Raw genomic sequence first — 115,343 nt, forward strand, 5'->3', positions numbered from 1 at the left:
TCATGCGCTCATTGAAGCGAGGCCGGGGCCGTACCCGCAGTGGCGCTCACCGTGAAATTGCCGCAAGTCCGGTGGCGGAGGACGTTACGCACCGCCGGAATGACGGATCACGGCAACGTACGGCCGAAAATTCACGGCGCTGACCAGGGCGCACGGTCGGCCGGCGCGGTTGACTGCGCACGTGATTAGGGCAGCGGTGGTCGGCCTCGGCTGGTGGGGCCAGAAGATCGTACGGGACCTGACGGGCAGTCAGTACCTCCAGGTCGTCTTGGGCGTGGACCCTGACAAGGCGAGCCGGGAACGGGTCGAAGGGCTGCGCACCGCCCCCGCGTACGAGGACGCGCTGGCGGACCCGGCCGTGGACGCGGTGATCCTCTGCACCCCGCACAAGTTCCACGCCGAGCAGATCGTCGCCGCGGCCCTGGCCGGCAAGCACGTGTTCTGCGAGAAGCCGCTCACCACCTCGGGGGACGAGGCCAGGACCGCCCTGGCGGCGGTGGCCGCGGCCGGGGTGCAGCTCGGCATCGGCCACGAGCGCCGGTTCGAACCGGCCGTGATGCGCCTGCGCGATCAGTGCCGGGCAGGGGAGCTGGGCACGCCGCTGGTGTTCGAGGGCAACTTCAGCCAGGACAAGTTCCTGGCCCTGCCGCCGGACAACTGGCGGCTCTCCGACCGCGACGCGCCGGTGGGGCCGCTCTCGGCCACCGGCATCCACCTGGTGGACCTGGCCATCGCGCTGTTCGGCCCCCCGGTCGAGGTCTGGGCCCGGCTGTCCACGCTGGCCACCTCGTTCGCCAACGGCGACACGCTCACCGTCACCATGGGCTTCGAGGGCGGCCAGACGGCGCTGATCACCGCCATCCTGACCACACCGTTCGCCGGGAGGGTGGCCGTGCTGGGTTCGCGGGGCTGGGTGGAGATCCGGGACCGCAACCACCCGGAACTGCCGCGCGGCTGGGACGTGACCACCGTGCACCGGGGAGCTGAGCCGGTCTCCACCTTCTACCCGCCGCACCCGTCGGTCCGGGAGAACATCGAGCGGTTCGCCCGGGCCGCGGCGGGCGAGGTGAGCTACCCCGTCACCCACGAGGAGATGCTGGCCAACGTGCGGACCTTCGAGGCCATCACCGCCTCGGCCCGGTCGGGCCGGGTCGAGCCGGTGCGCTGACGGTACCCCGGCGATGCGGCACCGACCGCCGCCGCCCTAGAGTGCCCCGATGGGAGACGACATGCTGGTGAACCACCCCCTCACCGAGCCGCGTGCCGACTTCTTCGACAGCCGGCCGCTGCCGCCGACGGTGCGCGACTGCGCCCTCGACTTCGACGTGCCGACCATGGTGGACGTGGTGGTCGAGCGGTGCAGCACGGCCGTGTTCACCAGCCACCGCAGCGACGAGGCGTTCCTGGAACGGCTGCGGGCAAGCGTCACCCAGAACGCGTACGCGCTGCGCGACGTGCTGGCCGGGCGGGTCGAGCTGGAGGACGTGCGGCTGGACCAGGTGCTCTCCTTCGCCACCGTGCAGGTGCACCTGCGCATTCCGCAGAAGTCCATGCAGCGGTCGTACCGGGTGAGCTTCCTCACCCAGTGGGAGCTGTGGACGGCGCACCTGCGGCGGCACATCGAGCGGGCGGACCTCGGCCGGGACGAGGCCGCCGACGCGCTGGGCCACCTGACCCGGGTCATCCTGACCTACCAGGACCATGTCGCCTCCCGGGTGGCCGAGACCTACACCCGGGACTACGAGGCGCTCAGCCGGTCCCGGGCGCACGTGCGGCAGAACCTGGTGCGGGACATCCTGCGCGGCGAGGAGGCCCGGCTGACCACCTCTGACCTGGCCATCCTGGCCTACCAGACCGACGCCCACCATGTGGCGGTGCTGCTGCCGGCCATGACCGAGGGGGCGGCCACCCAGCTCGCCGACGGGTTGCGGGTGGCGGCCAAGGCGTACCAGACCCTCTCCTATCCGCTGGCGTTGACCAGCAACGTGGTCTGGCTCTGCCGGCTGGAGCCGTGGCACGCCGCCGGGCTCGCGGCGCTCTGCCGGGTGCTGACGGAGATCGGGGTGACCGCGTCGGTCAGCGACCCGCAGACCGGGATGGACGGGTTCCGGGCAGCGCTCCGGCAGGCCCAGGAGGTGGAGCGGGTGCGCGCGGCCTGGGGCCTGCCGCACGCGCCGCCGGTGATCAGGTACGCCGACGCGGGCCTTGAGGTGCTGCTGCTCCAGAACGAGGCGCTGGCCAGGAACTTCGTGGCCGCCGAACTGGGCGCGCTGGCCGGGAACACCACCGAGGCGGTCCGGCTGCGGGAGACGCTGGACGCCTCGTTCCGGTTCGGCAGCCACGTGGCGGCGGCCGAGTACCTCCAGCTGCACGAGCACACCGTGCGCAACCGCCTGCAGAAGGCCGAGCAACTGCTCGGGCACTCGCTCCAGGAGCGGCGCACCGAACTACAGGTGGCGATCCGGCTGGTACGGCTCCTGAGCGAGGATTCATAGGAACCGGCGGACGGCCTCGGCGAACTCGCGCGGGCGTTCCAGGACGGCGGCGTGCTTGCCGTCCAGCCAGGTCAGCTCGGAGTCCGCGATGTGCTCGTGCAGCCAGCGGGCGGCCTCGGTGAACGGCGACAGGTCGTCCACGCCGCAGACGACCAGCGTGGGGGCCTGGATGGTGAGCGCGGTGGTGTCGGCGGTCTCCAGGGCCTCGCAGGCGCGGGCGTACCCTTCGGGGTCCATGGCCAGGAAACGTTCCCTGACGCGCAGGGCGGCCGGGCTCGTACGTTCGGTGAACCACATGGCGGCCATCGGATCGGCCAGTTCCGCCAAGCCGCGTTCGCGCGCGATGATCGCGCGTTCCCGCCACATCTCCCGCATGAACGACGGGTAGACGGCGACCGTGCTCACCAGCACGAGCCGATCCACCAGATCGGGCCGCCTGGCCGCGATCTCCTGCGCGACCAGGCCCCCGAGGGACAACCCCGCCAGGTGCACCCGCTCCCCGGCCAGTACGTCGATCACGGCATCGGCGAATCCGCTGATCCCCCCGGACTCCAGGCAGGGAGCCGAACCGTGGCCCGGCAGGTCGAGCGCCAACGCGTCCGCGAACATGCCGTCCCAGAAGCCCCCGTCCACCCCAAGCGGATGGAGGAGGACGAGCCGCGTCATCGGTCCGGCAGCCGCGCCCCGCCCGGCGGAGGCGGGGTGCGCGCGACGTTCATGACCATGGCCAGCGTGGTGTAGTACCCGGCGGTGGCCACCGCCGCGACCACCTGCTCCTCCCCCAGGGCTGCCAGCGCGGCGCCGTACGCCTGGTCACCGACGCCTCCGGTGCGCTGCAACTCGTCGATCAGATCCCAGACCAGGCGAAGCTCCGGCCGTCCCGCCGCCGGGGGCAGCCCTTGGCCGACGCTCTCGACGGCCTCGGCCGGAACCCCGGTGGCCAGGGCGATCGGATGGTGGAAGGCCCACTCGAACTCCTGGTCCCAGCGCCGGGCCACGGTCAGGATGACCAGCTCGCGCAGGTCGTCGTCGAGCGCGCCGCCGAACCGGAGGTGCTCGCCGACCAGTTGCAGCCGGGTCATCAGCTCCGGGCTGCGCAGCAGCGGCACGAACGGGCCGGAGATCTCGCCGCGCGGCCCGGCCGTGATGCACTTGACGGCCTCCCGCTGCGCCTCGGTCAGTTCCGGCGGGAACGGCAGGCGGTCGCTCATCGGGCCCCGATCCCGGCGTTGACCGCCGGCATGACCTTCTGCGCCATCAACTCCATGGAGCGCCGGGCCAGCTGCGGGTCCACCCAGTCGAGCCCCGCGTAGACCAGTTCGCCGAAGTCCCCGGTCTGCTCGCGGAAGGCGAGGATCTGCTCGGCCACCGACTCCGGCGTGCCGGTGATGACCAGGCGGTCCAGCACGTAGTCGAGGGTGATCTCCTCGTCCGGCTGGTCGCGGTGGGTCTTGAACAGGCCCAACCGGCCGATCTTCCGCATCTTCGTGAGCATCTGCGCGTAGTAGAAGCGGTAGGGGCTGGTGGCGTCCGCCCGGCCGTACCGTTCGGCCACCCGGGCGTCGTCAGCCACGAAGACGGTCCTGGCGATGCGCCAGTCGGCCGGGTCCGCCACGGCCCCGACGGCCTGCTTGCCCTCCACGTAGTTGGGCCAGTGCGTGGCCACCCACTGCGGCAGCAGGAAGTTGGCCGAGAGCGGGTGGAAGTCCCGCCGTCCCATCGCCACCACGCCCTTGGAGTACGGCGCGACCACCGTGCCCACGATTTCGGGGCGCGGCTCCTGGAACGGCTTGGGCAGCACCCCCACGCCCAGGTCCAGGTCGATGGTGGACTCCGTGGTCACCTTGAACCGGTTGCCGGGCAGCTCGATCCGGTACGGCGGCTCACCCTCCCAGATCGCGGTGATCACGTCGATCGCCTCGGCGAAGAGCTGGTTGCGGTCCTCGTCCAGGATGCCCAGCACCTCCGCGTCCGACGGCAGCGCGCCGGGGCTCACCCCGAGGATGAACCGCCCGCCCGACAGATGGTCGAACATCGCCGAGTTCGCGGCCACCAGCACCGGATGCTGCTGGGACAGGTTGGTGGTGCCGGTGGCCAGGCGGATCCGCTCGGTGTCGGAGATCAGCGTGGCCAGGAAGAGCAGGCTGTTGGTGATGTTCTCGTGCTTGTCGGTGAGGTGTTCCCCGATGAAGGCGTCGTGGAAGCCCAGGCGGTCGGCGAGGATCACCGCGTCCCGGTCCTCGGTCAGCGTCTCGCGCCAGGACCGGCCGAGCGGGTGGAGCGGCATCGAGAAGTAGCCGAGTCTCATCGCGTCGTCTCCCTTGTCGGATGTACGCGAAGAGTCAACGCCGCAGGCCGTACGGGCACAGTGGCGCGCCCTGTGAAATCCGGCTCCGACCGCTGACGCGAAGTGTCATAGGCCCCAAGCAGCAACAATTTAACAACATCGGACGATCGGCACAGAGCGCCAATTAACACCCGCGTTACAGTCTGCGGCACCGTCCCCGGCCAAAAATCACGCGAACTGACAGTGCGTCCTGAAGGGCGCGTCAGTCTAATCGGTGACACGCGTCACAGGTCCAGCGGCCCCGTGCTCCCCCGGTGACGCCGAGGCCACAGCGGCTCGCGAGAAGGGCAGACGCCGGTGAGAACCAAATTCAAGATCATATTAGCGGCCTCGACGGTGGCGGCGTTCACGGCCGCGTGCGGCGGCGGTGGGACCGGCGCTTCCGGAGGCGGTGCCGACCCCAAGGTCATCCGCTTCGCGTTCGCCCCCGACCCCGTCTGGGACCTGATGAAACAGGCCGGGACCATCCAGAAGTGGGAGCAGGAGAACAACGCCCGCATCGAGACCAGTACGACTTGGGACGAGTTCACCTACTTCGCCGGCGGCCACGGCGACATCGTCTCCATGGCCACCCAGGAGACCCCGGTCCTGGAGGCCGAAACCAAGATCAAGACGGTCACCTTCGGCAAGTACAACTACCAGCGGGTCCCGCTCTTCCGCCGAGCCGGGGACCCGTACAGGACACTGGCCGACATCCCCAAGGGCTCCAAGATCTGCGTGTCAGGACCCACGTCCAACACCGGATTCTGGACCCTCGCCGCCAACCGCATGCACAACCTGGACTATCGGGTCGGCGGTGGCGACTTCAACCTCCTCGTCAACGACCACTTCGTCAACCCCACCAACCTGCTCCGCGGCGACTGCGAGGCCGCGGCGATCATCCCCGAGGCCGCGGTGCCCCAGATGCGCCGGGGCGAGCTGGAGATCATGTACGACGGCAAGCTGCCCTTCCAGCTCTACCAGGAGTTCGCCCCCAGCAACGACGGCAAGCTGCACGTCTCCGGCAACAACTTCGTGGCCACCGAGAAGTGGTTCGACGCCAACCGGGACCTGGCGGTGAAGTTCCTGGAGCTCTGGCAGACCGGCATCGACATGTGGAAGCAGCAGAAGGCCGAGACCGTCAAGAAGTTCCCGCAGCACTTCTCGGTGGAGTCCGCCGAGGACATCGCGTACATCACCGAGTTCGTCAGCGGGGACAAGGACTGGTTCGTGGACAGCGTCTTCCTCACCGAGGACTGGATCAAGGTCGAGACCGAGATCTGGGACCTGATGAAGGCCCTGCACCCCGACAACCACAACTACCTGGCGGCCGACGCGCCGAAGCCCCGGTTCGTCGCCCTCACCCCCAGCAACTAGAGGAGAGCCCGTGTCGACCGCCGTCGCCCCCACCACGAGCCCGCCACGCCGGGCCAGCCAGGCGGAACTGGCCAGGAAAGCCCAGCGCAGGGACCGGATCAAGGCGTGGGGCTGGCGGCTGGCCGGCTACCTGTTCTTCCTCAGCCTGTGGGAGTTCTCCTCCGGGCGGCTGATGGACGAGACCCTGCTGCCCGGGCCGACCGCGGTGTTCGCCACCTTCGGCGAGCTCTGGCAGAGCGGCAAGGTGCCCGGCGCGTTCGCCACCACGCTGACCCGCATCGGCATCGGCTTCCTGCTGGCCTTCGTGGTCGGCGTACTGGTCGGCATGCTCATGCAGAACCGGTGGTTGAGCGGCTTCTTCAAGGACGCGGTCACCATCGGGGTGACCACCCCCGGCCTGATCTGGGCCCTGATCACCGCGATCATCTTCGGCAACCGGGAGGCCGGCCCGCTGCTGGCCATCGTGCTGACCACGTTCGCGGTGATCACCGTCAACGTGTCGGAGGGCATCAAGTCGCTGCCCAAGGACCTGATCGACATGGCCAAGTCGTTCGGCGTCGGCGTGCTCAAACGCAATCGCCACATCGTCATCCCGCACCTGGCGCCGTTCATCTTCACCGGCGTCCGCTTCGGGTTCTCCATCGCCTGGAAGGTGACCGTGCTCACGGAGGTGTTCTCCTCCTCCAGCGGGATCGGCTTCGAGATGCGGACGGCCACCCAGCTGTTCCGGCTGCCCGAGTTCCTGACCTGGATCCTGGCCTTCTACATCCTGGCCCTCTTCCTGGAGAAGGTCGTGCTGGAAGCCATCGAACGCCGGTTCTTCGGCTGGCGCACGACCCTCAAGGCCTGAAGGAGCCTGCCCCGATGACATCGACCTCGCCGATTTCGCCGACCAGAGCGCCTTCGCTGACCAGGGCGCTGAAGAGCCCGCTCTCCGGCCGCCTCACCTTCCCGCTGGTCTGCCTGGGCGTCTGGCTGCTCACCATCCAGGCGGTCACCACGATCTGGCCGTTCGCGGTGGACGTGCTGCCCACCCCGTGGCAGGTGGCCGGCTTCATGTGGGACGAGATCACCGGCAACACCCTCGCCCCCCAGAACATGTACGAGACCTTCTGGATCTCCCTCCAGCGCCTGGGCGCCGGCATGGCCATCGCCATGGTCGTCGGCGGCGTGATCGGCCTGGCCATGGGTCTGTCCAAGTCCGTCAACGCCTTCTTCAACGACTGGATCGTGGCCATCCTGGCCATGCCCAACCTGGCCTGGGCGCTCTTCTGCAGCCTGGCCTTCGGCTTCGGCGACACCGGCCCGATCGTGGCGGTGGTGCTGACCGGCGTGCCGTTCGTGGTGATCAACGTACGCGAGGGCGTCCGCAACGCCCCCACCGACCTGTACGACATGGCCCGCGCCTTCGGCGTCCCCCGCGAACGGGCCATCCGCCACGTGCTCATCCCCTCCCTGATGCCCTTCCTTTTCGCGGCAGGCCGGTACGCCTTCGCGCTCGGCTGGAAGGGCCTGGTGGTCGCCGAGGTCTTCGGCGGTCAGGACGGCGCCGGCTGGACCATCAAGTTCTGGTACGACGCGCACCGCGCCTACGGCGTGATCGGCTACGCCCTGCTCTTCGTGATCTTCGCCCTGTTCTTCGAGAAGTTCCTCTTCGACCGGCTCTCCCGCCGCTTCTTCCGCTGGCGCCCTTCGGCGAACGCGACCGCGGAAGACCCCGCCCCCACCGACCAGCAGAGGACCCCCCAACATGGCTGACATCAAGGTCGAGAACCTGCACAAGGAGTTCGGCGCCGGCGCCGACCGGGTGGTCGCCCTGAACGACGTCAACCTGGAGATCGGCGGCCACGTCTTCGTCTCCGTGGTCGGCGCCTCCGGCTGCGGCAAGTCCACCCTGCTCAACATCCTGAGCGGCATCGAAACCCCCACCAACGGCAGCGTCACCATCACCCAGGCCGGCCACCCCGCCCGCGCCGGCTACGTCTTCCAGGCCGCCCGCCTGCTCCCCTGGCGCACCGTGATGGACAACCTCCTCTTCGTCCAGACCGACAGATCCGAGGAAACCCGCCGCCGCTGCCAGCACTACCTCGACATGGTCCAACTAGGCGACAAAGCCAAGAAATACCCCGGCGAACTCTCCGGCGGCATGCAACAACGCGTCGGCATCGCCCGAGCCTTCTCCACCGAACCCGACGTCCTCTTCATGGACGAACCCTTCAGCCACCTCGACGCCATCACCGCCCGCTCCCTCCGCACCGAACTCCACCAAATGTGGCAGGAAACCGGCAAAACCGTCGTCTTCGTAACCCACGACGTCAGCGAGGCCGTCGAACTCTCCAACCGCATCCTCGTCTTCGCCAAGGGCGGCCACCTCACCGAAGACATCCCAATGAACCTCCCCTTCCCCCGAGACTCCTCCGACCCAGACGTGGCCCTGGCCAAGGCCGAGGTCTTCCGCATCTTCGAGAAAATCGGCGCCCTGGCCGTCCGCTGACCAGCCCGGCATGAGGTCTACTTGACGGAACGAGCTCAGCGGGAGGGTGACAGATGAGCGGACATGTGCGCTGGAGGGACATCCGAGCCGAGCACGTCGAGCGGGCTGGCGGAGAAGAAGCAGTCGAGGCAGGTAAGCGGGAGCTTCTGTCCCAGGTTCATGGACACGGCTTGCTGAGATCCGCCGCGATCGCCTGACGACTCAGCCTGCACAGGCACAGTGGCTCCAGCCTTGAATAACCAGTACCCATCACCTCGCAGGGAAGCGCTGTCCATCGGCCGCGACACTCGTGTCCGCCGATTCAGACTTCCACGTGATCGCTCTCAGACCATCCCGGCGTGCGCGCGCAGCACCCACCGTCCGGCTGGGCCGGAAACCGCCAGCCGGGGCCATCCCCGCGTGCGCGGGGAGCACCTCACCCTGTCCGACACCCTGGTGTTGTTCCTGGGACCATCCCCGCGTGCGCGGGGAGCACAGCTTGTCCAGCAGGTCTCTTACCTCTCCCATGGGACCATCCCCGCGTGCGCGGGGGAGCACACCTCGTCGGAGATCTCGATCTCGTCATCGTTGGGACCATCCCCGCGTGCGCGGGGAGCACGGCTTCCGGTCCGGCGTCTATATCGAGGCCACCGGGACCATCCCCGCGTGCGCGGGGAGCACCAGGAATATCTACGTCGGATGTCTTGGGGAGAGGGACCATCCCCGCGTGCGCGGGGAGCACCCTTTCTGACCTGCATTGTTCTCGGGTGAAGGCGGCGATTTCGAGTACTTTTGAAGGATCGGACATTTCGGACGGCCTCTTGCTGGTTCATGCGGAACCTTCATCGCGTGAACGGTATCTGCATCAAACCCTTGCCGCATCCGTAGGCGATCAGCAAAGCCGGTCCTTGGACTCAAAGCATCCGCGAGCCAACACAGCAGCGAACTCGCATGCGGGGCCGCCAGCTTTGAACCAACAAAAGTAGGACTACACCAGTGCCGACCGGGATGCGATACGATCACTTTGCCTTTACCGAGGCACGGGCCCGACTCTCCGTCCAGCAGCAATCCGGAGATGTCCCCTCGCAGGCGGGCTCGCCAGCGCGAAGTCCCCGGCGCCTCACCGGCAAGTCGGGGATGACTACCGACTCGATACACCAACGCGTCGGTTACTTACGGCATGCGCCGGAAAGTGAGTGGCCCCTGCGGGAACAGGGGCCACTCTCTGCTCCCACCCGTTCCAGCCACGCGATTTGACGTACCCAGATGGAGAAGAGCTATGAGCTATTCTGGCACCTCAGCCAGCCCGAACGACCAACTGCACGCACGTACGGCATTGATCTTGGCCTCTGCGGCCGTCATTGCCTTCTGCGCCGCCGTACCCACCTGGTTCTTGTTCGACGGCCTTCTGAACGATAAGGGCGGCCCCGTCGTCCCGTCCCTCGCCGCATTCGCGGCAGCCGCGACACAGTTCACCAAGTTCGTCGACCTGCTCCGCCGTACCGCTCGGTGAGCATGACCGCACCCTCCTTGGCCGCCTGGGCAAAGGCGGCCAAGGAGGACCACCATCCCCTCATTTGCCATGTTCTTGACACCGCCGCAGTCGCCGAGAGGTTGATCGAGAAACTGGTCGGGCCTCGGTGCCGGAGCGAACTGCGGGCGGCGTTCGAGCCACTGGGAGATCCCGACCCGTGGATCGCCACTTTGTGCGGCCTTCACGATCTTGGAAAGTTCAGCCCAACCTTTCAAGGACTCCAGATCGAACTTGCGGTCGAGCAGTTCAGTGAATCCGCTGCAGCGGACATACGGGCGGTACGGAAGCGGGCCAGCCTGGGCAGGCGAGTCGACACGCCGCATGGTCTCGTGACGGCCATGCACATGAAGGATCTGCTGCTCCACTGGGACGCCCCTGACGACACGGCTGAAGCCATCGCCATCGCTCTTGGGGGGCATCACGGCCACTTCCCCGATGGCTCTGCCCTGCGGCAGACGCGACGGGAGGTGAACAACCATGGCGGCCAGACCTGGAAGGGATGGCGCGACGCCTTCGTCCGACAGGTTGTCGCGCTACGTGGCCTGCCAGACCCAGAAGAAGCGCCGTGGGAGGAAGTGCATGTGAGTTCCGCTGCCGCAGTCGGGCTTGCCGCCTTGACCAGCGTCAGCGACTGGATCGCGTCAGACGAGAAGAACTTCCCCTACGCCCCCACTTCAGATCCGGTGACATACGCCGAAGAGGCGGACAGACTCGCAGCCAAAGCCGTGGACGCATTCGCCCTGCGGCCTTGGTCCCCCCCGACATCGTTCACCGAGTTGTTTCCGAAGGATCAACCGCGATCGGTACAGACCCTTGTCGAACGACTCTCCGCGGACTGTAACGAGCCCACCCTGATTGTCATAGAGGCGCCAACGGGCGAAGGGAAGTCAAAGGCGGCCTTACAGGCCGCAGCGGCTCTGATCCACAACTTGGATCTGATGGGGGCTTACGTCGCCATGCCGACTCAGGCGACGAGCAACCAGATGTTGGGCGAGGTGGAGGAGCTCCTCGCAAACCTCGACGACCGGACAACCGCGCACCTGATCCACTCCGGCGCGTCGGATTATCTGAGCAGTCGAAGCGTCACGCCTTCCGACGTCGGCCGAGACGACCCGGAAGATTCCGATGTCCAGGCCCAGGAATGGTTCACCCGGAAGAAAAGCCTGCTCACCCCATTGGGAATCGGAACGATTGACCAAGCATTGAAGGCAGCCATCCGGTCAGGCCACTTCTTCGTGCGGATGACCGCGTTGACGGGGAAGGTCGTCGTGATAGATGAGGTGCACGCCTACGACACCTACATGTCGACTCTCCTGGACCGGCTGCTCGCCTGGCTCGGACGGCTGGGGACGTCGGTAGTGATGTTGTCCGCCACCCTGCCCGCCGGTCGCAGAGAGGAATTGGTCGCGGCCTGGCAATCGGGCCTGCTCCGCTGTCTGCCCCGCGAGGCTCCGAAAATGGAACCGTTCAACGGATATCCCCGAGTGACGGTGGCAGGGACCGGGAAACCGGTGGCCGAAACGGCGGGACTGTCCGAACTGAACGCCGACCGCAGTATTCGACTGACACCTGTCCCTGACGAGAAAATAGTCGATTGGGCGCTCGCCCAGGTCGCGGACGGCGGGTGCGTCGCCGTCATCCACAACCTTGTCCGCAGGGCCGCCGCTACCCATGCAGCCCTCGAAGAGCGGATCGCCGACCTGCCACCGGAATCACGGCCCCGGCTGATAGCGATCAATGGCCAGTTGCCAGCAGGCGTACGCAGGACGGTGGAAGCCGAGCTCAAGGCCGCCTTCGGAATGAACGGAGAACGGCCGAAGGCGATCGTGGTGAGCACCCAGGTGCTTGAACATGGTCTGGATCTCGACTTCGATGCCATGCTGACCGACTTGGCGCCGGTCGACAGTCTTATCCAGCGGGCGGGCCGGCTTCATCGCCACAGCCGGGCGGTTTCGCGTGGTGAGCCCGTGCTGGCGATCGCCGGTGTGGAAGACACGGAGGACGGGCCCCGGTTCCCGGCCTACCTTGAAAACGTCTACGCGCCGATGACGCTGATGCGTACCTGGGCGCTGCTTCGAGGGCGGACGATTCTGAACCTCTCCGCCAACGTGCCCACGTTGGTCGACGCTGTCTACAGCGGCCCCGAAATGATCGATTGCCCCGTCGGCTGGGAGAACTCCTGGCAGGCCGCGCAGGAGAAACTGACGAATCAGCGGAAGAAGAAGGAACGCAATGCTCGGCTGATGTATCTGCCGCATCCCACCACGGTCGTCCACCTGGGTGAGCTGACGCAGCACAGCAAGGACGCCCGCCGGACCAGGGAGAGGTGAGACGCGGTGGACGACGTCACTTCTCTCCATGTCATCCTGTTCAGAACCGACCTTGATGGTCGGACCGTCCCGGTCGGCGGGAACCGTTCCGTCGACCTGACCGACCCCACCCCTCCTGATCAGGACCGCCTGACCGCTCTGCTTGACGCGTCGGTCCGGCTCACCGCCTCGGGCGACATATCCTCCGAGGTCGTGGAAGCCATCGGCGCGACACCGGTGCCGCGCCACTTCCGAGGCTCTCCCTGGCTCCGCCGGCACCGATGTCTCGTGTTCGCGGAAGGTCGCTGCAACATCGGCAGGTACGTGCTCAGCTATGACGAGCGCCTTGGCCTGCAAGTCGAGGAAAGGCAGGGGGAAGCACCTGGCCTCCGGTCGGCAGAACCCGGGGAAGCGGTCGCGGAGGAGCGTTCTCCTGCCAAGGTGGCATCCTTCGACCTGTTCACCCGACCGTGGATTCCGATCGTCGACAACCAGGGCCGCCTCCAACTCCAAGGGCTCGTGGACGTCTTCGGAAAGGCGCACATGATTCGGCGGGTCGCGGCTGAGACGCCGAGCATGACCGCGGCATTGCACCGGCTCCTCCTGGCGATCTTTCACCGTGTGTACGGCCCGGCCAGCGAGGCTGCGTGGGGGACGCTCTGGCAGGCCGAACAACTACCCACCCGGGAGTTGACCGCCTACGTGGAGCGCCACCGGCACCGGTTCAATCTGTTTCACCCGAAGCTGCCGTTCATGCAGTGCGCGGAATTGTCGTCCGTCCCGCCCTCCACCGCGGCCAAACTCGTGCCCTACCGCTCGGTCGGAAACAATGTGACGCTCTTCGACCACACCACGGCCACTGATCGGGTGGCGCTCTCTCCGGCGGAGGCGGCCCGCTGGCTCGTCACGCTGCAGAGCTTCGACCCGGGAGGCATGAAGACCCCGTACGAGAAGGACAAGTCCTCGGAGCGAGCACCCTGTAATTTGTTCGGCGTCGTGTTGGTGGAGGGCGGCAACCTCAAGGAGACCCTCCTTCTGAACGCTCTCGTCTACCAGCCGGACCACGAGAAGCCGGCCATGACCACTCCTGAAGATCGACCAGCGTGGGAGGAGGACACCGGTCCGTCGCCGAGGCCGGGCAAGCGTCCGGCACGAGGGTGGACCGATCTCCTCACCTGGCCGTCGAGACGGGTCCTGCTGTCCACGACAGGGACAGGCGAGAACACCATGGTGAGCGGCGTGGCCATCACTCCCGGCACGCGACTCGACGTGAGCCTGCCCGATGAGGAGAAGATGGCGGCCTTCCGGCGGCCCCGGGATACCAAGGGTCGCTACAAGCGGGATGTGGCACTGCTCCCCGTCAGACTGCATCATCTGCGCGGTATCTGGCGCCACAGCGTGGAACTCCTGCTCACCGACCTCTGGCAAGAGGGCAGGAACCGGCAGCGCCCCGCCGCTCTGGACCACATAGCCGAGCTAGCCGAACGCGAACTCATCCCGCTCGACGTCGTCTACACATTGCGCGTCTTCGGGCAGCGTCTCGATTCCAAGGCCTCGGTTGTCGAAGCATGGCTGGAGGAGGAGGTTCCCGCGCCGGTCCCGCTGCTCCGGGCACAGGACGAACGGATAGGCGCGCTCGTCGGTTGCGCGATCACTCTCGCCGACGAGGCGGGCTCCGCGCTGCGGGCATTGCAGGCCGACTATCGCCGGGAGTTCCGAGACGGGACGACGCCGGACATTGACCACTACTACTGGCCGCACCTTTCCCGCCCCTTCGGAATCTTTCTACGGAGTCTCGGCCGTGCCCGCGGCGAGGACCACTCCGAGGCGCCCGCCACGCAGAACTGGGGACGGCAGGTGACACGACTCGCCCTCTCGGCCGCGGACCGCTGGGTCGCCGGTTCTCCCGCAGAGGGACGTGTCATGGCCGCCCTCGGAAAGCACTACGGCGCATTCCGCGACCGGCTCCAAATGATGGAACGCCGATTCCACGCCCAGACGCCCGCCTACGTCACGGAACGGAGGGACATGAATGTCTGACCCGCTTGGGCGTGTCAAGTACATCAACTACCTGCATGGTTTGCAGCGTGCCTTGCAATCGGACAAGCCCCACCAGGTCGCCGATGCGCGCCGGACTCTCGCCCAGTTACGGCACAGTTTCGTCGAAGGTAGGCAGTACCAGGCATACGAGATCGTCTTCCAGCACGCCCCGCCACTCCGGCAAAACGAGGCAGAGGTATGGCTACTGGTGGGCGGCCTGTTCGCGTTGCATCCGCTGATCTGGAAGGACAGCGGGGGCGCCCACTCGTTCGGCGCGTCGTTGGGCAAACTGCGGAAGAAGCTGGACAGCCCCGCGGTCGACCGCCGACTCACCGTCCTTCTCGCCAAGGACGGGCACTCCCTTCCCCACCATGTGCGTCAAGCGGTCCGCTTACTCTCCGCTCACGACGTTCCCGTGCACTACCGGCAACTCCTCGACGATCTCGTCGTACTGCTCGGCGAGGACCATCGCGGTGATGTGGCGAGCAGAGTCCGTCTCAGATGGGCCCAGGAGTACTACCTGCCGACCACGGCCGCGTCCTCTGATGACGCGGATGCCACCGACCTTTCGGAGACCGAATGATTATCGAACTACACCTTCTCCAGTCCTTTCCCGTCAGCAACCTCAACCGCGACGATGTCGGCCAGCCCAAGACGGCCACGTTCGGCGGCTACATGCGCGGGCGCATCTCCAGCCAGAGTCTCAAGCGGGCAGCCAGATTGCTGTTTGAGGAGTACGGACTGGACAGCTCCGAGGTGGGGATACGCACCAAGCGGCTACTCGACAACGTGGTAGAAGGCCTGCAGAGCAAAAGTGATGACCCGGAGTGGGCACGGGCGGTCGCCATGGCGGCCCTACAGCAACTCGGCTTCGGTCTCGACGCCAGCAAAGGGCTCACTGAGTACTTGTTGTTCGTTGGCCGCGAGTCGATAGATCGCCTGACGGACTACTGTCTCAATGAGTGGGACGCCCTCAAGAAGCTCGCCTCGGCCAAGACGGCCGGACAGCAGGCGAAGATCAAGCCGGACAGGGCGGCCCTGGTCGAGGTGCGTCAGATCCTCGATGCCAGCAGAGCAGCCGATATCGCGCTGTTCGGACGAATGATCGCCGACAACAAGGACCTCAACGTCAACGCGGCCTCCCAGGTCGCTCACGCGATCTCCACGCACGTGGTCACCACGGAGTTCGACTTCTACACCGCGGTCGACGACCTGAAACCCGAGGACGAATCCGGGGCCGACATGCTCGGCACCATCGACTACAACGCCGCCTGCTACTACCGCTACGCGAACGTCGACCTAACGCAACTGGCGAAGAACCTCCAGGGCGACGTCGATCTGGTCGAACGCACGGCGCGCGCCTGGCTGCTCGCGTTCATCAACGCCGTCCCCGGCGGCAAGCAGAACTCGACGGCGGCTCGGACCATGCCCGACACCCTGCTCGGTGTGGTGCGAGAGCGGGGGGCGTGGAACCTCGCCAACGCCTTCCTGAAGCCGGTTACCCACACCGACATCATGGAAGGCTCGACCAAGCGACTCGTCGAGCACTTCGGCAAGCTTCGCGGCTTCTACGGCGCAGACCAGATTCGCATCGCGGTCGCCGCCTCAGTATCCGGAGAGATCCCCTCCGCCGAAGGTGTGCGGACCGCAACCAGCCTCGGCGAGTTCACAAGCGCCGTCCTCGACGCTGGAGAGTACAACTGGTGACCTCCGACACCGTGATGTCCCTCGCGCTGTGCTTCGACGCACCGATGCAGTCATGGGGGATCAGGTCGCGCGGGATCATTCGCGACACAATGACGGAGCCCACGAAATCAGGGGTCGTGGGTCTGCTCGCTGCCGCGATGGGCATCGACCGGAACGACGACGCGGCCCTCGCCGAGATCGCGCGCCTCCGCCTGGCCGTACGAGTGGACCGCGAAGGCGTCATGGAACGCGACTACCACATCACCCAGAACGTGCCCACCACACAGGGCACCGGGCACCGCACCGTCGTGAGCGAGCGTTACTACCTGGCCGATGCTCTCTTCCTCGTGGTGCTGGAAGGCGACGGAAACCTGCTCGCCAGAGTGTCCACAGCCATACAACGCCCCCACTGGCGTCTGTCCTTCGGCCGCAAGGCGTACGTCCCCGCCCGCCCGCTTCTCCCTCCCGGGGAGAGCCCTGCCAACCGGAGCGCGGAGAAGGTGCTAGCCGAGCACGGCTGGTTGGAGGCCTCTCCGCGAACACGCGCCCGTATGAAGCGCCAAGCGGAGCGCCCTCGTCTCCGCACCGTCGTGGAGTGCCTGCCTCACCTGGTTGACGCGCAGGTCCGTCACGATCAGCCACTCAGCTTCGCCGACGGCAACCGGCGCTTCGCATCCCGCACCGTCCGAACGGACGACGTCCCGCTGACCGACGACATGATCCTCGCGGGAGAAAGACTATGTTTCTGACCAAGCTCACGGTCAATCACCGATCTGCGGCCTTCCTGCGTGACGTCGCCGATGTCCACGACATGCACAGAACGGTGATGTCCGCCTACCCCGAACTGCCGCCCACCACAACATATCGCCGCACGCATGGCGTCCTTTGGCGCATCGACGCCCCTCCTGGAGGACAGGTCGTTCAGTACATCCAAAGCCACACCGCCCCCGATTGGAGCCGGCTCCCCGACGACCTGCTCCTGAAGCCGCCAGAGGTCCGTTCCCTTCAGCCCGTGCTGGACGCGATCCAGCCAGGCAGGAGATTCGCGTTCCGGCTCACAGCCAATCCAACCCGCTGCATTCGGGCCGACGACGACAGCGCCCGACGCAAGCGTGTCCCCCTCCGCCGTCCCGCCGAGCAGATCGAATGGCTCATCGGCAAGGGCGAACAACACGGCTTCGTCATCCCGGCCAGCCGACAGGGCACGCCCGACGTGGCCACAAGCCCGAGCCCTAAACTGGTCGGAAAGAGACGAGAGCCACGTCATATCACCATCGACCCCGTCCGCTACGACGGCCACCTGGTGATCACTGACCCTGCCGCCTTCACATCATCACTGATCAACGGAATCGGACGCGCCAAATCCTACGGCTGCGGTCTATTCAGCCTCGCACCCCCGCGCGGCACCCCTTCCCTCTGATTGGAGGGGACACGCGATCAGGCTGAACAATAGCTTCAATCGATCCTGAATCTCATTTGGGTCATCCATGCATGAGGAGTCCTGCCGAAGGTACCGTTCACACGACGCGGGGTTCGGAACGAACCAGCCAGAGGCCGCCCGAAATGTCCAACTCTTCAAAGCTACTCAAAATCGCCACCTTCACCCGAGAACAATGCAGGTCAGGCAGTGTGCTCCCCGCGCACGCGGGGATGGTCCCGGCGGTCTGTGATGATCCCAATTCGCGGGGGTGTGCTCCCCGCGCACGCGGGGATGGTCCCTGGCGTGTCTGGCAGAGTGATGGCGGCAGGGTGTGCTCCCCGCGCACGCGGGGATGGTCCCGCGGCGTCCCAGTCTTTCTGCTTGATGATCTGGTGCTCCCCGCGCACGCGGGGATGGTCCCCTCTCGCCGAGCTCCGCGCCCGCTGGGCATCCGTGCTCCCCGTGCACGCGGGGATGGTCCCGCCGACGGCACCACCACCTGGAACATGGGGCGGTGCTCCCCGCGCACGCGGGGATGGTCCGTCCTCATCACGGCCGCCCAGCAGGGCCATCCGGTGCTCCCCGCGGACGCAGGGATGGTCCCGTTGGCGCTGACTCTGCCTCGCTCAGTCTGCGCCGACGCCAGCTTCTAAACCCCGATCCCGACCATCGGAAAGGGACTCATCCCACAGCTCCGGCGACGGCCATTCATCGGCGGGCAGGACGCCGATCCCTCTGTTCCCGTACGACCTCGCCCAGCCCGCCTCCACGAGCAGCCGCGCCGCCGCCCGCACCGTAAGCCCTGACACCCCGTACCGGCGGCCGAGCGCATGCGGACTGGGAATCACCCGACCCGGCGCGATCCACCCCTGACCGATCTCCCACGCCAGATCGCAGGCGATCACCCGATACACCGGCATCGCCTCCCGCGTGGCCGGGCTTCCCCACCCGGCGAAGTTCCGCCGCCCCGCCACCCGCACCGCCAGCCCGCGCTCCCGCAGCTCCCGATGAACCCTGCGCGCCAGGTTCGGCGAGATCCCGTACTCCCGTGACAAGACGACCTCACCCGGGACCGGATCCCCCGCGCGTAGTTCCCGCCGCCTCATCCGGTCCGCCACCCGATCGGCCACCTGCACGTACAAGGGAATCGGGCTGTGCCGGTCCACCGCGCCGGCCCCACCGGCTGCCACGTGCGGCAGCAGGCCGTCACCCCCGGCGGGCCACTCCCGCGGCGGCGCGGCGAACGTCCTCCCGCCGGGAACGCTGTAGGCCCAGCCGTGATACTCCACCCGATCCAGCACGAAACCGGCCATCTCGGCGGAGATGCTGTAGCGGGTCCGCAGCTCCCGCACAGTTCCCACCGGCTCGTGAGGGGCGATCCTCCCCACCCGGATGCACTCGGCCAGATCCGACGCGACCCGGGCCACCATGCCCTCCTTACGCGCCGACAACCCCGACAACGGCCCATCACCGGGCGGCCCCACCACCAGACCGTGTCTCGGATGAAGGCGGAGCAACCGGCGCTTGCGCAGCTGACGCCACACCCAATACCCCTGCTCCAGCGTCAGACCGAACTCCTCCGTGAACTCCGCCACATCGGGCGGTGGCGCACCCTCCGCCGGCTCACCGCCGAGGATGCGCGCGGCCAGCACGTCAACGGCCCGGTCCCACGGCTGCCCGCCCCGCGCCCGCGCCGTCACAACGCCACCTCACACCACACCATCCGCTCGGGCGCCTTGTCCTGCCAGCCCCAGCCACGAGCGATCCGCTCCACCAAGAGCAGCCCCAGCCCACCGGCCGCAGGCACCCCATCCCCATCCCCGGGTACCTGATCCCCACCGGGGACCTCCCGGACCCGGGGGATGCTCGCCTCCGACCCCTCGTCGGTCACCTCCACCCGCACCACCCGGCCCCCGCAGTCGGCCACCGCCAGGCTCACCCTGCCCCCCGGCAACCCCGACCGGGAATGCCCCAGCGCGTTGGTCAGCAGCTCCGTGACCACCAGCAGCACATCCGGCGACTCGCCGAAGCCCTCCCGTTCCAGCAGCACCGCCACCAGGGCCCGCCCGAACGGGACCGAGAGCGCCTCACCCGGCAGCACGAACGACCCCATCACCCGCATGACCCTCACTGCGCCACCGCCCGCAGAATCCGGCCCACTGGGTCGGGAACCTGAACCGCCACGCTCCCGGACTTCACAGCCCGCAACCCCGGCGCGTGGACGCCCACGGTGTACCGCCAGCCCCCGCTGTCCTTACACGCCCCGACCAGCACCACCCTGCGGTAACCTCCAGGCAGCTCCAGAACCGGGTACTCCCCGCGCCGGCCCGGCACCCGCGGCGTGCACGCCACCCCGCCCCCCTGGAGCGCGAACGCCAGCCGCGCCAGGAGATCGAACCGCTCCCGCCGCAACTCCTCCCGGAGCGACACCACCTTTTCCGGCCGCCCTTCTCGACGGGCGTCCCGCCCGCGACAACCCCGCCGCCGCCTCAACTCCAACACGGCTCCGCACCTCCACCAGCGTTCGAGGGGTCACCTGGGCGTCACGGCACCAGCGGGACCCGCACCACTTCCGGGCATCAGCCCTCTGTCGTGGTGCAATAGTTGAAGTCACCCAAAATGCCTGACAAGTCACTTAATGTGGCCATCGCGGCAACGGCATGACCACGGACACCAGTCAGACAACGACCACAACAACGGCCCGACCGCTAATGAACTGCGCGGTCCCTCTCCCCGCCCAGCCCCCACAGCCCGGCCCGGTATCCACACCCTGGCGTGGGCAAAGTGACCACACATTGACCACGATCACCCGGTGGCCGGACAGCCTTCCTGTGATGCAATGGCGGAAACCGCCCAGGTATCTGGTAAGTCACCAGGCGGGGTCACGAGCACCACGACCGCACCGCGACCGCTCGACAGCCCCACGAGGAACAGATGACCACCGGAACGCCGCCCCACCGGAACGCCTTCCCCGCTCACCTGATCGCCTACGCCCTGCGCTGGTGGCGCGAGAACCGCCAGATGTCACTCCGGCAGGTGGCCCCCGACGTCCCGATCGACCACTCCCACCTCGCCAAGATGGAACGCGGGCAACGACCAGCACCACGCCACGTCATCGACCAACTCGACCGCATCTACACCGCCAACGGTCAGCTGACGGCTCTCCACACCGCCATCACCCGACTCGACCACGAGAGCATGCCCGACCTGGCATTCCACGCTCAAGGCAAGGACGAGGACATGGAACGCCGCGCCCTACTCCAGCTTTTCGCCGCCCTGTCCACCGGGGCCGTCGTCCCGGCAGGCACCGTGGAAACCATCCTCTCCCGGGCGGAAAGCGCCCTTGGCCAGCACGAGAACACCGAGCTGGCGCACTGGGAGGAACTGGTCTTCGAGTACGGGTGCCAATACGTCACCCGCCCACCCGGCAGTCTCATCAGCGCCGCCGCCAACGACCTGGTAGAGGTCTCCCGGCTGCTCGGCACAAGCCAGACTTCCTTCACGCGCGCCGGGCTGTTGCGAATCAGCTCACAGCTCTCGGCGATACTGGCGATGGAGTTCAGCGACATAGGCGAGAGAAACGCCGCACTGAGGTCCTGGCGGCTCGCCCGCCGTACCGCCGACGAGACGAACGACCGCGACCTGCGTGTCTGGGTACGCGCTCGCGAATCGACCTATGCATTCTGGGCCGGACGTCCCGCCCCGACCGTCAGCCGGCTGGCAGATGAAGCCATTGAGATCTCCGGCGGCGCGCCGAGTACCAGTCTTGCCCGCGCCTACAGCGCCAAGGCCATCGCGGCAGCCTCCGAAGGCGACGCCGCCCAAGCCCGCTCCGCACAGCACGACCTTGACCGGACATACGAAGCACTACCCGACCCCGACAGGGGATCACCGCTGTGGAGCTTCTCAGAGCGACGCATGCATTGGAGCCAGGCGTACCCGTCAGCCCTCATGGGGGACACGGCCGAGGCATCACAGGCCCTTGAGCGCGCCCTGGCCCTCTGCCCTGTCACCCTCCGCGCAGATGTAACCGAACTCAAGCTGATGCAGGCGCTCGCCCTCGTACATGACCGGGACATCACCACAAGCCTCGACATCGCCTCCACCGCCGCCGAGGAACAACCACTGGGAGCCTCACGCCGCCGGATCATGGGCCAGATCATCCAAGCCCTACCTGAAAGCGCTCGTACGGTGCCCGCCACCCGGGAATTACGCGCCCTCACCGTCTGAACGAGGAGGAGCCCCCGTCAGGAAGGGCAAGCAGGGGGAGTGAAAGCGGAAGCCCCCGCCGGACCGTGACAGGACCGGCGGGGGTTCCCGCATAGAGCGGGGGACCATCCCCGCGTGCGCGGGGAGCACGGCCCGAACCTCACCCAGATCACGGCCTGGCTGGGACCATCCCCGCGTGCGCGGGGAGCACCTGCCTGGTGATCTCCCTGTGCTGGAGAAGGCCGGACCATCCCCGCGTGCGCGGGGAGCACTTCACCAGCGCCGAGATCGCGTCCACGGCCGCGGGACCATCCCCGCGTGCGCGGGGAGCACACTCGCTGACGTGGGAAGCTAGGCATCGAGGAAGCGGAAATCTATTAACTGAGAAGTGGACATTTCGGACGCGGGCGCGGCTTGAGTATCTGGTTGATCACAGGTGACGGCGGCCAGGTACGACTCCACCGACGGCCAGCAGGTTCCCCGCAGACGGCCAGATATCCCCATTTGATCGCGATCAATCCCGGTCGGCAAGAGCCGAGGGGGTGAAGAACTGCGGGGAGATCAAGGAATACTTGAGATACACGACCTCACAGGGCGTCATCGTGCTGCGGTCGTGCTGGCCCGGGTGCGGACACCACACGGCGGCACATTATGTGAAACGCACGCGGCGGGCAGGTGCCGAAGGACGGCGGCACCGGGGCGCGGGCGATCGACGGATGACTGGGTGGCTGCTGGCGGGGCGATTCAAGGCAGCCTCCAAGAAGAAGCCACGTGTCCGCCGACAGTCAAACCTCGTCGAATCCCCACGAAAAAGATCCACTTCCCAGCGCGGCCGCATGCCCTGCCCTACCATCAACATGCCCACGCCACCTCCCCAAGGTCCGAAATGCCCAACTCTTCAAAGTTAATAAATTTCCACCACCTCGCCAACTAACTCCCCAGGTCAGCAAGTGCGCTCCCCGCGCACGCGGGGATGGTCCCCGAGAGTCTTGCACCCGGCATTACGGACCCCAGCGCTCCCCGCGCACGCGGGGATGGTCCTGATCGCCGCCGACCCAGAGACATTCTTGGCACGCGCTCCCCGCGCACGCGGGGATGGTCCCTCGTCCAGCCGGTGGGCGGTGACCGCCGCCGCGCGCTCCCCGCGCACGCGGGGATGGTCCCTGAAACGGGCTGCGGATATTCGGGGCGAAGGGGTGCTCCCCGCGCACGCGGGGATGGTCCCCGGCAGGACTTCACCCAACGGGCAAGGAAGGTGTGCTCCCCGCGCACGCGGGGATGGTCCCGGGGACGGGATCCGTGAAGGCCTGACCCCGCTGTACTCCCCGCGCACGCGGGGATGTTCCCCGGGCCAGCGTCCCGGCGGCCGAGTGGATCTTGTGCTCCCCGCGCACGCGGGGATGGTCCGGTGGTGGCGACGAGATCCGGCGCCCGCTCGTCGTGCTCCCCGCGCACGCGGAGATGATTCCTATGCCGTGGCCTATAGTTTGGCGTTGGGAGATTACCCCGCGCACGCGGGGAGAGTTTCCATCTTGCGTCTCCCCGCGCACGCGGGGATGGGGGGTGATCCAACGCATGAGCGCTCAGGCTGGCCATGAGGAGGCCTACAAGCAGCCCCAGGTGCCGCGGACTGCCGACGGCATCGCCGCTGCGCTTTCTGGTAGTCGGCGTATGGAGTTCTATCGTGAGCTCGGTACAGCTCCACTTGAGCAGGTAGAGTCCCTCCTGCGCCGTTGGTGGGGGGAAGCGATGCTTGACACCGACCCGGCGGTGAAGGACGTGGAGCGGCAGATACGGGAGGGCCGGATGCCTACGGGCACGCCCGCTGAGAACGTTTTCCCCGACTGGGCGGAGCAGGTGGCCCAGGCGCGGGCTCGCCGGAGATAAGCTACCGCGCCGAGTTGCATCCGTTCGCGCTGGCCCAGATGAAGGGGCTGCCGTTCGAGGCCATCCTGGCATTGGCGGCCAGAACTGCCGAACTGATTGACGAGCCGTGGGATGCCACCGCCGTTTACCCCGATGATCCGTCGTTTCGGAGAACGGTCTTCGGCGACTTCGGGGTCAGGGCATTCCATGTGGATGAGAAGGCCGAGCTGATCATGATCTACAGCGTTGTCTGGGCGGGATGATCACACTCTGACGCTTCAGCTCAGGTCAGTCATCTCACCACTCTGCTGGGATGTCGGTGTCCCTCTGGATGAACTCAAGACGGTTGCCGACGTTGTCGTAGGTGTAGAAGCGCCGGTGGCCGGGGAAGTTGTCGTCCCAATTGGTTGGTACGCCGTTGGCGTTCAGGTGTTTGGCGAGTTGGTCCAGGGCGGTGACCCGGATGCCGGGGTGGGCCTTCTTGGCTGGGTGGAAGTTCTCCTCTACGCCCAGGTGGATCTCGATTGCGTCCGCGCGGACCCATAGACCGCCCTTGGCCGCCAGGGATGGTGGCTTGGTGATCTCGGTTAGGCCGAGGATGCCGATGTAGAACGCGCGGCATTCGTCTTCGGCGCCGGGTGGAATCGCCAGTTGGACGTGGTGCAGGCTGTAGCCGTAGGGGGAGTTGTGATCAGGGCCGTAGCCCTGGGGGGATGTCATTGGTCGGCCTCCCTCGTCGTCACACGGTGCGGTTGGTGAGCGTACCGATTCCGTCGATGGATACCTCGATGATGTCGCCGGGGGCGAGGAAGCGGGGTGGGGTGAAGCCGATGCCGACGCCGGAGGGGGTGCCGGTGGCGATCACGTCGCCTGGTTCGAGGGTTACCGCTGTGGAGATGGCCTCGATCAGGGTGGGGATGGGGAAGATGAGGTCGGCGAGGGGGGCCGCCTGGCGGAGTTCGCCGTTTACTCGGGTGCGGAGCCAGAGGGTGGTGGGGTCGGGGATCTCGTCGTGGGTGACCAGGTAGGGGCCCATCGGGCAGTAGGTGGCGGCGCTCTTGCCGAGGAAGAACTGTATGTGGCGTTTCTGTAGGGCGCGGATGGTCAGGTCGTTGATGATCGTGTAGCCGTACACGTGGCGCCAGGCGTCGGCCGCGGGGATGCTCGTTCCGCCCTCGCCGATGACGATGGCGAGTTCGCCCTCGTAGTCGGTGGTGCCGGTGGTGTCGGCGGAGACCGTGACGGCGTCGTTCGGGCCGGTGATCGAGGAGAGTGCCTTGGTAAATACGACCGGGTGGTCTGGCACGGTCTGTCGTTGTGAGGCGTCGAAGCCGCTGCCCGCGAACTCCTTGGCGTGGTCGAGGTAGTTCTTGCCGACGCACATCACGTTGTTGCGGGGGCGGATCGGAGCGCGCAGCCTGACCCGGTCCGCCGGGATCGCCTCCGCCGATGTGAGGAGCCGGGCGGCTCGGTCCAGCGCTTCCCCGCCCCGCGCGACGAAATCCTCCATCGTGGTTGGCAATTCCGGATCCTGCGCGAAATCAACGACGTCCCCGCTTCCGCGCAACGCACCGATACGCGTTCCCGAGTCGGTGTCGAAGGTGACCAGCCGCATTTCTTGCCTTTCTGATAGAAGAGATCCGTCAAAGGTGTCCCGGAAACGCCACCTCCGGGAGCCGTTCACAAGTCAGAGAAGGGAGCCCTTCATAGGGCGACGCGGTTTCGTGGCCTCGGTTGGCGAAGGAGAACCCCGGCGTGGGGATATCGCCGCGTGCACGGTGAACTATTTCAGAGGCGGCGGGGAATGTTCGCGCGAGCCGCTTCCGTGTTGAGTGCGTCCCGTACGGCGGGGGCGATCGGCAGGCTGTCTCGGAGATATTCCTCTTCGAGGTGTGCGGCCTGGTCGCCCGGGAGGCGGAGGGGGTCGCCTGACTGGCTGCCCGACTCTCGCAGTGCCCGCAGGTGCTCGGCCACGTCGGCGAGGACGGTCTCCAGGGGCCGGAACGCGTCCGCGCGGAGGGCGATGAAGAGCTGTCCGGTATTGGTGGGCGTGGATGGGTTCGTCCGGTGGTCCACCACGTCATGGCCGAAGGCCGCGCCGTTGAGTACCCCGGCCAGCAGGCCGACGGCGATGGTCAGGCCCGAGCCCTTGTAGCCGCCGATGGGCAGAAGGAAGCCTTCGTCCGCGCGGTCGGGATCGGTGATCGGCCCGCCCTCCCGGTCGGCTACCCAACCGACCGGCAATGGTCGGCCTGCCTGACGAGCCACTTTGATCGCGCCGTGGGAGGCGGCTGTGGTGGCGATGTCCAGCAGGAATGGTGGTCCGTCGGCGGAGGGGACCGCGATGGAGATGGGGTTGGGGCCCAGCACCGGGTCGGTGCCGCCCCATGGCGGCATGCCGTTGGCGTTGGCGACCGCCAGATAGATCCCGGCCATGCCGTGCCGGGCGGCCATCGCCGGATAGAGCCCGGCGGCCCCAGCGTGGTTGGAGTTGACGGTTCCCACGACCGCGATCCCGGCCTCGGCGGCCTTGGCGACGGCCAGTTCCACGGCCATCGTCATGACCACCTGGCCGAGCCCGTTGCCGCCGTCGATGTGCGCACTGGCCGCAGTCTCCCGGATGACCCTCGGCTGGGCGTACCGGTCGATCCCGCCGGCTCGGATCCGCTCCAGGTACGGCGCGACCCTGATCAGCCCATGCCCGGAACGCCCCCGAAGGTCGGCCTCGACCAGTCGTTGGGCTGCAATTAAAGCATGCTCGTCCCGAATTCCGGCAGCACAAAACAATTCCGTACAGAACGAAATTAATTCATCAAAAGAATAACGCATATGGCGACTCCCGGCCGGAGTGAGGAGAATAGGTGACATGACTGAGGAATGGTGGCCGGAACTGGCGCCCGTAATTGAACCGACCGTCGCCGAGAAACCGCCGTACCGGGTGGTGGACGTGCACACGCACCTGTCCGTCCCGGCGGCGGAGGAAATAGCCCGGCCTTTTTACCGGCCGGAGTACGAGCCGCGTGTCCGGTACTCCTCGGCGCAGACCCTGCGCTACAACCGGGAGTACCGCGCGAGCGAGCGGCAGACCCGGCAGTTCGAGGACGCCGAGGCGCGGCTGGCCGACATGGACAAGCAGGGTGTCGACCTGCAGGTGCTCGCGGTGCCGCCGTCCGAGTACTTCTACTGGCTGGACAAAGAGCAGGCGCTGAAGGCCAGCCGTACCCAGCATGAGCGGTTCGCCGAGGTGGTAGCCCGGTATCCGGACCGGTTCGCGGCGGTCGCCAACCCGCCGATGAACCATCCCGAACTGGCCGTCGAGGTGCTCCGGGAGGCCCGGGACCTGGGGTTCAACGGGTTCGAGATGAGCGCCGACGTGGTGGGGGCGGACCTCGACCACCCCAGGTTCGACGTGGTGTGGGAGGCGGCGGCCGAATTGGAGATGACGGCCATCATGCACCCGCAGGGGTTCACGCACGGCGAGCGGATGACCGACTACTACCTGGTCAACGTCATGTGCATGCCGCTGGCCTCGGCGCTGGCCACGACCAGGATGATCCTGGGCGGGGTGTGGCGGCGGCACCCCGGCTTCCGGATGGTCGTCGTGCACGGCGGAGGCTACCTCCCGTTCTACTTCGCCCGCACCGACCACGCCTACGCCGTACGGCCCGAGCTGCGCGGCCAGATCGACCGGCCCCCCAGCGACTACCTGCGCGAGCTGTACTTCGACACGAACGTGTTCGATCCGGGCATGGTGCGGCATCTGGTGGCCGAGTTCGGCGCCGAGCACGTGCTGCTCGGCACCGACTACCCGTTCGACATGGGCACCGTGGACCCGCTCGCCTTCATCGAGCGAGTCGGGCTCGACGAACAGGCGCGGCGGCTGGTGCTCGGCGGCAACGCCGCGCGGCTGCTCAGGCTCGGCTGATCTTCAACGCGGCCTCGGCCTGCTCCGCGGTGAGGGGCAGGCCGATCGCCTCGTTCCGCTCGGCGGACAGGTCGGCGGCCAGGTAGACCTCCATCGTCACCCGAGCCAGCCGCGGGTCCACCATGACCGGACGGTCGTAGGCGACAGCCTCCAGGAAGTGGGTGGTCTCCCGCTCCATCGGGCCCGCGTACACCTCGCCGACGTACTCGCCGGGCATGGTGGAGAGCGGGAACTCCACGCCGCGCGCCACGGTGTTCAGCACGATGTCGCGGTGGCTGGCGTCGGCCAGTACGGCGCCCTCGGTGCCCAGCACCTCCAGCCAGGTGGTCGACTGGTTCGGGTAGCCGGGCGGCAGCGACATACCGGCGCCGACGGTGACCACCGTGCCGTCGTCCATGGTGACGATCAGGTACTGGGTGTCCGGCGCCCCGTGAGTGGCGGCCCGTACGCCCCAGGCGTTCTGCGAGTACACCCGGACCGGGCGACGTGGCAGCAGGCACCAGAACGCGAAGTCCAGGTCGTGGGTGGCCTCCATGGCGGCGGGCGAGAGCTTGGTTCTGGAGCTGATCTTCGCGCCCAGCGAGCGGGTGATGTGGCGGCTGATCAGCACGCTGGTGACCGTGCCGAGGGTGCCGTCGTCGATGGCCCGCTTGATCATCGCCTGTTTGGCGTTGAAGCGCTGGGAGTAGCCGATGGTGAACTTCAGGCCGCCGTCTTCGGCCAGGTTAACCAGTTCGTCGGCCTCGTCCAGGGTGAGTGCCATCGGCTTTTCGAGCAGGACGTGCTTGCCCGCTTCGAGCGCGGCCTTGGCCATCGGGTGGTGCAGGGTCTCGGGGGTGGAGGAGATCATGACCGCGCTCACGCGGTCGTTCGCCACGATCTCCGTCCAGTCGGTGGTGATACTGGTCGGGTCGGTGAGCTCGGCCACCTCGCGGAGGCGGTCCTGGTCGATGTCGCACAGGTGCAGCTCGGACACCAGCGCGCTACGGGCGGCGCCCACCGCGCGGATGCCGCCGCACCAGCCGGTGCCGATGATTCCGACGTTCATCGGGTCTCCTCCCGCAGGCCGGCGCGGAGTTCCTCGGGGGTGATCGGCAGGCGTACGGGGGCGCCCCGCCGGGCCGACAGGTCCATCGCCATCGTGTGCATCAGGTTCGCGTGGCCTTCGCGGGCGGTGGCGTGCGGCGTACGGGTGCCGAGGCTGATCCGGCTGAACCAGGACATGGTCTCCTCGCGCATCGGGCCCCAGAGCAGGCCGTCCGACAGGTCGCCCGGGGGGTAGCTGCCGACGAAGTCGACGTGCCGTGGGGCGGGGGCCTCGAAGCCGCGGCTGCGGTAACCGGCGGGCTGGGGGTGTTCGGAGGCGACGATGACGTCGCGGTGGGTGTCCTCGATGTCGATCACCCCGGTGGTGCCGACGATGCCGATCTCCAGGCCGTACACCGAGCCTGGCCAGATGGCGGGGAGGGCCCAGTTGATGTTCATGCTGAACAGGGTTCCGTCGTCCATCGTGAAGATGCCGAAGGTGCCGTCCTTGGTGCCGGACGGCCCGAGCACCACGTCGACGGAGCGGGCGTACACCTCGACCGGGGTGCGGCCTTCCAGCAGCCACATGCTCATGTCCAGGCTGTGGGTGCCGGAGACCACCATCGGGGTGAGGCCGGTGGTGTCGTCGGTCTTGCCCAGGGTGGCGTCGGGGACCATGCGGTTCATGAAGGCGCGGGTGACCACCGAGGTGACCTGGCCGATCTGGCCGTCCCGCAGGCGTTGTTTGACGGCGAGGAAGCGGCGGCGGAAGCGCTGGGTGTAGCCGACCACGGCGTCCACACCGCTCTCCTCGATGGCGGCGAGCACCCTGGCCGACTCCACCGGGTCGGTGGCGAGGGGTTTCTCGATGAACAGGGGGAAACCGCGGGCCACTGACATCAGGATCGGGTCGACGTGGCGGCTCTCGTCGGTGGCCACGATCACCGCGGTGACCTCGGGGCGGGCGAGCAGTTGGGCCGCGTCGGTGGTCGCGTAGTCGGCGCGGGTGTCGGTGGCCAGCTTCTTCAGGGTGTCGGGGTCGATGTCGCACAGCCCGAGCCAGGTCACCCCTGGGTACTCCCGGGCCAGCACCGCCCGGATCCGGCCGACCGTGCCACATCCGATGACGGCCAGCCCTATGCCTTTGTCCGGCATCAGCTCACTCATTTCCTGATATTTCGGTGGTTGGGGTGGCTCAGGTGAGGCTGAGCAGGCGGGCCGCGTTGCCGCCGCTGATCAGGTCGATCTGCCACTGTTCCAGGCCGGGGGTGGCTCCGATGAGGGCCAGTGGGTCGTCGTCGCCCATGTCGTACGGATAGTCGGTGCCGAGGAGCACATGATCGGCGCCGTAGCGGTCGACGAGGAACTTCAGCTGGGCGGGATCGAACACCATCGTGTCGAAGTAGAACTTCCGCAGGTACTCCCCCGGCGGGCGGGGGACGTTCTCACTCACATCGGCGCGAGCACGCCAACCGTGGTCGATACGGCCCGGGTAGGCGGGCAGGTAGCCGCCGCCGTGCACCACCACGATCTTCAAGTCGGGATGGCGTTCGAGAACCCCGTCGAAAATCAGATGAGCCGTGGCCAGCGTGGCCTCGAAAGCATGCCCGATGATGTTGACGAAGTTGTGCCCCTGCATGCGCTGCGGATGTGTGTGCCCCTGGGTGTGGATCACGACCACGGTGCCCAGCCGCTCCACCTCGGCCCAGAACGGCTCCAGGCGCTCCGCCGAAATCTCCTCGCCCTCCACGTGGGTGCCGATCTCGATACCGCGCATGCCCAGCTCAGTCGCCAGATACCGCAGTTCCCCGACAGCGGCATCGGTGTCCTGAAGTGGAACCGTGCCCAACGGCAGGAACCGCCCGGGGTACTTCGCCGTCGCCTCGACAACCTCCTCGTTCACGACCCGCGACACCTTGGCGCCAAGCTCCGGATCCGCCCAGTAGTAGTACTGATAGACGGCGACGGCCACCGCCTGGACGTCCACCCCCATCCGGTCCATGTCCGCGATCCGCACATCCAGCAGATCCATCTTCGGCCGGATCTCCGCCAACTGCCGCCGGTTCACCGCCTGCGTGGTCGCGTTCCCATGCCCCAACGCCACCTTGCCCGCCGCCCGCTCGGCCTCCTTCATCAACGCCGCGGCCGGCCCGCACTCCCGATGACAGTGAACATCAATAACCGGCCCATCCCGCCGCCCCGCCCGCAACCCCACAGCCGCCCCTTCCGTCGCTCCTCGCAGCCGACGTTAGGGAGGACGCCCAGGTCACGACAATGTGGGTTTCCGGCAATCTGCCCCCCACAAGATGCCAGACTCTCCGATACCCACCACAATCCAAGACGTGGACCCCATCATCCGCCCCTTCACCCCCGCCGACATTGAATGGGCCGCCGCCCTGCTGACCGCCGATTTCGGCGCCCTCGAGATCGTCTCTCGCGGCGTCCTCCACGACCCCACCACCCTCCCCGGATTCGTGGCCGAACTCGACGGAACCCCCAAGGGCCTGCTCATCTACCACCCAACAGGCTCCAACTGGGAAGTCATCGTCCTCAATGCCCCCGGCCTCGGCGCCCCTCTCCTGACCGCCCTAACCACCCACGCCACCACCTCCGGCTGCCACCGCCTCTGGCTCACCACCACCAACGACAACACCCGCGCCCTCCGCTTCTACCAACGCCGGGGCTGGAACCTCATCGCCCTCCACCTCGACGCGGTCACCACCGCCCGACACCTCAAACCAGCCATCCCGGAACTGGGCAACGACAACATCCCAATCAGACACGAACTGGAACTCGAACTCCTACTTCCGTGACTGACGCCTGCACCTATGTGGTGACGGCGGCCATCAACACAGGCTGGTACGCACACCTCACACCCCTGAATCGCCAGAGGCGTTCCGTATTCCGGAAGTCTCAGAACTCGAGGAGCGCAGCCGGGTCGAACGTAACCGTGAAGGGCTTGTCAGCGTCGATTTCGGCTGTGAGCGTTGTTCCGGCGAGGACGGGCGGGGTTGCGCTGTACCCGTGTTCGCCCAGGGTCAGCATGTGGACTCGGGGTTCGGGCTGGTGGTCCACGATCCAGTACTGGGAGATGCCGACTGATGCGTACTCTCCGACTTTCCGCACCCGGTCGTTCCGTTCGCTACTGCTTCCCGGGGAGACGACCTCGGCGGCCATGAGGACCTCTCGACCAGGAATGACCTTTGGTGATTCATCGAGGATGGCTGCGCGGGCGACCTCCCGAGGGATGACGAAGACGTCTGGTTTGCGGATGCCGGCGGGGGTGCTGATCTCCCAACCACCACCCGCACAAACGATCACGGAAGCTCCAGACACGGCCTCGATGGTTCGACAGAGGTTTCTGGTCACCCAATGATGGCGGGGGTCGGTGGCCACTTCGACAAGCCAGCCGTCCTCAAGTTCGAACCCCTTGCCGTCCTCGGGAAGCTCGTGGAGGTCCTGGACGGTGTACGGGCCGAACTCCACTACGCGGATCAAGCCAACCCCTCTCATAGAGTCCCGGTCGTTCGACCTGTCAGGCGGGGGATTTGAGGCCGGTGGCGGTGATGGGGATCAGGACCGTGCCGGTGAGGTTGAGGTGGGGTAGGGCGGCGGGGGCGATGGCGGAGGTGGGTTCGGGGTAGATGCCGGATTTGGTGAGGGTGGTGTGGGAGTGCCAGAGGGCGTCGTCGGGGAGGGCGATGATGCGGCCGCCGGTGGCTTGGACTGCGGAGATGATGGCTCGGGCCCGGGGTGGGGTGGCGATTTTGATGCCCTCGGCGGCGGTTTGGCCTGGGGTGACGGGGAGGGGGTCGGGGCCCGGGGTGACGAGGGGGGCGCAGGCGGTGGACTGGATGCCGTAGATGCGGGGGATGTGGGGGATCAGGCCGACGGTGTGGAGGGCGGTGTAGCCGTGGATGATGCCGAGGAGGAGGGTGCCGGCGCCTACGGGGAGGACTACGGCGTCGGGGGCCGTGTGGCCGAGTTGTTCCCAGGCTTCGAAGGCGAAGGTTTGGGTGCCGGCGAGGAAGAGTGGGCTCCAGGCGTGGGAGGCGTAGATGTCGCCCGTGGTCTCAGCGTGGGTCATGGCCGCGTCGGTGACGTCCTGGCGGGTGCCGGGGATGGAGTGTAGCTCCGCGCCGTACGCGGTGATCTGGCGGAGTTTGCCGGGTGAGGCCGTGGCGGGGGCGAAGACGTGGCAGGTCAGGCCGGCGCGGGCGGAGTAGGCGGCGAGGGCGGCGCCCGCGTTGCCCGAGGAGTCGATGGTCACGGCTTTCGCGCCGTGTTGTGCCAGCCAGCTGACCAGGACGGTGACGCCCCTGTCCTTGAAGGAGCCGGTGGGCAGCGCGCCCTCCAGTTTGAAGACGACGTCAAGGCCGTGCCAGTCCTGGCGGAGCAGGGGTGTGGTCGGCTCGCCGAGCGTGATGGGCTCGACATCCGGTAGCCATGAGCGATATTTCCACACTCCGTCGCGCCCGGAAGCGGCAAGGGGCTCGGCCGTGACGGTGGGGCCGGTCACCTCAAGCGTGCCGCCGCAACGTTCACAACACCAGGCGAGAGGGTCCTGCGTCAGGGCGCAGGTGGGGCACCAGATGCTCATCATCGTGTTCCTCCGTTCGGGCCGGGTGGGCTACCTCCGCACCGCCCATCGCAACCGTCCCTTCCGTCCGGGTCGGGGAGGAGGGGCGGTCTCTCCGCGCACGATAGCGGCGGTCGACCGCCGCAAAGGCCGTGAAACGCGCGTCCGGTCAGCCAGCCTCGCCTGCGCATCCGGCCAGCCGACCTCGCCTGCACGGTCAGTCGGCCTCGCCGACACGTTCGATCAGCCGGCCTCGCCGACACGTTCGATCAGCCGGCTTCGCCGACGCGTTCGGCGACGTCGGCTTCGAATTCCTCCAGGAGGCGTTCGCATTCGGCGACACGTTCGCGGGCGTGGTCCCGCCCGGGGGCGCCGATCCAGTCGCGGGCCTCCACCTTGCGCAGCCAGCGGCGGAGTTTCTCCAGGTCCTGCCGGATCTCCTCGGCCTCTTCGAAGGTGTAGTTCTCCCGGTAACGCTCGAACTCGATCTCCTTGAAGAACTTCGTCTCGCACTCTTCGACGATCTCGTCGTACTCCTTGGCGGAGTTGGCGCGGAAGCCGTCCAGCATCTGCCGCTGTTCCCGGTCGTCGACGTCGTCGAGGACGAAGAAGTGGCTGGAGCCGTCGAGTTCGTCGATGCGTTCACGCACCCGCTCCAGCGCGGCCCGCAGGTCCTCCCGGTCGGGAAGCACGCAGACGGCCTGCTGGAGGTAGAGCGCGCCGAGGCGTTTGAGATCGCGCCAGACCGCGACCCGGGCCTTCGACGACTGGGAGGGCACGCGGTAGATGAGCAGCAGCCACCGCCGCCCCACCTCGGGTTCGTTAGCCACGTCAGGCACACTACCAGCCGTTGACACGCCTATCACAGTGTAACTATCGTCTCTATGAAACAAGTGCTACATGAGGAGATCCGATGGAAGGAACGACCCTGGGTCTGGTCGGCTCCACCTTCGTCGCCTCGTTCGTCGAGTTCGTTGAAGCACTGACCATCGTGCTGGCCATGGGCTTCACCCGGAACTGGCGGTCGGCGCTGGCCGGCGCCGCGGCCGCGCTGGTGGCGCTGACCGGTTTCACCTTCGCGGCCGGTTACGCGCTGAGCACCTGGCTCCCCCAGGCCGCGCTCCAGCTCACCGTGGGCACGCTCCTGTTGATCTTCGGCCTGCAGTGGCTCCGCAAGGCCACCCTGCGCGCCGCCGGCCTCAAGGCCAGGCACGACGAGACCGAGGAGTTCGCCGTCCAGACCGCCGCCGCCCAGGCCGCCGCCACCAACCGGCGCTTCGGGCTCGACACCTTCGGCTTCGTGGTGGCGTTCAAGGGCGTCTTCCTGGAAGGGGTCGAGGTGGTGTTCATCGTCATCACCTTCGGCCTCAGCGCGGACAACGTCCCGGGCGCGGTCTGGGGCGCGGTCGCCGCCGGGGCGATCGTGCTGACGCTCGGCGCGGTGCTGCACCGCCCCCTGTCCATGATCCCGGAGAACGCCCTCAAGTACGGCGTGGGCCTGCTGCTGGCGGCCTTCGGCACGTACTGGGCGGTGGAGGGGCTGGGCGTGCTCACCAGCGAGCACCACAGCCTGGAGTGGCCGGGAGGGGACCTGGCGATCCTCGCGCTGCTGGCGCTCTGGCTGCTGCTCTCCCGGATCCTCGTGGTGGCGTTGCCTCGGATACGGCGGAAGGAGATGGCCTGATGAGGTTCCTCAAGGGCTTCGCCCGGTTCTGGTACGACTTCATCATCGGCGACGACTGGAAGATCGCCTTCGCGGTGCTGGCGGCGCTGGGCCTGACCGGGCTCGCCCTGATGACCGACCTGCTCTCCGGCACCGTCCTCGTCGTCGTGGGCGCTCTCCTGCTGCCGGCGTTCTTCACCGTAAGCATGGTGCTGGACGTCTGGAGGACGCACAGCAGATAACAAAAGGACCGGCCATGGGGGCGAGTCCCATGGCCGGTCCGATTAACCCGCGTTAGCCGCCGTTGATCACGAACTGCGTGCCGCTCTCCCGGACGATGTTCCCGGTCGCCGAGTTGGTGATCGTCACGTTGGTCAGCGTCGCGCTGCCCCGGGCGCCGCCCATCGCCAGGATGCCGGCGCCGTTGTTGGACTTGTCGATGCGGACGTTGGTGATCGCGACGTTCGGCGTGCTGCCGCCGCCCGACTTGAACTGGATGCCGTCGTAGGTGGAGTCGTAGATATCGGTGTCCCGGATGGTGACGCCGGTGATGTCCTGACCCTGCGCGAACAGCGTGATGGCGCCGAACTTCTGCGCCTCGCCCCAGAACACCCCGCCGGTCCGGTGGAGCGCGTTGTTGGCGATCAGCGTCGTGCCCGAGAACGGCAGCGGGTCGTGGTCGGTCGCCAGCATGATGCCGGGGTAGTTCATGGTGTCGTAGATGAGGTTGTTCTCGATCTTGTTGCCGTACCCGCCGTACACGGCGACGCCGTTGGCCCGCCACGGCAGCTGGATGGTGTTGTTGACGAACTGGTTGTCGTGGGCGATGTCCACGGCCGGGTTCTTCACGTACTTGTTGGCCCAGACCGCCAGCGCGTCATCCCCGGTGGTACGGAACGAGGAGTTGAACACCTTCGAGTTGCGCGTGCCGTTGGTGAAGTTGATGCCGTCGGCGTAGGTGTTCCTGATCCGCATCCCGGAGAACTCCAGCCCGTCGGCCGGGCCCCACAGGTCGGGGATGTTGTCGTAGTCCCGGCCCACCCAGACGCCCACGTTGGCGTGCTCGATCCAGACATTGACGATCTTGGTGTTCACGCCGAACCGCCCGTTCAGGCCGACGCCGCCCTCGGCGCCGCCGGGTCCGCCGCGGATGGTGCCGGAACCGAAGATGGCGATGTCCGAGATCTGGGTGTTGCTGTCGATGTCGAAGCCGAAGTTGCCCTCGTGCGGGTGGTTGATGCTGCCCTGGGCCAGGTGCGGTTCGGTGAGCGTGTAGAGCTGGGAGTGCCACATGCCCGCGCCGCGGATGGTGACGTCCTTGATGCCCACCTGGTTGTACTGGCCCCGGTTGAGCGGGTCGTCGGTGAGGATCTTCTTCTCCTGGCGCCACTGGCCCGGCGGGATCCAGACGCAGCTGATCACGCCGTTCTGGTCGTCGGTGACCGCCTGCTGGATGGCGGCGGTGTCGTCCAGGCCGTCGTTCGGGATGGCGCCGTACTGGGTGATCGAGACGCAGCCGGGCGGCTGGCTGAGCGCCGGCGCGACCTGCTCCAGGTCGATCAGGTCGATGATGTAGAAGGAGGCGGTGTCGGTGGCGTCCCGCTGAAGCCGGAACTTGGTCCCCGGCGGGTAGCTCTGCGTGAGCAGGGCGTGGGACTCGTCGAACAGCCGGCGGGCGTCGGCCTGGGGGGTGTTGGTGAGGGCCTCGGGGCCGTCGGTGTTGCCGTACAGCCAGCTGTGCCTGGAGGAGAGCGTCAGCTTCCGGTTGAACGTGCCGTTGATGTAGAGGCTGATGGTGGCCTCCATGCCGCCGCCGCCCGGGGCGTCGGGGATGGAGTTGCGGACCACAATGGAGTTGGCCTGGGCGGTCGAGGTGAACTCGACGTACTGGCCGGTGTTGTTCAGCCGGACCGACTGGCGGCCGGAGGACTCGGTGGCGAAGTTGGTGTGGCCGAAGGTGCGCAGCGGGTCCGCGGTGAGCAGGGTGCCCTGGTAGCCGGCGTTCTCCGCCTCCAGTTCCTCCCACGGTACGGCCGCGCCGCGCCCGACCACGATCGACCGGGTCAGCGTGTTGTTGGTCTCGTTGGTCTCCTGGACGGTGTTGGTCGCGTCCGCGGTGGCGGTGATGGTGGCGCCGCCGGCGGTGGCCGTCCAGCTGCCGGTGATGGCCACCTGGAGGGTCGCCCCCGCCGCGATCGACGGGGTGGTGGTGTTCAGCGTGGTGCCGCCCACCACGACCCGGGTGACCGTGGTCGCGCCGGAGGCCGTGGTGCCCCGGTTGTTCACCGCGACGGTGAAGGTGACCGGCGCGCCGACCGCCGGGTTGGCCGGGTTGTAGGTGATCTCGGTGACCTGGAGGTCGGGGCCGGGGGCCTGGGCGACCACCAGCGGGGTGGCGGCGGTCAGCGTGTTGTTGTTCTCGTTCATCTCGAAGACCGTGTTGTCGGCGTCTACCCGGGCGCTGACCTGGTAGCTGCCCATGGCGCGGGTGCCGACGTCGCTCGTCACGGTGGCGGTGCCGCCCACCGGCAGGGCGGGGATGTCGGCGGTGCCGACCAGCGCGCCGCCGAGGTAGAAGGTGACGCTGTCGGCGGGCGCCGCGGCGGAGCCGGAGTTGCGCACGGTGGCCGACAGGGTGATGGCGTTGGTCTCGTTCGGCGAGGTCGGGGTCCAGCTGAGGTTGGTGACGGTGAGGTCCGGGTTGGGAGCCGGGACGCCGAACACCTGGAACTCGGCGACCTGTCCGCCCGGGGCGCCGGTGTTGCTGTTGAACTTCAGCTGTACGTCGGCGACGGTCGCGTTGAAGGTGACGGTGACCGAGTTTCCGGTGGCCGGGTTGAAGGTGTAGTTGGCGGCCGAGACCAGGTTGGTGTAACCGGTGGCGCTCTGCTCGCGGCCCAGGATCTGGATGTTCTGGGTACGGGTGCCCCATTCGGTGCCCGGGTTGAGCTTGAGCACCACGGAGCTGACCACGGCGTTGGCGCCGAGCTTGACGGTCAGCGTGTTGGGGAAGGCGCCGGAGTTGCCCTCCCAGTAGGTGCTCAGGTTGTTGTCGTTGGCGTTGGCCGCGACGAACGTGTGCACGTGCCCGGATTCCACCATCTCCTTGCCGATGGCCAGGTTGGTCTCCGGATCGCCGGTCCCGGTGCGGGTCACACTGTTGCTGTTGGCGGACTCGTTGCCCGCCGCGTCCTTCGCCCGGACAAAATAGGTGACCGTCAGGTTCCCCGGCTGCGTATCCGTATACGTCAGGATATTTCCAGCCACGCTCGCCCTTAGGGCATTATTTGCGTAAATATCGTAACCAGTTACGCCGATGTTGTCGGTGGATGCCGTCCAGGTGAGCCGGATCTGGCCGCCGCCCGGCTGGGTGAAGGCCAGGTTGCCCGGCGCGGTCGGGGGCTGGTTGTCGCCGCCCTGGCCCTGCCGGGTGACACTGTTGCTGTTCGCCGAGGCGTTCCCCGCCGCGTCCTTGGCCCGGACGAAGTAGGTCACGGTCGCGCTCACCGGCTGGGTGTCGGTGTACGTGGTGAGGTTGCCCACGCTCGCCCTGAGCTGGTTGTCGGCGTAGATGTCGTAGCCGACCACGCCCACGTTGTCGGTGGATGCCGTCCAGGTCAGCCGTACCTGGCCGGGGGTCTGCTCGGTGAAGGCCAGGTTGCCCGGCGCAGTGGGGGGCTGGTTGTCGCCGCCCTGCGGGGCGTACACCTCGAACTCCGAGATCTGCCCGGCCGCCCAGCCGGTGTTGGCGGTGATGTTCAGCCGCACGTACCGGGTGCTGACGGCGGCGAAGTTGATGGTCACCGTGTTGCCGTTGGCCGGGTTGAACACGTATCCGGCCGAGCCCACGAGGTCGGTGAAGGTGCTGCCGTTGGCGCTGCCCTGGACGGCGAGGGTCTGGGTACGGGTGGCCCAGCCGCTCGCGGGCAGCTTCAGCACGACGCGGCCGATCTGGGTGGCCGCCCCGAGGTCCACCTGGAGCCACTGGGGGAAGACGTTGTTGACGCTCTCCCAGTACGTCCCCTGGTTGCCGTCGTTGGCGTTGCCCGCCACGTAGCTCTGCGCCACGCTGCTGGAGCTCATCGCCTTGCCGGCGGCCAGGTTGGCGCCGTTCGGGCTCCCGTCGGCGCCGTAGATCTCGAATTCGGCCAGCTGCGCGGCGGGCCAGCCGGTGTTGGCGGTGACGTTGACCCGCCAGTAGCGGTGGCCGGCGGCGGCGAAGTTGATGGTCACCGTGTTGCCGGTGGCCGGGTCGAAGGTGTAGTTGGCCGAGGGCACCACGGTGGCGAAGTTGGTGCCGTCGGCGCTGCCCTGGACCGAGAGGGTCTGGGTCCTGGTCTGCCAGGTGGTGGGCGGGGGCACCTTCAGCACGATCTGGTCCACGCTGGTGGCGGCGCCGAGGTCGATCCTGGCCCACTGCGGGAAGCTGTTGTTGGTGCTCTCCCAGTAGGAGTTCTGGTCACCGTCGTTGATCGCGGAGACCGCGTGCCCGGCCACCGAACTGCTGGCCAGGGTCGCTTTTCCGGAAGACAGGTTGGGCCCGCCCGCGGCGGAGGCCGGCACCACCGGCCCCACGGCGAGCAGGCCGGCGGCGACCAGGGTCGCCACCAGCCGTAATGGTCCGTGCGGCATTCTCATTCGTGTTCTTCTCTCGTCAGGCACGACAGGGTCGGGGCTTGATCGCACACGATGGGCAGGAGCACGGACGCAGTGCATCCCTGAAGTTGCGAGGAACAGCGAGAAATTGAACGTCGGATTGCAAGATTCTTGCGTAGCGTTGGCCAAAGGTTACATATGCGCTACGGTCTCGTCAACGGGCAGAAAAGCCCACAGTGTCGACATTCCAAGACCACACGACAGATGCCCACAACGACGCCAGAACTCGGGGCGCACGCCGGAGACCGAAGGCGACAGCGACGGAGCTGTCAAGTGCCGACCCACCGCAGCCACCGGACCCGCGCCCACTTCGAGCGAAGCCCGCGCCTGCCCGGTGCGTGCGCCCCTAACGCACTGTGGAGGCCGCGATCTGCGGCTTTCCCGCCCCTAGGAAGAAGATGCCCGGATACCCCGCGGTCTCGAAGCCCGCGCTCGGGTTGTTCCGCAGCCGGGACTTCTCGATGCGCAGCGTCCCGGTCCGGTTGTTGCTGACGAAGAAGATCGCCCCGCCACCCTCACGTGCGGTGTTGTTCTGGATGACCGACCCAGCGATCTTGATGTGGAAAAGGTTCCCGTCCGCGTAGATCGCGCCCCCGCTACCGCCCCCGGGCGTCCCGCCCTTGGCCGGATTGGCACCCCGCCCGATCGCCTTGTTGTACGAGAACACGCTGTTCAGAATCGTCCACGACACCCCGATACCGCTCAGCGCACCCCCATTGGAGCAGACCCCGCCCTGCCCCGCGGCCCCACCGAACGTGCTCCCCACCACATACACCGGCAGGTTCCGGTACTGGTTCAACACCCGGATGGCCGCCCCACCCAGATCGGGCCCCGTCGAGTCACACCGATTCCGGATAAATCGCGAATTGACCACCTTGACCCGCCCACCACGGACGAACACCGCACCCCCACCCCCGCCCTCGGCACGCTCTCCCGTGGAGTTGCCATCGGCGAAGGTCAGGTTCTGCAACACCAACTGCGGCTGAGCCTGGTTGTCGCAGTGCGAGGTGGTCCACATCAGGGACTTGTCACAGGTGTTCATGTAGAGGATCCGGCGCTTGCCCATCCCACTGAGCGTCACCTTGCCGCCGCCGTCCAGCACCACACGGGCACTGGTATTCCGCACCTTGGCCGTCGCGGTCATCCGGATGACCACCGGCCGCGGCCCGCAGTTGAAAGTGATCACCCCACCCTTGGCCACCGCCGCCACCACGGCCTTGGACGTGCAGCTTGCAGGCGTGCCGTTCCCCACCACCCTGTCCGGCCGCGAGGTGTTCACCGCCCGCCCCTCCGGCGGCACGTACGCCCCGCCGCTCGGGTTCCCCGGGCCGGCGTACGCCGCGACCGGGACGAACAGCGGAACGAGCAGGACGGCACCGGCAGCAATCCACTTCGCGCGCACGGCGGGATGCTATCGCGGGTGGAATGTCGGGATTAGCGGTTTCATCTGATCAGCTTGCGCCCGGAAAGCATTCGCTTGCGATCCTCACACCGCCCCACGGGCAGGAGAGTGGTCAAGCGGAGGGATGCATGCGGAGCCAGGCTGCCGCTCTGCGCGCTGACGCACGGGACAGCCACGCGTCCTGGACCAGCTCGGTCAGCTCGTTCCGGGTGAGCTCACCGATCCGGCCGGCCCGTAGCAGGACCGACAGGTGACCGTTGAAGTGCGCGGTGGTGAAAAACGGCGACGCCTCGTCCTGAACCATCGCCTGCTTGTCCGCCTCGGACTCAACCCAGAAGACGATCACATCCGCATAGCGCTCCCCGGTCTCAGGGTCGACCGCGTCCGGCCGCGGATTACGAAAGAAGATGAACGACTTCCCGCCCACTTGATAGACCGGATTGCCACCGCTCCCATGCTCAACGGTGACGTGCGGCATGGCCAGAGCCAACTCGTGCACGTCCTCAACCCGCGCGGACCGGCTTCCGTTGTCGTCGGACACAGCCCCAGCGTAGGCGGCACCCGCCACGAAGCATTACCTGCCGGTCCGAAGAACCAGGCTCGACACTCGCAGCTCAGTCGTCGAACTCGAACCCATCCGCCTCGGCGTCCGCAACAAGCCGCCGCATCCGGTCGGCGTCTGCCGCAACGGCCGCCATCCGGGTGGCCAGCTCCTCCAACGCGCTCCGGTCCTTTCCATACGCGCAGAACATGCCACCTTCGGGATCGTACGAGAACCGCCCTTCCAGGCCAGGGGCCTCGGTACTGACGAGCACTTGAGCCACGCCTTCCCAGAAATACCCGTTCGGCTCGTGCCCGAGCTCCTCGACCACGTCGTCCACCTGCGTGGTTCCCGCGTCCAGCAACAGCGAGTACTTCCCCGGGGTCGACTCGATCAGCCTCAATGGATGCATCGGCGCATGCTGCCACTTCCGATCCCGCCCTGCAAGGCACGCTCGTCGGCCACGCACACGACGACGCGCTGAACACGGTGATCACCCTGATCGGCTCGTCTGACGAACGGACAATCATCGCCACCGCGCCCTAACCGCGCAGTACGCCCCGCGCACCGGGCACAGTTCGTATTCAGTCGATACGAGATCGTGACGGGCATACGATGAGTCCAGCGAGGAGGGAGGCGAAATGCCCGCGGTCGGCCGACAAAACAAAGTCGAGCAGACGAGGCCTCGGCAACTCGTCGAGTGGGTCCTGAGCGGCCGGATTCGCATTCCCGCCTTCCAGCGTTCCTATCGCTGGGAACGTGAGGATGTCGTCAAGCTGTTCGACAGCATCCTGCGTGGCTACCCGATCGGGAACCTGCTCATGTGGCACCGCCCCGCGGCGCAGACGACCCTGCAGGTCGGTCCACTCCTCATCAACGCGCCGCAGACCCCCGACGCACTCTGGGCGGTGGACGGGCAGCAGCGGATCACCAGCCTGGTCGGCGCGCTCGCAGCCCCTCCAGGCACCGTCGATCCGCGCTTCCGGATCTTCTACAACCTCAAGTCCGACCGGTTCGTGTCAGCGGGCAGACGCGACCAGATACCCGACCACTGGCTGCCCGTCCCCGTAGCCCTGAGCAACATGCGCATGCTCGCCTGGCAACGAGAGCGGCCGTGGCTGAGCGACGACGACCTTGTTCGTTGCGACTCGGTGGTCACAGCCATCCAGGACTACGCGATACCGATGTATGTGGTCGAGGGGACGGACGAGACGGCCCTTCGAGTGATCTTCGACCGGCTCAACAACTTCGGGAAACGCCTGACGCAGCCCGAGATCTTCAACGCCCTGCATACCGTCTCCGGCCAGATGGAACCTGCTGGCCTCGACGCATTGGCCGCATCGGTCCGAGGCTTCGGCTTCGGCGAGATCCCCGAACGGGTGCTCATGCAATCGGTCCTGGCAGTGCGCGGCGGCCGAATCGACCGCGACTTCCGCGACGAATTTATCGACGACGACGACCGGCACGCGGCGTTCAAGAAAACCGAGCAATCGCTAGGGATCGCGGTGGACTTTCTCCGCGACGAGGCAAAGATTCCCCATGTGCGCCTGCTGCCGTACATGCTCTTCCTGACGATTCTCACTCGCTTCGCGGCCGTGTTCGGCGCACCGGAAGGAAGAGCCGCCGAGTTGCTCCGCCGGTGGGTCTGGCGTGGCTCCGTGATAGGCGTGGCACCACAAGGCAACACCGTGGCCCTGCGGCAGAGCGGGCTGGCGATTACCGGTGATCCTGTCGCCAGCGTTAACCGCCTTCTCAGCCTCGTTCCGGAGAAACACTGGGAAGCGGACCTGAGTGCAGTACGGCCCAACATGGCGCAAGCCAAGGTGAACATTCTTGGCCTCCTCAGTCTCCACCCCCGCAATATTTCCGGCAGCACCGCCGAGTTCGGCCCCGTCGACGCCCAGACCCTGATGGAACTCGGGAGCAATCCGCTGAACCACATCACTGGCCGCGGCGGGCCACTGACCGACACCCTGGCCAATAGGTTCGTCCAGTCACCCGGCTATCCACCGGATTCGCTTCAAGGGTTGCTGGATCATGGTGAGTTCGACATCTGGGAGAACACTTTCCGTAGCCATGCCATCGACAGCGAAGGCGTCCTCATGTGGCGCGCGGGGAACCGACAAGGCTTCTTGCACCGACGAGCCCGAACAGTTCGCCGCATAATCGAAGACCACGTCCAGGAGAACGCTTTGTTCGGCTTTCCCGACGGCCCGGGACTTCCCCGGTTGGGCGACGGCGAATGACCAAGCGCGCCACCGCCCAAGTCCTGTTGGGCGACCGTGAGGTCGGCCTGCTCACCAACCAGTCAGGCCGCGTCTCCTTCGCCTACACCGACCGCTCGTCCGACCGCCCCGTGCTCGGCCTGCGTTTCGAATACGAGCCGCTGGCCAGACGAAAAGGCTTGGGCGGCGGCGTACCCACGTGGTTCTCCAACCTCCTGCCAGAAAAGGAGTCCGGCCTCCGGCGAATGATCATGGCCGAGCTCGGCGTGAAACGGATCAGTGATTTCACCCTGCTGTGCCACCTCGGCGAGGATCTTCCCGGTGCCGTAAGGGTGCGCTCGGATGGCGCTCGGCTTGACGAGACCACGATGGACGAGACCATGGTGCTCCCGGTGCCGGGGAAGCTGAGCTTCTCCCTGTCCGGCATGCAGGTCAAACTGTCCATGGCCAGGAACGGCGAGGACTTCGTCTACCAGGGTGTGGGCGGCGACTGGATCGTGAAGTTCCCCAGCAGCGGGCTCGCTTCCCTTCCCGAGAACGAGAACGCGATCATGACCTGGCTGAGCCTGGCGGGTATCGACGTCCCCGAACATCGCCTGGTGACACCCGCCGATCTAAAGAATCTCCCAGGTGCTCTCATCGCTCCCGGGGAACACGCATTCGCCATCAAACGCTTCGATCGGGAGGCAGGCGCCCGCATCCACCAGGAGGATTTCGCCCAGATCTTCGACCTGCTCCCCCACGAGAAGGAGCGGGGAAAGGCAGAGGACATCGCCCTCCTGATTCAGCGGGAGTGCCCGCAGGACCTCACCGAGTACGTCCGGCGGGTGGCCGCGTGCGTCGTTGTGGGCAACACCGACGAGCACATGAAGAACTGGTCGCTCCGCTACCCCGACGGGCGCACCCGCCGTCTGTCTCCCGCGTACGACATCGTCTGCGTCACCGCGTACGAACGCTTCAGGTCCGACACCCTGACCCTGCCGCTGAACGGTCAGACGGACACCCGACACGTGACGCTGGACCACTTCCGCGGATTCGCGGATGCTGCGGGCGCCAACCCCGAGGCGGTGGCGGACGCCGCCCGTGCGTCCGTGGCGGCGCTGGCCGAAACCTGGCCGGAGGTCCTCGCGAACTGCCCGGTTCCGGACTTCGTCGCGTCCCACATCAAGAGTCGCCTGCGGACTCTGCCGCTCCTCAGGCAGGCTTGATCCCTCGCCGATCTGGATCGGCGCAAAGAGCGTTGACTTCTTCGCCTGTCCTCGCTGGGGGTTGGTGATCAGAGCCGTTCCAGGACCTCGGTCAGCGTGGTGCGGCTGTTCGGGAGTTCCTCGCCGGTCCAGCGTTCGCGGATGTCCAGGAGCTGGCCGTCGGCCAGGGTGAGGCGGAAGCGTAGGGGGACGCGGCGGACGATTTCCGCCTTGTCCACTGTTTCGAAGGCGAGGTAGCGGTTGTTGGCGGCCAGTTTGTCGGCGGGGGTGTCCTCCACCAGGTCCATCAGGCGGAGGCGGCCCTTGTTCACGCGGCCCGGGTTCGGGATCAGGACGAAACCGCCGGTGAGCAGGAGCAGGTCGTGCGGGGTTCCGTTGACTCGGGTGTTCGCCATGCCGCCGATCACCTCGGTGCCGGACGCCTGGGGATGCAACCGCTCCTGGGTGGCGGCCCCGACGTCGATCCCGAGGTCGGCGAGTCGGTCGCGGGTCTCGGGGAGGCCGCCGGGGTGTAGGGCCAGCTCGGCGATCTGGCTCAGCGGGGGTTCGGTGCCGTCCGGGGTGAGGAAGTCGGGGGGTGAGGACCAGGAGTGGCGCCAGTTGGCCGTGCCGGAGCGGGCGGCGGCCAGGGTCAGCATGGTCTCCAGAGGATCGGCGAACAGGCCGGGTAGCTCGCGCCGGGTGGCGGTGGGGAAGAGGGGTTGGGCGATTTCCAGTAGGCGGCCCGCGGCGATCAGTTCAAGGACGGTGGTGAGGTCGGCGGTCTCCCGCTGGGCCGTTCTGGCGATCGAGCGGAAGTAGCGGTCGGCCTCCTCCTGGAGTCCGGCGATCCGGGTCGCCGTGGTCAGTTCGGGCCAGGGCAGGAAGGTGTGGTCGTCCTCGTCCGCGATGAGCAGGGTGAGCTCCCGGGCCAGCCCGTCGAAGTCGGTGAACAGCTCGCGCGCCGGCCGGTCGTCGGCGGCCACCGGCACGCCGGGCGCGGCCTCGATGGCGGCCAGCCGGACGTCCAGCGGCGGATGGGTGTCCCAGCGCGACCGCTCGGTCTCCGGATCGGGTTCCCTCTCCATCGTCACTCCGGCGTCCGTCATCGCGGCGAAGCCGCCGTACAGGTCGTCGGGGTAGTAACCATGGAGCCGGCCCGGAGCGACGTGCAGGGCCAGGAACCAGATCCAGGTGCCGTCGAGCTCGGGCGTGCGACGGAGCGCGGCGGCGGTGGCCTCCTTCCCCGCCACCCGTACGGCGGACTGGTCGGCCTCCAGTTCCTGCCGCCGCCGGACGGCGTTGTCGACCAGCAGGTACAGCCCCGCGTACGCCTTCAGGCCCCAGCTGAGCGGGTTGGCCGGGGACAACCGGCGGATGGTGCCGGAGATGGTCAGCCGCGCCCGGTAGGACACCTCGCCGAGCCGGGTGTGCCGCCGTGAGTAGTGGCCGAGCTCGTGCGCGATGACCGCGGTCAGCTCGGCCACCGTGAACGTGTACAGCAGGGGCATGCCGAGGACCAGCCGCCGGGTGCCGCCGCGCAGACCCAGCAGCCGGGTGTGCTCCGCCACCGCGGCGTTGGCCTCGTTGACCAGGACGATCTCGTCCGGCGGCCGGGTCCCGGCCTGGCGGGCCAGGTCGCGTACCGCCGCCCAGAAGCGGGGCTCCCGCTCTGCCTGGACGACCAGCCCGAGTGGGGGCTCCGGCTGCGGGGCCCGCAGCGCCCGCCAGAAGGATCGCAGGATGGCGCCGACGCCCACCACGACCACCGGGATCAGCAGGCGGATCGCCAGCAACGGGATGATCTGCGTGCTCAGCCAGACGGTCAGCGCGATCAGGCCGACCAGTTCGGCCAGGGCGACCGCGAAGAAGCCGGCGAACAAACCTAGCGACAGTGCCGCCCGGGCGAATCCGACCATCGGTATCCTCAGCAAAAATCATGAAAATTTGCACCTTGTGTACCACTGGTGAGGGTTGTTGATCGATGGGTTTCCTCTTCGGCCGACGCGGGGGCCGGGCGATCGACCCGTGCATGGGCGACCCCGACGCCCGCGTGCTCTGGAACGCCCTGGCCGCCCGGGACTGGCGGACCGCCCGCGACCGGCTGACCGCGCACCCCGACCCGGACGTGCGGACGTTCTACTTCGCCGTGGCCGCCGAGGCCGACGGCGTGCAGGACTGGATCGACGACTGGATCGCGGCCGAGCCGGACTCCACGCTCCCGCTGCTCGTCAAGGGCGTGCACGGGGTGCACTGGGCCTGGGAGGCGCGGGGCACGGCGTCCGCCGAGGACACCACGCCCGCCCAGTTCCGCGCCTTCTTCGCACGGCTCAAGATCGCTGAGGACTGCCTGGACGAGGTGGTCGAGCGGGACCCCGACGAGCTGATCGCCTGGTCCTGGCTGGTTCGCTCGGCCCGCGGCCGGGAGGTCGGATACGACGAGATCTGGCGGCGCTTCGACGAGGTGCTCCGGCTCCACCCCTACCACGAGCTCTCCTACGTACAGATGTTGCAGAACCTCTGCGCCAAGTGGACCGGCAGCGACGAGGAGATGTTCACCTTCGCCCGCGAGGCGGTAGCCCAGGCTCCGGAGGGCAGCCCGATCGGGCGGGTGATCGCCGATGCCCACCTGGAGTACGCCTGGGGACACCAGAACCTCGGCCACCTGGCCCAGCCGCACGTGGTGGCCGAGATACACGCCGCCGCCGACCGCTCGATCCGGCACCGGGACTTCCGGCGGCGGCAGGGCTGGCAGGTGCCGGTCAACGTGTTCGCGCTGGTCTTCACCCTGGCCAACGAGTACGTGGCGGCGGCCGACCAGTTCCAGCGGCTCGACGGCATGGTCACCGCCAAACCGTGGGAGTCGTTCGACGAGCCGGTGAAGATGTTCCGCAGCTTCCAGGCCACCGTGCTCCGCTACGCGGGGCGGTGAAAACTTCAGCCGGCGGCCGTCGTGAGCTGCGGGTTCGCGGTGGCTGCCGGGGGTCGCGTTGACGGCGGAAAAGGCCGAACGGACGATCGGCTCCCCGACGGAAAGGTGAGCCGATGTCCAAGCTCTCCCGTGTTGCCGCCGCCCTCCTCTTCCTCCCGCTGTTCGCCCTGGCCGGCCCTCCCCAGGCCAACGCCGCCACGATGGCGTACGGCTGCCATGTCAACTACGACGTGACCGACTGGGGCACCGGGTTCGTGGTCAACGTCACCATCCAGAACACCGGAACCCTGACCTTCAGCCCGTGGATCCTCCAGTTCGTCTTCCCCGGCAACGAGACCCTGGTCAACTCCTGGAGCGCCGTCTGGTCGCAGACACCGCCCAGCGTGCAGGCGATGAACCCCACCTGGTACCCGAGCATCGCGCCCGGCACCACCTCCGTCGGCATCGGCTTCACCGCGACCTACTCCGGCCCCTACACCAACCCGGGCAGCTTCACCGTCAACGGCGTGCCCTGCACGGTGACCTTCCTCTGAGCGGCTGAGCGCGGGCGGCGGGAGGGCCCGCCGCCCGTCCACTTGTCAAGAATCTTCCGAATGGTCGTGCCGGAGCCCGGTCACGGGGAAGCTCACCGGAGATGAGCCGAGTCGATCCTGACCGGTGCGAGCCGGGGCGTAGCTCGCATCGCTGGCAGGCCCTGGCGGTGTGCCTGGTGGCGTCCTTCATGACGCTGCTCGACATCAGCATCGTCAACGTGGCGCTGCCGTCCATCCAGGCGGGGCTGCGCGCCTCGGACAGCGCGCTCCAGTGGGTGCTGTCCGGATACGCGCTGACCTTCGGGTTGATGCTGGTCCCGGCCGGCCGGCTGGGGGACGCGCGGAGCCGCCGCGCAGTCTTCATGACGGGGGTGACGCTGTTCACCCTGACCAGCGCGGCCTGCGGGGCCGCTCAGCACGAGTGGTGGCTGGTGGTGGCGCGGCTGCTGCAGGGCCTGGCGGGCGGGCTGATGACTCCGCAGGTTTCCGGCTTCATCCAGGAGTTGTTCAGAGGAGCCGAGCGGGGGCGGGCGTTCGGCATGCTCGGGGCGGTGGTCGGGCTCTCCACGGCGGTCGGGCCGCTGCTCGGCGGGGTGCTGATCCAGCTGTTCGGGGCGGCCGAGGGCTGGCGCTGGGTGTTCTACGTGAACCTGCCCATCGGCCTGGCCGCGCTGCCGGTGGCGCGCCGCCTGCTGCCGTCCCGCTGCGTCAAGCCGGGCGTGGCGGCGCGGCCGGGAGGGCGGGGCTTCGACCCGCTGGGGCTGTTCCTGCTGGGCCTGGCGGTGCTGCTCATCCTGACCCCGTTCCTCCAGGAGCGGCTCTGGCCAGGCTGGCAGAAGTGGCTGCTGGGGCCCCTGGGTCTGGTGGTGCTGCTGGTCTTCTTCGCCTGGGAGCGGCACGCCGCGGGGCGCATCGAGCCGCTGGTGCACATGGACCTGTTCCTGGACCGTTCGTACGCGCTGGGCGTGCTGATCTCGCTGCTCTACTTCTCCGGATTCACCGCGGTCTTCTTCGTCTACACGCTCTACCTCCAGAACGGCCTGCACTACTCGGCGCTGCTGGCCGGGCTGGCCACCACGCCGTTCGCGCTCGGCTCGGCGCTGGCGGCGGCCGTGGGCGGACGGCTGGTGACCAGGTTCGGGCGGGCCATGGTCGCCTGGGGGCTGGTGGTGGTGGCGACCGGCCTGCTCACCACCATGCTCGCCGTGCATCTGGTGCCAGGGCCGCACGCCGGCTGGGTGGCCGCGCCGCCGCTGCTGCTGGCGGGCCTGGGCAGCGGCCTGGTGATCACCCCCAACCAGACGCTGACCCTCAGCGAGGTGCCCGTGGTGCGGGCCGGGAGCGCGGGCGGCGTGCTCCAGACCTGCCAGCGCATCGGCTCGGCGGCGGGCATCGCCGCGGTCGGCGCGGGGTACTTCGCCCACCTGGCCGCCTCCGGCGGCGACTGGGCGGCCTCCTTCCAGGTGGCCATGGTGATCTGCGCGTCCTTCGTGTTCGCCGCGCTGGCTGTCGCCCTTTACGACCTGTTTGGCCCAGGATCGCCCAGATACCGCCGTTCCTGAACCCACACCGGGTACGTCAAGTGAGGGAATCATCACTCGACGTGGCCGGAGGAATCGTGGGCGAGTCCAAGCGGATCAGGGACGCGGTACACAAGATCGCCGACAAGGTCGCGGAGGCCATGTCGAGCGGGGAACAGCGATCCCCCGGGCGGCCGAGCCCGCAGCCGCCGATGTTCGACGAACCCGTGGACCCACGGGAACCCCTGCCGCCCAAGCCCGACCAGGCCGCCCCGGAGCCGTACTCGCCGACCGGCCGCCCGCTCGACGCGCCGCCCACGGCGCAGGCCCAGCAGGGGCCGTACCTGACCACCGCGCAGGGCGTGCGCCTCCCGGACACCGACCACTCGCTGAAGGCGGGCGCGCGCGGCCCGGTGCTGCTCCAGGACCACCACCTGCGCGAGAAGCTCATGCACTTCGACCACGAGCGCATCCCCGAGCGGGTGGTGCACGCGCGCGGCGCCGGCGCCCACGGCATCTTCCAGGGGTACGGCACCGCCGGCCGCCTCACCAAGGCCGCCTTCCTGGCCAAGGACGCGGAGACCCCGGTCTTCGTGCGTTTCTCCACCGTGGTCGGCTCCCGGGGCTCCACCGACGCGGCCCGCGACACCCGCGGCTTCGCCACCAAGTTCTACACCTCGGAAGGCGTCTTCGACCTGGTCGGCAACAACATCCCGGTGTTCTTCATCCAGGACGCGATCAAGTTCCCGGACGTCATCCACGCCGCCAAACCCCACCCCGACCGGGAGATCCCGCAGGCGCAGACCGCGCACGACACCTTCTGGGACTTCGTCTCGCTGCACACCGAGGCCACCCACCACACCCTGTGGACCATGTCCGACCGGGGCATCCCCCGCTCGTTCCGGACCATGGAGGGCTTCGGCATCCACACCTTCCGGTTCGTGGACGCCACGGGCGGCACCTGCCTGGTGAAGTTCCACTGGAAGCCCAAGGCGGGGGTGCACTCGCTGGTCTGGGAGGAGGCGCAGCTGATCAGCGGCATGGACCCGGACTTCCACCGGCGGGACCTGGCCGACGCCATCGAGTCCGGCGCCTTCCCGCAATGGGAGCTGGGCGTGCAGGTCTTCCCCGATACCCCCGAGCAGACCTTCAACGGGATCGACCTGCTGGACCCGACGAAGATCGTGCCGGAGGAACTGGCCGAGGTACAGCCGATCGGGCTGCTCACCCTGAACGCCAACCCCAGCAACTTCTTCGCCGAGACCGAGCAGGTGGCCTTCCATCCGGGGCACCTGGTGCCCGGCATCGACATCACCGACGACCCGCTGCTGGCCGGACGGCTCTTCTCCTATCTGGACACCCAGCTCAGCCGGCTGGGCGGGCCCAACTTCGCGCAGATCCCGGTCAACCGGCCGCACGCCCCGGTCAACGACATGCTCAGGGACGGCATGCACCAGAGCGCCGTGCACACCGGGGTCGCGCCGTACCATCCCAACTCGCTGGACGCCGGGTGCCCGTTCCAGGCCGGGCAGGCGGTGGGCGGGTACGTGGAGACCCCCGTGCGGATCGCCCCCGCGGTCAAGGAGCGCGCGGTCCCGGCCTCCTTCTCCGACCACTTCAGCCAGCCCCGGATGTTCTGGCTCAGCCTGAGCCCGGTGGAGCGGGAGCACGTGATCGCCGCCTACACCTTCGAACTGGGCAAGGTGTACGAGCAGGTGATCAAGGAGCGGAACCTGACCGTGCTGGCCGAGATCGACCCGTACCTGTGCGAGCAGGTGGCGCTGGGGCTCGGGCTGCCGGCGCCCAAGACGGCGGGGGCGCCGCGCCCGGTGGAGCCCAGTGCGGCGCTGACCCAGCTGGGGCGGGCCTGGCCGACCGCCGGCCGGGTGATCGGGGTGATCGCCGATCCGGCCGGGGACGTGGGCATGGTGCAGAACGTACGGGAGCGGATCAGGGAGAACGGCATGATCCCGGTGGTGGTGGCCGCCACCGGGGGAGCACTGGAGAACGGCGGCGGCGAGGCGGTGGCCGTGCAGCGCAGCTTCGCCACCGCGCGCTCGGTCGAGTTCGACGCGCTGCTGCTGGCCGGGGCCCCGGCCCCCGGCCGGGACGCGTACGGCGCCAGGGACGCCAAGGCCGGGAACGGCGCCGGACACTCTCGGGTGGACCCCCGGGTGCTGCTCATGCTCAACGAGGCGTTCCGGCACGCCAAGCCGATCGGCGGCTGGGGCGCGGCGCCGGAGGCGTTCGCGATGGCGGGCATCCCGGCGGAGGCGCCCGGCGTGGTGATGGCCGACGACGGCGCTCGTGCGCTGGCCGAGACCATGCGCTATCTGGAACAGCACCGGGTCTGGGACCGCTTTCCCCCCGCCCGGGACCTGAGCCGCTGACCTGGTGTCAGCCGGTGGACGTGACCGAGTCGGAGGACCGCTCCTGGACCAGCTTCAGCAGGTGGCGGATGTCGTCGGCGGCGTGCTCGATGAAGGTGGCGATGTTCTCCTGCCGCATCGCCCAGGCCCGGTCCTCCACCGGCCCGCCGTCGGCGAGCAGATCGGTGGGCACCATCACCCGGGAGGAGCCCACGATGAACACGTCGCCGTAGTACTCCCAGTCGGCCTCCGTCCGAGTCGCCCAGGTGACCCCGTCGACTCCCCGCAGCCGATTTATGATCTCGTTCAGCTCGCTCACCCGGCCAGTCTGCCAGGGATCAATGCCGGAAATATGGTCTTGTGGGGTAAATATCGATACGGAGCGCGGTTGGTGATCATGAAATCGGAGAGCCGTACGCCTGCGGAAACCCGGGCATTCTTTGCGGAACGCGCAGGCACCTGGGAGGAGAAGTACCCCGACGACGAGCCCGCGTTCGCCACCGCCGTCGCCGCGCTGGCGCTCGCGCCGGGTTCGCTGGTGGTGGACGCCGGATGCGGGACGGCCCGGGCCTTCCCCTTGCTGCGGGCGGCGGTCGGCCCCGAGGGCCGGGTGCTCGGGGTGGACCTCACCCCGGAGATGATCCAGTCGGCCCGTGACCGGGGCCGGGGCGCGCTGGGCGGCCTGGTCATCGGGGACGCCGGCAGGCTGCCGCTGCCCGACGGGGTGGCCGCCGGCGTCCTGGCCGCCGGGCTGATCTCGCACGTGCCCGACTCGGGCGAGCTGCTGTGGGAACTGGCCCGGGTGACCATGCCCGGCGGACGGCTGGCGGTCTTCCACCCGGTCGGCCGCGCGGTGCTGGCGGCCCGCCACGGCCGGGAGCTGAGCCCGTCGGACGTACGGGCCGAGGAGAACCTGCGCCCGCTGCTGCACCGGGCCGGGTGGGCGCTGCTCGACTTCCACGACGCGGACGACCGTTATCTCGCGGTAGCCGAACGGGTGACCGGGTAGGCGGCAGGGCTGCGGTGTACTCAACGCCCGAGCAGGGTAGGTGACACAAATCGGGCAAAACGGGACATAGCACAGCAGCCATGCCACCGTGAAGGAGGAAGGTCATGAAAGCTGTCACCTGGCACGGAAAGCGCGACGTCCGGGTCGAAGAGGTGCCCGACCCCATCATGAAGGAATCCACCGACGCGATCATCAAGGTCACCACGGCCGGGATCTGCGGCTCCGACCTCCACCTGTACGAGGTCCTCGGCCCCTTCATGACGGAAGGCGACATCATCGGCCACGAGACCATGGGCGTGGTGACCGAGGTCGGCTCCGACGTCAAGCACATCAAGCCCGGCGACCGGGTGGTGATCCCGTTCAACATCTCCTGCGGGCACTGCTTCATGTGCGACCGCAAGCTGTACGCCCAGTGCGAGACCACCCAGGTCCGCGAGCACGGCACCGGCGCGGCCCTGTTCGGCTACTCCAAGCTGTACGGCCAGGTCCCCGGCGGCCAGGCCGAGTTCCTGCGGGTGCCGCAGGCCCAGTTCGGCCCGATCAAGATTCCCGAGGGCCCGCCGGACGACCGGTTCGTCTACCTCTCCGACGTACTGCCCACGGCCTGGCAGGCGGTCGAGTTCGCCGACATACCCGAGGGCGGAAGCGTCACCGTGCTCGGCCTCGGCCCGATCGGCCAGATGTGCTGCCGGATCGCCAAGCACCGCGGCTTCCGGGTGATCGGCGTGGACGGCGTCACCGACCGCCTGGCCATGGCCCGCCGCCACGGCGCGGAGACGGTGGACGCCCGCTCGGTGGAGAGCGTGCCGGAGGCCATCCGCCAGCTCACCGGCGGACGCGGCACCGACTCGGTCATCGACGCCGTCGGCATGGAGGCCCAGGGCTCCCCGATGGCCAAGCTCACCCAGACCCTCACCGGCCTGCTTCCGCACGCCCTGGCCGCGCCGCTGATGCACACCGCCGGCCTGGACCGGCTGGCCGCGCTCACCGCCGCCATCGAGATCGTCCGGCGCGGCGGCACCATCTCGGTGGTCGGCGTCTACGGCGGCGCGGCCGACCCGATGCCGCTGCTGCGCATCTTCGACAAGGGCATCACCCTGCGCATGGGCCAGGCCCATGTGCGGCGCTGGATCGACGACCTGATGCCCCTGGTCTCCGACGAGGCCGACCCGCTCGGCGTGATGGACCTGGCCACCCACCACCTGCCGCTGGAAGAGGCCCCGCGCGGCTACGAGATCTTCCAGAAGAAGCGGGACGGCGCGATCAAGGTTCTGCTCCGTCCCTGATCAGTCGTGGGTCAGAGCGCCCAGACCTGAAAGGACGGGCCGTCCCCTGGCAGGGTGAGCAGGCCGTCCCGGACGGTGGCCGCGCCGCCGCCGTACAGGTTGCGGGGCAGGTCGCCGGTGAGCGCGGCCGGCAACTCGACCGGCTCGTGCGGTGCGCGGGACGCCAGCACGAGCAGGCGTTCCCCTGCCGTCTCCCGCAGGTAGACCAGCGCGTCGTCACCGGTGTGCAGCCAGCGCAGGCCGCCGGTGCGCAGGGCCGGATGAGCGCGGCGGAGCGCGATCAGTTCGCGGTAGACCTCGTAGGTCGGCTCGGCGAAGCGCACCGGGTCGTCCCACGGCATCGGCACCCGGGCGTCCTCGCCGTTGCGGCCCTCCAGGCCCAGCTCATCGCCCATGAACATCATGGGCGTGCCCGGATAGGTGAACAGCAGCCCGGCCGCGACCGCCACCCGCTCGGCGGCGCCGAGGAAGGTGCGGATGCGCGGGCTGTCGTGCGAGCTGAGCAGGGTGACGTTGGCGTTGGTCGCCGCCCACGACACGCCCGCCGCGAAGGCACGCATGGTGGCCGCGGCGCGCCGCCCGGAGAGCGACCGCAGCGGCAGCGGGATCCCGGGAACGATCGGCCCCTCCTGGTACGGCGTCAGCCACGACCAGATCGGCTTGGCGAAACCGGCGTAGTTCATGATCCCCTGCCAGCCGTCGCCTGGCTGGTCCGGGGTGTAGTCGTGGAAGTGCTCGGCGAACAGGAAGGTCTCGGGAGGCATCGCCGCCCGCACCGCCCTGGCCACCTCGTGGTTGAGGTCGTCACCCCCCTGCCGCCCGGTCATGTTGGCCACGTCGATACGCCACCCGTCCAGTGCGTACGGCGGGCTCAGCCAGTGCCTGGTCACCTCCACCATGCGGGCCCGCAGCTCCGGCGAGGTCCAGTTGAGCTTCGGCAACGACGGCACGTCGAACCAGGCCACGTACCCGCCGTCCGGACGCAGGTAGTAGAAGGACGCCTCCGGCGACTCCCGGTCGGCCATCGCGGTGCGGAACCATTCGTGGGTGTCCCCGGAGTGGTTGGTGGTCAGGTCGCCGATCACCCGCATGCCCCGCCGGTGCGCGGCCTCGGTCAACGCCTGCAGCGCGGCGTCGCCGCCGAGCAGCGGATCCACTGTGTCGAAGGAGGTGGCGTTGTAGCGGTGGTTGGAGGCGGCCGGGAAGACCGGAGTCAGGTAGACCACGTCCACGCCCAGCTTGACCAGATAGTCCAGCCGGTCGGCGACACCGTACAGGTCACCGCCGTAGAACTGGGTCGCGGCGGAGGGCCCGCGATCCACCACAGGATCACCCCAGGCGGCCGGAACCGCCCACGACGGGGTCTCCAGATTCACCCGCCCGGAGCGAGCGAACCGGTCAGGAAAGATCTGATAGATGACCGCGTCATCCACCCAGGCCGGGGCTGCCCCATAGGTGGTGATCCGGAAGTCGGTGGCATCGGTCGGGTCGTGCTCGACCAGCCCCCCAGCGTGCAGCCAGGTGTGACCGAGGTCCCCCCGGTCGAGCAGGAAGCGGTATCGGGTGTCGGGGTTGTGCACCAGCAGGTCGGCCCGGAACCAGACATCGGTCCCATCGGTGCGGTCGACCACGGCCCGCGTGTACCGCGGCTCGCCGTCGTAGACCGAGCGCAGGTGGACGGATTGGACGGGGTAGTCGTGCGGGAGCCGTACCAGAACGGGCACCGTGTCGCCCAGCGAGGGGCGTTGCTCCGGAACATGCAGAGCGGAACCGTCGTGGTGCGGCGCGAGCGCGGCTTTCAACCTTTCACCGATCCTCTGAGAAGTCCGGAAACGATGTAACGCTGGAGGAAGCGGAACAGCAGCACGCTGGGGATGGCGCCGATCAGGGCGCCGGCGGCGAAGACGCCCCAGTTGGCGGAGAGGCGCTCGGAGATCAGGGTGTAGAGGCCCACTGCCAGGGTCTGCTTGGCGGGGGACTGGAGGATGATGCTGGCGACGAGGAACTCGTTGACTGTGTTGATGAAGGTCAGGAGGCCGATCACGGCCAGTACGGGGGCGCCCAGGCGCAGGATGATGGTGAAGAAGACCCGGGTGTGGGTGGCGCCGTCGACCTTGGCCGCGTCGTCCAGTTCGTGGGGGATGGAGTCGAAGAAACCCTTGATGAGGAAGGTGTTCACGCCCATCGCGCCGCCCAGGTAGACCATCACCAGGCCCCACTGGGTGCCCAGGCCGACGTCGGGGAAGACGCCTTTGATGCGGGCCATCAGCAGGAAGATCGCGACCGCTCCGAGCACCTGCGGGAACATCTGGACCAGCAGCAGCCCCAGCATGCCGAGCCGCCGCCCCCGGAACCGGAACCGGGAGAACGCGTACGCCGCGCTGGCCGCCAGCAGCACGGTGAGCACCGAGGTGGCGCCCGCGATGATCATCGTGTTGGTGAACCAGCGGGTGTACGGCAGCGTCGAGGTGGTGAACAGCTTCACGTAGTTGTCCAGCGAGGCCCCGTCGAACAGGGTCGCCGACGCGGTGAGCGTGCCGCGCGGGTTGACCGACGCGCTGATCACGAAGACCAGCGGGAAGAGCGCGAACACCAGGGCCAGCAGCCCCACCAGGTGCCGCCAGCCGGTGTTGGCGAACCAGGCCCTCATGCGTACGTCTCCTCAAGGGACCGGGTGCGGCGCAGCCCGAACGCGGAGATGCCGGCCACGATGACGAAGATCAGCGCGGACATGGCGGAGGCGAAGCCCCACTCCCGCCCGGCCCCGCCAAAGGCGATCTTGTACACCATGGAGATGAGCAGGTCGGTGCTGCCCAGCGTGATCGGCGCCTCCGGCAGGTTGGGCCCGCCCCCGGTGACGAAGTAGATCACCGTGAAGTTGTTGAAGTTGAACGCGAACGCCGCGATCAGCAGCGGCGCGGTGGACACCAGCAACAACGGCAGCGTGACCTGCCGGAAGTGCTGCCACGGCCCGGCCCCGTCGATCCGCGCGGCCTCGTTCAGCTCCGCCGGGATGGCCTGCAGCGCCCCGGTGCAGATCAGGAACATGTACGGGAACCCCAGCCACAGGTTGACCAGCAGCACACTGCCCTTGGCCAGCCAGGGATCGTTGAGCCACGGCACGTCGGCCCCGCCCAGCAGGGTCAGGTTGACGAACCCGAAGGTCTGGTTGAGCATGCCCGTCCAGACCAGCGCGGACAGGAACGACGGCACCGCGTACGGCAACACCAGCAGCGACCGGTAGACGTTGCGCCCCCGCATCCCGGGCTTGTTCAGCGCGAGCGCGAGCAGCAGCCCGAGCGCGAAGTTGAACAGCACCGAGAGCGCGGCGAACACGAACGTCCACAGGAAGACCGAGACGAAGGGACCGCGTAGCCGGGTGTCGGTGAGCACCCGGGCGAAGTTGTCGAAGCCGACGTTGACCGTCCAGCCCGGCGTCAGGTGGGTGCCGTCCGCGGCCTCGTAGTATCCCGCCGAACTGGCCTGGTAGACCTTGCCGCTCTCGACGTCGGTGAGCGTGTCGGCGGCGGGATCGTGGCGGAGGGTCGGCCGGGCCAGGAAACCGGTGACGCCGTCCTGGGTGCGCAGCGCGCCCTGCGCGCCGAGCGACACCCGCAGGGCCAGCACCTCCTCCTGCCGGGTGACCAGGTCGCGCAGCTGGAGCGTGCGGTAGCCCTCGACCTCGACGGCCTTGCCGCCGCCGTCCCTGACGATCCCCTCGGTGACCTCCTCGCCGCCCAGCGTCACCTTGCCCGCCGGGTCGGTGGCCAGCAACCGGAGGGTGCCGTCGCTCCCCGTGACCACCGCGACCTTGTACAGCGGGCTGTCCGGGATGCGCTTCTCCGAGACGGCCAGGATGTGCTCAAGCGCGCGAGGCTGGTCCAGGTTGTGACCGTCGCCCACGTTGGTGAACGCCGCCGCGGCGGTGTGGAAGACGATGTAGACCTGGAACACCAGCAGGAAGAGCAGGCCGGGCAGCAGGTACTTGCCCGCCGTCACCCGGCGGCTGAAGTACACGTAGTCGGCGGTCAGCGTGGCGAGCCCGACGAACCCGGCGATGCCCCAGTCGCCCACCGCGTACGCGGCGAGCACGCCGTACACCCCGAGCGCGTTGATCACGGCGAGCAGGGCGATCTTGACGATCAGCGCGGCCGTGGACGAGGGGGCATGGTCGGCCAGCCGCGGGCGGTGGACGCCGACGCGCCCACCGCCCGTCGTGGTCGATCCCACAATGTCAGCCGATCTTCGCGCGGATCTTCTCCGCGGCCTGCTTCATCAGCTTCTCCGGGTCGCCCTTGCCGAGCAGGATGTCACGCTCGGCGTGGCCGTACTCGGTCCAGACCGCGTCCATCGCGGGGATGCTGGGCAGCGGCTGGCCGATGTCGCCGGCGGCGCCGAACCCGGCGATGATCGGGTCGCTCTTGACCTGCTCGAAGACCGAGATCATGGCCGGCGGGCGCTTGCCGGTGTCGTACAGCTCCTTCATGACCTCGGGGGTGCCCAGGTAGTTGACCACGAAGTCGTTGGCGACCAGCTTGTTCTTGGCGTTGGCGGAGATCATGAAGCCCTGCACACCGACGAACGGCGCGGACGGCTGACCGCCCGCCGACGGGATCGGGTCCACGGCCAGCTGGATGCCCGCCTTCTGGACGTCCTCGGTGCTCCACGGCCCGGTGATCCAGTACGGCGACTTGCCAGTGGTGAACGCCTCCTTGGCGATGTCCAGCGTCAGGTCGGCCGACAGCAGCTTCTTCTTGCTCCACTCGCTCAGCGCCTTGGCGAACTTCAGGCCGCCGGCGTTGTCGATGAGCAGCTGGGACGGGTCGTAGCTGCCGTCCGGCTTGGTGGCGAAGACGCCGCTGCCGAAGGAGGCGTGCACCGGGTAGAAGTGGTACGGGTCACCCTCCGGCCCCACCTGCAGGCCCACCGGCACCGTAGCCTTCTTCTCCTTGACCAGCTTGAGCGCGTTGTCCATCAACGCGTTCCAGTCCTTGGGCGGCTCGGGGGCCAGCGCGGTGTTCCGGAAGAGCGCGATGTTCTCGATCGCGTACGGCAGGCCGTACAGCTGGCCGTCGTAGGAGAGCGCCTTGAGGGCCACGTCCTTGAACTGGGAGGCCTTGTCGCCCAGCTCGATGGGGGCGACGGCGCCGTTGGTGACCAGCTTGCCCAGCCAGTCGTGGGCGCCGATGACCACGTCGGGGCCCTCCCCGGCCGGCCCGGCGGTGACCAGGTTGTCGCGGATGTCGCCGAACTCCAGCTGCTGGACGGCGACCTGCACGCCCTTCTCGGTGGCGAACTTCTGCGCGATCTTCTGGATGATCGGGGACCGGGTGTCGTCGGCCCAGATGACCAGGTCCGCCTGGGCCCGCTTCACCGGGCCGTCGGTGGGTTCGACAATCGTGGTCGCGCCGGCGGACGGCGCGGACGTGGTGGCCGCGGCCGAGGGCGCCGCGGTCTCGCCGCCGCCTCCCCCGCAACCGGCGGTGAGCAGGAGAGTGACACCCGCGGCCAACGTTGAGACCGTGCCCAAACGCATGATTGGCTCCTAGGGGGGTTACAGGGCGGCTTCGCTGCCACCCGTTCTTGCGAAAGCCATGCAGCGCTTACGCTGCCGTCTTGCGAAAGCTAACCATGACTTTCGGCAAGTTTCTAGAGAGTTACTGACATGTTGCAACCAACTTGATACCGTCACGTCAGCCCCGGCCGGGTCAACCGCTCAACCCTCTAGCGTTCCCGGAGGACGAGATGGCCTTACGCAGACTAGCCGTGGCCGCAGGGGGATCATTGCTGCTCGCCTTGTCATCCGCCCAGACGCCCGCCATGGCCTCAGGGGACGCCTACCGGTTGCCGGAGAGAGCACCTCATGGTGGAAGGCGTTGCTGATCTTGCCGCCCCTTGGTGACCGTGATGTTCCTGCACGCCAGCCACCACCCACGCGCGGCCGCAGACCGAGCGGTCCAGCCGGGGCCTCGCCGTCCAGAGTCCGCCCCACCGAGGGCCTCGAAAGGCTCGGGGTCGGACATTCGCGGTGACTACGAACCTGATTTCGCATCAATCTTGGGAGCGCCAATCCGCCAAGCCCCGAACATTAGATGGCTTCAAGCTACATACTGTTGATGTGGCGGTTACCCAGCGGTGTAACAGTGATGTCGTTTACCAATGCGCGTTTCGGGTCGTGTGGTGCGCCAAGTATCGACGGCGAGTGCTCGGCGGCGGGGTCGAAAAACGCTTGATGGACCTCACTCGCGAGGTGACTGACGAGAAAGGGGCCCGACTTTTAGAGATGGAGGTCATGTCCGATCACGTCAGCCTGCTGGTCGAGGTCGATCCCCAATATGGGGTTCACCGTCTGGTCAAAGCGATCAAGGGCTATACCTCCCGTATGCTGCGCGAGGAGTTCCCAAGGCTGAAGTCTCAGCTGCCGACATTGTGGACGAACTCGTATTTCGTGGCCACAGTGGGCAGCATCTCGTCCGCTGCAATGAACCAGTACATCGAGCAGCAAAGAGGACGATAGATGCTGGTCGGTCGACGCTACCTGTTGAAGTTGACTCCCGCGCAGGAAAGGCTCGCTGAGCTGATCGGAGATGCTTGCCGAATCGTGTGGAATACCGGTTTGGAGCAACGCCGCATTTACCGGCAACGCGGTGCGTTCATCGGCTATGTGGAGCAGGCTCGGCAGATGGCGGCCGCTAAAAAGGATTTCCCATGGTTGGCTGAAGCACCCTCCCACGTTCTTCAGCAGACGCTCCTTGACCTGGACAGGGCATGTAAGAGGCATGGCACGAAAAGTATCCACTGGCGTTCTAAACGGAAGAACGAGCCGACCTTCCGGTTTCCTTACCCCAGGCACTTGCCGGTGGAGCGCGTCTCGCGTCGGTGGGGCAGGATTAGATTACCCAAGATAGGTTGGGTTCGATTCCGTTGGACGCGACCGCTCGGCGGCGAACTACGCAACGCCACCGTGGCCAGGGATCATGGACGGTGGTATGTCTCATTCTGTGTGGAGGATGGGCGGATGGAGTCCGCTCGAAATGGCAAACCGCCTGTTGGAGTAGATCGGGGTGTGGCTGTTGCGGTAGTTACGTCGAATGGATGGATGCGCGACCGTGAGTTCATTACATTGGGTGAGCGTAAGCGATTGATGCGACTTCAGCAGAAGCTCAGCCGCCAGAAGAAAGGGTCAAATCGGCGCGCCGATACCCGAATGAAGCTTGCCAAGCTGAACGCGCGCGTTCTAGAACGGCGCACTGACTTCATTACCTGGACTGCCAACCGGCTCACCCGTGACCACGGCCTGGTCGTTATCGAAGACTTGAAGATCGGCAACATGACCAGGAGCGCCAAGGGCAGCCTCGCTGAGCCCGGTCGCAAGGTTCGGCAGAAGGCCGGGCTCAACCGCGCGATATTGTCCAAGGGGTGGGGTGGCCTAGCCCTTCGACTGGAGCATAAGGCCCGCTACAACGGCTCTCGTATTCTGCGAGTGCCTCCTGCGTACACGTCGCAGCGCTGTTCAGCGTGTGGACAGGTGGACACGAAGTCCCGCGAGAGCCAAGCGGTCTTCGCCTGCACCACTTGTACTTACACCGGCAATGCTGACGTGAACGCAGCCGGGAACATCCTCGCCGCAGGGCTTGCGGTGTCAGTGCGTGGAGACCTAGCCACGGGGCAGTCTGAGAAGCGCCGACCTTCCGAAGGTGAGGCTGCGTGAGCGTCTCTCCCTGGAATCTCCGTGCGAATGCTCGGGGAGGAAGTCAAGATCTGGTAGACGACATGCAGGTGCATAGGGTCCCAGGCCCAGGTCATCTTCAAGATCAACACGACCACGGTGCCCGGGGAGAACATCCACATCGTGGGGAACATCCCGGAGCTGGGCTCCTGGGACGTCAACCAGTCCACCGAGGCCATGCACAACCCGAACTACCCGGTCTGGTTCCTGCCGGTCTCGGTGCCGGCGGGCACCACCATCCAGTTCAAGTTCCTCAGGAAGAACGGCGGATCGACCACCTGGGAGGGCGGCGCCAACCGGAGTTTCACCGTGCCGGCCGACACCCAGGGCAGCACGGACACCCCCGTCTACACATGGCAGCCATGAAAGGCCTATGAATTCCTTCTGTAAGAACTGTTAGACTTTCAGCATGAAAGTGACCTTGACGGAAGTCGCCGCTCGTGCTGGTGTCAGCGAGGCCACTGTCAGCCGGGTCCTCAACGCCAAGGCAGGCGTGGCCGAGGAGACCCGGGAACTGGTCCTGGCGGCTGTCGAGGAGCTCGGCTACGAGCGTCCGTTCAAGCCCGAGGCCCCGCGCAGAAGCGCGGGGCTGGTGGGCCTGGTCGTGCCCGAACTGGAAAACCCGATCTTCCCGTCCTTCGCCCAGGTGATCGGCACCCTGCTGGCCCAGCAGCGGTACACGCCGGTGCTCTGCACCCAGACCCCCGGCGGCATCAGCGAGGACGAGTACGTGGAGATGCTGCTGGAGCACAACACCGCGGGCATCATCTTCATCTCCGGCATGCACGCCGACACCCACGCCGACCCGGCCCGCTACAAGCGCCTGGTCGACCGCGGCCTGCCGATCGTCCTGGTCAACGGCTTCCTGCCGGGTCTGGACGTGCTCGCCATCTCGGCCGACGAGCGGTCCGCCATGCACCTGGCGGTGGAGCACCTGGCCTCGCTCGGCCACACCCGGATCGGCATGGCCATCGGCCCGGAGCGGTACGTGCCGGTGATCAGGAAGGTGGGCGGCTTCCTGGAGGCGGCCAAGGGCAGCCTCGGCGTGGATCTGTCCGACCTGGTGGAGCACACCACCTTCACCGTGGAGGGCGGCCAGGTCGCCGCCGCCCGGCTGATCGCCCGGGGGGCGACCGCGATCATCTGCGGCTCCGACATCATGGCCTACGGCGCGGTCCGGGGGGTGCGCGGCCTGGGGCTCAACGTGCCGCAGGACGTGTCGGTGGTCGGCTTCGACGACTCCTCGGTGACCGTCTTCTCCGACCCGCCGCTGACCACCCTGCGCCAGCCGGTGCAGGCCATGGGCACCGCCGCGGTGCGCGGCCTGATCGACGAGATCAACCAGCTCTCCCCGCCCCGCGGCGAGTTCGTTTTCCGTACCGAGCTACTGGCACGTTCCTCCACAGGCCCGGCACCCTCCGCGTAGGCCGTGCTTACCCGCTCCTGCCCGGTATGGCGAAAGCATTGCCGTGTCTTCAGATTCCCTCGGCGTGGCCTCGGGCAACGGTTGGGACATGGTGGAGTTCGACGATACGGTCTCCTTGCTGCGTGAAGGGTACGGCTGGCTGCCCAACCTGCGGCGGCGCAGCCCGGACGGAGTGGCCAGGACCCGCCTGCTCGGGCGCCGGGTGGTCGGCGTGTGCGGACCCGAGGCGGCCCGGTGGTTCGCCGACGAGCAGTTGGTCCGGCGTACCCGGCCGGATCACGGCTCCCCGCGTGCGGCGATGTTCCTGTCCCTGATCAACAACGACCAGCGGCTGGCCGGGCACACCGCGGAGTCCTGGGACGAGACGGTGAACGCCTGGACGCCCGGGCAGCTGGTGGTGATCTTCGACGAGGCGGCGAAGGTGCTCACCCGGGGCGCGTGCCGGTGGGCGGGCATTCCGGTGTCCCCGGCCGAGGTGCCGGCCCTGGCCGCCGAGCTGGTGGCGGTGGTGGACGGCTCGCTCGCCCCCAGCCTGCGGTACTGGCGGGCCAGGGCCGCCCGGCGGCGGTGCGAGGAGTGGTTCCGGCTGCGCATCGCGGACGTGTGGAGCGGCCGGCGGGAGGCGGCCTCCTGGTCCATCGTCTGCCGCCGGGACGAGGCGGGGCGCCCGCTCGATCCCGGGCTGGCCGCCGCCGAGCTGGTGAACGTGCTGCAGCCGACCGTGGCGCTGGCCTGGTTCGTGGCGTTCGCGGCGCATGCGATGCACCGGTGGCCGGACTGCCGGGAGCGGCTGACCGAACCGGGTGGTCCCGAGGGGTTCGTGAACGAGTTGCGGCGGTTCTATCCCTTCCTGCCGTTCCTGACGGGCAAGGCGATCCGGGACCTGCCGGTGGCGCGGGCGGGGAGCACGCTGCTGTTCGACGTGTACGGCTACAACCACGACCCCGAGCGCTGGGACCGGCCGTACCGCTTCGACCCGACGCGGAGGCAGGGTCCTGAACCGCACTGCCCGGGGGAGGCGGTCACCGTGCTGCTGCTGCGCACCCTGGTGACCCGGCTGGCCGCGCTGGAGTGGCGCATGCCGCACCAGAACCTGCACATCCCGCTGTCCCGGATCCCCACCCTCCCGGTGAGCGGCCTCATCCTCCAGCCGCTGCGCGGCCCCGCCATGGTGGAACCCGGCCGGGTAGCCGAATCCGGACGCCGGGGCAATTAGCACTCGGAGCATTGACACTTCTGCGTGTCTCATGTGAACCTTCGGGCGAAAGAAATCATAAGTCGGCTGATCGAGGACTAATTAGTTCAGCGTAGGTGCGGCGGCGCGCTCCTCTTCGAGTCAAGGAGTGGCGTATGTTAATGCCCAGAAATCCGATTTCTGCCTTATTTCGCACTTTATTAGCACTTGCTCTGATGACCGTGGGGCTCGCGGTCCTCCCGAGCAGCGCGTCGGCGGCGCCGCTCACCAAGGTCCTGGTCTTCTCCAAGACCGCGGGATTCCGGCACAGCTCCATCCCCAACGGGATCACGGCCATTCAGCAAGTCGGGGCGGCCAACGGGTTCTCGGTGACGGCCACCGAGGACGCGAACGCCTTCACCACCGCCAACCTGGCCCAGTACCAGGCCGTGATCTGGCTCTCCACCACCGGCGACGTCCTGAACGCCACCCAGCAGAGCGCCTTCCAGTCCTACATCGCCTCCGGCGGGGGCTACGTCGGCGTGCACGCGGCCGCCGACACCGAGTACGACTGGGCCTGGTACGGCGGCCTGGTCGGCGCCTACTTCCAGTCCCACCCGGCCACCCAGCAGGCCACCATCAAGGTGGAGGACCGGGCCAACCCGTCCACCTCGCACCTGCCGCCCACCTGGACCCGGACCGACGAGTGGTACAACTACCGCACCAACCCGCGTAACGCGGTGAAGGTCCTGGCCAGCCTCACCGAGTCCTCGTACTCCGGCGGCACCATGGGCGACCACCCGATCACCTGGTGCCAGGACTACCAGGGCGGCCGTGCCTGGTACACCGGCCTCGGCCACACCGAGGAGAGCTACGCCGACGCCAACTTCCGCACCATGCTGCTCGGCGGCATCCGGGTCGCGGCCAGGGCGGTCCCCGCGGACTGCAGGCCCGAGGTCGGCTACACCACGCTGATGGACGGCACCCAGGCCACCTTCGGCCAGTGGCGGATGGCCGGTCCAGGCGGCTTCACGTTGGCGAACGGCACCCTGACCTCGTTCGGCGGCATGGGCCTGCTCTGGTACCCGCTCTCCACCTTCGCCAACTACTCGCTGAAGGTCGACTGGATGATGCCGGGCGACGACAACGGCGGCGTCTTCATCGGCTTCCCCGACCCCGGCAACGACCCGTGGGGCCCGGTGAACGCCGGTCACGAGATCCAGATCGACGCCAGCGACGCCGACCCGAGCCGGACCACCGGCAGCGTCTACAGCTTCAAGGCGCCCGACACCGCGGCCAGAGACGCCGCGCTCAACCCGCCGGGCCAGTGGAACACCTACGAGATCGGGGTGCACGGCCAGCGGGTGGAGATCTGGCTGAACGGCGTCAAGATCAACGACTACACCAGCTCGCGGAACATCTCCAACGGCTACATCGGCGTGCAGAACGACGGCGGCGGTCTCGTCATCAACTACCGCAACATCCGCATCAAGACCGACGGCGGGCCGCCGCCCAACCCCACCGACATCGCGCAGGGCAAGCCGACCACCGCCTCCAGTGTGGAGAGCGGCAGCGCCCACGTGGCCGCCAACGCCACCGACGGCAACGCCGCCACCCGGTGGGGCAGCGCGTACGCCGACCCGCAGTGGATCCAGGTCGACCTCGGCCAGACGTACGACATCAGCAGGGTCCGCCTGAACTGGGAGGCCGCCTACGGCCGGGCCTACCAGATCCAGACCTCGCCCAACGGCAGCACCTGGACGAACATCTACTCGACCACCACCGGCGACGGCGGCGTGGACGACCTCACGCTCTCCGGAACCGGCCGGTACGTCCGGGTCTACGGAACCCAGCGCGCCCTCACCCAGTACGGCTACTCCCTCTGGGACCTGAACGTCTTCGGCACCCCGGCCGGCTCGACGCAACCGCTCTCCCGGAACAAGCCGGTCACGGTCTCCAGCGTGGAGCCGGGCAGCGCGCACGTCGGACCCAACGCGGTGGACGGCAACACCGCCACCCGTTGGGGCAGCGCCTACGCCGACCCGCAGTGGATCTACGTCGACCTGGGCGCCTCGTACAGCATCAGCCGGGTCCGGCTCAGCTGGGAGGCCGCCTACGGCAAGGCGTACCAGATCCAGACCTCACCCAACGCGAGCACCTGGACCACGGTCTACTCCACCACCACCGGCGACGGCGGCGTGGACGACGTCAACGTGACCGGCATCGGCCGTTACGTCCGCGTCTACGGCACCCAGCGCGGGCTGCCCCAGTACGGCTACTCCCTCTGGGAGTTCGACGTCTACGGCTCCTGACACCCCCCACGAACTTTTCTCTGGAGTGCACGTGTTCATTCGCCGCGCCCTTTCCGCGCTGCTGTTACCCATCCTGGCGGGCACCGCGCTCGCCACGCTCCCCGCGTCCCCCGCGGCCGCGGCCCCGCCCCCGACCAGCGGGTTCGAGAAGGTCAAGCTGGACGGCGGCCTGTCCATGGGCGAGCCGATCGAGCTGTCGGTGCTGCCGGACGGCAAGGTCCTCTACATCAACCGGGGCACCTCGGCCGGCGGCGGCCAGGTCCGCCTCTACAACCCGGCCACCCAGACCACCACGGTGGCGCTCACCCTCCAGCTGGACGCCCGTTTCGAGGACGGCCTGATCGGCATCACCCTGCACCCGCAGTTCGCCACCAACCGCTGGGTGTTCCTGTTCTACTCGCCGAAGGTGACCCCGCTGGTGAACCGCATCTCCCGGTTCACCTTCAACACCTCGACCAACGTGCTCGACCCGGCCGGCGAGGTCAAGATCATCGAATGGCCGACCGAGCGGAACCTCTGCTGCCACTCGGCCGGGTCGATGAGCTGGGATACCAACAACAACCTGTACTTCGCGGTGGGCGACAACACCAACTCCGGCGGTGACTCGGCGGGCATGGCGCCCATCGACGAGCGGACCAGCCGCGACCCGCAGTACGACGCCCAGCGCACCTCGGGCAACACCAACGACCTGCGGGGCAAGATCAACCGCATCCACCCGGAGAACGGCGGCGGCTACACCGTCCCGGCGGGGAACCTGTTCCCCGTGGGCACCACGTTGACCAAGCCCGAGATCTACATCATGGGCGTGCGGAACCCGTACCGGATCTGGGTCGACAAGAAGGCGAACAACACCCTGTACTGGGGCGAGGTCGGGCCGGACGCCGGGGCCACCATCCCGAACCGGGGCCCGGCGGCCTACGACGAGTTCAACCGGGCGACCGTTCCCGGCAACTACGGCTGGCCGTACTGCGGCGGGCCGAACGTGGCCTACAACGACTGGGACTTCGCGGCCAACGCGCCCAGGGGCTGGTTCCCCTGCGGCGGCAACACCGGGCCGGTGAACAACTCGCCGCGCAACACCGGCATGCAGCAGCTCCCGCCCACCAAGGGCGCGCTGGTCTGGGAGCAGCACGGCGGCAGCGTGGACTGGCCGGCCCTGGACAACCCGAACGGCTGCGGCTCGCCCAACCACACCGAGGTCTACCACTACGACCCGAACCTGGTCTCGGACGTGAAGTGGCCGCAGTACTACGACAACAAGCTGCTCATCTCCGAGTACTGCCGTAACTGGATCAAGGAGGTCCAGTTCAACAACGGCAACCCCGTCACCGGCACGCCGACCATCATCGAACCGGTCCTGGCGGGCATGAACCTCGTGCATCCCATCGACATGGAGTTCGGCCCGGACGGCTCGCTCTACCTGCTGGAGTACGGCAGCGGCTACTTCTCCGGAGCCGCCGACGCCGGCCTCTACAAGATCAATTACGTCCAGGGCGGCCGGGCCCCGATCGCCCAGGCCGGCGCCAGCGTGGACAACGGCCTGGCCCCGCTGACCGTGAACTTCTCCAGCGCGGGCAGCACCGACCCCGACGGCGACGCCATCACCTACGCCTGGGACTTCGACAACAACGGCACCACCGACTCCACGGCGGCCAACCCGTCCTTCACCTATACCACCGTGGGCGACAAGCGGGCCCGGCTGACCGTACGGGACCCGGGCGGGCGCACCGGCACGACGGTCATCCCGATCGTGGTCGGCAACAACCGGCCGGTGGTGAGCCTCAACGGCATCCCCGCGGGCGGTATGTACAGCTGGGGCGAGAACATCACCATGACCGCCTCGGCCACCGACGCCCAGGACGGCACGATCCCGTGCGGCTCGGTCATCGTCCGGGCCGCCCTCGGCCACCAGGAGCACGCGCACGAGGAGGGCGAGGGGACCGGGTGCGGGGCCACCTTCAACACCGGCCCGATCCACGCCGGCCTGGACGCGGTGCAGTTCTTCGTGTTCCGCGCCGGCTACACCGACCGGGGCGCGACCGGCACGGTACCGCTGACCGGCGAGCGGGAGATCACGGTCTGGCCCAAGCAGTGGCAGGCCGAGCACTTCGTGTCCATGAACGGCCCCCGGGTGGTCGACCAGGCCGCCGCCGAGGGCGGCAAGCGCCTCGGCGACATCCAGAACGGCGAGTGGGTCCGCCACCACGCGGTCAGCCTGAAGGGCATCACCGGCGTCAAGGCCCGGGTGAGCTCGGCCAACGCGGGCGGCGTGCTGTCCTTCCGTTTCGACTCCCCGACCGGCCCCGAGGTGGCCCGGCTGACCGTCGGCAGCACCGGCGGCTGGGACAACTACACCGAGGTCACCGCCCCGGTCACCAAGCCCGACGACAACACCCACGACCTGTACCTGGTGTTCACCGGCGCAACCGGGACCGCCCTGTACGACGTGGACAGCTACACCTTCACCGGCCCCGGCGTGAGCACACCCGGCGGCGGCAACCCCGGCGGCGACCTCGCCCAGGGCAAGCCGGTGACCGTGTCCAGCACCGAGGCGGGCGCCAACGTGGCGGCCAACGCGGTGGACGGCAACTCCGCCACCCGGTGGAGCAGCGCGTACGCCGACCCGCAGTGGATCCAGGTGGACCTGGGCGCGTCGTACGACCTCAACCGGGTCCGCCTGAACTGGGAGGCCGCCTACGGCCGGGCCTACCAGGTCCAGGTCTCCCCCAACGGCAGCACCTGGACCAACGTCTACTCCACCACCACGGGTGACGGCGGCGTGGACGACCTCACGGTCTCCGGAACCGGCCGGTACGTCCGGGTGTACGGCACCCAGCGCGCCCTCACCCAGTACGGCTACTCCCTCTGGGACCTGAACGTCTACGGCACCCCGGCCGGCGGGACCACCCTGCTCTCCCAGGGCCGCCAGGTCACCGTCTCCAGCACGGAGGCGGGCGCCAACGTCGCGGCCAACGCGGTGGACGGGAACACGGCCACCCGGTGGAGCAGCACGTACGCCGACCCGCAGTGGATCCAGGTGGACCTGGGCAGCTCCCGCACGATCAGCCGGGTCCGGCTGAACTGGGAGGCCGCCTACGGCAAGGCGTACCAGATCCAGACCTCACAGAACGCCTCGACCTGGACGGACGTCTACTCGACCACGACTGGCGACGGCGGCATCGACGACCTCACCGTGAACGGCACCGGACGGTACGTCCGGGTCTACGGCACCCAGCGTGGGCTGACCCAGTACGGCTACTCGCTCTGGGAGTTCGAGGTCTTCGGCACCTGATCCTTCCCCCAAACGGCCTCCACGGCGCCGCGCCCCTCCCCCCAAGTCCGGCGCCGTGGAGGCCCCTCTCAAGCCGGATACGCGTGGGTCTCCGCCGCCTTGACGGAGGCCCACACGTGCGTCCCGGGGGTGAGATCGAGCTCCGCCACGGCAGCCGGGGTGATGTCGGCGACGGCGGCGATCGGCCCCTCCAGGTGGATGCGCACGTTGTCCCCGTGCCGTTCCACGCCGTCGATCCTGGCCTCCCAGACGTTGCGCGGGGTGCCGTCCGGGCGGCTGCGGTAGAGGGCCACCGCGCTGGGGGAAAAGGCCACGAAGGCGGGCCCGTCCAGCGGTTCCGCGACGGTGAACACCACCCCGTCCACCTCGACCGCCCGGCCCTGCGCGGTGCCCCGGTAGAGGTTGAGGCCGACCAGGCGGGCCACGTAGTCGGTGCGCGGACGGCGGGCCACTTCGGCGGGCGTGCCCGCCTGCACCACCGCGCCGGCCTCGATCACGATCAGCCGGTCGGCCAGCACCATGGCGTCCAGCGGATCATGGGTGACCAGCACGGTGGCGCCTTCGAAGGCGTCCAGGTGGCGGCGGAGGTGGGCGCGGATCTCCAGCCGGGTGTGCGCGTCCAGCGCGGCCAGCGGTTCGTCCAGCAGGAGCAGCCGGGGGTGGATGGCCAGCGCCCTGGCCAGCGCGACCCGCTGGGCCTGCCCGCCGGAGAGCTGCCCGGGGCGGGCGCCCGTGTGCCCGGCCAGGCCGACCCGGGCCAGCCAGTCGGCGGCGGCGCGGCGGGCGGCGGCCTTGCCAGCGCCCTGGCAGCGCAGCCCGAAGGCCACGTTGTCCAGCGCGGACAGGTGCGGGAAGAGCAGGTAGTCCTGGAAGACCATGCCGATCGGCCGGTTCTCGGGAGGCAGCGCGCGCAGTTCCGCGCCGTCCAGGACGATCTCCCCCTCGGTGAGCCGGGTGAGCCCGGCCAGCAGGCGGAGCGCGGTGGTCTTCCCGGCGCCGTTGGGACCGAGCAGGGCGACCACCTCCCCCCAGGCCACGTCGAGGTCGAGGGTCAGGCGGAAGGCCGGCCGTACCAGGCGCAGGCGGGCGGACAGGCTCACGGGCTGGTCACCCACCGGTCCCGCAGGCTGGCCAGGATGACCACTGAGACCGCGAGCAACACCAGGCTGAGCACGATGGCGGCCTCGGGCTCGGTCTCCAGGGCCAGGTAGACGGCGAGCGGCATGGTCTGGGTGGTGCCGGGGAAGTTCCCGGCGAAGGTGATGGTGGCCCCGAACTCGCCGAGCGCCCGCGCCCAGCAGAGCACCGCCCCCGCGACCACGCCCGGCGCGACCAGCGGCAGGGTCACCCGGCGGAAGATCGTCCAGCGGGAGGCGCCGAGCGTGGCGGCGGCCTCCTCGAAGCGCGGGTCGGCGGCGCGCAGCGCGCCCTCCACGCTGATCACCAGGAACGGCATGGCCACGAACGCCTCCGCCACCACCACCCCGGCCGTGGTGAACGGCAGCGTCACCCCGAACGTGGACTCCAGCCACTGGCCGACCAGTCCGCGCCGGCCCAGCGCCAGCAGCAGCGCCACCCCTCCCACCACCGGCGGCAGCACCAGCGGCACGGTCACCAGCGCTCGGACCACCCGGCGTCCGGGGAAGGACAGCCGGGCCAGGCACCAGGCCAGTGGCACCCCGAGCACCAGGCAGATCGCCGTGGCCAGGGTGGCGGTGACCAGGGAGAGTCGCAGCGCCTCCAGCACCTGGGGTTCGGTGAGCCGCCGCCCGAGCGTGGACCAGGGAGCCCTGATCAGCAGCCCGGCCAGCGGCAGCACCAGGAACACCAGCCCCAGGACGGCGGGGAGCACCAGCACCCACGGCAGCCGTCCCGGAACTGAGGCACGCTCGCTCACGGCGCCTGGAAGCCCGCCTTGGTCAGCACGTCCTTACCCTGCGGGGACAGGACCAGCTCGACGAACTGCCGGGCCAGGTCGGACGCGGGGGCCTTGCTCAGGGGCGCGATCGGGTAGTCGTTGATGGCCTGGTCGGCCTCGGGGAAGGGGATGCCGGTGACCTTCCCGGCCGAGGCGATCACGTCGGTCTGGTAGACCAGCGCCGCGTCCACCTCACCCAGCTCCACCTTGGTCAGCGTAGCCTTGACGTCCTGCTCCAGGGTGACGGGGGTGACCTTCAGCCCGGCCGCGTCCAGCGCCTTGACCGCGGCGGCCCCGCAGGGCACCTGCTCGGCGCAGAGCGCGACCTTGACCTTCGGGTCGGTGAGGTCCTTGAGCGACTCGATCTTGGCGGGGTTGTCCGGCGGGACGGCGATCTGCAGTTTGTTCTTCACGAACACGGTCGGATTCGCGGCCAGGCCCGCGTCGGTGACGGTCTTCATGGTGGCCGGGCTGGCGGCGGCGAACACGTCGGCGGGCGCGCCCTGGGTGATCTGGGTGGCCAGGGTCGCGCTGGAGCCGAAGTTGAACTTCACGGTGGTCCCCGGGTGCGCGGCCTCGAAGGCCTTGCCCAGTTCGGTGAAGGTCTCGGTCAGGGAGGCCGCCGCGAACACGGTGGCCGCCGCGGCGGGGGCGCCGGCGGCGGGGGTGGCCGTCTCCTCGCCGGAGCCGCAGGCGGACACGGCTAAGACGGCGGCGAGGACCAGTCCGGATACGCGCCTGAACAAAGGGACCTCCTACGTACTCTGATCTGGGATCTCCACGACGACGTTGGTGGACTTGATCACCCCGATCGCGACGACCCCGGGCGCCAGACCCAGCTCGTCGGCGGCCTGGCGGCTCATCAGAGACGTGACCCGGTGCGGCCCGGCGGCGATCTCCACCTGCGCCATCACCGAATCCTTGATCACCTCGGTCACGATGCCGCGGAACCGGTTCCGCGCCGAGGACTGCCCTCCGCCGTTCCCAGGGTCGAGCTGGGCCCGCGCGAAGGCCGCCAGATCGGAGCCCTCCAGGACGCGGTGCCCGTTCTCGTCCCGGCGTGCCGGGACGCGACCCCCGTCCACCCAGCGACGCAGGGTGTCGGAGCTGACCCCGAGCAGCGCCGCCGCCTCACTGATCCGGAACGTCGTCACAAGACCTCACCTTACCCTTGCACATTCAAGGCAATACGGCCGCCCAACCTTGCAACAGCATCGTGATTCGGCATCCCAACCTGGCATTTGCCGATGGACTCCGGCAGCCGATCAGAAGTACCGCAGCCAGACGTAGATCCAGGCCAGCACGGTGCTCAGCAGCGTCACCAGGATGCCGTACCTGGTGAACTGCCAGAAGCTGATGCGGTGCCCGGTCCGGGCGGCGATGCCGAGGGCGACCACGTTCGGGCTGGCCGCCACCGCGGTGCCGTTGCCGCTGAAGTCGGCGCCGAGTGCGAAGGCCCACCAGAGCGCCTGGCCGGTCTGCGGATCGGGGGCGTGGGCCACCACACCCTCGACGACCGGGGCCATCGTGGCGGTGTAGGGGATGTTGTCGAAGAAGGCGCCGAGCGCGCTGGAGCCGAAGAGCAGCGCCGTCGCCGCCAGGAAGTACTCCCCGACGAAGGCGTCGGAAACCCAGCGTCCGGCGGTCTCGATGACACCGGTGTGGCTCAGGCCCGCCACCATGACGAACAGGCCCATGAAGAAGACCAGGGTGTGCCACTCGACCTCGCGCAGCACGTCCTCGATCTCGACCCTGGCCACCAGCACCATCACCCCGGCGCCGACCAGGGCCACGATCGAGGGCGCCACGTGCAACACGGCGTGCAGCGCGAACCCGGCCACCACCCCGGCGAGCACGACGAGGCAGCGCACCAGCAGGCGGGTGTCGGTGATCGCCCGCCGCTCGTCCAGCATCATCACCTCGGCCACCCGGTCCGCCCGGTACTCGAAGGACTTGCGGAACAGCAGCCGGGTGAACAGCACGAACAGCACGAAGATGATCGTCACCACCGGCGCCATGTGTACCAGGAAGTCGTTGAAGGTCAGCCCCGCCCGGCTGCCGATGATGATGTTGGGCGGGTCCCCGATGAGAGTCGCGGCCCCGCCGATGTTGGCGGCCAGCACCTCCGCGATCAGGTACGGCCTGGCCGAGATGCCCAGCCGGTCGCAGACCACCACGGTGACCGGCGCGACCAGCATGATCGTGGTCACGTTGTCCAGGAACGGCGAGGCGATGGCGGTGATCACCATGAACATCACCATCAGCCGGTACGGCTCGCCCTTGGCCTTCTTGGCCGCCCAGATGGCCAGGAAGTCGAAGATGCCGGTCTGTTTGATCACCCCAACGATGATCATCATGCCGAGCAGCAGGAAGATGACGTTCCAGTCGATGCCCTCGTGCTCGGAGTAGAAGACGTCCGACCCGGGAATCAGCCCGAGCACGGCCATCGCCCCGGCACCGATGAGCACCACCGCGACCTTGTTGGCCTTTTCGGTGGCGATGAAGTAGAAAGCGACAACGAAGATCGCGAGTGCGATCAGTCCGCTCATGGGGGCGAACCCGGCAGCGGGTCGGACTCACCCGGCGCGTCCAGCGCCAGGCTGGTGAGCAGCCGCTCCAGCGTGATCGCCCCGGTCAGCGCGCCGGTCCGGTCCACCACCGCGACCAGCGGCGTGCGCAGCCTGGCCATGAGCACGGCCACCTCCAGCAGGGTGGCGTCCGGCGGCACGGTCACCGGCTTGGCCGCGTGCCCGGGCAGGCAGTCCATCACGGTCAGGTGACCAAGACCACGCCAGAACAGGTCCGCATGCGGCTCGTCCACGGTTCGGGCCAGCGCCGACCCCTCCTGGAACGCCCCCGGCACCACGAGCCGGAGCACCTGGGTGTCGGGCAGCACCGTCACCGGCCGGGAGCGGTCGTCCACCACGATCAGGCCGGGCAGCCGCCCGAGCGCCATCACCCGGAGGGCCTTGGCCACCGGGTCGTGGAAGGTCACGGTCGGCAGGGTCACGGCGATGTCGCGTGCCCGCATCGTTTGCTCCTGTAGGTCGTGATCTGTGGTCCCTGACGAGCTCATGAGGTCACTCTCCTCCGCCGTACGGGTTCGCCCAGTCTGGGCAGTACCTGTCACCTGCGGCTATCAGGTCCCGCACCCATCTGCACGGGGGTAGGACATGCAGTGAGATGGGTGGCCGACCGGATGGACGGAACCGGCCCCGGCACGATGGGGTGGTGAAGATGAGCGAGCAGAGCACCCGTCCGAGCACGCCCGCACAGGCGCTGTTCCGTCGGCTGATCGTGATCAACGGGTTGGTGTTCACCACGGCCACGGCGGTGCTCGCCCTCTCCCCCGCCACCGTGTCCGCGCCGATCCTGCCCAAGGAGGTGCTCGTCCTGGGGGTCGGCCTGATCGTGATCCTGGCCGCCAACGCGCTGCTGCTGCGGCGCAGCCTGGCCCCGCTGAACGAGCTCACCGCGCTGATGCGCCGGGTCGACCTGCTGCAGACCGGGGACCGGCTGACCGAGAGCGGCAACGGCGACCTGACCGACCTGATCGCCACCTTCAACGCCATGCTCGACCGGCTGGAGGCCGAACGCGGGGCCAGCAGCGCGCACGCGCTGGCCGCCCAGGAGGGGGAACGGCAGCGCATCGCCCGCGAGCTGCACGACGAGATCGGGCAGAGCCTCACCGTGGTGCTGCTCTCCCTCAAACGCGCGGTGGACCAGGCCCCCGACCACCTGCGCGAACCCCTCCAGACGGTCCAGGAGTCGGTCAGGACCAGCCTGGACGAGGTCCGCCAGGTGGCCCGCCGCCTCCGGCCCGGCGTGCTGGAGGACCTCGGCCTGCACGCCGCGCTGATCGCCCTGGGCAGCGACTTCTCGGCGAGCAGCGGGGTGCGTCTGACCCGCAGGGTGGCCCACGACCTGCCGGAACTGAGCAGTGAGGTCGAGTTGGTGCTCTACCGGATCGCCCAGGAGAGCCTGACCAACGTGGCCCGCCACGCCGGGGCCGACCAGGTGACCCTCACGCTCACCGCCGCCGGCGGCGAGCTGATGCTGCGCATCGCCGACGACGGCCGCGGCGGGGCGGTGTCCACCGGGGCTGGCATCCGGGGCATGCGCGAACGAGCCCTGCTCATCGGCGCCCGCCTGACCATCACCTCACCCCCCGGCGGCGGCACCGACGTCCGCCTCACGGTCCCCCTCACCAGACGCACCACCGATCCCGCCCCTTCACCTGGCCCTTCACCGGACGCCTCACTGCGCCGAACCGGAGCTGACCTCTGATGCACCCGACTCGGATCCTGCTCGCCGACGACCACGCCCTGGTCCGGCACGGCCTGCGGCTGATCCTCGACGCCGAACCCGACCTCACCGTGGTCGCCGAGGCCGCCGACGGGGCAGAGGCGGTCGACGCCGCCGCCGCGGGAGACGTGGATCTGGCCATCCTGGACATCGCCATGCCCCGGATGACCGGCATCCAGGCGGCCCGCGAGATCAACCGCCGCGCCCCCGGCATCCGCATCCTGATCCTGTCCATGTACGACAACGAGCAGTACTTCTTCGAATCCCTCAAAGCGGGCGCCTCCGGCTACGTCCTCAAATCAGTGGCCGACCGCGACCTCCTGGAGGCCTGCCGCGCCGCCATGCGCGGCGAACCCTTCCTCTACCCCGGCGCGGTCACCGCCCTCATCCGCGACTACCTCCTCCGCGCCCGCCAGGGCGAACGCCTCCCCGACAACATCCTCACCCCCCGCGAGGAGGAGATCCTCAAACTGATCGCCGAAGGCAACTCCGCCCGCGAGATCGCCGAAACCCTGGTCATCAGCGTCAAGACGGTCGACCGCCACCGCGCCAACATCCTGGCGAAACTGGGCATGCGCGACCGTCTCGACCTGACCCGCTACGCCATCCGCGCGGGCCTCATCGAACCCTGAAATATCAGGGGATGGGGTGGTTGGCCACCCAGAAGGCGTCGGGGGTTCTCTTGAAGGCCACCGGCAGGGAGCTCCAGCCCGCCCCGCCGGTCAGCGCGGCATCGGACAGGCCGTCGCCGTCGAAGTCGCCGCCCGCCGCCTTGACCCCGGGAAGGGCGGCCCAGCGTTCGAAGTCACCTACGCTGTAGGTCCGCGAGTGGATGGTGTTGTAGGGCGGGACCACGTCCTGGCCGTACGCGGTGATCTGCGTCGTGTTCGAGTCTCCGACCACGAGCCAGTCGTCCCGCTTGCCCACCCCTACGTTGAAGTAGTAGTCCCCGGCCAGCGTCTGCGCACCGGGCTTGCTCGACAGAGTGTTCAGGTCAGACCTCGCCACCTGCGCCGTGAAGTCACCATTCCCCTTGGACAACAGGTTGTGGACGTCGCCGCCGTGGGTGTTGGAGCCGACCTGGGTCAGGTCAGCCCTGCCGTCTCCGTCGAAATCACCGCTGAGGATCTTGGCCTTCGGGTCGGAAACCCAGTCCAGCCACCACCTGTGCACCGGCCTGTTGGTAATGGTGAAGCTGTAGTTGGTGGTGGCGAAGGCGACCGGGAGCGTGGTCCAGTGGGCGGGGCCGGTGAGCATCAGATCGGTCAGGCCGTCCGCGTTGACGTCGCCCGCGGCCAGCTTGGCGGCCGGGTCACTGGCCCAGAGGAACCAGTCGCCGGGGGCGGAGTAGTTGACCACGTTGAAGGTCCCGTCGCCGTTGGACAGGGCCACCTTGACGACGTACCAGAACAGGTCCGGCCCGGTCATGATCAGGTCGGCTTTCTGGTCGCCGTTGACGTCCCCGACCGCGATCTTGGCTTTGGGCTCGGCGGCCCACGTCGCCCAGTTGGCCCCGATGGGCGCGTTGGTGACGTTGAAGGTCCCGTCACCGTTGGAGAACGCCACCGGCAGGCTGGACCAGCCATACGGCCCGGTCATGGCCAGGTCGTCGTACCCATCGTTGTTGAAGTCCCCCGCGTACACCTTCGCGGCTGGATCGGTGGCCCAGGTGGCCCAGTGGCTGACCATCGCGTTGGCCGGAGCGGCCCCGGCCACCGCCACGCCCGTGGTAGCGAGGGCGACCGCCACAGCGACCAGCCCACGCAGCATGCTCTTCTTCGACACGGCTACGACTTACCTTCCTGCTAAGAACGACAGAGTTCACCCAGAAACACCTCCCTTCATGGCGTTCCACAACGTTCCACGGCGTTCCATCGCGTTCCACACAGTCGCCCTCAGCACGGCGCTGTTGGGAGGCGGCGGTTCCAGGCGGGTGATCAGGAAAGTCGGCATCGGCTGAAAATTCCCCTGATTTACGCTCCGGCCAGCTTGGCCGCCTCGTCCTCTGACATTTGCTCCAGTTCGGCGGTGAGGAGGTCCTCGATTGCGTGGGCCAGGTCGGTCACTGTACGGCGGGTGAACAGGGTTCGGATTGGTATGTCCAGGTCGATGGTGGCGCGGAGGCGGGCGGCTACCCGGACGGCGATCAGGGAGTGGCCGCCGACGGTGAAGAAGTCGTCTCTGGCGCCGATTTTGTCCAGGCCGAGGACCTCTGACCAGATTTCGGCGACCAGGCGTTCGGCGTCGGTGGAGGGCTCGACGTAGGCGGCGGCGCGGTCGGGGACGGGGTCGGGGAGGGACTTGCGGTCGATCTTGCCGCTGATGGTCAGGGGGAGGGTGGGGAGTCTGGTCCAGAGGGCGGGCATCATGTACTGCGGGAGTGTGCGTTCCAGCTGCTCACGGACTTCGGTGAGGTCGGCGGGGCCCACGACGTACGCGATGAGGATCTCGCCGCGGGCCACCACGGCGGCCTGGGTCACGCCGGGGCAGGCCAGGATGGCGGCCTCGATTTCGCCGGGTTCGATGCGGAAGCCGCGGACCTTGAGCTGGTTGTCGAGGCGGCCGAGGAATTCGATCTGGCCGTCGGCGCGCCAGCGGGCGCGGTCGCCGGTGCGGTAGAGGCGACCTCCGCCGAAGGGGTCGGGCACGAATCGTTCGGCGGTGAGGCCGGGCCTGCGGTGGTAGCCGGTGGCCACGCCCGCGCCGCCGATCAGGAGTTCGCCGGGCACGCCGGTGGGGGCGATCTCACCGGCCGCGTCCAGCACGTACACCTGGGTGTTGGCGATCGGCGCGCCGATCCGGGGGTCCCCGGGGTCGGCCGGGACCTCCCAGGTGGTGGACCAGATCGTGGTCTCGGTGGGGCCGTACACGTTGAGCAGTCGGCGCAGACGGGGGCGCAGGTCGCGGGCGAGTTCGTCCGGGAGGGCCTCGCCGCCGACCAAGCCGGTGATGGCGGGGTCGGCGAAACCGGCTTCGATGAGCACCCGCCAGCCGGAGGGGGTGGCCTGGATGTGGGTGATGCCGGTGTCCTTGATCAGGGCCAGTTGGGCGGCGCCGTCTACAGCGCTGTCCCGGTCGACGATCACCGCACGGCCGCCGGTGATGAGCGGGAGGTAGAGCTCCAGGGCCGAGATGTCGAAGGAGACGGAGGACAGGACCATCCACACGTGCTCCGGCCCGACAGCCAGCAGGTCGTTGAAGCCGACCAGCAGGTTGACCAGGGCGGAATGCGGGATCACGACACCCTTGGGGCGGCCGGTGGAGCCGGAGGTGTAGAGCAGGTAGGCCGGATCGTCAGGGCCACCACGACCAGGCTGGGCCTCTCCAGGGCTCTTCGCATCCTCGTCCTGGGGATGAGCGGCGTGGCCGGCCGGTGGAGCCGCCATCGCCTCGGCCAGATCCACCGTGGGGAGGTCGTCGGGCAGCCGGTCGCGCAGGGTGGGCTCGGTGAGGGCGAGCGCCGCCCCCGAGTCCGCCACCAGGTACGCGATGCGCGCCTCCGGGTTCTCCGGGTCGATGGGCAGGTAGGCCGCCCCCGTCCTGAGCACGCCGAGCAGGGCGGGCAGCAGCGCCGCCGACCGGTTCAGGCAGAGCGCGACCACCGTTCCCGGCCCGGCTCCCTCGGCGGCCAGCCGTCCGGCTACCCGTCCCGCGGCGGTGTCCAACTCCCGGTAGGTGAGGGTGACGCCACCGATCGCGGCGACGGCGTCAGGTGTGCGTGCCACCTGGGCCTGGAAGAGGCTGAGCAGGGTGGCCGGTTCGGGCAGCGGGCGGCCGGTGGCGTTCCACGCACGGACCAACTGGTCCCGCTCGGCCGCGTCGAGCAGGGGTAGCCGGGAGAGCTGAGCGGTGGGCTCGGCCGCGATGCCGTGCAGCAGCACCTGGAAACGCTCGAACAGCGAGGCGACGGTGGCCCGGTCGAACAGTTCGGTGCTGTAGCGGACGATGGCCGCCAGTTCGCCGCTGTCGTCGCCCGCCCACCACAGGTCGACGGTGAGGTCGTTGCGTACCCAGTGCCAGCCGTGTGGGAACGGCGTCGCCAGCAGCCCGCCGACGGAGTGCGTGCGCTCCAGTTCGGTGGCGTGCAGGGTGAGGGTGGTCTGGTAGAAGGGCGTGGTGCTGAGGTCGCGGCCGACGTCGAGTTCGTCGACCAGTCGCTCGAAGGGCACCGTACGGCGGGTCAGCGCGCCGAGCAGGGCGAGCTTGGTCCGCCGGAGGAACTCGGTGAAGGCCGGGTCGCCGGACAGGTCGCCGCGGAGCACGAGCATGCCGGAGAGGTTGGCCACCAGGTTCTTGGCCTGGTCGGTGTCCCGGCCCGCGTCGGGCACGCCGACGCAGAGGTCATCCTGGCCGGTGTGGCGGGCCAGCAGGACCTGGTACGCGGCGAGCAGCACGGTGAAGAGCGTGCACCGTTCGCGTTTGGCCAGCTCGGCCAGTGCGGCGGCGAGCGGGGCGGCGATCCGGAAGGCGATCTCGTCACCGTAGCCCCGGCGTTCGGCCGGGCGAGGGTGGTCGGTCGGCAACTCCAGGGTGGGCGGGTCGGCCAGCCGGTCCACCCAGTAGGCCAGGTCCTTGGGGTTCACCTCGGGCGGTGGCGGGATCTCCAGGGGAAGCGGGGGCGGTGCCGTACCTTCGTAGCACGCGGTGAAGTCGGACATGAGCACGTCGAGGGACCAGCCGTCGGCGGCGATGTGGTGGAGGACGAAGGCGAGCACGTGCACGTCCGGGGCCAGGCTGAGCACGGTGACCCGGAAGGGGATCTCGGCGCCGAGGTCGAAGGGCCGGTTGGTGCGTTCGGCGACCAGCCGTACGGCTTCCGCCTCGTCAGCTTCCAGCCACTCCATCGGGACCGGGGCGGGTGGGTCCACCACGGCCACGGGGCCGCCGTCCACCTCGGGGAAACGGGTGCGCAGGGTGGCGTGCCGGGCCGAGACGGCGGTCACCGCGCGTGCCAGGGCGTCGCGGTCGAGGGGACCGGTGAGCCGCCGCACCCGGTGCAGGTTGAAGGAGGCGTCCGCGGGGTCGAAGCGCTGCAGGAACCAGACGCGCAGCTGAGCGGGGGTCATGCCGTCTCTCCAATGATCAGTTTGCGGCCGAGCGCCAGCTGTTCTGCGCGGGTCAGCAGGTGCCGCGCCGAGTAGGCGACCTGGCGTCCCGCCAGTTCCTCGACGGCCTCGGCGGCGACGGTCAGGCCGTCGGCGGCGGTGCAGAGCGCGGTGGCGCGGCGGCGGGTCTCCGCGTCGGCCAGAGCGTCCGAGATCAGAGAGGCGATCTCGGGGACGTTCCACCGCTGCTCCGGCAGCCAGGAGCCGAGCCCGGCCGCGCTGAGCCTGGCGCCGTTCTCCGAGCGGTCGAAGCCGTGCGCCAGCACCACCTGGGGCGTGCCCGCGGCCACCCCGCGGATCATGGTGCCGATGCCGCCGTGGTGCACCACCGCCCCCACCCGGGGCATCACCTGGGGGAACGGCAGCCGGGGGAACCAGCGCATGCCGTCCGGCAGCCGTGCCGGCACCAGATCCCGGTGGCGTACGGCGAGCAGGGCCGGACGCCCCGCCAACTGGCACGCCTCGACGGCGACCTCGTAGAACCGCCGGTGCAGCATGCGCCCGGTTCCCCCGGTGACCAGCACTGCTCCCTGGTCGAGGAGTTCGGCCGCCTCCGGCGGCAGTTCGGTGCCCTCGGTGTCGTCGCCGAGCGGCGCCCCCATCAGCCGGACCCGGCGCGGCGCCGGGGTGCCCGCCTTGTCGAACCATTCCGGCCAGAGCGCCAGATCCAGGTGGGCGGAGGCGAACCAGGCCGTCCAGTCGCCCACCGGGGGCAGGCCGAGACCCGCCCTGATGGCGTTCAGCCGGTCGGCCATCGTGGTCTGGTACATGTGCGCGATGCCGCGCTCCGACATGTACTGGATGGGGGTGACCGCCACCCAGACGGCCGGCGCGTCCAGGGCCTCGGCCGCGAAGAGCGTGGACATGGCGGTGGTGTGCCGCCCGACCAGGACGGTCTCGCCCGGGACATACCGTTCCATCATCCGGCCCGCCTCGAAGGCGATCTGCTCGAACAGGCCGTTCCGCTCGTAGTAGGCCCGCCACCGCTCCAGCCCGGCGGCCAGCAGCGGCGGGGTGTCCGCCAGGTTCCGTTCGTACGCCTCCGGCGTGTCGATGGCCGTGAACGACAGCCCGGCACGCTCGGCGGTCGGCCCGAAGGGGGCGTGGGTCAGCATCTCCACCTCGTGCCCGCGTTCCCTGAGGACCCGGCCGAGGGCCACGAACGGCAGCACGTCGCCGTGGCTGCCGTGGGTGGCCATGATCACCCTCACTGGCGGTCCTGCCCGCCAAGCAGCGCCCGGATCTCGCCGCCCGGCAGGCGGTCCACCTCGGCGAGCAGGTCGGCCACGTCCTCCTCCTCGCGGCTCTCCTGGATCGCCCTGGCCGCCGCCGCGACCGTGAGATCCTCGGCGAAGAGCACCTCGATCGGCAGCGAGACGCCGAACTCGCTCTCCACCCGGGCCAGGAACTGCACCATCGCCAGCGACTGCCCGCCGAGTTCGAAGAAATCGTCGGACGGTGAGCTGACCTCGACGCCGAGGATCTCGCGCCAGAGCCGCATGACCTGCTGTTCGTTCACGACTTGCCCTCCGTGGTGCGGCTTTGCAGAAGCTGGTATCCGAGCACGTCGTCTGGGGTGGCGTCGGGGACGGTGTGGTCGAACTGCCACAGGCCGCGCAGCCGGGTGGCCACCAGCACGCTGACCGCCATGACCAGGCCGAACAGCAGGTACATGAAGGCGATGCCGCGCCCTTCCCCGGTGCCGATCAGCGCGCCGACCGTGTCGGCCAGCGCGCCGCCCTCGGCCAGCAGCGGCTCGAAGAAGGCAGTGCCGTACGGGGCGACCAGTCCGAACCCGATGGGCAGGGTGGAGAAGGCGACCAACTGGTTGAGGGCGAAGACCCGGCCGTGGAACCGCTGCGGCACCTTGACCTGGATGATCGTCGCGTAGATGCCGTTCAGCAGGGTCAGCGAGGCGAACATGCCGAACACGCCGACCGCGATCACCGCCAGGTTCTCCCTGGCTCCGACGACCAGCGCGAACAGCGCCAGCGACAGGGTGGCCAGCAACTGGCCGCGCAGCCGCAGCCGCCGGGGTCCTCCCCACAGGGTCATGGTCAGGCCGCTGAGGAAGACGCCGAGCCCGCCGAAGAAGGTGACCCTGCCCACGTCGGAGAGTTCGGCGAAGGAGAGCACGAGCGGGGAGACCAGCAGGAAGAGCGGGGACATGAACAGGTTGACCACGGCGAAGAAGAGCAGCATGCGCCGGATGCCGAGATGGCCCCAGGTGTACCGGAAGCCCTGCACCATCTCGGTGAGCACGCTTTCCCGGCGCTGGTGCGGCATGGTCCGGGGGAACTTGATCACCAGGACGACGGTGATCGCCACCGTGTAGCTGACCACGTCGATGACGAGGATGCCGCCCAGCCCGATCACCGACAGCAGCCCGGCCGCGGCGAGCGGCACCACCAGCTGGGACACGCCGGTGGCCATGCCGACCACGCCGTTGGCGTGGCCGAGGAAGCGTTTGGGCACCAGCTGCGGGATGGCCGAGGTGTAGGCCACCCGCTGGAAGGTGAGCGACATGGAGAGCACCACCAGCAGCGGGTAGATCTGCCAGATCTGGAGGTTGTCCGTCCAGACCAGCAGTCCCAGGATCAGCTGGGTGGACCCGGCGGCCGCGTCGCTGATGGCCAGCACCTTCCGCCGGTTGAACCGGTCGACCACGGCCCCGGCCAGCGGGGCCACCAGCAGGCCCGGCACCAGGCCGAGCACCGAGAAGAGCGCGAAGTTGGCCAGCGAGCCGGTGGTCAGGTAGATCCAGATCGGGATGGCGAACTCGGTCAGCGCCGAGCCGGTCATCGAGACCAGCTGCCCGGCCGCCAGCATCAGGAAGCGCCGCATGCTGGGCGGTGGCCCCACCTCGGGTACGGCTCCCGCCGCGCCGCCGGCCCGCCTGGACAGTCCCTGCAGCCACCAGGTCTCCTGGCCGGTCTGCCGCTCGATCGTGGCCGTGTCGTCCGCCGCGATGGCCGGATGCACGGTGGTCACGATGGCGGCCAGCTCCTCCGCCCGATATTTCAGGAAATAGTGGGCGGCTTCATCGAGGACCACGCAGCCGGCCACCGGGGAGAGGCAGTGCCACTCCCGGTACCGCTCCTGGTAGTACTCCATGATCGGGTCCCGCTCCCCGGCCACCGCGATCACCGGCGCCCGCAACTGCTCGGCCCCCTCCTCGAAGAGCTTCGCGAAGTACCGCTCGGCCTCCCGGGTGCCGCGCCGCCGGTTGCCGACGATGAGCTCAAGCTCTTCCTGCTCGAACTCCGAGACGTCCAGACCCGCCGCGACCAGCCCGTTCACCCGGGCCTGGTCACCGCCGAGGTCCTCCAGCCACTCCCCGACCCTGGCGAAGGCCCCGCGCGGCCGGGCGAACGGGAAGACTCCGCCCAGGTAGATGGCCTCGATCTCGCGCCCCTTGGCCTCCAGCCGCCGGGCGATCTCGGCGCAGAGCGTGGTGCCGACGCCGCAGTGGCCGTACAGGACCAGCGGGCCCTGCACGGTGGCGATGATCTCGGTGGCGCACTCCTCGGCCACCTCGAGCAGCGGCCTGGGCTGCTCGCCCAGCTCGTGGCCGGGTACGCCGATGGAGTAGAGCGCCCAGTCCTCGGGCATCGCGTCCGCGAGCGGCTTGTAGATGACCGCGCTGCCCCCGCCGTACGGCGCGCAGACCAGGGTGGCGGTGGTGGCCCGTGCGGGGGTGAGCCGGTGGAGCAGGCCGCCAGAGGAGTCGCCGCCGGAGTCGATCAACCGGGCCAGCTCGCGTACGGTCGGATACTTGAACAGCTCCATCAGGGTGACCGTGTGCCCGGCCTTCCGCAGCCGGGCCACCACCTGCATGGCCAGCAGCGAGTGCCCGCCCAGGTCGAAGAAGTCGTCCAGCGCGCCGACCCGGTCCAGGCCCAGCACGGCGGCCCAGATCTCCGCGACCGTCTCCTCCACCGGCGTGGCCGGCGGGGTGAACTCGCCCTCCCGGGTGTCGCCGGGGTCGGGCAGCGCGGCCCGGTCCACCTTGCCGTGCGACTTCAGCGGCAGCCGGTCCAGCCAGACGTACCGGACGGGGACCATGTAGTCGGGTAACCGCTCCTTCAGCCAGGCGCGCAGGTCGGCGCCTGCCTCCTCCTCACCCACCAGGTAGGCCACCAGGCGCTGGCCGCGCAGCTCCACCACGGTGAGCGCGACGGCGGGGTGCTCGGCCAGCACGGTCTCCACCTCGCCGAGTTCGACCCGGTAGCCGCGGACCTTGACCTGGAGGTCGCGGCGGCCCAGGAACTGCAGCGCGCCGTCCGGGAGCCAGCGGCCCAGGTCGCCGGTGCGGTAGACGCGGGCGCCTGGCCTGCCGTACGGGTCAGGGAGGAACTTCTCGGCGGTGAGGCCGGGGCGGCCGAGGTAGCCGACGGCGAGGCGGTCGCCGCCCAGGTAGATCTCCCCTGGCACCCCGGCGGGGACCGGGCGCATGCGCTCGTCCAGGACGTAGACCCGGGCCCCGGGGAGCGGGCGGCCGATGGGCAGCGTGGCCTGGCCGCTCTGGCCGCGTGGCACGGCGAAGGTGGTGACGCCGACGGTGGCCTCGGTGGGGCCGTAGTGGTTGATCACCGTGCAGTGTTCGGCCAGCTCGCTGGCCCAGCCGACGGTGGACGCCTCGCCGCCCAGGATGAGCAGCCTGGCCGGGAGGAGTTCGGCGGGGTCGGCCTCGGCGAGCAGGGCGGCCAGGTGGGACGGAGTGATCTTGAGGTAGTCCGGCCGGGCCCGCCGGAAGTAGGCGAGCAGGTCGGGGGCGGCGGTGCGGGACGGGATCAGGTGCAGGCAGCCGCCGGTCATCAGCGACAGGTAGAAGACCGTGACGCCGAAGTCGAAGGCGAGCGACTGTGGCAGCGCGTACACGCCGCCGGGCTCGACGGCGAAGCGTTCGCGCACCCCGGCCAGGTAGACCAGCACCTCACGGTGGCGGACGGCGACGCCCTTCGGCCGTCCGGTGGTGCCCGAGGTGTAGATCACGTACGCCAGGTCGTCGGCGGTGACCCCGCTGTCCACGGGGGTGTCCGGGCAGTCGGGGGCGTCCGGGGGGATCTGCGTGACGTCCACCGGCAGGGACCCCACCGCGATCCGCACCCCCGCGTCCGCGACCATGTACGCCAGCCGCTCGGCCGGTTGCTCCGGATCCAGCGGCACGTACGCCGCCCCCGACTTGAGCACCCCGAGCAGCGCGACCGCCAGTTCGGCGGACTGCTCCAGCGCCACCGCGACCCGGTCGCCGGGATGTACGCCGAGCTCGCGGAGCCGGTGCGCGAGCCGGTTGGCGCGCCGCTCCAGGTCGGCGTAGCTCACCGTGTCGGCGTCGAAGACGACGGCGGGGGCATCCGGCCTGGCGGAGTCGACCAGGTCGTGCAGGAGCTCGGCGGGCAGCGGCCGGGGTGCGCTGGACTCGCCGAGGGTCAGTACATGGGCGGTCTCCTCCCGGGGCACCCAGTCCAGTTCGGAGAGCCGCCTATGGGGATTGGCCACGATGCTCTGGAGCAGGGTGCGCAGCGAGTCGGCCAGCCGGGCGACGCTCTCCGGCAGGAACAGGTCGGGGTTGTAGATGAACGTCCCGTCCAGTTCCCCCTCGGCCTCCCACAGGTAGAGCGCCAGGTCGAACCGGCTCACCTCGATGTCCATGCCGAACGGCGAGACATCCAGGCCCAGCGACTCCGCACCCTGGGCCACGTAGTTCTGCAGCGCGAACATCACCTGGAAGACCGCCGAGCGGCTGACGTCCCGCTCCACCTTGAGCTCGTTGACCAGCTGGTCGAAGGGCGTCTCCTGGTGGGAGTAGGCGTCCAGGCAGTCGTCGCGTACCTGGATGAGGAACTCGGTGAAGGTCGGGTCGCCGTCCAGGTCGGCGCGCATGGCCAGGGTGTTGACGAACATGCCGGCCATGCCGTCCAGCTCGGGCAGGCCGCGCCCGCTCACCGGGCTGCCGACGGCGAAGTCCCGCTGCCCGGACCAGCGGCCCAGCAGCACCTGGAGGGCCGCCAGCAGCGCCATGTACGGCGTGGCCCCGTGGCTCGCGCTCAGCTCCGCGATCCCGGCGGTGATCCCCGCGTCCAGGTGCAGACCGTGGCCCCGCCCGGCGGTGGTCTGCTCGGGCGGCCGGGGGAAGTCGGCGGGCAACTCCAGCGGGGGCACGCCCTTGAGCCGCTCCGACCAGTACCGCAGGTCCCGCTGGTAGGCCGGGGTGCCCTCGCGCTCACGCTGCCAGATCGCGTGGTCGCCGTACTGCACGGGCAGCGGGCGCAGCGGGGACTCCCGGCCCTCCCGGAACGCGGCGTGCAGCTGGATCAGTTCACGGAGCAGGATCTCCCCGGACCAGCCGTCGGTGATCGCGTGATGCGCGGACATCAGCAGCACGTGGTCACCAGGGGCGAGCCGGATCAGCAGCACCCGGAGCAGCCCGCCGGCGGTCAGGTCGAAGGTACGGGCCAGCTGGGCCGAGACCAGCTGTCTCGCCTCCTCCTCGGAACCGGCCGTGACCAGCAGGAACTCGGTGGACGGCTGGTCGTCCACGACCACCTGGGGCAGCCCGTCCTCGGAGGTGACCAAGCGCATGCGCAGGCTCTCGTGGCGCCGGGTCACCTCGGCGACCGCCTGGCGGAAGGCGTCCTCGTCCAGGTCACCGCCGAGCCGGACGACGAACGGGATGGTGTACGCCGTGGTGCCTGGCCGGTACTGCTCCAGGAACCAGAGGCGCTCCTGGGCCCGCGAGAGCGGCGGGGTGGTGCCGGGTGGTCGTGGGGTGACGGTCGTGGCAGCGGTTCTGCGTTGCAGTCGCTGGGCGAGAAGAGCCTGTTTGGCCGGGGACAGACTGGTCACTTGCACTCCGAGTGGTCGGTCACAACGCGCTGCCGTCGACTCGGGATGAGCAGCACGATTGACGCGCTCCCCGTCCGTCGCGATGGATGGGAACGCTCCCACGCCGGTTGAAGGCTAGATTTCGCCGCAGACGGCGGTCAAGCATTCACGCATATTTCATTACGATTCATGCTTTATCGGACGTGTCCATGAAATGGCCTGCACTTTCACCTTTGAATGGTGTGCGAGGGTGCTCGACGCTTGACACGGAACCGGGCGGCCGGGGTGCGCTCCCGGTCGCCCTCCCGCTCTGATTCAGGCTTTACAGCAGGTCAGAGGCAGCTGTTGACGGCACTCGTACCGAACGAGCCGACCATCGGGCGCCCGCGTCGTCGACGGTTCTTTCGATTCCCCTGGTGCCCGAGAGCGTGACGGTGATCGTGTTCCGGAAACGCGCGTTCGGTGTCTTGAGCTCCTCGATACCCGGTCCGCGGGAATATCCACGCCTTGATTGAAGAACGAATAGGCGCACATTCCGATCGTCTCGTGGTTGCCTGTCGGGCCGGCTCGGGGATCTCACAGCGACTGGTCCGAGGCGGCACAGACCCGGGGTGAGCGGCAGGTGCTCATCGGCCGGCAGGCGCAGGTTGATCTTCAGGGGGCTGTCGCCCGGATGATCCGGATTTTAACTATCACCCCGTCTCTCGTCCCGACTTAACGGGGAGTAATCGGACATGTCCTGTTTGTGAGGGGGAGTTGGGGATGAGAATCGCTCTACTGGTGAGCGGGGCGCTCGTGCTGACCGGCTGCGCGGCGCTGACTGGGTCGAAACATGATGGCAAGCAGGAGGCCAAGGCGGCGGCCAAACAGGCGGCCAAACCGGTGAACGCGGCGGCAGCCGCCGCGAAGGTGAAGGCCAACGAACTGGGGCAGGTCCCGGTGCTCATGTACCACCGCATCGTCGAGAAGCCCACCACACAGGACGACCGCACACCGGCGGACTTCCGCGCCGAGCTGGAGCGCCTGGCCCGTGAGGACTATGTGCCGGTCACCGCGGCCGAGTACGTGACAGGCAAGATCGACATCCCGGCGGGCAAACACCCGGTGGTGCTCACCTTCGACGACTCCTCGCCCTCCCAGCTCACCCTGGACGGCGCCGGCACCCCGAAGGCCGACACGGCGGTGGCCATCCTCCGCGAGGTGGCCGCCAAGCACCCCGGCTTCCGGCCGGTCGCCACCTTCTACGTGACCCGTGACATGTTCGGCGAACCCCGCCCCAACATCCAGGCGCAGCTGGTCTCCTGGCTCCGGCAGAACGGCTTCGACCTCGGCAACCACACCAAGGACCACCACAGCCTCGGGGGCAAGTCCCAGGAGGCGGTGGCCTCGGACGTGGTGGACGGGCACGAGCTGATCACCAAGCTGAACGGCGGAACCCCGGTCACCATCGCCCTGCCGTACGGGATCCAGCCCCGGCAGAAGGAATGGGCGCTGAAGGGGAAGAAGGGGTCGGTCTCCTACGACTACGGCGGGGAGTTCCTGGCCGGCTACACCCCCGCGCCGTCGCCGTTCAGCAAGGAGTTCGACCCGACCTCGATCCCGCGGATCCGGTCCGGGGACAAGAAGGGGGACTGCTCGCAGTTCTGCTCGTCGGCCTGGCTGGACCGGCTGAAGGAGATGCCGGGCGAGCGCTACACCTCGGACGGCAACCCCAAGACCGTGGCGATGCCGAAGTTCCAGCAGACCATGCTGGCGGCGAAGTTCGCTTCCCGGGCACTCGGTTACTGATTAGTTGGAGGTACGGAAGGTGACCGCGGCCGCCTCGTCCTCCTGGCGGTCGCGTACGCACTTGGCCAGGGTGAAGGTCGAGGTCACCGCGTAGAACACGCCGACGGCAAGGAAGGCCCGGACCCAGGCGTCCACCGGGAGGTAGGCGATGCCCACGGTGAGGGCGGCGAGGGAGAGCACGAAGGACAGCACGGCCTGCAGGAAGAACGCCCGAGTTGAGGCGTTTCGGGATGGTCTGTTCATGCCGCCCATCGTGCCGGGCCCGCCGGCCCCGCCGCCTGAGCTGGACTACTCAAGTTACTGGTGAGTAGTAGTCGCGATTCGCCCATGAAACCCGGGTTTTTCCATGATCATGTACGTCGGCGTGCCCAACTTGATGGCGGCCGGATGACAACTTAAGGTTGTCTTATGGAGCCATCAGAGTTACTGGCGCGGGCGCGGTCACGTGCCGCCAACCCCTCTGACCCGCTGGACACCCTGGCCGCGGCGCGACTCCTCAGCGAGGAGCTCAACCGGGACGCTGACGCGCTGCTCGACCTGGCGGTCCACGACGCCCGCGCGGCGGGCACCTCGTGGACCGCGATCGGGGACCGGCTCGGGGTCTCCAAGCAGGCCGCCAGGAAACGCTTCGCCAAGCCCTTCAAGCACCCCTTCGCCGCCCGGCGCACCCGCAGGGAAGCGGCCTGCTCGTTCTGCCGGAAGCCGCCAGGGCCGCGGGTGCACATGGTGCACGGCGAGGCCGGGCGCATCTGCGCCGACTGCGTGGCGCTGGCGGGGGAGATCGTCGCGGACCTGAAGGCGAAGTCGCGGAACTGATCACGTGACGGTGAGGCGCCGCTGGTAGCGGTCCTCCCGCCAGAGTTCCTTGCCGAGCACCTCGGCCAGCATGTCGGCGGCGTCGTAGACGTCCACGTACCGGTTGTAGAGCGGGGCGAAGCCGAAGCGCATGATGTCCGGGGCGCGGAAGTCGCCGTGCACGCCGCGGTCGATCAGCGCGCGCATGATGGGGTAGCTGTGCTCGTGCCGGAAGCACACCTGGCTGCCCCGTTCGACCGGGTCGCGCGGGGTGGCCAGTTCCAGGCCGAGTCCCTCGGTGAGCGCGATGAACAGTTCGGTGAGGGCCACACTCTTGGCCCGGATCGAGCGCATGTCCACCTTCGCCCAGATCTCCAGGGAGGCGTTGAGCGCGGCAAAGGAGATCACCGGGGGGCTGCCGACCGCGAACCGGCGTACGCCGTCGGCCGGGCGGTAGTCGGGTTCGAAGTCGAACGGCGCGGCATGGCCGTGCCAGCCGGAGATCGCGTTCCTGGCCGCCTCCTGGTGCTGGGCCGCCACGTACAGGTAGGCGGGGGCGCCGGGGCCGCCGTTGAGGTACTTGTACGTGCAGCCCACCGCGAAGTCCACCCCGGTCACGTCCACCGGGAGGGCGCCGGTGCTGTGGCAGAGGTCCCAGACGACCAGGGCGCCGGCCGCCCTGACCTGCTCGGTGATGGCGGTCATGTCGCGGATCGCGCCGGTGCGGTAGTCCACGTGCGAGATGAGCACCACCGCCACGTCCGGGCCGAGCACGTCGGCCAGGCTCCGCTCGGGGCCGGTCTCGCGGATCTCACGGTCGAAGGTGGCGGCGACGCCCTGCACGACGTACCGGTCGGTGGGGAACTCCCCGGCGTCGCAGACGATCACTCGGCGGTCCGGGCGGAGGCGGAGCGCGGCGGAGAGCACCTTGAAGATGGAGATGGAGGTGGAGTCGCCCGCGAGCACCTCGCCCGGGGCCGCGCCGATCAGCTGGCCGATGCGGTCGCCGGTGCTCTGCGGCAGGTCCCACCAGCCCGCGGTGTTCCAGCTGGCGCCCAGGTGCCGGCCCCACTCCACGCCCACCGTGTGAGCCACCCGTTCCACCGCGCGTTTGGGCAGCGCGCCCAGCGAGTTGCCGAGCAGATAGACCACCCCGTCGGGGAGCACGAACTCGTCCCGGTAGTCACGCAGGGGGTCGGCGGCGTCGAGCGCGGCACAGCCGGCGCGGGTGATACTCATGGCCCCATCATTCCCGTAAATTTCACGACTCGGCCAGTGTGAAGGTGCCATAACCTGCCCGGAAAACCGGACGAAAACCTATGATCACATCTCGTGGCCGTTGAGCGGTGCGGTAACGGAGCGTCACAGATCATCGGGGCCGGGCGACCACGGAGCGTTAGGTCACCCGGAGATCACGGTAGCCGCGTTCCGTGTCTTCCGACCCGGCGGTTTCCGCCTCCCCCACCGCCACAACCAGGAGCGGGAGGAGATTGCACGATGCCCTTCCCGCATCCTTTCCGAGCCGCCACCTTCCTGTCACTTCTGCGACTTTCGCCGTGCGAGACAGCGGAGGGTGACACGATCTTCCAGCGAGCCAAAAGGACACAGTCATGTTGCTGGCATGGCGTATGTGGGGACATATCATTCTTTTCAGCCTTTTGGCGGCCCCGGTGGTCCTCCTGACCGCCTATTTGATGGCCAGACAACGCGCTAGTTCGGGCACGCCGCACCCCTTCCGGACAGCCTTCGCGGACGTGCTGATGGTTGCCGGAACCCTCCCCTGGCTGTGGATGATCCTTACTCCGGGTGCTCGTTCGACGCCGGAGCGGTGGACAAGCCTGGTCCCGCTGCGCGATCTTCACGTGCTGACGCAGGGGCCTTTCGGGGTTCTGGTGGTGCAGGTCGGAGGCAATCTGTTGGTCTTCGCCGCGCTCGGCGCGTTGCTCCCGATCAGATCGGCGCGGCTGGCCCGGCTCACCGCCGTGGCGGCCGTCGCGGCGGCGGCGTCGCTCACCGTTGAAGTACTTCAGTACGTCCTAGCCCTGCACCGAGTGTCGTCGATCGATGACGTTCTGCTGAACGTAACGGGGGCCGTGCTAGCCGCGATCATGACTAAGCGTTGGTGGGCTCCACCAATACCGGAGGGGACCGTTCCACAATAACGGTCCGGATTAATACCCCAAGATCGCAACATCCGCCCACTTCGCAAAAAATAGCCCCGGGACCAACCCACGACTCTGTGCGATCGTGGACAAGACGGGGCAAGTTCTCTGGAGACGCTAACTCCCCGTCGGTGACAGAGGGTGATCAAACGTGACGGAATCCCCGGTGCATCACGAGCCCCCCATCTACCGGCGTATCGCCGACGGTCTGCGTAGCCAGATCCTGTCCGGCGAACTCCGGGACGGGGATCGGCTACCGGGCGAGAACGCACTCATGGCCGAGTACGGCATCGCGCGTGCCACCGCACGGCAGGCGCTTGCCGTACTGATCAATGAGGGTTTGGCAGTGCCGCGGCGAGGATCGGGGGTCTATGTGAGGCTATTTCGGCCTATCAGACGACATGGTTCACGGCGGCTCTCCCGCGAACAGTGGGGACAGGGCCGGGCGATCTGGGATTCGGACACCAGAGGTCGCGCGTACACGGTGGACGAGGTCCACATCGAGCGTCTCACCGCGGCCGAGGAGATCGGGCGGGTGCTCGACACCGACGAGGTCTGGGTCCGGCGACGGCGTTATTCGGTGGACAACCGTCCTGTCCAGCTGGCCGCGTCCCACTTTCCGGCCGACCTGGTGGAGGGAACCGCGATCACCCTCCCCGACACCGGGCCCGGCGGCGTCTACGCCCGGTTGGGCGACCTCGGTTACTCTCCGGTGCATTTCACCGAGGAGGTACGGGCCCGGATGCCGTCACCCACGGAAACAGAGTTACTCCGGTTGCCGGCGGGCAACCCGATCCTGATCGTGGCACGTACGGCGTACTCCGCAGGAGGGATTCCGGTCGAGGTCAACGAGATGACTATGGACGCCGCCGCCTATGTACTCCAGTACGACTTTGACGCCTGAGTCAAGTTGACATGTCGGACGATAGGTGGACCTGTCCGTCCCGATCATTGATTTCTCTAGAGATGTCGCGCACCTTGTGGGTGAGACGTCAAGCCAACTGGCCCAGATCGGCATGGGTCGCGGGTGAAGGTGCCCGGGCGTCTCGGCGAGGGAAAGGTGGGCGGATGTCCTTTGACCGGCATCTTGCCGAGATTGCCCGCGAATATCCGGAATGGACAATCTGGCGGAGCGACGCGGGGCGGTGGTGGGCCACCCGGCACCACCCCCTCACCCCCGCTCAACGAGAGGCCGGCTGCGCGATGACCATCGACGCGGACGAACCGGAGGAGCTGCGCGAACAACTCGAAGAACAGGAGGAACGTGCCAAATCCGCCGACCCTTAAACCCCACCCTTGAACCACAGAAGCCCCCGACCCAATCGGGGGCGGGGGCTTCTGTGCTGATTGCTGTGTCATTGCGATGCTGCGCATCGCGGCGAGTGCGCACTGTGTGATGGCGATGCTGCGCATCGCGGCGAGTGCGCTCACGTCCGGTGCCTTCCCTCCTCCGCTCTGGTCGCTGCGCTCCCGGCGCTCCGTCAGTCCAGGCACCGGCGCGCACTCGCGGGCAAGTGGCTTCGTCATAAGCCTTGAATGCCGTTGATGGAGGAGATCTCAAGACCCCCGTGGAGGCGCGTCCACTGGTGCCAGCCGCATAGAGCGCCTTCACGGGTACCAAACCCCTCCTCCACGCGACAGGGAGCCCATGGGCTTGCGGGCTACCTGTCGTGTACTTCGGCGGCCTGGTGGCGGCTGGCCTTTGAGATGTAGCGGTCTGGGGTTTGGGCGAAGCTGGCTTGGTCGGAGTCGGTGAGATCGCGGAGGGGGCGGGCGGGGGTGCCGGCGGCCAGGACGCCGGAGGGGATGTGGGTGCCGGGGGTGACGACGGAGCCGGCGGCTATGAGGGTGCCGGCGCCTATTCGGGAGCCGTTGAGGAGGATGGCGCCTATGCCGATCAAGGCGCCGGATTCGATGTGGGCGCCGTGGATGGTGGCTTTGTGGCCCACGGAGACGCGCGGTTCCAGGATTGCGGGGTAGCCGGGGTCGGCGTGGAGGCAGCAGAGGTCCTGGATGTTGGAGTCAGCCCCTATTTCTATGCGTTCGTCGTCGGCGCGGAGGACGGAGTTGTACCAGATGTTGACGCGGGGGCCGAGGGTGACCTGACCGACGACGACAGCGGTGGGGGCCAGCCAGGCGGTTGGATCGATTGAAGGGATGGCGTTGTCGTCGAGGGCGGCTATGTAGGGCATTGGATCACGATCTCACGAGTTGTTATTAGCGCTATACGGGGTGTATTGGATATTTCCGCAAGGAGGTGGGGCGTTCAGGTTGCGGTCGGGGTCGGATAGCAGGAAAGTCGTGTCCTGACCTGCATACCGCCTTTCGACTCCCCCAGGGCTCTCATGACGAACCAGACTGATCACTTCCCCGAACTCTTGAGCGACGACTCTTTCGAGGTCGTCATGCGTGGTTACAGCCGCCGCCAGGTGCACGACTGGATCAACCGTAGCCGCAACCAGATCCGTGACCTGGAGGAGCGGCTGGCCAGGACCATCGACCAGGCCGAGCAGAGCAGGCTGGAACTGGCCGACGCGCGGCGGAAGCTGACCGAGGCCCCCCAGAACCCGGACGAGCTCGGCGAGCGGCTGAGCCAGATCCTCAAGCTCGCGCACGAGGAGGCGGCGGCCAACAAGGAGGCCTCCCAGAACGACGCCAGCCGCATGCGGGACGCGGCGCAGGCCGAGGCCGAGCGGGTGGTGGCGGCGGCCAAGGAGCAGGCCGAGTCGATCCGGACCGCCGCGCAGGAGGAGGCCGAGCGGCGCATCCACGACGCGACCGCCTCCGCCGAGCGGCTGCTCTCCCAGGCGGGGGCCGAGGCCGAGGAGAAGGTGGCGACCGCCAACGCCGAGGCCGAGGAGACCCTGCGGGACGCGCGCGGCGAGGCCGAGCGGCGGGTGACGACGGCCACGATGGAGGCCGAGCGGCTGGTGTCCGAGGCGCAGTCGCTGGCGCACTCCACCCTCACCTCCGCCCAGCAGCGGGCCAGCACGCTGGACGAGCACACCGGGCGCCGGGTGGTCTACCTGACCGACACCCACACCGAGGTGGTCCGGCGGCTGAACGAGATCGGCGCGGTGCTCGGCGACCTGCTTCAGCGGGAGAACTCGGCCGGGCCGCTGATCGACGAGGCCGCGGTGCTGCCGCCGGCCCCGTCGGTGACCGACCCCGGGTTCAACGGCGAGGAGGCGGCCACGGCCAGCGCGGTACGGAAGACGACCCCGCCCGCCCCGGCCCAGGACCGCTCCCCGGTGGCCGAGCTGGCCCGGCCGAAGCCGGTGGAGGCCGTCGAGCCGCCCGCGTACGAGAGCGTCGAGGAGCCGGACGTCCGGGTGACGATCGACCACCGCGGCCCGATCCGCGAGCCCGAGCCGTTCCACCCGGCCGTCCAGAGCGAGGACGGCGACCCGATGGCCCGCCCGTAACGCCACCGGAGGAAAGCCTCCGACCGGTCAGCGAGCGAAAGCCGAACCGCACGTCACCGAGCGCCCGTCCTACCCGGCGGGCGCTCGCCGCTGTCAGCCCACCCAGGCGCCGGTCGTGAAATTACCGACGTTGATGGCCATGACGGGGGCTGCGATCGACACGTACGCCATGAAGACCCATGGACGGCGCGCTCCGGTGATCCCCACCGAGATGTACAGCGGCCACCAGAGCAGGGAAGCGCGGCCCACGGACATGTAGAACGAGGACATGGCCAGCAGGGCGACCGCCTGGGGGGCCAGATAGCCGAACTCGGCCCAGCGGCGGCGGACCACCTGCCAGATGATGAGCAGGACGAGGACGAAGGCGGCGAGGATCTCCTCCCGGTAGGAGGTCTGCAGGACGCCTTCCTCCAGGGAGCGGTTCCAGGTGTTGACGAGCACCTGCCAGGGCCACTCCGCGTACCGTCCCCAGTACTCGGCCTCGACGTTCTTCCAGGCCATCCAGTCGCCCGTACGGTTCCACTGGTAGATCATGTACGCCAGCACGGGCAATCCGGGCACGGCCAGCCACGGCAGCTTCTTCCAGCCACCGGGAGAGCGCAGGCCGTTCTCCGCGACCAGGAACATCACCGCGAGACCGAGGGCCAGGAAGAGCCCGGAGATGCGGATCGAGGCGGCCAGAGCGGCCAGCACGGCGGCCCACCCCCACCGGCCGCGCCGGGCCATCAGCCAGGCGGGGATGGCCAGCGCGAGGAACGGGGCCTCGGAGTAGCCGGCGAGCATGAAGACGGCGAACGGGCTCAGGAAGAAGGCCAGGACCGTCCAGGTGCCGGTGCCGGGGCGGTAGGAGTCGCTGAGCCGGGACAGGGTGACCGCCACGATCGCGCTGCCGACCAGGGAGACCAGCACGATGGCCAGGCTCCAGTCGTCGATGAACCAGTGCAGGTCGCGCAGGAGGAGCGGCAGCCCGGGGAAGAAGGCGGCGAGCTTGGGCGCGTCGGTCATCCCGGGCGCGCCGTCGTAGCCGTACTGGGCGATGATGATGAAGTTGTCGGAGTCCCAGGGCGTCAGCCGGTCGAGCAGCGGCGCCTCGGTACGGCCGGGGGCGGCCAGCACCATGTAGATGTAGGTCGCCACATGCCAGAAGAACCAGATGAGCAGGGCCGTGCGGTCGCCCGGAGTGCCCAGCCACCTCGGCAGGGTACGGGTCGGCGCGGTCTCTGTCAGGTCCTCAGCCTGCCGGGTCTCGGTCACGAAGGACATCGAAGTAGATTGCCCGCGCACGTGCCAAGGGCATTCGGGTCCCGATTCGCAGGTCATCGCCGTTTACGCAGGTGAGAGTAGTGAAACTTTCACCGGCTATGTCCCTGCGAGTCCGGATATTGGGACGGGCAAAGCCCGGTGGAAGTTCTACGATTGCCGCGTGCCATGGGATGGTTTCGCCGCGATGGAGCGCGACGTGCGCGCCATGGTCGCCGATCCCCGGTGGCCGCTGACCCCGGCCCCGAGCCGGGCCGAGGCGATCTCCCGGCGCGCCCTGGTCACCCCGGACGGCACCTGCTGGCTGTTCGGCGCGTACGCCCGGTGGTACCGGCTGGACCGGGACGGCCAGTGGCACCTGGCCGCGCCCCCGGCCGCCCAGGCGCCCCGGCTGGCCGCCCGCCCGGCCGCCATCGCGGTGCCGTACTGGCTGGTGCCGACCGGGCCGGACTTCTCGGTGGACCGGGGCTCCACCCAGGCGTTCGTGGGGCCCGACGTGCCGCGCGAGGTGGTGGAGGGCGTGCGGGCGCTGATGGTGGCCCACCGGGGGCTGCGCAGGGAGGACTTCCCGCTCGCCTCGGGCGCGTTCCGGCACGTCTTCGCCGCCGAGGTGGCCAGCACGGTGGCCACCGTCTGGGGCACCGTGATGTGGTGCGCGTACGCCCCGGCCTTCGACGGCAACGAGCAGATGCTGTCGATGTTCGGCGAGTTCCTGGCCCGCCCGCTGCCCGGCGACGACTGGGTGCGCTGGCTGCCCCCGGTGTCCCTCACCGACCTGGTGGACCTGTACGCCGAGCGCAGCCGCTCCGGCGCCCCCGAGGCGGGCCTGCGGCTGGTCCGGCTGATGGCGGAGACGGCCACCGCGCTCCGCGCCGACCCCCGGTTCCGGCCGCGCGCCGACGCCCTGGTGGCCATGGTGCAGCCGCTGGCCACCCAGCCCTGGCTGGACCACACCGCGCTGCGCTCCGGCGCGGTGGCGCAGACCTGGCTGCTGCGCTGCCCGCCCAACCTGGCCGCCGCCGCACTCGCCGAGGTCTCCCCCGGCGATCATTTCCGGCATGTCCTGTACGACCTGGTGGAGGCGCTGGCGTACGTGGCGGAGCAGGGCGAGGACCCGCGCATGGTGGCGGCGGCGCTGCTGGCGGCGGACGTGAACGCGGTCACCGCCGAGGCGGTGACCTACCTGTACCCGTGGATGGACGACGAGCTGCGCCAGGCGCTCTACATCGCGCTGGCCGACCAGGGCCACCCGCTGCGGGACTGGTGGCCGGTGGACGGGCGGCTGCCGGAGCGGCTCACCCCGCCGGACAGGTCCACCGCCGCCGCGCTGCTCGGCTCGGCGTACGCGACCGGCCTGGCCTGGTGCGAGCTGGCGGGGGCGACCCCGCCGGAGACGGGTTTCCCGGTGACGGCGGCGGTCGGCCAGTGCCTGACGCACACCCGGGACGACCCGCCGCCGGAGCCGACCACGACGCCCCGCGAACGGATCACCAACGAGACCACATCCGACTGGCTCTACCACAACTAACCGGATAGGTCCCTCTTACCCCACAAATAGGGATATTTCATCCTTTAGCAATAAGGCCGCGCGGACCTCGGAGAATTCATCGAATTGTGATCTCAGAATCCGGGAAATGGTCAGTGGAGGGGCGCCCGCCGGCAGGAATGGTCCCGATGGGCCATGTCGCGGAAAGACACACGGACGTAACCTCGATGTGGGTGTGGGCTGCGGAAGGAAGGACGACGCGGTGGGGCACGACGACCTGGACTCTCGGGTCCATGACCGTGTCGCGTTGGACGAGATCGCGCTCTACGCCGAGGTGCTGGCGGCCGTGAACTACACGGATGACCGACTGACCTTGGAGGAGCTCGACAACGCGCTCGGGTTGCGGACTTCGGCGAGACGCTGAGGTTCACGCTGAAGTTCGTTCGCGGAACTGATCCCGGACTCCCTGAGGGGTCCGGGATAGTTTTTTGGGCCCCCGTGGTCACCCGGGGCCTGACCGGGCGGCCTGTGGACCGTGCCCGGACTAGTCCTTCTATCACACCCGGGAGCGAAGTCCGTACATGAGCTCCTGCCAGCGCGCCGCCACCGCGGGCCCCGCGTGCGCGGCCGCGGTCTCCAGGGCGCCGGACGCCAGCGTCCTGCGCCGCCGCTCATCGTCCACCAGAGCGAGCAGAGCGCCCGCGTACGCCTCCGTCTCGCCCTCCCCCTGCTGGACCAGCACGCTGTCCCTTCCGGGCCGTACGAAGTCACTCAGGCCGCGCGGGCCGTCGAAGCCGACCACGGGCACGCCGCAGCCGAGCGCCTCCACCACGGTCATGCCGAGCACCTCGTCCCTGGACGGCACGGCCACGATGGACGCCTTGGCGAACTCGCCAGGCAGGTCCGGCGTGGTGCCCATGAAGTAGACGTGGTTGTGCAGGCTCAACTCGGCCACCAGGGCGCGCAGCCGCTTCTCCTCCGAGCCGGAGCCGTACAGCCGCAGCCGCCAGTCGGGGCGCTTGTCGGCCACCACGGCGAAGGCCCTGATCAGCCGGTCGAACGCCTTGGGGGCCACCCAGCGCCCGCCCGCGCTGATGATGCGGTTGTCCATCCTGGACCGCGGCCAGGGGCCGGCCGGGAGCGCGTCGGGGATGGTGTGCACCGAGAGATCGTCGTCCAGCAGGCGGGACCACTCCTCGCGGCCGTTCTCGGTGTTGGTGACCACCGCGTCCAGGCGCGGATAGTACCTTCGGACCGGTCCAGGTATGGCGGGTCTGGTCCACTCGCGGGCGATCCGGACCACCTCGCGCGGCGCGTACCTGGCGGACTGCACGCTGAGCCCCGGGCGGGCGGTGACCAGCACGTCGGCCCTGAGCGCGCGCAGCGCCCGCCAGAGGGCCACCTCGGTGCGGACCTGGCCGCGCGGCAGCAGGTGGCGGCCGGGGCGGGCGTCCACCAGGTAACGCAGCCGGACACGGCCGTCGACCGGGAAGAACGGGGTGTCCCTGGTGCGCTTGACGCTGATGATCTCTACGTCCTGCCGCTCGGCGAGCGCGGCGGCCAGGTTGAGGGTCGCCCTGACGTCACCGCGCATACCGTACGCGGAGGGCATCAGGAAGGTGACCTTCACGCGCCGACCTCGAGCTGGAGCTGGTCGTTGGCGGTGTAGCTGGGTTTGATCGGCACGCCGTCCACCCGGGTGGCCGGGTAGTGCACCCGGCGGCGTTTGCCCTCCACGTCGTCCAGGCTGGCGCCGAGCGGCAGCGGGCGGTCCAGGCCGTCCACCTCCAGGGAGGGCTCCCAGACCCCGGCCGCGTCCGGGGTGGCGGCCAGCACGTCGACCAGGGAGAGCGCGGCGTGGAACCGCACGCCCTGGACGGTGGCCAGGACCGTCACGGTGGTGTCGCTGTGCCGGAGGGCCAGCCGGGCGGGGTGGTGCCGGTCGTCGTCGTCGAGGCCGGTGTAGGCGAGCAGGCCGGTCACCTCGAACCGGCCCTCGCGGAACCAGACCGCGCGCACGTCGGCGACCGGGCCCGCTTCGCTGATCTTGATGGCCAGGAAGCCGTTGAGGGTGCGGTAGGCGCGGTAGGCCATGGTGCGGCGGCCCAGCGCGTACGCGTCGAGGCGGTCCAGGGAGAAGCCGGGGTCCACGCTGCGCATGCGGGTGCGCGGGCCGTTCTCCTGCAGGTAGGCGTCCCACCGGCCGGGCACCAGGGAAAGCGGCGCCAGCGAGACCGCCACGCTGGCCTCACGGGCGCGGCGGCCGGGGGTGCCGAGCATGACCCGGCGTTCCACTCCGCTGCCGCGATGCCGGAGCACCAGCTGGGTGCCCGCGGCGAGGGGCTCATCGATCGCCATCCGCAGGGAGAGCACGTCGGCCAGCGTCACTTCGGCGTCGGTGACGACCACACCCACCGTCCAGCCCCCTCCCCGTTGATTGAGCCAACGTTGAGGTTACCGTGATTTTCCCGTTATGTGGAGAAAGAAGAGCGTGGGAATTACCCGCACACAACTCTCTGACCTGGCCCCCTACAGCCAGTGTTCCCACATGGTCAGCCTTTTACCGACTTGATCAATAGCTGGGCCACGTCGACCACTTCCACCGATTCCTTGGCCGCCCCGGCGTTCTTCTTCTCGTTGATCGCATCGCCCAGCATCACCAGACAGAACGGGCAAGCCGTGGAAACGGTGTCCGGATCGGTGGTCAGCGCCTCCTCCACCCGCTCGGTGTTGATGCGCTTGCCGATGCGCTCCTCCATCCACATCCGGGCACCGCCCGCGCCGCAGCAGAAGCCACGGTCCTTGCACCGGTGCATCTCCTGCGCCTGGATGCCGGGCACCTTGGCCATGATGTCGCGAGGCTGGGCGTAGACCTTGTTGTGACGGCCGAGGAAGCACGGGTCGTGGTAGGTGATCTTCTCCTCGATCGGGGTGACCGGCACCAGCCGCCCGGTGTCCACCAGATGGGACAGCAGCTGGGTGTGGTGCACCACCTCGTAGGTGCCGCCCAGCTGCGGGTACTCGTTGGCCAGGGTGTTGAAGCAGTGCGGGCAGGTGGCCACGATCTTCTTGACCCCGGCCTCGTTGAGGGTCTCGATGTTCTGCTGGGCCAGCATGTTGAACAGGAACTCCATGCCCAGCCGGCGGGCCGGGTCACCCGTGCAGGCCTCCATCGGGCCGAGCACCGCGAACTTGACCCCGGCGATGTGCAGCAGCTCGGCCACCGCCTTGGTGGTGCGCTTGGCCCGGTCCTCCAGCGCGCCGGCGCAGCCGACCCAGAACAGGTACTCGGCGTCGGCGGGCATCTTGTCCTCCACGACCTCGACCTCGAAGTCGAGCTCGGCGATCCAGTCGGCGCGCTTCATCTCCGACATGCCCCACGGGTTGCCCTTGTTCTCCAGGTTCTTCAGCATCACCCCCGCCTCCGACGGGAACGACGACTCGATCATCACCTGGTAGCGGCGCATGTCCAGGATGTGGTCGATGTGCTCGATGTCCACCGGGCACTGCTCGACACAGGCGCCGCAGTTCGTACACGACCACAGCACGTCCGGGTGGATCACCCCGTCCTCGCCCACCAGCGGCTTGTCCAGCAGGGCCAGCACGTCCTCGCCCTGCTTGGCCCGCTCCTCCTGACCCATCAGCAGATACGGCGCGATCGCGAAAGCGTGGTCACGCTGGTCCAGGATGAGCATCTTCGGCGACAGCGGCTTGTCGGTGTTCCAGGCCGGGCACTGGGACTGGCAACGCCCGCACTCGGTGCAGGTGTAGAAGTCCAGGAAGCCCTTCCAGGTGGTGTCGGCGATCGTGCCCCGGCCGAACACGTCGACCTCGGGGTCGGCCTCCTCGAAGTCCAGCAGCTTGCCGCCGCTGCGCATCGGCTGGGCGGGGCCGTTGCCGTCGGGGCGGCGGGAGAACAGCACGTTGAGCGGCGCGGTGAAGATGTGCAGGTGCTTGGAGTGCACGACGATGATCAGGAAGACCAGCATGACGCCGATGTGCAGCAGCAGCCCGATCTCCTCCAGCACCATGCTGGTGGGCAGGATCTGGGCCACCGCGTCGGAGACGAAGGCGCCGGAGGCGTAGGGGGAGTTGCCGGTGTTGACCGCGGCGCCGCGGAACAGGAACATCGTCCAGATCACGTTGAAGATCATGAACAGGATCAGCCAGGCGCCGCCCAGGTGGGATCCGGAGAACCGGGACCGCCGGCCGAGCTTCGCGGGAGCGTTCTTGATCCGGATGACCGCGAAGGCGATCAGGCCGATCAGGGCGGCCAGCGCGATGAAGTCCTGGAGGAAGCCGAGGACCGGCCAGGTGCCGATCAGCGGGATGTGGAAGTTCGGCCGCCCGGTCACCATGCCCTGGATGAGCGCGCCGTACGCCTCGATGTAGACGGTCAGCAGGATGATGAACGCCCACATGACGAAGAAGTGCGCCACCCCCGAGGGCGTCCACTTGAGCAGCTTCTTCTGCCCGAACACCTCACTCAGCTGGGCCTTGATCTCCGGCACCAGGTTCTGGCGCAGGTAGGCGACACGTTCGGGCGCGGGCTGGCCGACGGTGGCCAGCCGGTACAGGAACAGCACCCGCCGGGCCGCCACGGCAACCGTCACGACCGTCATGACCAGCCCGATTATCGCTACCCAGAGCACAGGTCCTCCTTGTCCGGCACAACACACCCACGTTATCCCAGACCATAGAACAAAGCTCTGTACCGCCCTCGCTCAGGGGTCCAGGTAGCGCTGGATGGTCGGCGCGAGCAGCGCGACCAGCTCCTCCGGGTCCGCCGAGGCGACCGGCTCCAGCTTGATGATGTAGCGGGCCATCACGATCCCGAACAGCTGGGCGAAGGCCGCCTCCATCCGGATCAGCGGAACCCCCAGCGCCTCCCCCACCCGGCCAAGCAAGGCCCCCGTCAGGAACTCGCGGACCATGGCCGCGGTCGGTTCGTGGGACATCGCGGTCCGGATCAGCCCGATCACCGTCTCCCTGGCCTGCGGGTCGGCGGTGAACGCCAGCACGAACCGGATCAGCCGCTCCCCCGCGGCTTCCCGCGGCCCGCTGACGATCAGCGGCACGGCCACCGCCGGGTCTATGGGCAGCCGCATGGCCGCCACGAAGACGCCCTGCTTGGTGTCGAAGTAGTGGTGGACCAGGGCGGGATCGACCCCCGCCTCGCGGGCGATGCCCCGGATGGTGGCCTTGTCGAAGCCCTTCTCCGCGAAGACCGCCCGCGCCGCGACCAGGATCTCGCCACGGGTGTCGGTGGAACCTGGGCGGCGGCCGGTGCGACGGCTCACCGGCCCTCCCCCTCGGTCAGCCCGACGGCGAGTTGTTTGAGCTCCTTGAGATCGTCCGGCTCGGCCACCGCGACGGGCGGGTCGGTCGGCTCCGGCGTCAGCGGCTTGCGGCCGACCGCGAGGTAGACCCGCATCGGGATGGTCAGGTCGCCGTCCGGGAAGACCCGGAGCAGCTCGCCGCGCTCCCGGTCGATCAACCGGTCCGCGTGCGCCAGGTTCAGCGCCGCCACGTACGAATGGGAGCGCAGGTCGGTCAGGAAGTCCTCCAGCTGAATCCGGCGGATCCAGTGCACCCAGCGCTCGGCCACCGGCAGGCCGGCCGCGGCCATGGCGGCCCCGATCGGGGGCATGCTCCAGCCGGGCAGGGCGGGACCGGTGTAGCCGGGGCAGTCGGCCAGCCGGACCTGGCAGGCGGCCAGCCAGTCGGCCTTGCCGGCGTCCACCGTGTTCCACCAGCCGGCGATGGCCCCGCCGGGGCGGACCACCCGGATCGCCTCGGCGATGGAGACCGTGCGGTCCAGCCAGTGCCAGGACTGGGCGTAGGTGACCAGGTCGGCCAGGTCGTCGCGGAGCGGCAGCGCGTTGCCGTCGGCCAGCAGCGCGGCGCCCTCGCTGCGGGAGCGCAGGTAGGCCAGCATGCGACCGGCCCGGTCCACGGCCACCACCCGGACGCCCCGGTCCAGCAGGCCGCGGGTGGAGATGCCGGTGCCGGCGCCCACGTCCACCGCGAGCGCGCCCTCGAAGCGCACCCCCGACAGCTCGCCCAGCGCGGCATACAGGGCAGGCGGGTACTCCGGGCGCGCGGCGTCGTAGGCCTCGGCCACCCGGTCGACGTCGAAGACGAGGTGGCTCATCTGCGGGTTCTGTGGATTCTGCGGGTTCTCATCTGTGTGTTCTCATTCGGCGGCCCTCACTTGGCGGCGCTCATCTGGCGGCCGAGGAGGCGGCGAAGTGGAGCCGGGCGAAGGCCAGCGCCTCAGCGAGATCGTCGATCCGCTCGGCGCGGCCGACCGCCTTCCTCGTGTTGATCTCCAGCACGATGAGGCCACCATAACCCGCGGTGGCCAGGCGCTCCAGCATCTGCGCGCACGGCTGGGTGCCCCTGCCGGGGACCAGGTGCTCGTCCTTGTTGGTGCCGGTGCCGTCGGCCAGGTGCAGGTGGGCCAGCCGGTCGCCCAGCTTGGCGGCCATCTCCATGGCGTCGGAACCGGACACGGCGGTGTGCGACAGGTCCAGGGTGACCTCGGGGAAGTCGTGGTTGACCGGGTTCCAGTCCGGCGCGTACGGCACCACCTCGCCGCCCCGGGCGCGCAGCGGGAACATGTTCTCCACCGCGAACACCACGTCGCTCTCCTCCCGCATCCTGGCCAGGCCGACCTCGAAGTCCCTGGCGTAGTCGCGCTGCCAGCGGAACGGCGGGTGCACCACCACGGTCCGCGCGCCCAGCCGCTGGGCGGCCTTCCTGGCCCGTTCCAGCTTGGCCCACGGGTCGCGCCCCCAGACCCGCTGGGTGACCAGCAGGCAGGGCGCGTGGATGGCCAGCACCGGCAGTTGGTAGTGGTCGCGGAGTCGCTCCAGAACGTCGATGTCCTGGCTGACCGGGTCCTGACCGACCATGATCTCGACTCCGTCGTACCCGAGACGGGACGCGAGCTCGAAGGCGTCGGGCGTGCGTTCGGGGTAGACCGAGGCGGTGGACAAGGCGATCTTGGCATCCGGGACCCGCACGGTCGCCGGCTCTTCCCTACCGATATAGGTTCGCTCACCGGACGCCGCGCGCTCATTGGCTCGCTCGCTCACAGTCCCAGACTAAGCGGGGGTCGGCCGAAGCGGGCCGTCGGCACGAGGTACACGACATATCGTGGCGCCATGCCGCGCATTCCGCAGGGGGCCATCCCCAGCCCGAACATCTGGCACCACCCGCAGGTCTACGAGCTGGAGAACCGGGCCATCGATCCCGACAAGGCCGTGGAGAAGGCCATCCGCGAGGTACGCCCCTGGGACGGCGGCACCGTGCTGGACATCGGCTGCGGCACCGGCTACCACCTGCCGGAGTACGCGGCGAGCGCGACCCGGGTGATCGGTGTGGAGCCCCATCCCGAACTGGTCGAGCTGGCCGTCCGGCGCTGCCGTCCGCTGGCCAACGTCCAGGTGTGCACGGCCACCGCGCAGGCGCTGCCGGTGCCGGACGCGAGTGTGGACGTGGCGGTGGCCCGGTGGGCGTACTTCTTCGGTCCCGGGTGCGAGCCGGGGCTGCGTGAGCTGTCCCGGGTGCTGCGGCGGGGCGGGGCCGCCTTCGTGGTGGACGTGGACGCCGCCAAGGGGGCCTTCGGGGCGTGGTTCCTGGCCAGCGTGCCGAGTTACTCCGTACCGGCCGTGGAGGACTTCTGGTCGCGGCGGGGGTGGCAGCGGCGGGAGCTGGACCTGCGTATGGCGTTCAGCTCGCGGGCGGATCTGGAGGCGGTGCTGCGGATCGAGTTCACGCCGCGGGTGGCGGCGCGGGCCATCAGGGAGACTGCCGGGCTGGAGATCGCGTATCCGGCCGTGTTGCGGTGGCGGCGGTACTGAGAATGTCGGGGGCGGCCGGTAGCCTCCCGGCGTGAGCAAAGCTGCGAAGCCGTCGTACCGGTGCGGCGAGTGCGGGTGGGTCACCGTCAAGTGGGTGGGCCGGTGCGGCGAGTGCCAGGCCTGGGGCACCGTCGAGGAGTCCGGCACCCGGCAGGGCGTGACCGTGGTCAAGGGAGGCGCGGTCACCGCGCCCGCCGTGCCGATCGGGCAGGTCAAGGCCGAGACGGCGCATGCCCGGCCGACCGGCGTGGGCGAGCTGGACCGGGTGCTCGGCGGCGGCCTGGTGCCCGGCGCGGTGGTGCTGCTGGCCGGCGAGCCGGGCATCGGCAAGTCGACGCTGCTGCTGGAGGCGGCCGCCAAGACCGCGCGGCACGAGACGGTGCTGTACGTGACGGGAGAGGAGTCGGCGGCCCAGGTCCGGCTGCGGGCCGACCGCATCGGGGCGGTGCAGGACCGGTTGTACCTGGCGGCGGAGACCGATCTCGGGGCGCTGGTCACCCATGTGGAGAAGGTGCAGCCGCGGCTGCTGATCGTGGACTCGGTGCAGACCATCGGGTCGGCCGAGGCGACCGGGGTGCCCGGCGGGGTCACCCAGGTCCGGGAGGTGGCCGGGAACCTGACCCGGCTGGCCAAGGAGCGCGGCATGGCCACCGTGCTGGTCGGCCACGTCACCAAGGACGGCTCCATCGCCGGGCCCCGGGTGCTGGAGCACCTGGTGGACGTGGTGCTGCACTTCGAGGGCGACCGGAACTCGCGGCTGCGCATGGTCCGGGCGATCAAGAACAGGTTCGGGCCGATCGAGGAGGTCGGCTGCTTCGACCTGCACGAGCGGGGCATCACCGGGATCACCGACCCGAGCGGGTTGTTCGTGTCCCGGCATCCAGAGCCGGTGCCCGGCACCTGTGTGACCGTCACCATCGAGGGCACCCGGCCGATCCCGGCCGAGTTGCAGGCCCTGGTCGGCCCGACCGAGGCGCCGCAGCCCCGGCGGACCTCCTCCGGCCTGGACTCCTACCGGGTGGCCATGGTGCTGGCCGTGCTGGAACGGCGGCTGAACGCCAAGATCGGCAAATGCGACGTGTTCACCGCGACCGTGGGCGGCATCCGGCTCACCGACCCTGCGGTGGACCTGGCGCTGATGCTCTCGGTGGTCAGCGCGGCCGGGGACAAGCCGCTGCCGCACGGGCTGGTCGCGCTCGGCGAGGTCGGCCTGGCCGGGGAGTTAAGGCCGGTCAGGGACGTGCGACGGCGGCTGGCCGAGGCGGCGCGGCTGGGCTTCACCCGGGCGCTGGTGCCCGCCGGCTCGCTGGCCGGGGAGACGTTGCGGCTGGACCCGCCGCCAGGCCGGAGCGACGCGGTGGCGGTCCGCGACCGGGGCGGCGTGCGGACCACGCCGAACTTCTCGCCCGGTTTCGACGTTACCGAGGCGGAGAACGTTTGGGATGCCTTGACGCACATCCGGTGAGCAACCGGTTACGCCGTTGACCCGCTCCCCGCCCTGAAAACGGGGATTCCCGTGCCGTTTACGCGGCAGCTCGCGGCGCGCCGCGAGCTATGGAACGGGGTGCTTGACGCTTCACCGACCCGGGCAACCCCGAGTCTCCACGCCCTGAGACGACCGGCCCGGCCGCCTGTCCTCTGGCCTTGATGCATTTTGCGGCGTTCACGTCGGCGTGCTCGGTATGCCCGCAGGTGGTGCAGCGGAAGAGGGCTTGGCTCTCGCGGCTCTTCGCGTCCGCCTTCCCGCAGGCTGGAGCCGAGCATGTCTGGGACGTGTAGGCAGCAGGAACCTTTCCGATGACGCAGCCGGTATAGCGGGCCTTGGACCGCAACGCGACCTCCAGCCCATACCAGGCCTTATCCAAGATCGCCTTATTGAGGCCGGACTTTTGAGCGACTCGCGAACCCGGCTCCTCGACCGTGCCGGACGCCGAGGCGGTCATGCCACGGACGCCCAGATCCTCCAAGACGATGTGCCCGTAGTCGCGGGTGAGCCGGTGCGCGGTCTGGGCGTTGAAGTCCGCCCGGCGCCACCGAACCCGCCGCATGATCTCCCCCACCTCGCCGGCCACCACCTTGCGCCGGGCCGAGCCCTTCTTCGCACGGGCCAACCGGCGTTGCAGCCGCAGACACCGCTCCGCCTCACCGGCCGACAGGTAGCCCAGATCGGCCTCGCGGCCGGCCTTTTCCTCCTTCGGGGGCACCGGTGAGGACACGCCGGACTCGCCGGCATGGCGGCGGTCGAAGAACTCCCCGTCGGAGGTGACGGCAGCCGTCACCACCCCCCGGTCCACCCCCACCACCTGGTCGGGGCGCGCATGCCTGTCCATTCGCGTGATGCCGTCCTCGACCAGGAACGAGACGAACCAGTGCTTACCGTCGCGCGAGATGGTCGCGGACTTCACGGTCTCGCCCAGCGGGCGCGACATGCGGAACCTCACCCACCCGAACTTGGGCAGGAACACTCGCCCCCACTTGCGGTTGATCTTCTCGACCGGGATGTGCCTGGCGGTCGGGTACCGAAACGACGGCGTCCACTTCGCCTTGCTCTTCCAGCGGACCTTCCAGGTGCCGTGCCTGCGGCACGCCTCGTCCAAATCCTTGAGCGTCTGCTGGATGACCTGGGCGGGAGCGTCGGCCAGCCAGGTGAACTCGCCCTTGGCGTCGGCGAGTTGCCCGCACTGCTCGGCGTAGCCGATGGAGGCGCCCCTGCGCCGATAGGCGCGGCGCTGTTCCAGGCCGGTGTTCCACACCGACCGGCAGATCCCGGCCACCCGCTCGGCGAACAGCTTCTGCCCGAAGTCCAACTCCAGCCGGTACTTACGCCCCGTCAGCATGCGAACACCTCCCTTGCCGCCTGCCGCCCACATCTCACAGACTCGAACACGTTAGCATCTGGTCTATGGCTCAGGATGCCGAATTTCGGCGTGGTAGACATGTGTTTTTCGCGATGCATGTCCATCTGGTCTTCGTGACCAAATATCGCGGGAACGTCTTCGATAACGAGATGCTGCGCCGCTGCGAAGAAATCATGATCGAGGTGTGCGACGGCTTCGAGGCCGAGCTACGCGAGTTCAACGGCGAAGACGATCACGTTCATCTGCTGGTCCACTACCCGCCCAAAGTCGCCATCAGCAAACTGGTCAACTCGTTGAAGGGCGTGTCCTCGCACTACCTGCGCAAGGAGTTCACCGGCCGGGTCAACCGCGCGGTCATGGACGGCCAGTTTTGGTCCCCCAGCTACTTCGCCGCCTCCTGCGGCGGAGCCCCACCGACCATCATCAAGGCCTACATCGAACAGCAACGCCGCCCAGCCTGAGGTTCTGGGTCCGCACTTCGCGCTCCGGGACGGGGACCGCATTCGTCCATGGCCTGAAAGCCGAGGGCTTTCTGCGGACCTTCGGTAAACTGGACCGCGCCATGGGTCTGTGGAGAGACCGTCTGGGCGCGAGACCAGCGGGGGTCACTGACGTGCATGACAGCAAGGGACTGGAGGAGCGCCGCAGAACCACCCTGGCCGCGCTCGCCCCCGGGACGGCTCTGCGCGACGGGCTGGAGCGCATCCTGCGCGGCCACACCGGCGGCCTGATCGTGCTCGGTTACGACAAGGCCGTGGAGGAGCTCTGCACCGGCGGTTTCGAGCTGGACGTGGAGTTCGCCGCCACCCGGCTCAGGGAGCTGGCCAAAATGGACGGGGCCATCGTGCTCAACGGGGAGGACCTGCGGATCGTGCGGGCGGCGGTGCACCTGGTGCCCGACCCGGCCATCCCCACCGACGAGTCCGGCACCCGGCACCGGACCGCGCAGCGGGTGGCCCGGCAGACCGGCCACCCGGTCATCGCGATCAGCAAGTCGATGCGGATCATCGCGCTCTACCTGGGCGGGATTCGGTACGTGCTGGAGGAGTCGGCCGCCATCCTGTCCAAGGCCAACCAGGCGCTGGCCACCCTGGAGCGGTACAAGCTCCGCCTGGACGAGGTGTCCGGCACGCTCTCCGCGCTGGAGATCGAGGACCTGGTCACCGTGCGGGACGTGACCGCCGTGGTGCAGCGCCTGGAGATGGTCCGCCGGATCGCCGGCGAGATCGAGGAGTACGTGGTGGAGCTCGGCACCGACGGGCGGCTGATCTCGCTCCAGCTGGACGAGCTGGTCGGGGGGGTCGAGGAGGATCGGGCGCTGATCGTCAGGGACTACCTGCCCAACGGGAACGGGCGGCGGCCGCGCCGGTTCGAGGACGCGGTGCGGGATCTGGACGGGCTCTCCTCGCTCGACCTGCTCGACCTCACGACCGTCTCGCAGATCCTCGGCTACAGCGGTCCTGACGCGCTGGACGGGCCGGTGAGCCCGCGCGGCTTCCGGCTGCTGGCCCGGGTGCCGCGCCTGCCGAGCACCATCGTCGATCGTCTGGTGGACCATTTCGGGAGCCTGCAGAAGCTGCTGGCCGCCAGTACCGACGATCTTCAGGTGGTCGGCGGGGTGGGCGAGACCCGGGCCCGCACCGTGCGCGAAGGGCTCTCCCGGCTGGCCGAGTCCTCCATCCTCGAGCGGTACGTCTAGCGGGTTCAGCGCAGTTCGAAGACATTGCGGGCGCTGCGGAGGGTGCCCACCCTGGCCACGGCCGCGTAGGTGCCCTTGGCTGCGGCCTGACGCTTGGCGGTGCAGTCCACGCCCGAGTGGTGGCGGTCCCACTGGATGTCCCGTACGTACGGCACGCCGAGGCGGAGCATCTGGCGGTCGGTGCCCTCGCCGCTCACGCAGTCCGCCGTGGACCAGACTCGTTCGCCTCCCGAGGTGACGCGCATCTCCAGTGCCCGTGGGCCGAGATCCACCACGCACGGCACCGGCCCGATGTTCACCACGGTCAGCAGGAACCCCGGGTTGAGTCCCGCGCCGTAACTCTGCTGGCTTCCCCGCAGGCTGAGCACCAGGTCATCGAGCCGGCACTCCTCTCCCGGCTTCCGCTGCACGGCCGACGGTCTGAGACTCGGCTTCGCCGACGGCGCCCCCGACTGCTGCGCACTTCCCGACGCCTGGCTTCCCGATGCCTGGTTTCCTGACGCCTGACTTCCTGACGCCTGGCTACCCGACGCCTGATTGCCCGAGGCCTGGCTACCCGACGGCTGGGGCGTGGCCGCCGGTGACGGCAACGACACCGCCATCGCGTCCGCGGTCCCCGGCCCCGGCTTCGCACTGCTCACCGGCTTGTCCGACCCCGTCGCACAAGCCCAGGCCACCACCGCCACCACCACAAGCATGCCGGTCAACACCGACACCCGCCGACGCCAGTAGACGTCCGCCCCCTCCACACCACCACGGAACGTGTCCGGATCCATACGCACAGTATGGAGAGTCGTGGTCCCCCCAGTAGACTCGCCTCGCCGAAGAGATCAATATCCGTCCCCCACCCCATCCCCAATCCAACGCCCACCCCTCTAAACACCCCACAAACCCACCCAAAACCCCTGCTCACCCTACTTCTCCCACCCACCCACCCTTCTGACCCCTCCGGGTCCGGGCCCGGCTCCGCCGGGACGGATGGTTGCTGTGGAACTCTCACCGGCCCTACGGCGAGCGTGCGGAGGGGACGTCTCAGCCGCCGTACAGTTCCTCGATCTGCTTGGCGTAGTCGCGCATCACGAGGTTGCGCTTCACCTTGAGGGACGGGGTGAGGTGGCCGGATTCCTCGGTGAGGTCGTTTTCCAGGATGATGAACTTCTTGATCTGCTCGGCCTTGGAGACCATGCGGTTGGCGTTGTCGATGGCCGCCTGGACCTCTGTGCGGAGTTCCTCGTCGGAGAGGGTGACCTGGGCCATCGCCTCGGGGTCGAGGGTGACCAGCGCGCCGATGAACGGGCGGTCGTCGCCGACCACCATGACCTGGCTGATCAGGCGGTGCGCCCGGATGCTGTCCTCCAGCGGCCCGGGGGCCACGTTCTTCCCGGCCGCCGTGACCAGGATCTCCTTCTTCCGCCCGGTGATCTTGAGGTAGCCGTCCTTGTCGAGCTCCCCGACGTCCCCGGTGTGGAACCACCCGTCAGAATCGATCACTTCCCGGGTGGCGGCCTCGTTGTTCCAGTACCCCTTGAAGACGTGCCGCCCCTTGACCAGGATCTCCCCGTCGTCGTCGATCCCGATGGTCACCCCGGGGAACGGCTTCCCGACCGTGCCCACCTTGTTGGCCCCGGGAATGTTCACGGTCGACGGCGCGGAGGTCTCCGTCAGCCCCCAGCCTTCGAACACCTCGATGCCGACCCCGCGGAAGAAGTGCCCGAGCCGCTCACCCAGCGCCGACCCGCCGGACACGGCCGCCGACAGCCGGCCCCCGGTCGCCGCCCGCAGCTTGGTGTAGACGAGCCGGTCGAACAGGGCGTGCTTGAGCCGCAGCCCGAGCCCGGCCCCGCCCGCGCTCTCCGCCTTGCTCCACTCGATCGCGGTGGCCGCCGCGGCGTGGAAGATCTTCCCCTTGCCCTCGCCGGTGGCCTTCTGCTCGGCGCCGTTGTAGACCTTCTCGAACACCCGGGGCACACCGAGCAGGAAGGTCGGCTTGAAGCTCTGCAGGTCGGGCGCGACGTTCTTCATGTTCGGGGTGTGCGCCAGCACCGTCCGCGTCTCCAGCAGCACGATCTGCACCATCCGCGCGAAGCTGTGCGCCAGCGGCAGGAAGAGCAGCGCGGCCCGCCCGTCCACCGTGAACAGCCGCTCCAACGGCCCGAAGGCCACGTTCCTGGCGGTGAACACCAGGTTGTCGTGGGTGATCTCGCAGCCCTTGGGCAGCCCGGTGGTGCCCGAGGTGTAGATGATGGTGGCCAGGTCGTGGCCGCCCCGCGCGGTGCGCCGCTCGGTCAGCGTCTCCTCGCTCACCTCGGCGCCGGACTCGGCCAGCGCGTCCAGCCCGCCGCCCTCGATGTTCCAGATCATCGGCAGGTCGGGGGCCGCCTCGCGGACCGTCTCCTCGTGCGCGGCGGTCTCCACGAAGGCCGCCTTGGCGCCGCTGTCGGAGAGGATCCACTTGACCTGCTCGACCGAGCTGGTCTCGTAGATGGGCACGCCGACGCCGCCGGCCGCCCAGATCGCGTAGTCGACGACCGTCCACTCGTACCGGGTGCGGGACATCAGCGCGATCCGGTCGCCGGGCTGGATCCCCGCCGCGATCAGGCCGCGGGCCACGCCGGCCACCGCGTCCCGGAACTCGGCGGCGCTGACCGCCACCCATTCCTCGCCGACCTTGCGGCTGATGCAGGGAGCGCCGGGTTCTTCGGCGCCCCGCTGGAACACCGTGTCGGCGCAGTTGGCCGACAGGGGGACGTCCACCAGCACGGGAACGCTGTACTCGCGCACAGTTACTCCTTCGGGGCACCGCTGGGTAAATTTGCACCGGACGCTACCCTGAGAAGTTACGCATTGGTAGGTCCGTCACCCAGGCGTTATCCGGGCAATTTCACGCTATCAGCGCCACTGTCGCCCATGACCCCGCGACGCGCACCGTGTCGGAAGCCTCCGGTTACCATGAGCGCCATGCGGGTGCACGTGGTCAGCGACGTCCACGGCAGAACCGATGCGCTGGCCCGTGCCGGCGAGGGCGCCGACGCCCTGGTCTGCCTGGGTGATCTCATACTCTTCATCGACTACGCCGACCACGCGCAGGGCATCTTCCCCTCGCTGTTCGGCGCCGAGCGGGCCACCGAGTTCATCCGGCTGCGCACCGCCGGCCGGTTCGACGAGGCCCGCGCGATGTCGGCCACGCTCTGGGCCGCCCTCGGCGGCGACCCCCGCGAGCACATCGAGCGCGCGGTCCGCGCCCAGTACACCGAGATCTTCGCCGCGATGCCCCGGCCCGCGTACCTGACCTACGGCAACGTGGACGTCCCCCGGCTCTGGGGTG

Annotated in this window: 101 protein-coding genes and 1 CRISPR repeat array (1 of these 102 only partly in view); of the genes, 52 read left to right on the forward strand and 49 right to left on the reverse strand. The window is 68.7% G+C overall.

All coding sequences use genetic code 11. The features are described 5' to 3' along the window. Positions 1–181 precede the first annotated feature (181 nt). Both KIP79_RS05480 and KIP79_RS05485 read left to right on the forward strand, forming a co-directional pair. Positions 182–1,168 carry a Gfo/Idh/MocA family protein gene (locus KIP79_RS05480; protein WP_214103554.1) on the forward strand — a complete coding sequence of 329 codons (987 nt, stop codon included), beginning with the start codon at positions 182–184 and terminating at the stop codon, positions 1,166–1,168. A gap of 49 nt (positions 1,169–1,217) precedes the next feature. Next, entirely contained in the window at positions 1,218–2,495 is a 1,278-nt protein-coding gene (locus KIP79_RS05485; RefSeq protein ID WP_214103555.1) for a PucR family transcriptional regulator, read from the forward strand. Here the strand turns inward: KIP79_RS05485 and KIP79_RS05490 are convergent. Genes KIP79_RS05490 through KIP79_RS05500 form a run of 3 tightly spaced genes read right to left on the reverse strand, consistent with a single transcriptional unit; the run spans position 2,490 to position 4,803 of the window. Further along, entirely contained in the window at positions 2,490–3,161 is a 672-nt protein-coding gene (locus KIP79_RS05490; protein WP_214103556.1) for an alpha/beta fold hydrolase, read from the reverse strand. The two genes, KIP79_RS05485 and KIP79_RS05490, sit on opposite strands and share 6 nt — an antisense overlap. Further along, a complete protein-coding gene (locus KIP79_RS05495) occupies positions 3,158–3,706 on the reverse strand; it encodes a carboxymuconolactone decarboxylase family protein (RefSeq protein WP_214103557.1) in 549 nt (182 codons plus the stop codon). Before KIP79_RS05495 ends, KIP79_RS05490 begins: the two co-directional genes overlap by 4 nt. Continuing rightward, a complete protein-coding gene (locus KIP79_RS05500; RefSeq protein WP_214103558.1) occupies positions 3,703–4,803 on the reverse strand; it encodes an LLM class flavin-dependent oxidoreductase in 1,101 nt (366 codons plus the stop codon). The genes KIP79_RS05495 and KIP79_RS05500 overlap by 4 nt, the downstream gene beginning before the upstream one ends. Positions 4,804–5,139: 336 nt before the next feature. Between KIP79_RS05500 and KIP79_RS05505 the strand changes: the two genes are divergently transcribed. The 11 genes from KIP79_RS05505 (at position 5,140) to cas6e (ending at position 17,660) form a co-directional block, all read left to right on the forward strand. After that, the gene (locus KIP79_RS05505; protein ID WP_214103559.1) at positions 5,140–6,198 is read left to right on the forward strand and encodes a substrate-binding domain-containing protein; all 1,059 of its coding nucleotides are present in this window, start codon (positions 5,140–5,142) and stop codon (positions 6,196–6,198) included. A 10-nt stretch (positions 6,199–6,208) separates the two neighbouring features. Next, positions 6,209–7,048, forward strand: coding sequence for an ABC transporter permease (locus tag KIP79_RS46520; RefSeq protein ID WP_214103560.1), 840 nt, complete (start codon positions 6,209–6,211; stop codon positions 7,046–7,048). A 14-nt stretch (positions 7,049–7,062) separates the two neighbouring features. Further along, entirely contained in the window at positions 7,063–7,956 is an 894-nt protein-coding gene (locus KIP79_RS05515; RefSeq protein WP_214103561.1) for an ABC transporter permease, read from the forward strand. Beyond that, the gene (locus tag KIP79_RS05520) at positions 7,949–8,692 is read left to right on the forward strand and encodes an ABC transporter ATP-binding protein (RefSeq protein WP_214103562.1); all 744 of its coding nucleotides are present in this window, start codon (positions 7,949–7,951) and stop codon (positions 8,690–8,692) included. The genes KIP79_RS05515 and KIP79_RS05520 overlap by 8 nt, the downstream gene beginning before the upstream one ends. Before the next feature lie 1,258 nt (positions 8,693–9,950). After that, entirely contained in the window at positions 9,951–10,184 is a 234-nt protein-coding gene (locus KIP79_RS05525; RefSeq protein WP_214103563.1) for a hypothetical protein, read from the forward strand. Between the two features lie 2 nt (positions 10,185–10,186). Beyond that, on the forward strand, positions 10,187–12,535 hold the full coding sequence (gene cas3 / locus KIP79_RS05530) for a CRISPR-associated helicase Cas3' (RefSeq protein ID WP_214103564.1): 2,349 nt from the start codon (positions 10,187–10,189) through the stop codon (positions 12,533–12,535). Between the two features lie 6 nt (positions 12,536–12,541). After that, complete coding sequence (casA, locus tag KIP79_RS05535; protein ID WP_214103565.1) at positions 12,542–14,554, forward strand: type I-E CRISPR-associated protein Cse1/CasA; 2,013 nt, start codon at positions 12,542–12,544, stop codon at positions 14,552–14,554. Continuing rightward, a complete protein-coding gene (gene casB / locus KIP79_RS05540; protein WP_214103566.1) occupies positions 14,547–15,137 on the forward strand; it encodes a type I-E CRISPR-associated protein Cse2/CasB in 591 nt (196 codons plus the stop codon). Before casA ends, casB begins: the two co-directional genes overlap by 8 nt. After that, positions 15,134–16,261: a type I-E CRISPR-associated protein Cas7/Cse4/CasC gene (gene cas7e, locus KIP79_RS05545; protein ID WP_214103567.1), complete on the forward strand. Its 1,128-nt coding sequence runs from the start codon at positions 15,134–15,136 to the stop codon at positions 16,259–16,261. Before casB ends, cas7e begins: the two co-directional genes overlap by 4 nt. Before the next feature lie 14 nt (positions 16,262–16,275). After that, positions 16,276–16,989: a type I-E CRISPR-associated protein Cas5/CasD gene (gene cas5e, locus KIP79_RS05550; protein WP_214103753.1), complete on the forward strand. Its 714-nt coding sequence runs from the start codon at positions 16,276–16,278 to the stop codon at positions 16,987–16,989. After that, on the forward strand, positions 16,980–17,660 hold the full coding sequence (gene cas6e, locus KIP79_RS05555) for a type I-E CRISPR-associated protein Cas6/Cse3/CasE (protein WP_214103568.1): 681 nt from the start codon (positions 16,980–16,982) through the stop codon (positions 17,658–17,660). The genes cas5e and cas6e overlap by 10 nt, the downstream gene beginning before the upstream one ends. Positions 17,661–17,869: 209 nt before the next feature. After that, positions 17,870–18,264: a CRISPR direct-repeat array (repeat unit 29 nt; unit sequence GTGCTCCCCGCGCACGCGGGGATGGTCCC). A gap of 22 nt (positions 18,265–18,286) precedes the next feature. Here cas6e and KIP79_RS49215 read toward each other — a convergent pair. From KIP79_RS49215 to KIP79_RS05570, 3 genes are read right to left on the reverse strand one after another with little or no spacing between them, the layout of a single operon-like run. After that, the gene (locus tag KIP79_RS49215) at positions 18,287–19,360 is read right to left on the reverse strand and encodes a GntR family transcriptional regulator (protein ID WP_214103569.1); all 1,074 of its coding nucleotides are present in this window, start codon (positions 19,358–19,360) and stop codon (positions 18,287–18,289) included. Continuing rightward, positions 19,357–19,782: an ATP-binding protein gene (locus tag KIP79_RS05565; RefSeq protein WP_214103754.1), complete on the reverse strand. Its 426-nt coding sequence runs from the start codon at positions 19,780–19,782 to the stop codon at positions 19,357–19,359. The genes KIP79_RS49215 and KIP79_RS05565 overlap by 4 nt, the downstream gene beginning before the upstream one ends. A 5-nt stretch (positions 19,783–19,787) precedes the next feature. Beyond that, positions 19,788–20,162, reverse strand: coding sequence for a hypothetical protein (locus KIP79_RS05570; protein WP_214103570.1), 375 nt, complete (start codon positions 20,160–20,162; stop codon positions 19,788–19,790). 432 nt (positions 20,163–20,594) lie between these two features. On the opposite strand from KIP79_RS05570, the gene KIP79_RS05575 reads away from it, so the two are divergent. The 3 genes from KIP79_RS05575 to KIP79_RS05585 all read left to right on the forward strand — a co-directional run bounded on the left by KIP79_RS05575 (position 20,595) and on the right by KIP79_RS05585 (position 23,998). Then, on the forward strand, positions 20,595–21,890 hold the full coding sequence (locus tag KIP79_RS05575) for a helix-turn-helix domain-containing protein (protein ID WP_214103571.1): 1,296 nt from the start codon (positions 20,595–20,597) through the stop codon (positions 21,888–21,890). A gap of 1,728 nt (positions 21,891–23,618) precedes the next feature. Further along, positions 23,619–23,756 (forward strand): hypothetical protein, encoded by a 138-nt coding sequence (locus KIP79_RS05580; protein WP_214103572.1) that lies wholly within the window; start codon positions 23,619–23,621, stop codon positions 23,754–23,756. Positions 23,757–23,770: 14 nt separating this feature from the next. Further along, the gene (locus tag KIP79_RS05585) at positions 23,771–23,998 is read left to right on the forward strand and encodes a hypothetical protein (protein ID WP_214103573.1); all 228 of its coding nucleotides are present in this window, start codon (positions 23,771–23,773) and stop codon (positions 23,996–23,998) included. Between the two features lie 34 nt (positions 23,999–24,032). On the opposite strand, the gene KIP79_RS05590 is transcribed toward KIP79_RS05585, so the two are convergent. From KIP79_RS05590 to KIP79_RS05600, 3 genes are all read right to left on the reverse strand, one after another. Beyond that, positions 24,033–24,455, reverse strand: a complete 423-nt coding sequence (locus KIP79_RS05590) for a VOC family protein (protein WP_214103574.1) — start codon at positions 24,453–24,455, stop codon at positions 24,033–24,035. Between the two features lie 19 nt (positions 24,456–24,474). Beyond that, positions 24,475–25,257 (reverse strand): fumarylacetoacetate hydrolase family protein, encoded by a 783-nt coding sequence (locus KIP79_RS05595; RefSeq protein WP_214103575.1) that lies wholly within the window; start codon positions 25,255–25,257, stop codon positions 24,475–24,477. A gap of 266 nt (positions 25,258–25,523) precedes the next feature. After that, a complete protein-coding gene (locus KIP79_RS05600) occupies positions 25,524–26,603 on the reverse strand; it encodes an Ldh family oxidoreductase (RefSeq protein ID WP_308169581.1) in 1,080 nt (359 codons plus the stop codon). On the opposite strand from KIP79_RS05600, the gene KIP79_RS05605 reads away from it, so the two are divergent. Then, a complete protein-coding gene (locus KIP79_RS05605) occupies positions 26,602–27,660 on the forward strand; it encodes an amidohydrolase family protein (RefSeq protein ID WP_214103577.1) in 1,059 nt (352 codons plus the stop codon). The genes KIP79_RS05600 and KIP79_RS05605 overlap by 2 nt on opposite strands. Here the strand turns inward: KIP79_RS05605 and KIP79_RS05610 are convergent. Genes KIP79_RS05610 through KIP79_RS05620 form a run of 3 tightly spaced genes read right to left on the reverse strand, consistent with a single transcriptional unit; the run spans position 27,647 to position 30,901 of the window. Beyond that, entirely contained in the window at positions 27,647–28,708 is a 1,062-nt protein-coding gene (locus KIP79_RS05610) for a Gfo/Idh/MocA family protein (RefSeq protein ID WP_214103578.1), read from the reverse strand. The genes KIP79_RS05605 and KIP79_RS05610 overlap by 14 nt on opposite strands. Further along, a complete protein-coding gene (locus KIP79_RS05615) occupies positions 28,705–29,853 on the reverse strand; it encodes a Gfo/Idh/MocA family protein (RefSeq protein WP_214103579.1) in 1,149 nt (382 codons plus the stop codon). The genes KIP79_RS05610 and KIP79_RS05615 overlap by 4 nt, the downstream gene beginning before the upstream one ends. A 28-nt stretch (positions 29,854–29,881) precedes the next feature. Beyond that, a complete protein-coding gene (locus tag KIP79_RS05620; RefSeq protein WP_214103580.1) occupies positions 29,882–30,901 on the reverse strand; it encodes an amidohydrolase family protein in 1,020 nt (339 codons plus the stop codon). Positions 30,902–31,028: 127 nt separating this feature from the next. On the opposite strand from KIP79_RS05620, the gene KIP79_RS05625 reads away from it, so the two are divergent. Next, positions 31,029–31,499, forward strand: a complete 471-nt coding sequence (locus KIP79_RS05625) for a GNAT family N-acetyltransferase (RefSeq protein WP_214103581.1) — start codon at positions 31,029–31,031, stop codon at positions 31,497–31,499. Between the two features lie 100 nt (positions 31,500–31,599). On the opposite strand, the gene KIP79_RS05630 is transcribed toward KIP79_RS05625, so the two are convergent. From KIP79_RS05630 to KIP79_RS05640, 3 genes are all read right to left on the reverse strand, one after another. Beyond that, positions 31,600–32,184 (reverse strand): Uma2 family endonuclease, encoded by a 585-nt coding sequence (locus KIP79_RS05630; protein ID WP_250212722.1) that lies wholly within the window; start codon positions 32,182–32,184, stop codon positions 31,600–31,602. A gap of 37 nt (positions 32,185–32,221) precedes the next feature. Further along, a complete protein-coding gene (locus KIP79_RS05635; protein ID WP_214103583.1) occupies positions 32,222–33,289 on the reverse strand; it encodes a pyridoxal-phosphate dependent enzyme in 1,068 nt (355 codons plus the stop codon). A 245-nt stretch (positions 33,290–33,534) separates the two neighbouring features. Further along, a complete protein-coding gene (locus tag KIP79_RS05640; RefSeq protein ID WP_214103584.1) occupies positions 33,535–34,095 on the reverse strand; it encodes a Chromate resistance protein ChrB in 561 nt (186 codons plus the stop codon). An 83-nt stretch (positions 34,096–34,178) separates the two neighbouring features. Here KIP79_RS05640 and KIP79_RS05645 point away from each other — a divergent pair, with 83 nt between their 5' ends. Both KIP79_RS05645 and KIP79_RS05650 read left to right on the forward strand, forming a co-directional pair. After that, positions 34,179–34,949 (forward strand): TMEM165/GDT1 family protein, encoded by a 771-nt coding sequence (locus KIP79_RS05645; RefSeq protein ID WP_214103585.1) that lies wholly within the window; start codon positions 34,179–34,181, stop codon positions 34,947–34,949. Then, entirely contained in the window at positions 34,949–35,170 is a 222-nt protein-coding gene (locus KIP79_RS05650) for a hypothetical protein (RefSeq protein ID WP_214103586.1), read from the forward strand. Before KIP79_RS05645 ends, KIP79_RS05650 begins: the two co-directional genes overlap by 1 nt. Before the next feature lie 52 nt (positions 35,171–35,222). Here KIP79_RS05650 and KIP79_RS05655 read toward each other — a convergent pair whose 3' ends face one another. The 4 genes from KIP79_RS05655 to KIP79_RS05675 form a co-directional block, all read right to left on the reverse strand. Beyond that, positions 35,223–39,566, reverse strand: a complete 4,344-nt coding sequence (locus KIP79_RS05655; protein WP_250212723.1) for a galactose-binding domain-containing protein — start codon at positions 39,564–39,566, stop codon at positions 35,223–35,225. 364 nt (positions 39,567–39,930) lie between these two features. After that, the gene (locus tag KIP79_RS05665) at positions 39,931–40,986 is read right to left on the reverse strand and encodes a hypothetical protein (protein WP_214103587.1); all 1,056 of its coding nucleotides are present in this window, start codon (positions 40,984–40,986) and stop codon (positions 39,931–39,933) included. Positions 40,987–41,098: 112 nt separating this feature from the next. Beyond that, positions 41,099–41,527 (reverse strand): MmcQ/YjbR family DNA-binding protein, encoded by a 429-nt coding sequence (locus KIP79_RS05670; protein WP_214103588.1) that lies wholly within the window; start codon positions 41,525–41,527, stop codon positions 41,099–41,101. 73 nt (positions 41,528–41,600) lie between these two features. Further along, a complete protein-coding gene (locus KIP79_RS05675) occupies positions 41,601–41,939 on the reverse strand; it encodes an immunity 51 family protein (protein ID WP_214103589.1) in 339 nt (112 codons plus the stop codon). Between KIP79_RS05675 and KIP79_RS05680 the strand changes: the two genes are divergently transcribed. The 3 genes from KIP79_RS05680 (at position 41,930) to KIP79_RS05690 (ending at position 44,960) form a co-directional block, all read left to right on the forward strand. Further along, positions 41,930–42,073 carry a hypothetical protein gene (locus KIP79_RS05680; protein WP_214103590.1) on the forward strand — a complete coding sequence of 48 codons (144 nt, stop codon included), beginning with the start codon at positions 41,930–41,932 and terminating at the stop codon, positions 42,071–42,073. The two genes, KIP79_RS05675 and KIP79_RS05680, sit on opposite strands and share 10 nt — an antisense overlap. 95 nt (positions 42,074–42,168) lie before the next feature. Further along, on the forward strand, positions 42,169–43,773 hold the full coding sequence (locus KIP79_RS05685) for a DUF262 domain-containing protein (protein ID WP_214103591.1): 1,605 nt from the start codon (positions 42,169–42,171) through the stop codon (positions 43,771–43,773). Next, the gene (locus KIP79_RS05690; RefSeq protein WP_214103592.1) at positions 43,770–44,960 is read left to right on the forward strand and encodes a type II toxin-antitoxin system HipA family toxin; all 1,191 of its coding nucleotides are present in this window, start codon (positions 43,770–43,772) and stop codon (positions 44,958–44,960) included. Before KIP79_RS05685 ends, KIP79_RS05690 begins: the two co-directional genes overlap by 4 nt. Before the next feature lie 68 nt (positions 44,961–45,028). On the opposite strand, the gene KIP79_RS05695 is transcribed toward KIP79_RS05690, so the two are convergent. After that, on the reverse strand, positions 45,029–46,858 hold the full coding sequence (locus KIP79_RS05695; protein WP_214103593.1) for a M48 family metallopeptidase: 1,830 nt from the start codon (positions 46,856–46,858) through the stop codon (positions 45,029–45,031). A 65-nt stretch (positions 46,859–46,923) separates the two neighbouring features. On the opposite strand from KIP79_RS05695, the gene KIP79_RS05700 reads away from it, so the two are divergent. From KIP79_RS05700 to KIP79_RS05715, 4 genes are all read left to right on the forward strand, one after another. Then, entirely contained in the window at positions 46,924–47,871 is a 948-nt protein-coding gene (locus KIP79_RS05700; protein ID WP_214103594.1) for a DUF4034 domain-containing protein, read from the forward strand. 113 nt (positions 47,872–47,984) lie between these two features. Further along, entirely contained in the window at positions 47,985–48,404 is a 420-nt protein-coding gene (locus KIP79_RS05705; RefSeq protein ID WP_214103595.1) for a cellulose binding domain-containing protein, read from the forward strand. 101 nt (positions 48,405–48,505) lie between these two features. Next, positions 48,506–49,966 (forward strand): MFS transporter, encoded by a 1,461-nt coding sequence (locus tag KIP79_RS05710; RefSeq protein ID WP_214103596.1) that lies wholly within the window; start codon positions 48,506–48,508, stop codon positions 49,964–49,966. Between the two features lie 20 nt (positions 49,967–49,986). After that, positions 49,987–52,314 (forward strand): catalase, encoded by a 2,328-nt coding sequence (locus KIP79_RS05715; RefSeq protein WP_308169582.1) that lies wholly within the window; start codon positions 49,987–49,989, stop codon positions 52,312–52,314. Positions 52,315–52,321: 7 nt separating this feature from the next. Here KIP79_RS05715 and KIP79_RS05720 read toward each other — a convergent pair whose 3' ends face one another. Then, positions 52,322–52,612 carry a hypothetical protein gene (locus KIP79_RS05720; RefSeq protein ID WP_214103597.1) on the reverse strand — a complete coding sequence of 97 codons (291 nt, stop codon included), beginning with the start codon at positions 52,610–52,612 and terminating at the stop codon, positions 52,322–52,324. A gap of 78 nt (positions 52,613–52,690) precedes the next feature. Here KIP79_RS05720 and KIP79_RS05725 point away from each other — a divergent pair, with 78 nt between their 5' ends. Next, a complete protein-coding gene (locus KIP79_RS05725; protein ID WP_250212756.1) occupies positions 52,691–53,302 on the forward strand; it encodes a methyltransferase domain-containing protein in 612 nt (203 codons plus the stop codon). A gap of 104 nt (positions 53,303–53,406) precedes the next feature. Beyond that, positions 53,407–54,588, forward strand: coding sequence for a zinc-dependent alcohol dehydrogenase (locus KIP79_RS05730; RefSeq protein ID WP_214103599.1), 1,182 nt, complete (start codon positions 53,407–53,409; stop codon positions 54,586–54,588). Between the two features lie 11 nt (positions 54,589–54,599). On the opposite strand, the gene KIP79_RS05735 is transcribed toward KIP79_RS05730, so the two are convergent. The 4 genes from KIP79_RS05735 to KIP79_RS05750 are packed head-to-tail and all read right to left on the reverse strand — an operon-like array spanning position 54,600 to position 60,124. Next, positions 54,600–56,390, reverse strand: coding sequence for a glycoside hydrolase family 13 protein (locus KIP79_RS05735; protein WP_214103600.1), 1,791 nt, complete (start codon positions 56,388–56,390; stop codon positions 54,600–54,602). Further along, positions 56,387–57,238, reverse strand: a complete 852-nt coding sequence (locus tag KIP79_RS05740) for a sugar ABC transporter permease (RefSeq protein ID WP_214103601.1) — start codon at positions 57,236–57,238, stop codon at positions 56,387–56,389. Before KIP79_RS05740 ends, KIP79_RS05735 begins: the two co-directional genes overlap by 4 nt. Then, positions 57,235–58,818 carry an ABC transporter permease subunit gene (locus KIP79_RS05745; RefSeq protein WP_308169583.1) on the reverse strand — a complete coding sequence of 528 codons (1,584 nt, stop codon included), beginning with the start codon at positions 58,816–58,818 and terminating at the stop codon, positions 57,235–57,237. The genes KIP79_RS05740 and KIP79_RS05745 overlap by 4 nt, the downstream gene beginning before the upstream one ends. A 4-nt stretch (positions 58,819–58,822) precedes the next feature. Next, positions 58,823–60,124, reverse strand: a complete 1,302-nt coding sequence (locus KIP79_RS05750) for a sugar ABC transporter substrate-binding protein (RefSeq protein WP_214103602.1) — start codon at positions 60,122–60,124, stop codon at positions 58,823–58,825. A gap of 582 nt (positions 60,125–60,706) precedes the next feature. Between KIP79_RS05750 and tnpA (KIP79_RS05755) the strand changes: the two genes are divergently transcribed. The 7 genes from tnpA (KIP79_RS05755) to KIP79_RS05795 all read left to right on the forward strand — a co-directional run bounded on the left by tnpA (KIP79_RS05755) (position 60,707) and on the right by KIP79_RS05795 (position 70,521). Beyond that, positions 60,707–61,105 carry an IS200/IS605 family transposase gene (gene tnpA / locus KIP79_RS05755; protein ID WP_214103757.1) on the forward strand — a complete coding sequence of 133 codons (399 nt, stop codon included), beginning with the start codon at positions 60,707–60,709 and terminating at the stop codon, positions 61,103–61,105. Continuing rightward, positions 61,106–62,299, forward strand: a complete 1,194-nt coding sequence (locus tag KIP79_RS05760; protein WP_214103603.1) for an RNA-guided endonuclease InsQ/TnpB family protein — start codon at positions 61,106–61,108, stop codon at positions 62,297–62,299. Between the two features lie 93 nt (positions 62,300–62,392). Then, positions 62,393–62,683, forward strand: a complete 291-nt coding sequence (locus tag KIP79_RS05765; RefSeq protein WP_308169600.1) for a CBM20 domain-containing protein — start codon at positions 62,393–62,395, stop codon at positions 62,681–62,683. Between the two features lie 43 nt (positions 62,684–62,726). Next, on the forward strand, positions 62,727–63,743 hold the full coding sequence (locus KIP79_RS05770) for a LacI family DNA-binding transcriptional regulator (RefSeq protein WP_214103605.1): 1,017 nt from the start codon (positions 62,727–62,729) through the stop codon (positions 63,741–63,743). An 88-nt stretch (positions 63,744–63,831) separates the two neighbouring features. Next, positions 63,832–64,959 carry a cytochrome P450 family protein gene (locus KIP79_RS05775; RefSeq protein WP_250212724.1) on the forward strand — a complete coding sequence of 376 codons (1,128 nt, stop codon included), beginning with the start codon at positions 63,832–63,834 and terminating at the stop codon, positions 64,957–64,959. Positions 64,960–65,153: 194 nt separating this feature from the next. Further along, positions 65,154–67,229 carry a ThuA domain-containing protein gene (locus KIP79_RS46530; protein WP_250212725.1) on the forward strand — a complete coding sequence of 692 codons (2,076 nt, stop codon included), beginning with the start codon at positions 65,154–65,156 and terminating at the stop codon, positions 67,227–67,229. A gap of 31 nt (positions 67,230–67,260) precedes the next feature. Further along, complete coding sequence (locus KIP79_RS05795; protein ID WP_214103606.1) at positions 67,261–70,521, forward strand: galactose-binding domain-containing protein; 3,261 nt, start codon at positions 67,261–67,263, stop codon at positions 70,519–70,521. Positions 70,522–70,589: 68 nt separating this feature from the next. Here KIP79_RS05795 and KIP79_RS05800 read toward each other — a convergent pair whose 3' ends face one another. The 6 genes from KIP79_RS05800 to KIP79_RS05825 all read right to left on the reverse strand — a co-directional run bounded on the left by KIP79_RS05800 (position 70,590) and on the right by KIP79_RS05825 (position 75,470). Continuing rightward, a complete protein-coding gene (locus tag KIP79_RS05800; protein ID WP_308169584.1) occupies positions 70,590–71,636 on the reverse strand; it encodes an ABC transporter ATP-binding protein in 1,047 nt (348 codons plus the stop codon). After that, positions 71,618–72,418 carry an ABC transporter permease gene (locus KIP79_RS05805; RefSeq protein WP_214103607.1) on the reverse strand — a complete coding sequence of 267 codons (801 nt, stop codon included), beginning with the start codon at positions 72,416–72,418 and terminating at the stop codon, positions 71,618–71,620. The genes KIP79_RS05800 and KIP79_RS05805 overlap by 19 nt, the downstream gene beginning before the upstream one ends. Continuing rightward, a complete protein-coding gene (gene modA / locus KIP79_RS05810) occupies positions 72,415–73,185 on the reverse strand; it encodes a molybdate ABC transporter substrate-binding protein (protein ID WP_214103608.1) in 771 nt (256 codons plus the stop codon). Before modA ends, KIP79_RS05805 begins: the two co-directional genes overlap by 4 nt. Positions 73,186–73,194: 9 nt before the next feature. Further along, positions 73,195–73,593 carry a TOBE domain-containing protein gene (locus tag KIP79_RS05815; protein ID WP_214103609.1) on the reverse strand — a complete coding sequence of 133 codons (399 nt, stop codon included), beginning with the start codon at positions 73,591–73,593 and terminating at the stop codon, positions 73,195–73,197. Positions 73,594–73,704: 111 nt separating this feature from the next. Further along, complete coding sequence (locus KIP79_RS05820; protein ID WP_214103610.1) at positions 73,705–74,988, reverse strand: ArsB/NhaD family transporter; 1,284 nt, start codon at positions 74,986–74,988, stop codon at positions 73,705–73,707. Then, complete coding sequence (locus KIP79_RS05825; RefSeq protein ID WP_214103611.1) at positions 74,985–75,470, reverse strand: CBS domain-containing protein; 486 nt, start codon at positions 75,468–75,470, stop codon at positions 74,985–74,987. The genes KIP79_RS05820 and KIP79_RS05825 overlap by 4 nt, the downstream gene beginning before the upstream one ends. A 206-nt stretch (positions 75,471–75,676) precedes the next feature. On the opposite strand from KIP79_RS05825, the gene KIP79_RS05830 reads away from it, so the two are divergent. Both KIP79_RS05830 and KIP79_RS05835 read left to right on the forward strand, forming a co-directional pair. Continuing rightward, positions 75,677–76,726, forward strand: coding sequence for a HAMP domain-containing sensor histidine kinase (locus tag KIP79_RS05830; RefSeq protein ID WP_214103612.1), 1,050 nt, complete (start codon positions 75,677–75,679; stop codon positions 76,724–76,726). After that, a complete protein-coding gene (locus KIP79_RS05835) occupies positions 76,726–77,376 on the forward strand; it encodes a response regulator (protein WP_214103613.1) in 651 nt (216 codons plus the stop codon). Before KIP79_RS05830 ends, KIP79_RS05835 begins: the two co-directional genes overlap by 1 nt. 4 nt (positions 77,377–77,380) lie before the next feature. On the opposite strand, the gene KIP79_RS05840 is transcribed toward KIP79_RS05835, so the two are convergent. The 5 genes from KIP79_RS05840 to KIP79_RS05860 form a co-directional block, all read right to left on the reverse strand. Continuing rightward, positions 77,381–78,529: an FG-GAP repeat domain-containing protein gene (locus KIP79_RS05840; RefSeq protein ID WP_214103614.1), complete on the reverse strand. Its 1,149-nt coding sequence runs from the start codon at positions 78,527–78,529 to the stop codon at positions 77,381–77,383. 188 nt (positions 78,530–78,717) lie between these two features. Continuing rightward, the gene (locus KIP79_RS05845; protein ID WP_214103615.1) at positions 78,718–81,810 is read right to left on the reverse strand and encodes a non-ribosomal peptide synthetase; all 3,093 of its coding nucleotides are present in this window, start codon (positions 81,808–81,810) and stop codon (positions 78,718–78,720) included. Next, positions 81,807–83,060 carry a glycosyltransferase gene (locus KIP79_RS05850; protein ID WP_214103616.1) on the reverse strand — a complete coding sequence of 418 codons (1,254 nt, stop codon included), beginning with the start codon at positions 83,058–83,060 and terminating at the stop codon, positions 81,807–81,809. The genes KIP79_RS05845 and KIP79_RS05850 overlap by 4 nt, the downstream gene beginning before the upstream one ends. Next, entirely contained in the window at positions 83,057–83,368 is a 312-nt protein-coding gene (locus KIP79_RS05855; protein WP_214103617.1) for a phosphopantetheine-binding protein, read from the reverse strand. The genes KIP79_RS05850 and KIP79_RS05855 overlap by 4 nt, the downstream gene beginning before the upstream one ends. Beyond that, a complete protein-coding gene (locus KIP79_RS05860) occupies positions 83,365–88,698 on the reverse strand; it encodes a non-ribosomal peptide synthetase/MFS transporter (protein WP_308169585.1) in 5,334 nt (1,777 codons plus the stop codon). The genes KIP79_RS05855 and KIP79_RS05860 overlap by 4 nt, the downstream gene beginning before the upstream one ends. Positions 88,699–89,439: 741 nt before the next feature. Between KIP79_RS05860 and KIP79_RS05865 the strand changes: the two genes are divergently transcribed. Next, positions 89,440–90,465 carry a polysaccharide deacetylase family protein gene (locus tag KIP79_RS05865; RefSeq protein WP_214103619.1) on the forward strand — a complete coding sequence of 342 codons (1,026 nt, stop codon included), beginning with the start codon at positions 89,440–89,442 and terminating at the stop codon, positions 90,463–90,465. On the opposite strand, the gene KIP79_RS05870 is transcribed toward KIP79_RS05865, so the two are convergent. Further along, positions 90,466–90,708, reverse strand: coding sequence for a YiaA/YiaB family inner membrane protein (locus tag KIP79_RS05870; RefSeq protein WP_214103620.1), 243 nt, complete (start codon positions 90,706–90,708; stop codon positions 90,466–90,468). A gap of 165 nt (positions 90,709–90,873) precedes the next feature. Between KIP79_RS05870 and KIP79_RS05875 the strand changes: the two genes are divergently transcribed. Then, on the forward strand, positions 90,874–91,281 hold the full coding sequence (locus tag KIP79_RS05875; protein WP_214103621.1) for a ClpX C4-type zinc finger protein: 408 nt from the start codon (positions 90,874–90,876) through the stop codon (positions 91,279–91,281). On the opposite strand, the gene kynU is transcribed toward KIP79_RS05875, so the two are convergent. Then, on the reverse strand, positions 91,282–92,499 hold the full coding sequence (kynU, locus tag KIP79_RS05880) for a kynureninase (RefSeq protein ID WP_214103622.1): 1,218 nt from the start codon (positions 92,497–92,499) through the stop codon (positions 91,282–91,284). Between the two features lie 371 nt (positions 92,500–92,870). On the opposite strand from kynU, the gene KIP79_RS05885 reads away from it, so the two are divergent. The 3 genes from KIP79_RS05885 to KIP79_RS05895 all read left to right on the forward strand — a co-directional run bounded on the left by KIP79_RS05885 (position 92,871) and on the right by KIP79_RS05895 (position 94,709). Next, positions 92,871–93,422 (forward strand): VanZ family protein, encoded by a 552-nt coding sequence (locus KIP79_RS05885; RefSeq protein WP_214103623.1) that lies wholly within the window; start codon positions 92,871–92,873, stop codon positions 93,420–93,422. A gap of 151 nt (positions 93,423–93,573) precedes the next feature. Then, positions 93,574–94,326: a GntR family transcriptional regulator gene (locus KIP79_RS05890; protein ID WP_214103624.1), complete on the forward strand. Its 753-nt coding sequence runs from the start codon at positions 93,574–93,576 to the stop codon at positions 94,324–94,326. Positions 94,327–94,490: 164 nt separating this feature from the next. After that, the gene (locus KIP79_RS05895; RefSeq protein WP_214103625.1) at positions 94,491–94,709 is read left to right on the forward strand and encodes a hypothetical protein; all 219 of its coding nucleotides are present in this window, start codon (positions 94,491–94,493) and stop codon (positions 94,707–94,709) included. Between the two features lie 374 nt (positions 94,710–95,083). Here KIP79_RS05895 and KIP79_RS05900 read toward each other — a convergent pair whose 3' ends face one another. Then, entirely contained in the window at positions 95,084–95,614 is a 531-nt protein-coding gene (locus KIP79_RS05900; protein ID WP_214103626.1) for a gamma carbonic anhydrase family protein, read from the reverse strand. Between the two features lie 153 nt (positions 95,615–95,767). On the opposite strand from KIP79_RS05900, the gene KIP79_RS05905 reads away from it, so the two are divergent. Beyond that, a complete protein-coding gene (locus tag KIP79_RS05905) occupies positions 95,768–96,847 on the forward strand; it encodes a coiled-coil domain-containing protein (protein ID WP_214103627.1) in 1,080 nt (359 codons plus the stop codon). A 93-nt stretch (positions 96,848–96,940) separates the two neighbouring features. Here KIP79_RS05905 and KIP79_RS05910 read toward each other — a convergent pair whose 3' ends face one another. After that, complete coding sequence (locus KIP79_RS05910) at positions 96,941–98,110, reverse strand: glycosyltransferase family protein (protein ID WP_214103628.1); 1,170 nt, start codon at positions 98,108–98,110, stop codon at positions 96,941–96,943. Positions 98,111–98,270: 160 nt separating this feature from the next. On the opposite strand from KIP79_RS05910, the gene KIP79_RS05915 reads away from it, so the two are divergent. Continuing rightward, the gene (locus tag KIP79_RS05915) at positions 98,271–99,635 is read left to right on the forward strand and encodes a hypothetical protein (protein WP_250212802.1); all 1,365 of its coding nucleotides are present in this window, start codon (positions 98,271–98,273) and stop codon (positions 99,633–99,635) included. Between the two features lie 220 nt (positions 99,636–99,855). Then, a complete protein-coding gene (locus tag KIP79_RS05920) occupies positions 99,856–100,017 on the forward strand; it encodes a hypothetical protein (RefSeq protein ID WP_214103629.1) in 162 nt (53 codons plus the stop codon). Between the two features lie 132 nt (positions 100,018–100,149). Here KIP79_RS05920 and KIP79_RS05925 read toward each other — a convergent pair whose 3' ends face one another. From KIP79_RS05925 to KIP79_RS05950, 6 genes are all read right to left on the reverse strand, one after another. Beyond that, on the reverse strand, positions 100,150–101,223 hold the full coding sequence (locus KIP79_RS05925) for a glycosyltransferase (RefSeq protein WP_214103630.1): 1,074 nt from the start codon (positions 101,221–101,223) through the stop codon (positions 100,150–100,152). Then, entirely contained in the window at positions 101,220–102,008 is a 789-nt protein-coding gene (locus tag KIP79_RS05930; protein ID WP_214103631.1) for a hypothetical protein, read from the reverse strand. Before KIP79_RS05930 ends, KIP79_RS05925 begins: the two co-directional genes overlap by 4 nt. Positions 102,009–102,145: 137 nt before the next feature. Beyond that, a complete protein-coding gene (locus tag KIP79_RS05935; protein WP_214103632.1) occupies positions 102,146–104,245 on the reverse strand; it encodes a (Fe-S)-binding protein in 2,100 nt (699 codons plus the stop codon). Positions 104,246–104,317: 72 nt separating this feature from the next. Continuing rightward, on the reverse strand, positions 104,318–104,893 hold the full coding sequence (locus KIP79_RS05940) for a TetR/AcrR family transcriptional regulator (RefSeq protein ID WP_214103633.1): 576 nt from the start codon (positions 104,891–104,893) through the stop codon (positions 104,318–104,320). Then, the gene (locus KIP79_RS05945; protein WP_214103634.1) at positions 104,890–105,747 is read right to left on the reverse strand and encodes a class I SAM-dependent methyltransferase; all 858 of its coding nucleotides are present in this window, start codon (positions 105,745–105,747) and stop codon (positions 104,890–104,892) included. The genes KIP79_RS05940 and KIP79_RS05945 overlap by 4 nt, the downstream gene beginning before the upstream one ends. A gap of 70 nt (positions 105,748–105,817) precedes the next feature. Then, positions 105,818–106,645, reverse strand: a complete 828-nt coding sequence (locus tag KIP79_RS05950) for a sugar phosphate isomerase/epimerase family protein (protein ID WP_372453531.1) — start codon at positions 106,643–106,645, stop codon at positions 105,818–105,820. A gap of 117 nt (positions 106,646–106,762) precedes the next feature. Between KIP79_RS05950 and KIP79_RS05955 the strand changes: the two genes are divergently transcribed. Beyond that, a complete protein-coding gene (locus tag KIP79_RS05955) occupies positions 106,763–107,461 on the forward strand; it encodes a class I SAM-dependent methyltransferase (protein WP_214103635.1) in 699 nt (232 codons plus the stop codon). 31 nt (positions 107,462–107,492) lie between these two features. After that, entirely contained in the window at positions 107,493–108,926 is a 1,434-nt protein-coding gene (gene radA / locus KIP79_RS05960) for a DNA repair protein RadA (protein ID WP_214103636.1), read from the forward strand. 58 nt (positions 108,927–108,984) lie between these two features. Here the strand turns inward: radA and KIP79_RS05965 are convergent, their stop codons facing one another. Beyond that, complete coding sequence (locus KIP79_RS05965; RefSeq protein ID WP_214103637.1) at positions 108,985–110,298, reverse strand: RNA-guided endonuclease InsQ/TnpB family protein; 1,314 nt, start codon at positions 110,296–110,298, stop codon at positions 108,985–108,987. A 65-nt stretch (positions 110,299–110,363) separates the two neighbouring features. On the opposite strand from KIP79_RS05965, the gene tnpA (KIP79_RS05970) reads away from it, so the two are divergent. Continuing rightward, positions 110,364–110,780, forward strand: a complete 417-nt coding sequence (gene tnpA / locus KIP79_RS05970) for an IS200/IS605 family transposase (protein WP_214103638.1) — start codon at positions 110,364–110,366, stop codon at positions 110,778–110,780. Positions 110,781–110,932: 152 nt separating this feature from the next. Then, positions 110,933–112,018 (forward strand): DNA integrity scanning diadenylate cyclase DisA, encoded by a 1,086-nt coding sequence (disA, locus tag KIP79_RS05975; RefSeq protein WP_308169586.1) that lies wholly within the window; start codon positions 110,933–110,935, stop codon positions 112,016–112,018. A 5-nt stretch (positions 112,019–112,023) separates the two neighbouring features. On the opposite strand, the gene KIP79_RS46535 is transcribed toward disA, so the two are convergent. Next, positions 112,024–112,428, reverse strand: coding sequence for a hypothetical protein (locus KIP79_RS46535; protein WP_250212726.1), 405 nt, complete (start codon positions 112,426–112,428; stop codon positions 112,024–112,026). Positions 112,429–112,555: 127 nt separating this feature from the next. Here KIP79_RS46535 and KIP79_RS46540 point away from each other — a divergent pair, with 127 nt between their 5' ends. Beyond that, positions 112,556–112,750, forward strand: coding sequence for a hypothetical protein (locus KIP79_RS46540; RefSeq protein WP_250212727.1), 195 nt, complete (start codon positions 112,556–112,558; stop codon positions 112,748–112,750). A 300-nt stretch (positions 112,751–113,050) separates the two neighbouring features. Here the strand turns inward: KIP79_RS46540 and KIP79_RS05985 are convergent, their stop codons facing one another. Further along, a complete protein-coding gene (locus KIP79_RS05985; RefSeq protein ID WP_214103641.1) occupies positions 113,051–114,799 on the reverse strand; it encodes an AMP-dependent synthetase/ligase in 1,749 nt (582 codons plus the stop codon). Positions 114,800–114,976: 177 nt separating this feature from the next. On the opposite strand from KIP79_RS05985, the gene KIP79_RS05990 reads away from it, so the two are divergent. Continuing rightward, positions 114,977–115,343: the 5' end (the start) of a metallophosphoesterase family protein gene (locus KIP79_RS05990; protein WP_214103642.1), read on the forward strand. The gene runs 401 nt beyond the window's last position; the window shows 367 of its 768 coding nt (coding positions 1–367); it begins with the start codon at positions 114,977–114,979; its stop codon lies off the right edge, out of view.

Source organism: Acrocarpospora catenulata (assembly GCF_018476525.1).
GTDB lineage: Bacteria > Actinomycetota > Actinomycetes > Streptosporangiales > Streptosporangiaceae > Acrocarpospora > Acrocarpospora catenulata.

Bases quoted from the DNA above. Each gene is read 5' to 3' on its own strand.
- KIP79_RS05485 (WP_214103555.1), top strand. From the start codon at position 1,218: ATGGGAGACGACATGCTGGTGAACCACCCCCTCACCGAGCCGCGTGCC.
- KIP79_RS05490 (WP_214103556.1), bottom strand. From the start codon at position 3,161: ATGACGCGGCTCGTCCTCCTCCATCCGCTTGGGGTGGACGGGGGCTTC.
- KIP79_RS05495 (WP_214103557.1), bottom strand. From the start codon at position 3,706: ATGAGCGACCGCCTGCCGTTCCCGCCGGAACTGACCGAGGCGCAGCGG.
- KIP79_RS05500 (WP_214103558.1), bottom strand. From the start codon at position 4,803: ATGAGACTCGGCTACTTCTCGATGCCGCTCCACCCGCTCGGCCGGTCC.
- KIP79_RS05515 (WP_214103561.1), top strand. From the start codon at position 7,063: ATGACATCGACCTCGCCGATTTCGCCGACCAGAGCGCCTTCGCTGACC.
- KIP79_RS05520 (WP_214103562.1), top strand. From the start codon at position 7,949: ATGGCTGACATCAAGGTCGAGAACCTGCACAAGGAGTTCGGCGCCGGC.
- KIP79_RS05525 (WP_214103563.1), top strand. From the start codon at position 9,951: ATGAGCTATTCTGGCACCTCAGCCAGCCCGAACGACCAACTGCACGCA.
- cas3 (WP_214103564.1), top strand. From the start codon at position 10,187: ATGACCGCACCCTCCTTGGCCGCCTGGGCAAAGGCGGCCAAGGAGGAC.
- casB (WP_214103566.1), top strand. From the start codon at position 14,547: ATGTCTGACCCGCTTGGGCGTGTCAAGTACATCAACTACCTGCATGGT.
- cas7e (WP_214103567.1), top strand. From the start codon at position 15,134: ATGATTATCGAACTACACCTTCTCCAGTCCTTTCCCGTCAGCAACCTC.
- cas5e (WP_214103753.1), top strand. From the start codon at position 16,276: ATGTCCCTCGCGCTGTGCTTCGACGCACCGATGCAGTCATGGGGGATC.
- cas6e (WP_214103568.1), top strand. From the start codon at position 16,980: ATGTTTCTGACCAAGCTCACGGTCAATCACCGATCTGCGGCCTTCCTG.
- KIP79_RS05565 (WP_214103754.1), bottom strand. From the start codon at position 19,782: ATGCGGGTGATGGGGTCGTTCGTGCTGCCGGGTGAGGCGCTCTCGGTC.
- KIP79_RS05575 (WP_214103571.1), top strand. From the start codon at position 20,595: ATGACCACCGGAACGCCGCCCCACCGGAACGCCTTCCCCGCTCACCTG.
- KIP79_RS05580 (WP_214103572.1), top strand. From the start codon at position 23,619: ATGCTTGACACCGACCCGGCGGTGAAGGACGTGGAGCGGCAGATACGG.
- KIP79_RS05590 (WP_214103574.1), bottom strand. From the start codon at position 24,455: ATGACATCCCCCCAGGGCTACGGCCCTGATCACAACTCCCCCTACGGC.
- KIP79_RS05605 (WP_214103577.1), top strand. From the start codon at position 26,602: ATGACTGAGGAATGGTGGCCGGAACTGGCGCCCGTAATTGAACCGACC.
- KIP79_RS05600 (WP_308169581.1), bottom strand. From the start codon at position 26,603: ATGTCACCTATTCTCCTCACTCCGGCCGGGAGTCGCCATATGCGTTAT.
- KIP79_RS05610 (WP_214103578.1), bottom strand. From the start codon at position 28,708: ATGAACGTCGGAATCATCGGCACCGGCTGGTGCGGCGGCATCCGCGCG.
- KIP79_RS05615 (WP_214103579.1), bottom strand. From the start codon at position 29,853: ATGAGTGAGCTGATGCCGGACAAAGGCATAGGGCTGGCCGTCATCGGA.
- KIP79_RS05635 (WP_214103583.1), bottom strand. From the start codon at position 33,289: ATGATGAGCATCTGGTGCCCCACCTGCGCCCTGACGCAGGACCCTCTC.
- KIP79_RS05645 (WP_214103585.1), top strand. From the start codon at position 34,179: ATGGAAGGAACGACCCTGGGTCTGGTCGGCTCCACCTTCGTCGCCTCG.
- KIP79_RS05650 (WP_214103586.1), top strand. From the start codon at position 34,949: ATGAGGTTCCTCAAGGGCTTCGCCCGGTTCTGGTACGACTTCATCATC.
- KIP79_RS05655 (WP_250212723.1), bottom strand. From the start codon at position 39,566: ATGAGAATGCCGCACGGACCATTACGGCTGGTGGCGACCCTGGTCGCC.
- KIP79_RS05680 (WP_214103590.1), top strand. From the start codon at position 41,930: ATGGATGCATCGGCGCATGCTGCCACTTCCGATCCCGCCCTGCAAGGC.
- KIP79_RS05675 (WP_214103589.1), bottom strand. From the start codon at position 41,939: ATGCATCCATTGAGGCTGATCGAGTCGACCCCGGGGAAGTACTCGCTG.
- KIP79_RS05685 (WP_214103591.1), top strand. From the start codon at position 42,169: ATGCCCGCGGTCGGCCGACAAAACAAAGTCGAGCAGACGAGGCCTCGG.
- KIP79_RS05690 (WP_214103592.1), top strand. From the start codon at position 43,770: ATGACCAAGCGCGCCACCGCCCAAGTCCTGTTGGGCGACCGTGAGGTC.
- KIP79_RS05695 (WP_214103593.1), bottom strand. From the start codon at position 46,858: ATGGTCGGATTCGCCCGGGCGGCACTGTCGCTAGGTTTGTTCGCCGGC.
- KIP79_RS05700 (WP_214103594.1), top strand. From the start codon at position 46,924: ATGGGTTTCCTCTTCGGCCGACGCGGGGGCCGGGCGATCGACCCGTGC.
- KIP79_RS05705 (WP_214103595.1), top strand. From the start codon at position 47,985: ATGTCCAAGCTCTCCCGTGTTGCCGCCGCCCTCCTCTTCCTCCCGCTG.
- KIP79_RS05710 (WP_214103596.1), top strand. From the start codon at position 48,506: ATGAGCCGAGTCGATCCTGACCGGTGCGAGCCGGGGCGTAGCTCGCAT.
- KIP79_RS05725 (WP_250212756.1), top strand. From the start codon at position 52,691: ATGAAATCGGAGAGCCGTACGCCTGCGGAAACCCGGGCATTCTTTGCG.
- KIP79_RS05730 (WP_214103599.1), top strand. From the start codon at position 53,407: ATGAAAGCTGTCACCTGGCACGGAAAGCGCGACGTCCGGGTCGAAGAG.
- KIP79_RS05740 (WP_214103601.1), bottom strand. From the start codon at position 57,238: ATGAGGGCCTGGTTCGCCAACACCGGCTGGCGGCACCTGGTGGGGCTG.
- KIP79_RS05750 (WP_214103602.1), bottom strand. From the start codon at position 60,124: ATGCGTTTGGGCACGGTCTCAACGTTGGCCGCGGGTGTCACTCTCCTG.
- KIP79_RS05760 (WP_214103603.1), top strand. From the start codon at position 61,106: ATGCTGGTCGGTCGACGCTACCTGTTGAAGTTGACTCCCGCGCAGGAA.
- KIP79_RS05770 (WP_214103605.1), top strand. From the start codon at position 62,727: ATGAAAGTGACCTTGACGGAAGTCGCCGCTCGTGCTGGTGTCAGCGAG.
- KIP79_RS05775 (WP_250212724.1), top strand. From the start codon at position 63,832: ATGGTGGAGTTCGACGATACGGTCTCCTTGCTGCGTGAAGGGTACGGC.
- KIP79_RS46530 (WP_250212725.1), top strand. From the start codon at position 65,154: ATGACCGTGGGGCTCGCGGTCCTCCCGAGCAGCGCGTCGGCGGCGCCG.
- KIP79_RS05820 (WP_214103610.1), bottom strand. From the start codon at position 74,988: ATGAGCGGACTGATCGCACTCGCGATCTTCGTTGTCGCTTTCTACTTC.
- KIP79_RS05825 (WP_214103611.1), bottom strand. From the start codon at position 75,470: ATGCGGGCACGCGACATCGCCGTGACCCTGCCGACCGTGACCTTCCAC.
- KIP79_RS05830 (WP_214103612.1), top strand. From the start codon at position 75,677: ATGAGCGAGCAGAGCACCCGTCCGAGCACGCCCGCACAGGCGCTGTTC.
- KIP79_RS05835 (WP_214103613.1), top strand. From the start codon at position 76,726: ATGCACCCGACTCGGATCCTGCTCGCCGACGACCACGCCCTGGTCCGG.
- KIP79_RS05845 (WP_214103615.1), bottom strand. From the start codon at position 81,810: ATGACCCCCGCTCAGCTGCGCGTCTGGTTCCTGCAGCGCTTCGACCCC.
- KIP79_RS05865 (WP_214103619.1), top strand. From the start codon at position 89,440: ATGAGAATCGCTCTACTGGTGAGCGGGGCGCTCGTGCTGACCGGCTGC.
- KIP79_RS05870 (WP_214103620.1), bottom strand. From the start codon at position 90,708: ATGAACAGACCATCCCGAAACGCCTCAACTCGGGCGTTCTTCCTGCAG.
- KIP79_RS05875 (WP_214103621.1), top strand. From the start codon at position 90,874: ATGGAGCCATCAGAGTTACTGGCGCGGGCGCGGTCACGTGCCGCCAAC.
- kynU (WP_214103622.1), bottom strand. From the start codon at position 92,499: ATGAGTATCACCCGCGCCGGCTGTGCCGCGCTCGACGCCGCCGACCCC.
- KIP79_RS05885 (WP_214103623.1), top strand. From the start codon at position 92,871: ATGTTGCTGGCATGGCGTATGTGGGGACATATCATTCTTTTCAGCCTT.
- KIP79_RS05895 (WP_214103625.1), top strand. From the start codon at position 94,491: ATGTCCTTTGACCGGCATCTTGCCGAGATTGCCCGCGAATATCCGGAA.
- KIP79_RS05900 (WP_214103626.1), bottom strand. From the start codon at position 95,614: ATGCCCTACATAGCCGCCCTCGACGACAACGCCATCCCTTCAATCGAT.
- KIP79_RS05905 (WP_214103627.1), top strand. From the start codon at position 95,768: ATGACGAACCAGACTGATCACTTCCCCGAACTCTTGAGCGACGACTCT.
- KIP79_RS05910 (WP_214103628.1), bottom strand. From the start codon at position 98,110: ATGTCCTTCGTGACCGAGACCCGGCAGGCTGAGGACCTGACAGAGACC.
- KIP79_RS05945 (WP_214103634.1), bottom strand. From the start codon at position 105,747: ATGAGCCACCTCGTCTTCGACGTCGACCGGGTGGCCGAGGCCTACGAC.
- KIP79_RS05955 (WP_214103635.1), top strand. From the start codon at position 106,763: ATGCCGCGCATTCCGCAGGGGGCCATCCCCAGCCCGAACATCTGGCAC.
- KIP79_RS05965 (WP_214103637.1), bottom strand. From the start codon at position 110,298: ATGCTGACGGGGCGTAAGTACCGGCTGGAGTTGGACTTCGGGCAGAAG.
- tnpA (WP_214103638.1), top strand. From the start codon at position 110,364: ATGGCTCAGGATGCCGAATTTCGGCGTGGTAGACATGTGTTTTTCGCG.